Here is a 114,586-nt window from a genome sequence, read left to right as displayed (position 1 = left end):
GGCGTACCGTCGGCGAGGAACGGCATGTCCTCCGCCGGCAGGATGCGGCTGATGACGCCCTTGTTGCCGTGACGGCCGGCCATCTTGTCGCCCGGCTGCAGCTTGCGCTTCACCGCGACGAACACCTTGACCATCTTCAGCACGCCCGGCGACAGCTCGTCACCACGCTCCAGCTTCTCGCGACGATCGTGGAACTTGTCCGTGATCAGCTTGGCGGCATCGTCATACTGGATCTTGACCGCTTCCAGATCGCTCTGGACCTTGTCGTCGGCGACCGCGAACTTCCACCACTCGTGGCGGTCGACGCTGTCGAGCAGATCCATGTCGATCACGACGCCCTTCTTGACGCCCTTCGGCGCCGAGGTGGCGGTCTGGTCGAGCAGCATCTCGCGAAGACGCGACCAGGTCGCACGGTTCAGGATCGAACGCTCGTCGTCCGAATCCTTCTTCAGGCGCTCGATCTCCTCGCGCTCGATCGCCATCGCGCGCTCGTCCTTGTCGATGCCGTGACGGTTGAAGACGCGAACGTCGACGACCGTACCCGACACGCCCGGCGGCAGGCGAAGCGACGTATCGCGCACGTCGCTGGCCTTCTCGCCGAAGATCGCACGGAGAAGCTTCTCCTCCGGCGTCATCGGCGATTCACCCTTCGGCGTGATCTTGCCGGCCAGGATATCGCCAGGCTCGACCTCTGCACCGATGTAGACGATGCCCGCTTCGTCGAGGTTGCGAAGGGCTTCCTCGCCGACGTTCGGGATGTCGCGCGTGATGTCCTCAGGCCCGAGCTTGGTATCGCGCGCCATCACCTCGAACTCGTCGATATGGATCGACGTGAACACGTCGTCCTTCACGATCCGCTCGGAGATCAGGATCGAGTCCTCGTAGTTGTAGCCGTTCCACGGCATGAACGCGACGAGGCTGTTGCGACCCAGCGCCAGCTCGCCGAACTCGGTCGACGGGCCGTCGGCGAGCACGTCGCCGGCACGAACCGCATCGCCCACCTTCACCAGCGGACGCTGGTTGATGCAGGTCGACTGGTTCGAGCGCTGGAACTTCATCAGCGTGTAGATGTCGACGCCCGACTTGCCGGCATCGATCTCGCCGGTTGCCCGGATCACGATACGCGCCGCGTCGACCTGATCGACGATGCCCGCACGCTTGGCCGAGATTGCTGCACCAGAGTCACGTGCCACGGTCTCTTCCATGCCGGTGCCGACGAACGGCGCCTCGGCCTGGACGAGCGGCACAGCCTGACGCTGCATGTTCGAGCCCATCAGCGCGCGGTTGGCGTCATCGTTTTCCAGGAACGGAATGAGCGATGCGGCGACCGAGACGAGCTGCTTGGGGCTGACGTCCATCAACGTGATGTTGTCCGGCAGCGCCATCAGGAATTCGCCAGCCTGACGCGACGACACCAGCTCCTCGACGAAGCCGTTCGACGAATCGAGCTCGGCGTTGGCCTGCGCGATCGTGTGCTTGGCCTCTTCCATCGCCGACAGGTACACGACGTCGTCGGTCACCTTGTGGTCGACGACCTTGCGGTATGGCGTCTCGATGAAGCCGTACTTGTTGACGCGCGAGAACGACGCCAGCGAGTTGATCAGACCGATGTTCGGGCCTTCCGGCGTCTCGATCGGGCAGATGCGGCCGTAATGCGTCGGGTGAACGTCGCGGACTTCGAAGCCTGCGCGCTCACGCGTCAGACCACCTGGTCCAAGTGCCGACACGCGACGCTTGTGGGTGACTTCCGACAGCGGGTTGGTCTGGTCCATGAACTGCGACAGCTGCGACGAGCCGAAGAATTCGCGGACCGCGGCAACCGCAGGCTTCGCGTTGATCAGGTCGTTCGGCATGACGGTCGAGACGTCGACCGACGACATGCGCTCCTTAACGGCGCGCTCCATGCGGAGCAGGCCGACGCGGTACTGGTTCTCGAGCAGTTCGCCGACCGAACGGACACGACGGTTACCGAGGTTGTCGATATCGTCGATTTCGCCCTTGCCGTCCTTGAGGTTCACGAGCGTCTTGATGACCTCGAGAATGTCCTCGGTGCGCAGCGTCGTCACGGTGTCCTCGACGTCGAGGTCGAGACGCATGTTAAGCTTCACGCGGCCCACCGCCGACAGGTCGTAGCGATCCGGATCGAAGAACAACCCTGAGAACAATGCCTCGGCGGTCTCCAGCGTCGGCGGCTCGCCGGGACGCATCACGCGGTAGATGTCGCTGAGCGCCTGCTCGCGCTCCTCGGCCTTGTCGACCTTGAGCGTGTTGCGGATCCACGGACCCGTCGCGACGTGATCGATGTCGAGCAGGTCGAGACGCTCGATGCCTGCCTGGTCGAGCAGTTCGAGGTTCTCGGCGGTCACTTCGTCACCGGCTTCGATGTAGATGCGGCCGGTCGACTCGTCGATCAGGTCATAGGCGCTGTAGCGGCCGAAGATTTCCTCGGTCGGGATCAGCAGATCGGTGAGACCATCCTTGAACGCCTTGTTCGCAGCGCGTGGGGAAATCTTCTGGCCGTTCGGGAACACGACTTCGCCGGTCTTCGCGTCGACGATGTCGAACATCGGCTTCTGGCCACGCCAGTTCTCGACCTGGAACGGAACGATCCAGCCACCCTGGCCGCGGACGAACGTCACGCGGTTGTAGAAATAGTTGAGGATCTCTTCGGACGTCATGCCGAGCGCGTAGAGCAGCGCCGTGACGGGCAGCTTGCGCTTGCGATCGATGCGGACGTTGACGATGTCCTTCGCGTCGAACTCGAAATCGAGCCACGAACCGCGATACGGGATCACGCGTGCTGCGAAGAGGTACTTGCCCGATGCGTGCGTCTTGCCGCGATCGTGATCGAACAGGACGCCCGGCGAACGGTGCATCTGCGAAACGATGACGCGCTCGGTGCCGTTGATGAAGAACGTGCCATTCTCGGTCATGAGCGGCATGTCGCCCATGTACACGTCCTGCTCCTTGATATCGATGACCGACTTGGCCTCGGTATCGGGATCGACCTCGAACGCGGTCAGGCGCAGCGTGACGCGCATCGGCGCAGCGTAGGTGATCCCGCGCTGGCGGCATTCCTCGACGTCGAACTTCGGCGGCTCAAGGACGTAATCGTCGAAATCGAGATAGGCGGTGCCGGCGAAATCCTGGATCGGGAATACGCTACGCAGCGTCTTCTCGAGACCCGAGACGTGGCCGATCGACTTGTCGGAGCGCAGGAACTGCTCGTAGCTCTCACGCTGGACTTCGATCAGGTTCGGCATCTGCACGACTTCGTGGATGTTGCCGAAAACCTTGCGGATACGGCGCTTTGCAGTGCCGTGTTCGATCGCCTTGGAAGCCATAGGTTTTGTTTCGCCCTATAAAAACTGACGGATCAGTCGTAATTTCGTGCTTGGGAACCCCCAAGCGGGACGCACGTTCACGCAAAAAGGCCGCGCGCATCAGGTGCGGCGGCTCTCAGCGTATGAAACCTCGGTATCCAATACGACCGACACGCTGCGCGACGGCATGTCATTTCCCGGATGCTGTGGTGAGATGCGGATATAGGCGCGCCGTGGCGTCATGTCAAAGGGCGGATGTCGATGTGTGACGCAATGCTCTGCTATCGAGATTGAGGGCCGAGACTGAGGGCGGGTCGTTTTGAAACGCCGAGAGTGTCGAAAATACTATAGATTGTGGATCGCCTGCAACGCTAGGCGCATCCGCAGTAGAGCGTCGATCGTATACGTATGGGGGATGCGGCAGGATGAACGACAAGGTGACAACCGACAGGGTGATGGTCCACGCGGCCTCCGACGAGGATCGCGCGAACTGGGCGCAACTACTCGATGATCACAAGCGGATCGCCGAGCAATGCGTCGTACTCGCCGACCTAGCGCAAGGGTCGCGGGAGCAGAGCGGCATCGCGTCGCGCAAGCTGATCGAACTCGCGATCACCGTCGCCAAGCATCTCGACCTCGAGGACGAAGTGATCGATCGCACGGTCATGGCGATGGAGGCGAAATATTCGCCCGACACGATCGCGACGATGGAGGGGAATCTCGACATCCTGCGGTCCGACTGGAAGGCGTTCATCGGTCGCTGGCTGCCGGTCATCGCGCCCGGCGAATGGGAAAAGTTCGGCGTCCAGGCGGAGTCGATGCTCGATCGGCTGTCGAGCCAGGTGATGCTTGAAACTGAAATTCTGTACGATCACGCGTTGCGTGACGGTGTCGTGCGTCCGGGTGGGCTGGTGCTGCACTGAGGGACGGCGGGGCGACTAGCTGGTAATGTCAGGGCGAGTCCGCCAGATAGTACCACCCCGGCGAAGGCCGGGGCCCAATTGGTGAGGTGGTCGTAAAGGAGCGCCGAGCTAAATCATCGGCGCCCCCCAATTGGGCCCCGGCCTTCGCCGGGGTGGAGCCGTTGTGGATCGTCAGCGAGGCCTCGGCGCTGGCTACCGCCGCTTCTTCTTCGACGAGACGGCAACCACAGGCGCCACCGGCACCGGCGGTTGCGCCACAACCTTCACCACCAGTGGCAACACCCCGGGATCGGCCGGATACAATCGCCGAGCCCGCGCGAACACGAACCGCGCCTTCGCCGCGCCCGGGGCGTTCTCGGTGACGCCGACCCAGCGCCAATGCCACGGCTCCCACTTCACATGCTGCTTGTTGCCGCCGGGAAAGCTCTGCTCGAACCCGAACCGCGGCGCGTTCGCCCGCAGCCACCGCGCGGCAGGCGTCGCGGCCATGCACGCCTCCGCATCGGGACATCCGTTCGCCGGACGCACCGCAAAATCCAGCGCATAGCCGGTCGAATGCTCGCTATACCCCGGCGGCGCGACCGAGATCGCCCGATCGGCCGGGCTGCTCGTCTCGCCGCGACAGAAGACGCTGCGCTGGCGGGCGATCGACCGCTGGCACGACAGCGCGCGCAACTGACCCATCACCGAAGGATCGCCCTGCGCCGCCGCGAACAGCCGCAACAGGTCGGGCAGGATGTCGGCACGCACCACGCATGGATTGCCCACGGAATATTCGGACGGCAGCGTGACCAGCTCGCTTTCGGGCGCGTCGCCATAGGGCAAATGCCCGAACGCGCGACCGTCGGGGGCGATTGCCGCGCTCTGTCCCTCGCACAATTGGGCTTCCGCCACGGTCGGGGCGAACAGGAGCGCGAGAGCCAGCGTGCGGTGCAACATCGACGCGGGCTCTGGCACGCAGGCGCTAATGATGGCAAGGGCGGCGGCATGCATGGTGAACGCGTACTCTTCCTCGACGGCGAGGCCCTGGTGATCGACAAGCCCGCAGGGCTGCCGGTCGATCCGCCCCGCGATGGCTCGCTGAGCCTCGAAAATCATCTCGAAAGCCTGAAGTTCGGCTTCCAGCGCTGGCCGAAGGCGGTCCACCGCCTGGACCGCGACACGAGCGGCTGCCTCCTCCTGTCGCGCAACCCGAAGGCGCATGCCCGGTTGCAGCAAGCGTTCGAGCAGGGCCTCGTCTCGAAGCGCTACGTCGCGCTGCTCGACGGCGTGGTCGAGGGGACGTCCGGCTTGATCGAGATGGCGCTCGGCAAGGTCAGCACCGCGGAAACCGGCTGGCGCATGGTCGAGGACCCGAACGGCAAGAAGTCGCGCACCAACTGGCGCGTGCTGGAAATCAAGGACGGACGCTCGCTGGTCGAGTTCCTGCCCGAGACCGGCCGCACGCACCAGATCCGCGTCCACGCGGCGAGCGGCCTCGGCGCGCCGGTGGTCGGTGACGGCGTCTACGGCAAGGCGGACGGCCTCGGCATGATGCTCCACGCGCAGCGCCTGATCGTGCCGCGTCCGGGCAAGCCCGACGTGCTGGCCGAAGCGCCGTTGCCCGAGCGCTTCGCGAAAGCCGGGTTCGCCGACGAGGCGGCTCCGGTCGCCGACGTCGCTCCGGCTGCCGATGCGGTAACGGCGCCCGACTCCGCCGACGACTGAGCGGGCGAGGGGCTGATGGTCGCGATCCCGATCACCCGATCGATCTCGATCGACGACAGCGAGCTGATCGAAAGCACGACGCGCTCGGGCGGTCCCGGCGGTCAGCACGTCAACACCACCGACAGCGCGGTGATCCTGCGCTTCGATGTCGGCCTCTCGCCCGGCCTGCCGCTGGCGGTGAAGAACCGCATCGCGGTGCTGGCCGGATCGCGCCTCACGCGCGACGGCGTGCTGGTGCTGCGCAGCGAAGGCTCGCGGTCGCAACTGCTCAACCGCCAGGAGGTTCGCGAGCGGCTAGTGGCGCTGATCAAAGAAGCGACGATCGTCCCAAAAGCCCGCCGCGCGACCAAGCCGTCCAAGGCGGCGAAGGCGCGGCGGGTCGATACGAAGAAGGTGCGGAGCGGGGTCAAAGCGGGCCGCGGCAAGGTCCGCGATGACTGAGCGACACTCTTCGCCGCTCACCCGCCCCTCACAGCCCGTTGCCGCTCACCCGCCCCTCAAAGCCCGTCACCCCAGCGAAAGCTGGGGTATCCCCGTGGAACGGGCAGTAGGCGCCAACAGGGATACCCCAGCTTTCGCTGGGGTGACGGGCCATAATGGGGTGGCGGACTATGATGGATTGGCGGACTATGACTGGGTGAGGAACTATTTCGGGCTTCGAGCGACATGGTGTCGCTACCACCGCCCTCCGCCGACCAAGGAAGACAGATGTACCAGTTCGATATATCCGCCGGCACCAAGGCCGATCTCTACCGCGACCTTCTCGCCGCGCTCGACGCGCTGACCGTAGACGAGACCGATCCGATCGCCAACATGGCCAACGCCGCCGCACTGGTATGGGAATATCTCCCCGACCTGAACTGGGCAGGTTTCTACCGGCTGGTCGAAGGCGAACTCGTGCTCGGCCCGTTCCAGGGCAAGGTCGCGTGCATCCGTATTCCGGTCGGCAAGGGCGTCTGCGGGGCCGCCGCCGCGACGCTGAAGACGCAACTGGTCGAGGACGTCCACGCGTTCCCCGGTCACATCGCCTGCGATGCGGCCAGCCGTTCAGAACTGGTGGTGCCGGTCACCAAGGACGGCACGCTGATCGCAGTGCTCGACCTCGACAGCCCCGAACCCGCGCGGTTCGACGCCGAAGACGCGGCAGGGTGCGAAGCACTCGCGGCATTGCTCGCCGAACGTCTCGCGATCTGATCCGTTTCGGGACGGCACGCTCGCTGGCGAGTCCCTCCCGGCTTTGGTAAGCAACCTGTTAAGATATTCGGCGTTTGCGCGGGATAGGGTGGCGAAACCAGGGAGACGGACATGCGGAGGCTTTTGATCGCAAGCGCGGGGATGGCACTGGCGAGTGGCGGCGCAGCGGACGCGCAGCACCGCCCCGGCGCCAACTACGACGTCCCCGGCACGGCGATGCAGGCGCCGATGCAAACGCCGCACCGGCCAGGACCGATCGCCGCCCGCCCGCCCGTCGTCTACACGTCGTCACAGGTCAGCGGCCCGCAGGCTGTCGGTCCACAGCCTGCCGGTCACCGCGCGCCGCGCTGGGGCAGCAAGATCGGCGGGCGCTGGTGGGGCGGGGCGAACGCGCCAGGCGGCTGGGCCGCGTACCGCCGTCCGCATCGGGGCTGGGCGGTGCCGGGCTATTGGAACGCGCCGCGCTTCTACATCAACGACTGGTCGCGCTATGGCCTGCCGCAGCCGCCACAGGGGTATAACTGGGCGCGCTATTACGATGATGCCGTCCTGATCGATCCGCGCGGCTCGGTATACGACACGGTGAGCGACACCGACTGGGACCGCTATGACTCCGGTGGTTACACCGCGGTCGCGCCACGGGATTATGCGCAGAACGACTCGGTCTATGCAGGCCCGGCCGACCGCGGTTATGCCGCACCCTATGACGACCGCGCACCGCGGCGCGACACGGGTCTCGGCGGCGCGGCGATCGGTGCGGTCGCAGGCGGCGTTGCAGGCAATGTCATCGCAGGACGTGGCAACCGTCTTGGCGGCACGCTGATCGGTGCCGGCGTCGGGGCAGCGGCGGGCTATGCGATCGACAAGGGCGAAGATCGCGGTCGGCGCGCACCGCCGCCACGGGCCGATTACGGCGCGGGCTATGCGCCGCCGGCTACTTACGCGCCCGTCTACGCACCCCCCGTCTCCTATGGCGCTGGCTATGCGCAACCGCGTGGCTACGCCGCGGCGCCCGGCGGAAGCTGGGTTTCGCCCGACGGCCTGACGACGGTGACGACGACCAGCGGCAGCGTCTATCCCGCCGGCGGAACCACGGTCGTGGTCCAGTCCGCCCCGATGGTAACGACGACGACCACGACCGAATATTACGACACGGTGTCGTACACGCCGCGAAAGGCGTGGCGAAAGCGCGTCCGGGCGCGTCCGACCTGCAACTGCCGTTGACCGCGATTTGCTGCCGCTAAGCCAGCGGATCAGCCGGAAAATCAGCGCACGTCCTTAGGGGCGTGCGTTTTTTTTGGCCTGTCACCAAGTCGCGTGCTCGGTTCCGGTTGGAGCCCGGGCGCTCCCGAGACCATCACCACCCAATCTACGCAATATGAATATAGGATATCGTATATTATATTTGACATAAACTCGGCGACGTGATGGATTGCGCGCAACATCCAAACAGGGGCGCGGGTACTCATGACATTTTTGGTCGGAAAACTTCGTAATCGGTCGAGCTTGGGCGCGATGGTCGCGATGCTGCTCTCGTCGAGTGCCTATGCGCAGGTCGTGCCCGTGCCGCAGCCAACCGCCGAAACGGGCGCAGACGACGCCATCGTGGTCACCGGCACGCGCATCCGCCGCCCCGATCTGGCCAGCAACAGTCCTATCACCTCGGTGACGGACCAGGAGATCAAGTATCAGGGCGCGGTCAACGTCGAGAACGTGCTGAACCGCCTGCCGCAGTTCACCGCCGACGCGAACGAGAACGTCTCGAACGGGTCGGACGGCACCGCCAACATTAACCTGCGCAACCTGGGCTCGAACCGCACGCTGATCCTGCTCAACGGCCAGCGCTTGATGCCGCAGCAGGCGATCGATCTGAACTTCGTGCCGTCGGCGCTGATCGACCGGGTCGACGTGGTGACCGGCGGCGCGTCCGCGGTCTACGGCTCGGACGCGGTCGCGGGCGTCGTCAACTTCGTGCTGAAGGATCATCTCGACGGGCTGCGGATCGACGTCCAGTCCGGGCTTGGGTTGCACACCAACGACAACAGCGGGGTGCGCAACGTCCTGACCACGCGTGGCTATGCAAACGCGCCGGGCCGCGTCGCCGATGGCGGCAAGCAGGATCTGAACGCGGCGTACGGCAAGAATTTCGCGAACGGGCGCGGCAACATCACCGTCTATGGCGGCTATCGTCACACCGATCCGGTGCTCCAGGCGAACCGCGATGTCTCCGCCTGCGCGCTCAACCCGTCGGATGCCGCGGGCAATGGTTTCATCTGCGGCGGATCGAGCAACACGCCGATCGGAACGTTCGTGCCGCTCGGCGGGCCCAATTCGGGCAGGACGCTGACCAACAACGCCAACGGCACGCCGACCTGGGTGCCCTACACCTCGGCCTATGCGTACAACTACGCGCCGACCAACTACTTCCAGCGCTCCGACGAGCGCATTACCGGCGGCGCGTTTGCCAAGTTCGAGATCGCACCGATCGCCGAAGTCTATGGCAGCTTCATGTACATGAAGGATCACACCTTCTCGCAGGTCGCGCCGTCCGCATTGTTCCTCGGCACCACCTTCACCGTCCCCTGCAACAACCCGCTGATGAGCGCGTCGCAGCAGCAGTCGCTGTGCGGCGCGGCGGCGGGGACGTCGGCGACGCAGGATACGTTGATCGGTTATCGCCTCGGCTCGGGCCAGTCGCGTCGCGACGATCTGCGCCATCAGGACTATCGCTATTCCGCAGGTGTCCGTGGCGATCTCGGTCACGGCTTCCGCTACGACGTCAACTATCTGCATTCCCTGGTGCGCTACAACGAGACGTATCTGAACAACGTCGACAATGTGAAGGCGCAGCGTGCGCTCGACGTGGTCAACGTCGGCGGGGTTCCGACCTGTCGCTCGGTCATCGATGGCAGCGACCCGGCGTGCGTGCCGATCAACGTGTTCCAGGCGAACGCGATCACCGATGCGCAGGGCGCGTACCTGTTTTCGGAGAGCAACACCGCGTCGCGCAACGTGCTGGACGTGATGTCCGCGAACGTGAATGGCGACCTCGGGACGTTCGGCATCTCCAGCCCCTGGGCGAAGCGCGGCGTCAACATCGCGCTGGGCGGCGAGCATCGTCGCGAGACGCTCAACTTCACCGCGGACGCGATCGCGCAGCAGGGCGGCACGACCAATTCGGATGGCCGCATCACCGTCAATGAAGGCTATGGCGAGATCGAGATCCCGATCCTGCAGGACCTGCCGTTCGCGCACGAACTGACGCTCAACGGCGGCCTGCGCTATTCCGCGTATCGCAACAGCCAGCAGTCGACCGGGTTGAAGTCGCAATACAACGTCTGGACCTACAAGGGCGAGGCAAGCTGGGCGCCGGTCAAGGATGCGCGGTTCCGCTTCAGCTATAACCGGGCGATCCGTGCGCCGAACATCGGCGAGCTGTTCGGCTCGCGCTCGATCGGCAACGTCTCCGCACAGGATCCGTGTTCGGGGACGTCGCCCACCGCCTCGCTCGATATCTGCCGCCTGACCGGCGTGACGCAGGCGCAATATGGCAACATCGTCGAGTGCCCGTCGGATACGTGCTCGGCGCAATATGGCGGCAATTCTGCGCTGAAGCCTGAAAAGGCCGACACCTATACGCTCGGCATGGTGCTGACGCCGCGGATGGTGCGCAACTTCACGCTGTCGGTCGATTATTACCACATCAAGGTGAAGGACTATATCAGCTCGGTCGATCCGTCGCTCGCGATCAGCCAGTGCGTCGCGGCGAGCGATCCGTTCTATTGCGGGCTGTTCACGCGCGACCCGCGTTCGGGCGCGCTGTTCGGCAGCAACGGCTATATCGTGTCGACCACGTACAACACCGGGTCGCTCAAGACGTCGGGGATCGATCTCACCGCCGATTACACGCTGGGGATCGGCGCGCTCGGCAAGCTTAACCTCAACATGGTCGGCACGCGGCTGATCTCACAGGTATCCGAGCCGCTGAAGGGGCTGGGCAGCTATGACTGCAAGGGGTTGTTCGGGTACACCTGTGGCCAGCCCAACCCGAAGTGGCGGCACGTGATGCGCACCACATGGCAGATGCCGCAGGGCGCGAGCGTGTCGGTGTCGTGGCGGCATATCGACCAGGTCAAATTGTCGTCGCTGTCGGACAACACCTTCCTCGCGGGGACGCCGAGCGTGATCAATCGGAAGATCTCGGCGTACAACTACATCGATCTCGCGGGCACGGTCGCGGTCGGCGAGGGGCTCCAGCTTCGCGCCGGCGTCAACAACCTGTTCGACAAGGATCCGCCGGCGATCGCCTCGGGCATCCTGTCGTCGTTCGGCAACGGCAACACCTATCCCGGCGTGTATGACGTGCTGGGCCGCACGCTGTTCGTCGGCGCGACGGTGAACTTCTGACGCTTGGATAACGCTATGACGAACCTGGTCCGCCGCGACGTTCTGAAGACGGGTGGCGTGACCGCGCTCGCGACGATCCTCCCCGCCGTGCCGATCGGTGCGGCGGGGACGGGCTCGGCCAGCCTACGCGAGATCGTGTCGCTGGCGACGGGGTGGCGGTTCCATCTCGGCCACGCGAGCGATCCGGCGAAGGATTTCGGGTTCGGGCGCTCGCATGACACCTACGCCAAGTCGGGCGATGTCGGCACGCCGGTTGCCGAGCCCAAGTTCGACGACAGCGCATGGACGGCAGTAACGCTGCCGCACGACTGGGCGGTCGACCTGCCGTTCGAAGAGTTCGGGCCGGCGGGGAGCGAGGCGGACCGGACCGGATCTTTCCAGGGGTTCAAGCCGGTCGGGCGGATGTGGCCGGCGACCAGCGTCGGCTGGTATCGCCGGGTGATTGCGTTGGCCAAGGCGGACGCGGGGCGGCGGTTGCTGCTCCAGTTCGATGGGGTCGCGCGCGATTGTCTCGTGATACTCAACGGCTTCGTCGTCGGCTCGACCGAGAGCGGGTATGCGCCGTTCGAGATCGACGTCACGGATTTCGCCAAGCCCGGCGAGGACAATGTGCTCGTCATCCGCTGCGACGTGAGCCTCGGCGAGGCGTGGTCGTACGAGGGGGCGGGGCTCTACCGCGACGTGCGGTTGGTGAAGACCGCGCCGGTGCATGTCCGGCGCTGGGGTGCCACGGTGCGCTGTTCCGTCGAGACCGGCGGCGCCACGGTCCGGGTTGCAACCGAGATCGCGAATGATGGCCCTGCGTGTGAGGCGCGGGTTCGATCGACGGTGATCGGTCCAGACGGGAAGAGCCTAGTGCTGTTCGCGGACCCGCTCGCGCTGCCGGCTTGGGGCGCGACGACCGCGACGCAGGAGACCCGCATCGTCGCGCCTGCGCTCTGGTCGCTGGAAATGCCGCATCTCTACACGCTGATCAGCGAGATCCTTGTCGACGGCACGCTGGTCGATCGCGACACGTCCACCTTCGGCATCCGCACGATCCGGTTCGACGCGAACCACGGGTTCTTCCTCAACGGCAAGCCGGTCAAGATCAAGGGCACCTGCAACCACCAGGATCATGCCGGGGTCGGCTTCGCGGTGCCCGACAGCCTGCACGTCTGGCGACTCGAACGGCTGAAGGCGATGGGCAGCAACGCCTATCGCTCGACGCATCATTCGCCGTCGCCCGCGATCCTCGACGCGTGCGACCGGATGGGCATCCTGATGATCGACGAGACGCGGCAGATGTCGAGCAATGCCGAGGGCCTGGGGCAGCTCGAACGGATGGTCCGGCAGGGGCGCAATCATCCGAGCATCGTCCTGTGGAGCATCGGCAACGAGGAGATCCACCGCGGCACCGAAACCGGCGCGCGGATCGCCGAGACGATGAAGCGCAAGGTGTACGAACTCGACGGGACGCGGCCGGTGACGGAGGCGTTCAACGGCAAGTTCGGCGAGGGGGCGTCGCGCGTGCTCGACGTGATGGGATGCAATTACTACCTCGACGCGATCGATCCGTACCACGCCGCGCACCCCGACATGCCGATGATCGGTACGGAGACGGGCAGCACGGTGATGACCCGCGGCGAATATGCGCGGGATGACAAGGCGGGCTTCGTGCCCGCCTACGACCGCGAATTTCCCAAATGGGCGACGACTGCGGAAAAATGGTGGAGTTTCTACGACGCGCGGCCGTTCCTGAGCGGTGGGTTCGTATGGACCGGGTTCGACTATCGTGGCGAACCGACCCCGTTCGAGCGCTGGCCCGAGAACGTCTCGAACTTCGGCCAGATGGACCTGTGCGGCTTCCCCAAGGACAATTACTTTTACTACCGCGCGTGGTGGAGCGGCGAGCCGGTGCTGCACCTGTTCCCGCACTGGAACTGGGCGGGGCGCGAGGGCCAGCCGGTATCGGTGTGGGTGCACAGCAACTGCGAGGCGGTCGAACTGGTCCTGAACGGGCGGAGCCTCGGGCGGCAGGCGGTGGTGAAGAACAAACATCTCGAATGGCAGGTGCCCTATGCGGCGGGGCGGATCGAGGCGCACGGGTATCGCGGCGGCAAGCGCGTGATGCACGCGGTGCGCGAGACGACCGGGGCGGCAGCGCGGATCGGGCTGTCGAGCGATCGGCGGCAACTGGCGCCGGGCGAGGTCGCGGTGGTGCGCGTGGCGATCCTCGACCCGAAACGGCGCGAAATGCCTACCGCGTCCAATCGTGTGTCGTTCACGCTGACGGGTGATGCGACACTGCTCGGCGTCGGCAACGGCGATCCGCGGAGTCTCGAGCCGGATCATGCGACGTCGCGCTCAGCGTTCAATGGCTTATGCATGGCGCTTGTGCAGGCGGGCGCGAAGGGCGGACCCATTCGGCTGGAGGCGCGTGGTGACGGCCTCGCGCCGGCGATGCTGCCGTTGATCGGTATGACCAAGGATAGCTGATGATTGTACGTCGTTCGTCGCGGGCGCTCGCGCTGGTATTGCTGTGCGCTTCGGCGGCGGCGGAGGCGGCGCCAGACGAGGCGGCGTTTCAGCGCTCGATCGGCTTGCGTCGCGCTTGGCAGGATCTCACGCGCGACGTTGCGTGGCCCGCGCACTGGACGCCGGACGGGCGGCGCTTTTCCTATCGCAAGACGGTGGCGGGCGGGTTCGCGTTCGAGACGGTGGACGCAAAGACGCTCGCCAAGTCGCCCGCGTTCGATACGGCCAAGCTCGCGGCGGCGCTGGGCGATGCGCGGCACGATGCGGTCGATCCGATGCACCTGCCGTTCGCCGAATTCGACTACGTGGAGGATGGCAAGGCGATCGCGTTCTCGCTGGACGAGACGCGCTGGCAGTGCGGGATCGTCGTCTATCGCTGCGAGGCGGCGGTCGATCGCAGCCGACCGCGCGGATTCGGCGTGGTGCGGGACATGGCGGTGCCGGCGAACAATAGTCCGAAGGTTTCGCCCGATGGGAAATGGACGGCGTTCGTACAGGGCGACAACCTCGTCGTGCGCAAGTCCGGCGATGCGGCGGTCGTGCCGCTCAGCGTCGATGGAAGCGCGGGCGATTTTTACGATCCGGAGACGCTGCGCTGGTCGCCGGACAGCCGCCGCATCATGATCTACCGCGTCCGGCCGGGCTATCAGCGGCGCGTGCTACGCGTCGAATCGTCGCCGCGCGATCAGCTCCAGCCGAAGTTGCAGAGCCAGCTCTATCCGAAGCCCGGCGACGCGATCGACCAGGAACGGCCGGTGCTGTTCAACGTGGCGACCCGGCGGCAGACGGTGATCGACGACGCGCTGTTCCCCAACGCGTACGAACTCTCCGCGCCACGCTGGCGGAGCGACGGCCGTAGCGTCGCGTTCGACTATGTCCGACGCGGGTTCGGACAAGCGCGGATCGTCGCGGTCGATGCGGAGACGGGCGTTGCGCACGCCGCGGTGACCGAGGATGCGAAGACGTTCGTCTATGCCGATCGCCGCTATGCGCACGATGTCGGCGCGGATGGCCGCGAGATCGTCTGGGCGTCAGAACGCGATGGCTGGAACCACCTGTACCTGATCGACGGCCGCACCGGAGCCGTAAAGAACCGAATCACGACCGGCGACTGGGTGGTGCGCGACGTCATCCAGGTCGACGATGCCAAGGGCCAGATCGTGTTTGCGGCGAGCGGAATGAATGCGGGCGAGGACCCGTATTTTCGCCACGTCTACCGGATCGATTTCGACGGGCGGCATCTGAGCGCGCTGACGCCGGCCAAGGCCGATCACGACGCGCGGTTCTCGCCGGACGGGGCGCAGTATGTCGACACCTATTCGCGCGTGGACCTGCCGACCGTCAGCGAACTGCACCGGTCGAGCGACGGCGCGCTGGTCGCGACGATCACCAGGGGCGACGACAGCGCGTTGCGCGCAGCGGGGTTTCGGCCGCCCGAGGTGTTCGTCGCCAAGGGCCGTGACGGCAGGACCGACATCTGGGGCGTCGTCGTTCGGCCGCGCGACTATGACCCGCGCAAGCGCTATCCGGTGATCGAGAACATCTATGCGGGGCCGCACGACAGCTTCGTGCCCAAGCAATATTGGCCGTTCGGGTACCATTCCGGTGGCGACAAGGCGATCGGGATGCAGGCGCAGGCCGATCTCGGCTTCATCGTCGTGCAGATCGACGGGATGGGGACCGCCAACCGCTCCAAGGCGTTCCACGACGTCGCGTGGAAGAACCTCGCGGACTCGGGCTTCCCCGATCGTATCCTCTGGCATCGCGCGATGGCGGGGAAGGACCCGTCCTACGATATCGGCCGGGTCGGCATCTACGGTGCGTCGGCGGGCGGGCAGAGCACGCTGAACGCGCTGCTGTTCCACGGCGATTTCTACAAGGTCGGAGTGGCCTATGCGGGCTGCTACGACAACCGGATGGACAAGATCAGCTGGAACGAACAGTGGCTCGGCTGGCCGGTCGATGCGAGCTATGCCGCCGCCTCGGGCGTCGATCACGCCGCGCAACTGACGGGCAGGCTGCTGATGATCGTCGGCGAGCAAGACAGCAATGTCGACCCCGCCTCGACGATGCAGGTCGCCGGCGCGCTGATCCGTGCGGGGAAGGATTTCGAGCTGCTGGCGGTACCGGGGGGCGAGCATAGCGTCGGGCGCTCGACCGGCCCGATCGACTATGTCGCGCGGCGGCAGTTCGGGTTTTTCGTTCGGGAGCTGGCCGGGGAAGCGGTGCCGGATTGGAATGGGGTCAAGTGAGGGCAGACTGAGATACATGCCCCCCACGTCCCACCCCGGCGAAGGCCGGGGCCCAATTGGGGGACGTCGCTGACTATGGACGGTCCTTCGTCACGTTGACCTTTCCAATTGGGCCCCGGCCTCCGCCGGGGTGGTGTTCTGACTATTGAGGTGACAGGCTAAGACTGATTGGTGCCGATCCCAGTGGGACGGTGTAGCCGCCGCGTTCGAACTGGGCTCCTGCCATCGTGTAAGACCGACCGGTCTTGGTCGTCGTCTCGACGAACACGCGTGCGGCTGGATTGATCCTCGTCGCCGCATCGAGCGTCAGCGTGACCGCCCCCGTCGCCGGCATATACGTCGCGCGCGCGATCTTCCCTGCCTCCAGCGTGATCCATAACCCGGCGGGGGCGATGAACAGGCGGGTGCGGGCGCCGTCCCTCGGGGTGATGCTGACCGCGCCCGCCGCCTGTTCGACATTGCCGCCGAAGCCTAGCCAGCCGAAGGTCGGGTCGTTCACCAGATAGCTCGCGGCGGTGATCGCGTGGCCGTAGAAGCCCATGCCGTAGTCGCCGCTATACGGGTCCCATTTCATCATGTCGGGCGCGGAGTGGAACGCGGCCGACGAGAAGCCGTCGCGGTCGATGTTGGTGATGCCGCCCATCATGCCGCCATAGGCGATGCGGAGCAGCCGCAGGTCGGTCGGGTCGGCGCGGTAGGCGTCGAACAGCGGGACGGCATTGAGCGTCGAGCCGTAATGGTGGAGCTGGCGCTCGATCCGCGGGTATTTGCCGCCGTAGAGGAAGTCCCAATAGCGGCGCGCATTGCCGTTATAGCCCCAGCTCGGGATCGTCGGGTCATAGGCGAGGATCACTTTCCGCGTCACGTCGGCCTGCGGCTGGTAGCCGAAATAGCGCATCCAGGCGTAGACCTCGGGCTGGCCCGTCGAATCCCAGGCCATCTCGCTGCCGAACGGATAGCGCAGCGTCCGCCAGTGATCGGCGCGCTGCTTCATCAGGCGCTCCATTTCGGTCGCCTCGGCGGTCAGGCCCTCGCGCTTCAGGTCCTTGAGGATATCGACGAACACGTCGCCCTCCATCAGCCCGAACTGCGTGTAATAGGGCGCGTCGCGCATCATCGCGGTGGTGGTCTGATAGGCGTGGTCGAGATACCAGCGCCACGGATGCGCGGTGACGAGCCCGGGGTGGTTGCGCGCGACGCGGTACAGCACCCAGTGGCCGATCGCGACGTGCGGGTAGTTATACGCGCGGCCGAGATCGCCTGCGTCCTTCTTCGACCAGGAGGTCCAGGTCTTCCAGTCGACGGTCGGGTCGTAATAGCCGGGATGCGCGGCGGGATCGTAGTAGAACAGGCTCTTCCGGACGGCGCCGGCGTGGGGGCCGTCGGGGACTTGCAGGTCGCCTTGAATGGTCTCGTCGACGAGGCGTTGCAGCTTGGCGATCTCGGCCGGGTCGGGGTTGTCGAGCTGTTTCGAAATGGCCGCGACCCAGCTGCCCGCGCCGCCTTCGTCGCTCATCCCCGAGATCCAGACGCGCGGGTCCTGCGTGACCACTTTGCCGGCCTCGCGGTCGTAGGTGAGGATCGCGGGGTTGCGACCGAACGGATCGGCCGTGTCCTCGTACCATTGTTGCGTCGTCGAGAAGCGGCCGAGGTCGGCCATCGTCTGGTCGAGCGGTTTGGTGATGTAATAGCTGACCGTCTGGACGCTGCCGTCGGCATAGGTGATCGCGAGGCCGGCGCGGCCCCAGCCCTTGCTGCGCACGGTGTAGCGAGCCCAGCCTTTCGCGCTGGCGGCCGGCGTTGCGGTGAGCGCACCAGCGGGGAAGCTCTCGACCTTGGCGACGGGTAGGGGCGTCCTGAGGAATAGCGAGGCGTCCTGGTCGGTCGGGACGACGTAGCCGGGGATGCCGACCGCGACGGGGCGGTGGTTGGCGACGAGCGTGTCCTCGATGGCCGCGATCGACGGCGCGGTGACGAAGCGGACGCCGATGGTGCGCGCCCCGCCGGGGGCCAGCGTGAAGCTGGTCGGCACGTTCCACTGTTCGCCGGCCTTCGCCCATTCCTTCTCGGCGAACGCCTTGCTGGCGACCGTCCAGTCGTAGAACCCTTCGGAGGTCTGGCCGCGCTTGCTGCGGTCGGTGAAGATGTCGCCCTTGGGCGCCTTGGCGGCTTCGAGGATCGGGCGGTAGGCTTCGAGCGGCGTGCCCTTTTCGGGAAGGACGAGCAGCGCGGGGCCGGCGCCGTTGAGGCGGGTGACCTGGAGGTAGCCGGCGTCGCGGCCGATATACGGGTCGACGAAGCTCGCCTGCGCATGCGCCTGTTCGAGGCTGCGGTCGGTGATGATGTTGTCGAACACCATCGGCAGCCCGAGCGCGCCGACCTCGACGGGGGTGGTCGTGGTGTTGGTCAGCGTGAAGCGGAGCGCGAGGGCGCCGCGGTCGTCGATCCAGCGACGCTCGACGCGCAACGGGCTGGCGGCCCCGAGCGACGCGGTGATGTCGGCGGCGGCGAGCGTCGTGCCGGTCGCGGGCAGGCGGCGGATCGCCTTGCGGTGTTGTGCGGAGGCGAAGTCGGTCCAGGCGCCGCCGGGTGTGCGGACGCGGAGGTGGATGTCGCCGATATGGACATAGCCGTCGGCAGCACGCTCGGCTTCGCGCGCGCCGGGGACGAAGTCGAAACCGGGCTCGGCGGCGGGCGAGAGGCGAGCGAGCGTCTGCGTGTCGGTGCGGAGCGCGAGTCGGAAGGCGGGGGTGCGGAGCGCAGTCTGTGCGATCGGTCGGTAGCTTGGCTTGGCGGGCTTGGCAGGCTTAGGTTCCGCATACCCGGGCAGTGTGGCGGTGCCGAGCAGGAGGAGCGCGAGGAGGGGGCGGAATGCGGTCATGAATGGCTCGCTCGGGCTCGACGGTGGGTGCGAAATGGCACTTGCGCCACTCCTCTCGACGTTTAGTATACGATATCCGAATGGAGATAAAGATGTTCGCAAACCGCCGGGATGTATTGATGGGGACGACGGCGGTGGCGCTGTTGTCGGTGGGCGAACAAGCATTTGGCAAGGGGGCGGCAACGCTGCCGGCTAGCGCGAAACCTTTGCCGCTGTCCGCCGTGCGGCTGCTCCCTTCCGCCTACGCGACCGCGGTCGAGGTCAATCGCGCATACCTGCTGCGGCTGAGCGCGGACCGGTTCCTGCACAATTTCATGGTCTATGCCGGGTTGCCCGCGAAGGCGCCGCTCTATGGCGGGTGGGAAAGCGACACGATCGCCGGGCATACGCTCGGCCATTACCTGACCGCGCTCGTGCTGATGCATGCGCAGACCGGTGATGCGGAGTGCCGTACTCGTGCGGATTATATCGTCGCCGAGCTGGCGCGGGCGCAGGCTAAGCGCGGCACCGGTTATGTCGGCGCGCTGGGGCGCAAGCGGAAGGACGGGACGATCGTCGACGGCGAGGAGATCTTCCCCGAGGTGATGCGCGGCGAGATCAAGTCGGGCGGGTTCGATCTCAACGGCTCGTGGTCGCCGCTATATACGGTGCACAAGGTGTTCGCGGGGCTGCTCGACGTGCATGCCGCGTGGGGCAACACACAGGCGCTGACCGTCGCGACGGGCCTCGCGACGTATTTCGCGAAGGTGTTCGCGGCGCTCGACGATGCGCAGATGCAGACGCTGCTCGGGTGCGAATATGGCGGGTTGAACGAGAGCTATGCCGAGCTGTGCGCGCGCACCGGGAACAAGCAATGGCTCGACGTCGCGGAGCGGCTGTACGACCGGAAGATGCTCGATCCGATGGTCGCGGGTGAGGACAAGCTGGCCAACTTCCATGCCAATACGCAGGTGCCGAAGCTGGTCGGGCTGGCGCGGATCCACGAACTGAACGGCAAACCCGCACCTGCGAACGCCGCGCGGTTCTTCTGGACGACCGTCACGCAGCATCACAGCTATGTGATCGGCGGCAATGCCGACCGCGAGTATTTCTCCGGCCCCGACAGCATCGCCAACCACATCACCGAGCAGACCTGCGAGCATTGCAACAGCTACAACATGCTGAAGCTGACGCAGCAGCTCTATGGTTGGGCACCGGACGGCGCGATGTTCGACTATTACGAGCGCGCGCATCTGAACCACATCATGGCGGCGCAGGACCCGAAGACTGCCGGCTTCACCTATATGACGCCGCTGATGACGGGCACCGCGCGCGAATATTCGACGCCGAAGGACGACGCGTTCTGGTGCTGCGTCGGTACGGGGATGGAGAGCCATGCCAAGCACGGCGAGGCGATCTTCTGGGAGGGCGGCGATACGCTGCTGGTCAATCTCTACATCCCGGCGGAGGCGCAGTGGCGTGCGCGCGGTGCGGTGCTGACGCTCGATACGCGCTATCCGTTCGAGCCGGAATCGCGGGTGACGCTGACGAAGCTGGCAAGGCCGGGGCGGTTTCCTATCGCGCTGCGCGTGCCGGGCTGGGCGAACGGGCGCGCGACGGTGACGGTCAATAGCGCGGCGGTCGAGCCGGTGCTGGCGAAGGGCTATGCGATCGTCGAGCGGCGGTGGAAGGCGGGGGATGTCGTCGCGATTACCGTGCCGCTCGACCTGCGGCTAGAGAGTGCACCAGGCGACGTCGATACGGTCGCGGTGCTCCGCGGGCCGATGGTGATGGCCGCCGATCTCGGCTCGACCGAGGCGAAATGGGAGCAGGCCGATCCGGCGATGGTCGGCGCGGATCTGCTCGCCGCGTTCACGCCGACGGCTGGCGCGGGCGCGCGCTATGCGACGAAGGGGATCATCCGGCCCGCCGACCTCAGTTTCGTGCCGTTCTACAGCCAGTACGACCGGCGCAGCGCAGTGTATTTCAAGCGCTTCAGCGAGGCAGCATGGAAGACCGAGGAAGCGGCGTTCCTGACCGAGCAGGCGCGGCTGAAGGATCTCGCCGCACGGTCGGTCGACGTGATGCATTTGGGCGAGATGCAGCCCGAGCGCGATCATGCGCTGACGTCGGAAATCTCCTATCCGGTCAGCTATCGCGGGCGGAACGGGCGCGATGCGCGGTCGGGCGGGTATTTCGAGTTCGCGATGAAGACGCGGCCGGGGCCGCTGGTGGTGCAGGCGACCTATTGGGGCGACGAGCGCGCGCGCGATTTCGACATCCTCGTGGATAACGTGAAGGTCGCCACGCAGCATCTGGAGGCGGACCAGCCGGGCAAGTTCTTCGATGTCGAATATCCGCTGCCGATCGGACTGACCAAGGGGAAGGCGAGCGTGAAGGTGCGGTTCGTGCCGCATGACCGGTCGTCGGCGGGGCCCGTGTTCGGGGTGCGGATGGTCGCTGCCAAGCCGGGCGCAACCGCATGAGCGAAGACGTACCAATGACGCTCGACGAGGTGCGGGGGCTTGCGCGAAAAGTCCTGCTCGGGGCTGGCCTGTCGCGTGCGCATGCCGAGGCGGTGGCGGAAACGATGGTTGCGGGTGAGCGTGACGGTTGCGCGAGCCACGGCATCTACCGGCTGCTGGTCGCGGCGAACAGCGTCGGCAAGGGTGTCGTTGCGGTCGATGCCGAGCCGGTGGTGAGCGAGCCGGCGCGCGCGCTCGTGCGGGTCGATGGCGGCGGCGGGTTCGCGCAACTCGCGTTCGAGCGGGGCCGGCCAGTGCTGGCGGAGAAGGCGCGCGCGTATGGGATCGCCGCGATGGCGCTGAACAACGTGGTGCATTTCGCGGCGTTGTGGCCCGAGGTCGAGGCGCTGGCGGAGGACGGGCTGGTCGCGCTGGCGGTCACGCCAAGCCATGCCTGGGTCGCGCCGGCGGGGGGTACCTTGCCCGTGTTCGGGACCAATCCGATTGCGTTCGGCTGGCCGCGGCCGGGCGAGCACCCGTTCGTGTTCGACTTCGCGACGAGTGCGGTCGCGCGCGGTGAGATCGAGCTGCATCGGCGTGCCGGGAAGGCCGTGCCCGACGACTGGGGCTATGATGCGGACGGGCAGCCGACGACCGACGCGGCGGCGGTGCTGAACGGTGCGATGCGGACGTTTGGCGGGCACAAGGGGTCGGCGCTGGCGGCGATGGTCGAGCTGCTCGCCGGGCCGCTGATCGGCGACATGACCAGCCGGGAGTCGCTCGACGCCGATGCTGCGCGCGGTGGATCGCCGATCGGTGGGGAATTGATCATCGCGATCGATCCCGTCGGGTTTCTCGGCGATGCGGTCGCCGAGCACCTTGCGCGGGCGGAAGCGATGTTCGGGGCGATCGAGGCGCAGGGCGCTCGCCTGCCGTCGCAGCGGCGGTACGCGGCGCGGGCGCGGAGTGTGACCGAGGGTGTGGTGATACCCGCAGCCCTGTACCGCGACATCATGGCGCTGGTTCCAGGAGAATGACGATGAAGGCGATGATCCTGTTGCTGGCGCTGGGCTCGACTGCGGCGGGGGCGGTGCCTCCAAAGGCTCCTAAGGCCGCGGCGGCGACGTCGGCGGATGCGCGGTTCGAGGCGCTCTACACCGCGGAATATGCGTGGCGACAGCTCCAGTTCGCGCAGGGCGAGGACAACCCGACCGCCGCGCCGCGCCTCCCCGATGTCGGCCCCAAGGCGCAGGCAGAGCGCCTCGCGCGGTTGACCGACGTGTCGCGGCAACTGGCAGCGATCTCACCGGCGACACTCTCCCCCGCCAACCGCGTCAATTATGCGGTCTATGCGCAACAGATCGACGCCTTGCTCGCCGAGCAACGCTTTCGCGATTACGAAAAGCCGCTGACCGCGGATACGAGCTTCTGGGGCGACGTCGCGGAGAGCGCGCGCGGCAATTTCAAATCGGTAAAGGACTATCGCGACTATATCGCGGTGATGCGCCAGATCCCGCGCTATTTCGACCAGCAGACCGGCAATATGCGCGCGGGACTGGCGCGCGGGTTCACGCCGTCGCGCGTGACTTTGACGGGGCGCGACAACGGGGTCGCGCAGGTCGCCGAAGCGAAGACGCCGCAGGACTCGCCGTTCTACGAACCGTTCAAGAGCTTCCCATCGACGATCCCCGCCGCCGATCAGACCGCGCTCAGGGCCGAGGGCGCCGCGGCGATCTCGCAGGCGGTCGTCCCCGCCTATGCGACGCTGCTGAAGTTCCTGCGCACAGAGTATATCCCGCACGCCCGCGAGGGGCTGGCGGCGTACGACCTGCCGGACGGCAAGGCCTATTATTTGTCGAAAATCCGCGAATACACCACGCAGGACATCACGCCCGAGCAGATCCACGCGCTCGGGCTCGCCGAGATCGCCAAGATCCGCGGCCGGATGGACGGCGTGATGCGCAGCGTGAAGTTCCAGGGCGATTTGCAGGCGTTCTTCAATCACCTGCGCACCGATCCGCAATTCTATCCCAAGACGCCGAACGAGCTGCTGTACCGCGCGGCGTGGATCGCCAAGACGTTCGACGGCAAGGCGTCGTCGTGGTTCGGGCATCTCCCGCGCAGCCGGTTCGCGATCAAGCCGGTGCCAGCGGACATCGCGCCGTTCTACACCGGCGGGCGCGGCGGGCCGGGGATCTATCTGGTCAACACCTACGACCTACCGTCGCGGCCGTTCTATTCGCAGGTCGCGCTGACGCTGCACGAAAGCGCGCCCGGCCACGCGTTCCAGATGCCGCTCGCGTCCGAGAACAAGAGCCTGCCGGCGTTCCGGCGCGACACGTATCTGTCGGTCTATGGCGAGGGCTGGGCGCTGTATTGCGAGACGCTCGGCGAGGACATGGGGATGTACGAGACGCCGTACGACCTGTTCGGGATGCTGAGCTATCAGGCGTGGCGCGCGGCGCGGCTGGTAGTCGATACCGGCATCCATGCGAAGGGCTGGAGCCGGAAGCAGGCGCAGGACTATCTGCACGACAATACCGCACTGTCGAACCACGAGATCGAGACCGAGGTCGATCGCTACATCGCGTGGCCGGGGCAGGCCTTGTCCTATTATATGGGCCAGATCGCGTTCCAGACCGCGCGGAAGAAGGCGCAGGACAAGCTCGGCGCGAAGTTCAACATCCGCGCGTTCCACGACGCGATGCTGGAGATGGGATCGGTGCCGGTGCCGGTGATCGAGGCGCGCACCGACCAGTTGATCGCGGCGGGCGGCAAGGGGCCATATCCTGACGAGGAGTGAGTGCAGGCTCCCCATCATCCCGGCCCCGTTATCTTCGCCCCGTCATCCCAGCGAAAGCTGGGATCCAGAGCCACGAAAGCTGGCTTGCGTGGCTCTGGATCCTGGGTCGAGCCCAGGATGACGGAGAGCGGGGTATCCTGCGTTAGCCGAACGGGCGGTCGATCGAGGGCTGCGGGTCGGTGAACCAGGCGGCGCCGGTATCCGTAACGTGGAAATGATCCTCCAGGCGGATGCCGAAGCGGTCGGGGACGACGATCATCGGTTCGTTCGAGAAGCACATCCCCGGTGCCAGCGGCGTGCGGTCGCCACGGACGAGGTAGGCAGGTTCGTGGATCGACAGGCCGATGCCGTGGCCGGTGCGGTGCGGCAGGCCGGGGAGGCGGTAGTCGGGGCCGAGCCCGGCCTTTTCCAGCACGACGCGGGCGGCGGCGTCGATCGCCTCGCACGGCACGCCCGGCTGGACTGCGGCGAACGCGGCGGCTTGCGCCTCGTGTTCGATGTCCCAGATCGCCCGCGCCTCGTCGCCGACATTGCCAAACGCGTAGGTCCGCGTGATGTCGGAATGATAGCCCTCGACCTGGCAGCCGGTGTCGATCAGCACGAGCTGGTCCTCCTCCAGCAGCTGATCGCCGGGCAGGCCGTGCGGAAACGCCGTCGCGCGACCGAACTGGACGGCGCAGAAATACGAGCCCGACGAGCCGATCGCGCGGTGCGCGTCGTCGATGAAGCGGATCACCGCGCTGGCGGCGATGCCGGGGTGGAGGATACGCGCGGCGCGGCGCTGGACGTCGAGCGTCATCGCCTTGGCTTGGGCGAGCAAGGCGATTTCGGCGGGGCTCTTGATCATCCGGCAGGCGTCGATCACCGCCGTGCCGTCGGCGACGTCTAGCCGCGTGGCGGCGAGCGCGCTCGCCATGCCATAGGGCAGTTGCGGGTCGAGCAGTAGCCGGCCAGCTACCGCGTCCGCCACCAGCGCATACGGGCTCTCGTCCTCTTCCCAGAGGCGCAGATCGGCGTCGATCTCGACCGCGGCCTCCAGCGAGCCCTGTTCGAAACGCGGGCAGATCAGGATCGGCTGGCCCTTCACCGGCAGCAGCAGCGCCACCAGCCGCTCGGTCGCACCCCACGGGATACCAGCGAAATACCGCAAGCTCGCACCCGCCGCGATCAGTAGGGCATCGGCGCCCGCCGCCTCGGTCAGTGCGCGCGCCTTGTCGAGCCGTGCAGTTCGCTCCGCTAGGGTGATGCGCGGCGCACGGTCCGCCCAGGGGGCAATCGTCGCTAGTTCGTCGGCTGTCGAAGATCCGCCGATGGTCATGCGTGAGGTCCTTTTCTACCGAAACGGTCGAGGTCGAACGGCGCGAGCGGCACCGCCGCAGTTTCTCCTGCCAACATCGCCGCGACGAGCGTCGCGGTCACCGGCGCGAGCGTCAGCCCGAGATGTTGATGGCCAAACGCATAGGCCAGATTGGCGTGACGCGTCGAGCGGCCGATCGCGGGGAGATAGTCGGGCAGCGTCGGCCTGGCCCCCATCCAACGCGTGAACGGCCCCTCGATCGGCAGGCCGAGCGTGCGGACATGATGCTCCAGCCGGTCCCATTTGCGCGGATCGGGCGGACCGTCGGGATCGCCGAGTTCGACGAAGCTCGCCGCCTGGACGCAATCGGCATAGCGCGTGACGATCATCGAGCGGTCCTCGAACACGACCGGCGGCAGGTCGGCGGGCCAGCCCTCGGCGCGCGCGCGGATATGATAGCCGCGCTCGGCGATCATCGGCACGCGGTACCCGAGCGGTTCGAGCAGCGCGCGAGAGCGGACGCCTGCGGTTACCAGCACCTGATCGACATAATGTCCGGCGATAACGATCCGATCGGCGTCTTCCATCAATCGCGCCGCCTGGCGGACGATCTGGCCACCCCGGGCTTCGACCGCGGCCTCAAGCTTCGTCGCAAGCTGGCGCAGTTCAGTAATCTGGCCGCTGCCGGTGAAGCGGATCGCGCCGCCGACCGGATCGGCGAGGAAGCCCAGTCGGTCCAGCAAGGCAGGCTCGGCATCGATGATCCGCGCGGTTCCGATCGCGGTTTGCGACCAGCGCTGCCGGCCGGTCCGTGCGCTCGCGGCCGAATCCCAGACGACGATGTGGCCGTCTTCCCGCAGCAGATCAGGGGCGTCGAGCGCTTCAACCAGATCGCGCCACGCTGGCATCGCGCCGGCGAGCAAGGGGGTCAGCGCGGCCGTTCCTGCCGCGAACTTCGCCGGTGTCGACGCTGCGGTCAGCCGTGCGGCGAACGGCAGCCATTGCGCTGCCATCGACGGCGGCAGCGCGAGCGCACCACCCGCGCTGAACAGTCGCTTCGGCACCGATCGCAACGCGGCGGGGGAGGCGAGCGGCTCGACCTGTTCGACCGCGATGTGCCCGGCATTGCCCCAGGATGCGGCGTTGTAATCAGTGTCGCGTTCGAACACACTCACGCCATACCCGCGATCGAGCAGCGCGACGGCGCAACTGAAGCCGACTACGCCGCCTCCCACGATGCCGATCGTTTTCAACCCATTTCTCCTGTTGCACCGCACCCATCGATTTCGTATACGGTATATATATTGAAACGCAGGAAGGTCGATACCGAATGTCTGTCGAATGGAAGGGCGTATTTCCGGCCGTAACGACGCAGATCCGCGAGGACATGAGCGTCGATCTCGCCGACACGCAGCGCGTCGTCGACGACCTGATCCGCGACGGTGTGACCGGGGTGATCGCACTCGGCACGGTCGGCGAGAATAACTCGTTCGACTATGATGAAAAGGTCGAAGTGCTCACCGCGATCGTCGAGGCGGTCGACGGGCGCGTGCCGGTCATCACCGGTGTGTCGGAATACGACACGCGCCGTGCGGTTCGCTATGCGCAGGCCGCCGAGAAGGTCGGTGCGGACGGCCTGATGCTGCTGCCGCCGATGGTCTATGTGCCGAAGCCGCACGAACTGGTGGCGCATTTCAAGGGCGTGGCCGAGCAGGTCGGCCTGCCGATCATGCTGTATAACAACCCGCCCGCGTATCGCACGCTGATCGACAACGATGTGCTCGCCGCGCTTGTCGATGTCGCGAACATCGTCGCGGTCAAGGAATCGGCGCCCGACACGCGGCGTTTCACCGACGTGAAGACCGCGTTCGGCGACCGCTACGTGCTGTTCGCCGGGCTCGACGACGTCGCGCTCGAGGGGCTGTATCTGGGCGCGCAGGGCTGGGTCTCCGGACTCACCAACGCGTTCCCGCGGGAATCGGTCGAGCTGGTCAATGCGTTCGCGCGCGGCGATCATGCCAAGGCGATGGAGATCTATCGCTGGTTCATGCCCTTGCTTCATCTCGATGCCGAGCATGACCTGGTCCAGTCGATCAAGCTTGCCGAGCAGGTCATGGGGCGCGGCTCCGAACGCGTACTGCCGCCGCGCTATCCGCTGATCGGCGAACGGCGTGCCGAGGTGATCGCGATGGTCGAGAAGGCGGCGGCGACGCGCCCGACGCTCTCGAACTGATGCGCCACACCTTCTTCTGCATCGACGGCCATACCGCCGGCAATCCGGTCCGCCTCGTCGCGGGCGGTGCGCCGTTGCTCAAGGGCGCGTCGATGTCGGAGCGGCGGCGGGATTTCATGACCCGGTTCGACTGGATCCGCACCGGGCTCTGCTTCGAACCGCGCGGGCACGACATGATGTCGGGCGGGTTCCTCTATCCGCCGACACGCGACGATACCGATATCGGCATCCTGTTCATCGAGACGAGCGGGTGCCTGCCGATGTGCGGGCACGGTACGATCGGAATGGTGACGTTCGGGCTCGAACACGGGCTGATCCAGCCTGCCGTACCGGGCCGGTTGCGGATCGAAGTGCCCGCGGGCGTTATCGACGTGGCGTACGAGACCGAGGGCGCCAAGGTGACTTCGGTGCGGATCACGAACGTGCCGGCGTATGTCGCGGCACGCGGTATCGCGGTCGACGTCGAGGGGATCGGTCCGCTGAGCATCGATGTCGCCTATGGTGGCAATTACTACGCGATCGTCGAGCCGCAGGGGCGCTATACCGGGCTCGACGACCTCGGCGCGGCGGAGATCATCGCGCTCAGCGGTCGCGTTCGCGAGGCGGTGCGGGCACAGTTCGAGCCGGTTCACCCACTCGATCCGACGATCCGCGGCGTCAGCCACGTGCTGTGGGCCGATGTGCCACGCGGAGACGGCGCCGACGGTCGCAACGCGGTATTCTACGGCGACAAGGCGATCGACCGGAGTCCTTGCGGCACCGGCACGTCGGCAAGGCTCGCGCATCTGGCGGACAAGGGGCGATTGGCGGTCGGCGACCGGTTCGTCCACGAGAGCTATATCGGCAGTCGCTTCATCGGCCGCGTCGAGGCGGAAACGTCGCTCGGTGACACCCCCGCGATCATCCCGTCGATCGAGGGATCGGCGATCGCGACCGGGTTCAACACGATCTGGATCGATCGCGACGATCGTTTCTGGAACGGTTTCCAAGTTTCATGACATTTCGGCTATGCTGGCCCGGTAATCCAGTTTTCGGAGCCGTCCATCCATGAGCATCGTCGTCCGCACCCTGTCCGAGCAGGTGTTCGAGATCGTCCGCGAGCAGATCGTCACCGGCAAGCTCGCCGGCCATACCGCGATCCGCCAGGATGCGCTGGCGACCGAACTCGGCGTCAGCAAAATCCCGTTGCGCGAGGCGCTGGCGCGGCTGGAGCAGGAGGGCCTGCTGACCAGCCACGCCAACCGGGGGTACTCGGTCCAGCCGATGTCGGCGGACGAGGCGGACGACATCTTCGCGCTGCGCCTCAGCATCGAGCCGCAGGCTGCCGCCTATGCATCGACCGTCGCGAACGACAACGACCGTGCAACCGCGATCCTCGCGTTCGAGGAACTCGACAGCGCGGCGAGCGAGCGGCTGGCCGAAGTCGCGATCCGCAACCGCGTGTTCCACACCGCTCTGGTCCGGCCGGGTCGGCGCCTGCTGACCACGCAGATGGTCGAGCGGCTCGCGATCCTCGCCGAGCGCTACGTCGTCGCACATCTGCGACCCGCGGGGCGCGAAGATCGTGCACATCTGGAGCATCGCCAGCTGCTCGATGCATGGCTCGCGCGCGACGACGATCGCATGCTGACGCTGCTGACCAGCCATATTCAATCGACGCTGACCGATCTGCGCGCGCAGTTCGACACGGCCCGAGACTAGAGATCACAGGGGATGGGCAATGTTTGGACCGCGTAAATCGTTCGAATCGTCTGCCCATAACCGCGAGCACAGCCTCGCCAAGACGCTGAGCTGGCCGCATCTGATCGCGCTCGGGGTGGGCGCGATCGTCGGCACCGGGATCTATACACTGGTCGGCGTCGGGGCGGAACGCGCCGGGCCGGGCGTTATCCTCGCCTTCGTGATCTGCGGCGTGATCTGCGCGTGCGCGGCACTCGCCTACACCGAACTCGCGACGCTGATCCCTGCGGCAGGCAGCGCCTATACGTTCAGCTATACCGCACTGGGCGAAGGTGTCGCCTGGGTGGTCGGCTGGAGCCTGATCCTCGAATATTCGCTGGCGTGCTCGACCGTCGCGGTCGGCTGGTCGGGCTATCTGGTCGGCTGGATCGAGGCTGCAGGGATCCATTTGCCGCACGCCTTGCTGGTCGGGCCGCATGGCGGCGGGCTCGTCAACATGCCCGCGGTGCTGGTGTCGCTCGCGGTGATGGGGATGCTGATCCTCGGCACGCGGCAGAGCGCGACGCTGAACATCGTGCTGGTGCTGATCAAGCTGGTCGCGCTGACGATCTTCGTCGTCTACGCCGCGCCCGCGTTCAAGGCCGACAACCTCCACCCGTTCATGCCGTACGGCTTCGGCTCGACCGAGCTTGGCGGGCACAAGCGCGGTGTGATGGCGGCGGCGGCGATCGTGTTCTTCGCGTTTTATGGCTTCGATGCGGTCGCTACCTCGGCGGAGGAAACCAAGAACCCCAAGCGCGACCTGACGATCGGTATCGTCGGCTCGATGCTGGTCTGCACGGTGATCTACATGGCGGTCGCGGTCACCGCGATCGGCGCGCTGCCGTTCACGCAGCTCGCCAATTCACCCGAGCCGCTCGCGCTCGTGCTGCGCCAGTTGAGCCAGCCGTTTGCCGCGCAGATCATCGCGCTGGCGGCGGTGATCGCGCTGCCATCGGTGATCCTGGTAATGATGTACGGGCAGAGCCGCATCTTTTTCGTGATGGCGCGCGACGGCCTGCTGCCGCGCGGTCTCGCCAAGGTCAGCAAGCGGACCGGATCGCCTACGCTGATCACGCTGCTGACCGGCCTGTCGATCGCGGCGGTCGCGGGGTTCTTCCGGCTCGACGAGATCGCCGAACTCGCCAATGCGGGGACACTGATCGCGTTTATCTCGGTCGGGGTGTGCCTGATGGTCCTGCGCCGGACCGCGCCGCAACTGCCCCGCCTGTTCCGCTGCCCAGCGGCCTATGTCGTCGGTACGGTGACCGTGCTCGGCTGCCTGTATCTGCTCGCGAGCCTGCCGACCTCGACGCTGGTCCGGTTCGTGATCTGGAACGTCGTCGGATTTTTACTGTATTTCGTCTATGGCCGGCGCAACAGCGACGCCGGCAATCCGGCACACGCGGTCTGACCAATGCGCGTCACCGCTTCTTGCGGCACGCGTCCGAGCAATAGATCACGCTGTCCCAGTCGCGCGCCCACTTCTTCCGCCACGTGAACGGGCGCTCGCATGCCGGACATACCTTAGTCGGCAGGTTCTGCTTGGCGATCCCATTGGGCATCAGCGGGGTTGCGCGTCGAGGAAGGTCTCGACCTCGGTGAGGTCGACGGTCTTGTCGAGATAGGTTTGGCCGATCCCGCGCGCGAGCAGGAAGGGGAGCGTGCCCGCCGCCATCTTCTTGTCGTGGCGCATGTGATCGACGAGGCGGGCGCCGCTCGCGCCGATCTTCGCCGCGGCGAGCCCGTCGGGTAGCCCGACATCGCGCCAATGTGCCGCAACGCGCGCCGCGTCCTGCCCGGAGCAGATGCCCTGTGACGCCGAGAAGCCAAACGCGAGCGAGCAGCCCGCGGCGACGCCTTCGCCGTGGATCAGTGCCTGCGAGAACCCGGTTTCAGCTTCCAGCGCGTGGCCGAACGTGTGGCCGAGGTTGAGCAGGGCGCGCGTCCCGTTGGTCTCATGCTCGTCCGCCGCGACGATCCGCGCCTTTGCCGACACGCTGTGGGCGATCGCATATTCGCGCAGGCCGATGCCACCGGCCAGCAACGCGGCACCATTCGCCTCGCACCATTCGAAGAACGCGAAGTCGTCGATCAGGCCGTATTTCACGACTTCGGCATAGCCTGCACGCAGCTCGCGAATCGGCAGCGTGTCGAGCACCTGCGGATCGATCAGCACCATCACTGGCTGATGAAACGCGCCGATCAGGTTCTTGCCGGCCTTCGTGTTGATCGCGGTCTTGCCGCCGACCGAGCTGTCGACCTGCGCGAGCAGCGACGTCGGGATCTGCACGAAGTTGCACCCGCGCTTGAGGATCGAGCAGGCGAACCCGACCAGGTCCCCCATCACACCCCCGCCAAGTGCCACGACATGATCGCCGCGCTCGACGCCGAGTTCGAGCAGCCGGTCGCACAGCATCTCCAGCGTCGCCCAGCTCTTGCTGCCTTCGCCCGGCGCGAGCACGATCGCCTCGGACGCAATGCCCGCCGCGGTCAGCGACGTCTGTAGCGTCGCCAGATGCGCCGACAAATTCTCGTCGGTGACGATCGCCACGCGCCGACCCTTCGCGAGCGGTGCGAGATACTCGCCGGCCCGTGCGAGAATCCCCGCTTCGATGTGGATCGGATAGGTCCGCGAACCCAGCTCAACGGTAACGGTCTTCATCGGCCAAGCGCTCTCAGGATTGCGGCGACGGTCGCTTCGTGCGGCGTCTTGTTGCTGACGATATGGATGTGCGCCTGCGCGTAGATCGGGTTGCGGACGCGCGCCAGTTCGGCGAGCACTTTGCCCGGATCGCGGTTGCGGAGAAGCGGTCGCGTATCGCGCCGCCCGACGCGCTCGACCAGGATGTCGGGGTGCGCACTGAGCCACACCGAGATGGCGTCGCGCATGATCAGCGCCCGCGTGTCGTCGTTGATGAACGCGCCGCCACCGGTCGCGATGATCTTCGGCGTGCCGTCGATTAGGCGCGCGATCACCCGGCGCTCGCCATCGCGGAAATACGCCTCGCCGTATTTGGCGAAGATCTCGGCGACGGTCATGCCCGAAGCCGCTTCGATCTCGTGGTCGGCGTCGACGAATGGCAGGTTCATGCGCAACGCGAGCCGCCGGCCGACCGTGGTCTTGCCTACGCCCATCAACCCGACGAGCACGATCGGTCGATCGATCGGGGCTGGGGCGGGGCCGCCTGCGGGCCCGCCTGAGGGGTTGTGGCTTTGCAACATCGTGAGGGGCGCTATACAGCGGCACCGCGCGAGGGCAAAAGCTCTTGGCGGCTGTTTTGTCCGCTTCCCCGTCCACTACAAGGTTACGCCGCCATGTCCCGTTTCATCGTCTCGGTCGTCGTCGTTCTTGTCGTGGTGGTCGGCGGCCTGTTCCTGCTGGCAGGGCGCGCGACCGAGCGCCCGCAGAGCCGCGTCGAAAAGGCCGTGACGCTTGCGAACCTCTCTTAAGGCGTCCCTTGCGGCGGCGGTTGCCGCCGGAGCTTTAGTCGCGCTGGCGCCCGCGATCGGGCAGGATCGCCCCGAATCGATCCTGCCGCCCGGGTTCGGCGAGCCGACGCCGACGCCGGCATCACGTCCGACCCCGCCTGCCGGTACGCAGCCTGCACGTCCGACTGGCTCCACGCAGCCAAGCGCGCCACAGCCGGCTCCGACACCCGCACAGCCCGGTGCGATGATCCAGCCATTGCCGCCGACGACGCCGACCGACGCCGCCCCGGTGCCGCCCGTCGCGACGCCGGCACCGGTCGATCCGGCTGTGCTTGCGCGCTACGAAATGCCCGAATCGGCGCGGCGCTCGCTGGCGACGGTCGGGCCAGTGACGACCCGCGAGGGTGGGTTGGATACCGACGCGTTCGGCGATGCGGACGGTCAATATGTCGAGACGCTGATGCGCCGACTGAGTGCGCCGTTGCCGTCGCGCTGGATGTCGATCCTGCTGCGGCGGGCGCTGGTGTCGCGCGTCGATACGCCTGTACGCACCAACGGCGCGGACTTCGCGGCCGAGCGCGCGTGGCTGTTGTTGCGGATGGGCGAATCGGTCGCCGCGCGCGCCGTCACGCAGAGCGTTGATACGAACAACTACACGCCGAAGCTGTACGACGTCGCGATGAACGCATCGCTGGCGACCGGCGATCCGGCGGGGCTGTGTCCGTTGGTACCCGGCGCGATGCGCTATGCGGCGGCGCGGGGCTGGACGATGGCGCAGGCGATGTGCGCCGGCCTGTCGGGCAATCCCGCGCAGGCGACCCCGCTGATCGCGACCGCCAAGCGTCGCAATCTCGCGAGCGGCGTCGATATGCTGCTCGCGCAGAAGGTCGTCGGTGCCGGCGCACAGGGGCGTCAGGCGGTGACGATAGAGTGGGATGGCGTCGACCAGTTGACCGCATGGCGGTTTGGTCTGGCGATGGCGACAGGCGTCGCGGTGCCCGACGATCTCTATGCGAGCGCTGGTCCGCAGGTGAAATACTGGCAGGCATTGTCGCCCTCGGTTCCGCTCGGTGCGCGGCTCGCCCCCGCTGAGTCGGCCGCGGGGCAGGGCGTGCTCTCCAGCGCCGCGCTGGTCGATCTCTATGCCGCTGCCGCAACCGACGACGACTCGCAAAGCACGGCGACCGCGACCGCCAACGATCTCCAGACCGCCTATGCCGATCGCAGTCCCGATGCGCGGCTGAACGCGTTGCGCCAATTATGGGGCGGGGCGGATACGCGGCCGGCCTATGCGCGGCTTGTGCTGACCGCGCGGGCGGCGGGGCGGATGAACCCGGCGCTGGCGAAGGCCGAGGCCGATCATCTGGTCGCGTCGATGCTGTCCGCGGGGCTCGATCGCACCGCCTCACGCTGGCTCGGCACGGTGCCCGCCGGCGGTGACGCATGGGCGATGATCATGCTCAGCGATCCCGACGCGTATCGTCGCCTCAGCTATGCCGACCTCGCCTCCTATTCGGGCGGCGAAGGTGATTCGGCGTTGAAGCAGCGGATGCTGTTCGCGGGGCTGGCGGGCCTCGGACGGCTCAACTCGGGCGACATCGAACGTGCCGCGCAATCGCTCGGCGTTCTGATCGGCGCGGACAATGCCTGGACGCGTGCGCTCGATCGGGCTGCGCGCGACGGGCAGGCCGGGACGGTGGTCGTGCTCGCCGCGATCGGCATGCAGGCGCCCGACTGGAAGGGCATCTCGCCCGAGGCGCTGTACCGGATCGTCGGCGCCTTGCGCGCAGTCGGGCTCGATGGCGAGGCGCGGATGATCGCTGCCGAGGCGATTGCGCGGGCGTGATCACGCCGGCCGCACGGGCGTGACCAACGCCACGGACCGCGCATTGATCGACCGGTTCCTGGAAATGATGGCGGCGGAAGCGGGGGCGGCGCCCAACACCGTCGCCGCGTATCGCAGCGACCTGACGCTCGCTTCGCAGGGGCTCGAAGGGCGGTTGGTCGAGGCGGATGGGGATGCGCTTGCAACGCTCGCCGGTGGCTGGTCGGCGCTGTCCCGCTCCACCGTCGGGCGAAAGTCCGCCTCGCTCCGCCGTTTCTTCGCGTTCCTGGCCGACGAAGGCCACCGCGCCGACGATCCCGGCAAGGCGCTCCCTCGGCCCGGCACCGCGCGCACGTTGCCCAAAGTGCTGAGCCACGCGGATATCGACCGACTGTTCGCGGCGATCGCCGAACGCGCCGCGCGCGATCCGCTCGACCCCAACGACCTGCGGCTCTCCGCGTTGTTCGAGCTGCTCTACGGATCGGGACTGCGCGCGACCGAACTCGTCAGCCTGCCGCGCAATGCGGTCCATCCCGACCGCCCGTTCCTGATCCTGCGCGGCAAGGGCGGGCGCGAGCGGCTCGTCCCTATCTCCGACCGCGCGCGCGCGGCGGTGGCGGTGTGGCGGACCTATGTCGCGACCAACCGCCTGTGGCTGTTCCCCTCGGGCAAGGGGCATCTCTCGCGCATCCGCTTGTACCAACTGGTCAAGGCGCTCGCGGCGGAGACCGGCATCCCGCCCGATCGGGTCAGCCCGCACGTCCTGCGTCACGCCTTTGCCACCCACCTGCTCGCCGGCGGGGCGGATCTGCGCGCGCTGCAATCGATGCTCGGCCATGCCGATATCGCCACCACCGAGATCTACACGCACGTCGATTCGAGCCGCCTCGTCGAACTCGTCAACACGCGTCACCCGCTGGCGGACTTGCCGCCGCGTTGACGCGGACGGCGGCGCACCGTAACCGCCGCTGATGCCAAGCTTCCTCGACTTCGAGAAACCGATCGCCGAACTCCAGGGCCGGATCGACGAACTCCGCGACACTGCCGCCGAAGGCAGCGTCGACCTCGCCGCCGACATCGCCCGCTTGCAGGCGAAGTCCGACAAGCTGCTGAAGGACACGTTCGCGCGTCTGACCCCGTGGCAGAAGACGCAGGTCGCGCGCCATCCGGAACGCCCGCACTTCAAGGATTACGTCGCCGCGCTGTTCGACGAGTTCGTCCCGCTGGCGGGCGACCGCGCGTTCGGCGACGACCAGGCGATCATCGGCGGCTTCGCGACCTTCCGCGGGCGGAAGATCATGGTGCTCGGCCACGAGAAGGGCGACGACACCGCGAGCCGTCTCCGCCACAATTTCGGCATGGGCAAGCCCGAGGGCTATCGGAAGGCGATCCGCCTGGTCGAGCTCGCCAACCGGTTCGGCCTGCCGATCGTCACCTTGGTCGATACGTCGGGCGCGTTCCCCGGCATCCAGGCCGAGGAGCGCGGCCAGGCCGAAGCGATCGCACGCTCGACCGAGGCGTGCCTCAACGCCGGCGTCCCGATCGTCTCGGCGATCGTCGGCGAGGGCGGCTCGGGCGGTGCGGTCGCGCTCGCCGCGGGCAACCGCGTACTGATGTTCGAACACGCGATCTATTCGGTGATCAGCCCCGAAGGCTGTGCGTCGATCCTGTGGCGCACCGCCGACAAGGCGCCCGAGGCTGCCGAAGCGATGCGGATTACGGCGCAGGACCTGAAAGCGTTCGGCGTCATCGACGACATCGTCTCGGAGCCGCTGGGTGGCGCACACCGCGACCGCGTTGCGGCGATCGAATCGCTCGGCAATGCACTGTCGTCCGCACTCGCCGACCTCGCATCGCTCGCGCCTGCCGATCTGCGGAAAGACCGCCAGGCCAAATTCTTGAAGATGGGCCGACTCTAAGCGTCGCGATGCAGCGACAGAACACGGGACAAATAAAAAGGGCGGCTGAACCGAAGTCCAGCCGCCCTGATCGACCGCGATGGTGATCGCGGTACGCTTACTTGTTGAGCTGCGACGCGACGTTGTTGAACGTCTTGTTCAGGCTGTTACCCAGGCCCTGCATTGCAGCGATCGCAGCGACGGCGATCAGAGCGGCGATGAGGCCGTACTCGATTGCGGTTGCGCCCTTGGAATTCTTGAAAAACTTGCGGATCGTCTTCATTCCGGTCTCCATGGTTGGATTGCTTCAGTGTCACCCGGCTGGACCGGACAGGCCGGATCAGCACGAGGACAAATAGAAGTTGTGAGTTGAGAAAGGCTTAAGGTCGGAGCATTTCGTCGGGTAATTCACGAGGCCCGATGCGGGCGATCAGCGGGCGGTGGCGACCTTCGTTTCGACCTTGCCCCACATTCCGATGGTCGAATCGGCAAGGTTGGTCAGGCCGACAATGAGAGCGATGACGACGAAGGCCAGGATCAACCCGTATTCGATCGCGGTCGCGCCGCGGGTATTGCGCAGGACGCGCCGCAACGTTCGACCCGTGATCGTCAGCATGGACTTGTCAGACTTCATAACCATCAGTGTAATCGAGGAAAATTAAGGAATGACCAACGATCGCGCCATTCCAACCGCGCCATCCCTTTTACCGGTCGTGGCGGCGGCGATGGTTGACCTCGAGGGGCGCGTGCTGTTGCAGCAACGCCCCCCGGGCAAGTCGCTTGCCGGGCTCTGGGAATTTCCCGGAGGCAAGGTCGAGCCCGGTGAGACCCCCGAGGCGGCGTTGATCAGGGAGCTCGAGGAGGAACTCGGCATCGCGGTGCCGCATGCGTGTCTTGCCCCCGCAGCGTTTGCAAGCGCGCCGCTGGGTGATCGCCATCTTGTGCTGCTGCTTTACATCACGCGGAAATGGACGGGCGTGCCACGCGCGCTGGAGGCGACGGCCTTGCGCTGGGTGCGGCCGAGCGCGATGCACGCGTTGCCGATGCCGCCCGCCGATCGCCCGCTGATCGGGTTGCTCGATGCACTGATCTGACCGAACGACGCACCGAACGGCGATAATCCCGACAGCGGGCCTCCGCATACTCGGCGTTCGACAATAGGGTCTTGATCTCTTTCGATGCGTGCCGCAGTCAAATGGGCCAGCGTGCGTCCCAAGACCGCGCGGGTGTTGAGCCGCGGCTCGCGCGAGCTATTCCCTTTTCTCGAGCGAGCCGTTCCGGTCGCGCAATCGCCGCTCGACGCAACGAGTTCGCTGGCACCACTGCCCGCGCATGCCGCTGCGGGGTGCTCTATCTATCGATGTTCTAAAACGGAAAACCGCTGGAGGCCCGACCGGGAATCGAACCCGGGTGCGAGGATTTGCAGTCCTCTACGTCACCACTCCGCCATCGGGCCTCGATGCGGACGGCGCAAATGCGTCGTTTTGTCAGCGCGGTCAACCACGACGTGTAGCTGGACACGAATTATCCTCATTCGGCGCGGGTGGGCGCGATGCTCGGGCCAATCGCAAGGGCCGCCATGACAGGACCCCACGAACCGCATTGCGCCAGTCCGAAAACGTCCCTCGTCCCATTTTGGGCGACGGCGGCGGCATTCGCTGCTAGGAATCGTCGCAGAGGTAGTGCCGTGGTCTTCCGCATGCGCCCTCGACGTCCCGCCCGCGACATCTTCGGTGTCACACGGGCGGGCGGGGCGTCTACACCGCAAAATCGTTCGATCTCCGACTTGCCGCGCGCAACTGCGACTTGGCGCAATCGTCGGCGCGCGATACATATCGGCGCGACAACTAGTGTATTGCGCAACTAAAACAGTTGTGCGACAGGATGGGTTATGACGACGATGAGCCTCGATACCGCAACTGCCGCTTCGGCTTACGACACCATGCGGCATGCGATGGTCGCTAGCCAGCTGCGCACCAATGCGGTGAACGATCAGCGGGTGGTTGCGGCGATGGCACGTGTGCCGCGCGAGCAGTTCCTGCCCGAGGACGTCCGCTCGATCGCCTACCGCGACACCGCGATCGCGCTCGGTGGCGGGCGCTACGCCAATCTGCCGATGGCGACCGGCCGGCTGCTGACCGAGGCCTATCTGACCGCGACTGATCGCGTGCTGCTGATCGGTGCCGCGACCGGCTATACCGCTGCGGTGCTGAGCGAGATTGTCGGATCGGTGGTCGCGGTCGAGAGCGACCCGGCATTGCTGGCGATGGCGCGCTCGGCGCTTGCCGGGGTCGACAATGTCGAGCTCGTCGAGGCGCCGATGCAGGACGGCCAAGCCGCAGGCGCCCCTTATGACGTGCTGATCGTCGATGGCGCGATCGAGGCGATGCCCGATACGCTCGTTGCGCAGGTCCGCTCGGGCGGTCGCGTCACCTCGGGGCTCGCCGAACGCGGCGTCACGCGGCTTGCGTCGGGACGCAAGACCGATGGTGGGTTCGCGCTGGCGGCCTTTGTCGACGTCGAATGCGTCGCGCTTCCCGGTTTCGACATCCCCAAACCCTTCAGGTTCTGAGCCCTATGATGCCGCGCACCGCTCGTTTCCGCCGCTTGCTTGCGAGTGTTGCGCTGCTCTATATCGCTGCACCAGCGGGTGCGGAGACGCTGCGCGAGGCGCTGGCCAAGGCGTATACCACCAATCCGATCCTGACCGGACAGCGCGCCACGTTGCGCGCGACCGACGAGAACGTGCCGATTGCGCGGGCGACGGGGCTCCCCTCGGTCAATGCGACCGGCGACTACACCGAATTCGTCGTAACCGCGGCGAACAGCTTCACGGCCTTGCCGCGTCAGGCCGCGGCGCGCGCCAACGTGTCGGTGCCGCTGTACCTGGGCGGGCAGGTCCGCAATTCGGTTGCCGCCGCCAAGACCCGCGTCGAGGCCGGCCGCGCGACGCTGCGCGGCACCGAGGCGGATCTCTTCACCAACGTCGTCGCCGCGTACATGGACGTGATCCGCGACGAGGCGATCGTCGGTCTCAACACGCAGAACGTCCGCGTCCTCGACGTCAACCTGCAAGCCAGCCGCGATCGATTCCAGGTCGGCGACCTGACCCGTACCGACGTCGCACAGTCCGAAGCCCGCCTCGCCCTCGCCCGTGCGCAGCTCCAGTCGGCTGAGGCGCAGCTGATTTCCAGCCGTGAGAATTACATCCGGTACGTCGGCACGCCCGCCGGAACGCTCGAAACACCACCGACCTTGCCGCATCTGCCCGACAGCCCTGCATCCGCCGTAACCGTTGCTATCGAGAACAATCCGGTCCTGATCGCAGCGGCGAAAGAGCGTGACGCGACGCGCTATGATGTCGGTGTCGCCCGGGCGACTCGTCTGCCACAGATCAGTGCGGTCGGCGGTGCCACCTATACCAACTATCTCGGCTCGGCGTCGAATGCCGACGGCAGCGTCATCACGTTCCCCAACGTGAACAAGACGGTTCAGGCCGGACTGTCGCTTACCCTGCCGCTGTTCCAGGGTGGTCGCCCCGCCGCGCAGGTCCGTCAGGCCGAGGCGTTCCAGAGCCGCGCGATCGAGAACGTCACCGCGACCGAGCGCAACGTGATCTCCCAGGCCCGCTCGGCCTTCGCCGTCTGGCGCTCCTCGGAACAGGTCATCCAGTCCTCCGAGACCGCGGTCAACGCAAACAAGCTCAGCCTCGAAGGCGTGCGCGCGGAGAACAGCGTCGGCACGCGAACCATCCTCGACATCCTCAACGCCGAGCAGGAACTGCTCAACAGCCAGGTGACGCTCGTCACCGCACGGCGCGATGCGTATGTCGCCGGCTTTGCGCTGCTTGCCGCGATGGGGCAGGCGGAAGCGCGCGATCTCGGGCTCGATGGCGGCGTGCTGTACGATCCGGTCGCCAATTATCAGCGTGTGCATCACAAGATCTGGGACTTTGGCGGCGATGGCGAGCCGGTGCCGGTCGGCACACGCACCGCGCAATCGCCCGCACAGGATGCGCATGTCCAGCCGCAGCGCGATCCTTTGCTCGATACGCCAGTTGACAGGAACCCCGCCTTGACGACAGGTAAGGACGCGCCGAGCCGCCAATAGGGGTGCGCGCGGCTACGGGGTTTGGGATGGTCCGGATGGGGGACGTGAACGGCGAGCCGTCGATGGAGGAAATCCTCTCGTCGATCAAACGCATCATCGCCGAAGAGGGCGACACGCCCGGCCGATCGCGCCGTCCGGCGCGGACAATGACGGCACCGGTCGATCAGTATCCCGCCGACCGCGATGTCGCCGATCACGCGCCCACCTATCGTGAAGCCGCCTATCTCGACGACGAGATGGATGATGACGAAGTTCTCGAACTGAGCGATCCGATGCCGATGGTCGACCGTACCCCCCGCACGCCGAAATCCCCCGTGCTGACCTCGGTCGACGCCGCGCCCGAGCCGCGCGTGTCAGCGTCCAAGCCGCAACCTCAGGTGCAGCAGCCCGCCGCAGAGGCACCATCCGAGTCGATTGTTTCGCGCGAGACCGCGGCTGCAACGCGCGCGCCGCTCGAGGCGTTGACGCGGATGATGATCAAGCCCGAATCGAACAGCGACGGCACGCTCGAGGGATTGGTTCGCGAGATGCTCCGGCCGGTGTTGCGCGAATGGATCGACGCGAACCTGCCGCACATGGTCGAGGACATGGTCGCGCGCGAAATCGCCAAGATCATGAACCAGCAGCCCTAACAGCCAGCCGTCCCGTCGACACGGCGGGACTATACGATCCTCCCCCGCCAGGGGGAGGTGTAATCGAAGGTGACGGAGGGGGAGGACACGGAGCAGCGGTTTCCCTGCCCTCCGTCTGGCAAGGGTCAGCCACCGCCCCCTGGCGGGGAAGGATCGAACGTCTCCCTGTCGGCGATGCAAACGCTACGGAACAACGCCGCCCGATGCCGGGTTTGGCACGCATGTCCGAAACCGAGATCATCGTGCCCGCTGAGAAGCCCGACCGCCCCGCATCGCACGGCGGACGGAACGATTTCTCGCCCGCTGAGGCCGGCAGTGATATCTTCTTCGCCGCGGTGAAGACGACGCGGATGCCGATGGTGGTCACCGATCCGCACCGCGACGACAATCCAATCATCTTCTGCGACGAGGCGTTCTCGTTCATGAGCGGCTATTCGCAGGATGAGATCCTCGGCCGCAACTGCCGCTTCCTGCAGGGCCCCGAAACCGATCGCGCCGCCGTCGCCGAAGTGCGCGCCGCCATCGTTAAGCGCGAAGAGGTTGCGGTCGAGATCCTCAACTACCGCAAGAACGGCTCGACCTTCTGGAACGCGCTGTTCGTGTCGCCGGTGTTCGGCGAAGACGGCAATCTCAAATATTTCTTCGCCAGTCAGCTCGATATTTCTCGGCGGCGTGAAGCCGAGGAAGCGTTGCATGAAGCACAGCGGATGGAGGCCGTCGGCAAGCTGACCGGCGGCATCGCGCATGATTTCAACAATCTGTTGCAGGTCATCCAGGGCTATGCCGACATCCTCGACGCGCGGATCGATCCCGACGACAAGTCGGCACGCCGCGCGGTCGATGCGATTTCGACCTCGGCGACCCGTGCGGCGACTTTGACGCAGCAGCTGCTCGCGTTTGCACGCAAACAGGAATTGCGTGATCGGCTGATGAACCTCAATCAGTTGATCGGCGATTTCCGCGCGATCCTGGAGCGCAGCATCGGCAGCGGCATCACGCTCAGGCGCGACCTTGCCAACGATCTGTGGAATTGCCGCGTTGATCCGGTCCAGGCCGAGATGGCGCTGCTCAATATCATCGCCAACGCGCGCGATGCCACCGGCGGCGCGGGCAAGGTCACGATCGCGACGCGCAACGCGGTGCTGCCCGAGGATGCCAGCCTCGCCAAGCTCGAACCCGGCGAATATGTCGTGGTCAGCATCTGCGACGACGGCCCCGGCGTCGACCTGACGACCGCCGACAAGCTGTTCGAACCCTTCTACACCACCAAGGAAATGGGCAAGGGCGCCGGGCTCGGCCTCGCGATGGTGTACGGCTTCATGCGCCAGTCGGGTGGCCTCGCGACCGTCCGCAACGGTGCTGGCGGCGGCGCGGAATTCTCGCTGTATTTCCCGCGCGCGAGTGGTGCGGTCGAGCGCAAGCCTGCCGCACCGCTCGCACCGCGTACCGGTGGCGCCGAGCGCGTGCTGATGGTCGAGGATCAGATCGAGGTCGGCGAGCTGGGCCGGACGATTCTCGAGGATCTGGGTTACGAGGTCGTACTGGTGAACAGCGCGCGCGGTGCCCTCGATACGCTGGCAGCCGATTCCGATTTCAAGCTGCTGTTCACCGATATCCTCATGCCCGGCGGGATGAACGGCGTCGCGCTCGCGCAGTCCGTGCGGCGCGATTATCCGCATACCGCAGTGCTGTTGACCACCGGCTTTGCGGACGAGGCGATCGACGAGGGCAGCCGGTCGTTTGAGCTGATCCGCAAGCCCTACCGCCGCAACGAACTGAACGAGCGGATCCGCCAGGTGCTCGACAAGCCCGGCGCCCGAACCTGACATGGCGCACCTGACACTGGCCTAGCGCGGGCACGCTCGCTAAGGCTCGGCGCATGAGCGAGCTTCCCAAAACCTTCGACCCGGCCTCCATCGAATCGCGCTGGTATGCGCATTGGGAGGCGAGCGGCCAGTTCCGCCCCGACCGTCCGAACGCCGAGCCGTGGACGATCGTCAACCCGCCGCCCAACGTTACGGGCTCGCTGCACATCGGCCACGCGCTCGATAACACGCTGCAGGACATCCTCACGCGTCACGCGCGCCTGAAGGGCAAGGATGCATTGTGGGTGGTCGGCACAGATCACGCCGGCATCGCGACGCAGATGGTGGTCGAGCGCCAGATGGGCGCGCTCAATCCCCCGCAGAAGCGCACCGACCTGACGCGCGAGGAATTCGTCGCGAAGGTCTGGGCGTGGAAGGAAGAGAGCGGCGGCGAGATCACGCAGCAGCTCCGCCGGCTCGGCTGCTCGATGGACTGGGCGAACGAACGCTTCACGATGGACGAGGGCTTCTCGAAGGCCGTTCTGAAAGTGTTCGTCGATCTTCATAAGGACGGCCTGCTCTACCGCGACAAGCGCCTGGTGAACTGGGATCCGGGCCTCGGCACCGCGATCAGCGACCTCGAGGTCGAGACGCGCGAGATCAAGGGCAGCTTCTGGCACCTGCGCTATCCGCTCGAAGACGGTTCGGGCTTCATCGAGGTCGCGACCACGCGGCCCGAGACGATGCTCGCCGACATGGCGGTGGCTGTGAACGGCGCGGATGAGCGCTACACTGCGCTGATCGGCAAGCAGGTGAAGTTGCCGATCACCGGACGCCTGATCCCGATCATCGCCGACGACCATGCCGATCCGGAACTCGGGTCGGGCGCGGTGAAGATCACCCCAGGACACGACTTCAACGATTTCGAGGTCGGCAAGCGGGCAGGGATGGCCGCGGGCTTGATGCTCAACATGCTCGATGCGAAGGCGCGCGTCGTGCAGGTGTCCGACGGGCTGATCCCGGCCGAGCTGCTCGGGCTGACGACTGCCGAGGCGCGGAAGGCCGTGGTCGCGCGTCTCAAGGACGAAGGCTTCCTGATCGCGCACGTCGACAAGGATGGCGAAGAACACGACGCCGAGCCGCGGACGATCCAGACCCCGTACGGCGATCGCTCGGGCGTGGTGATCGAGCCGTGGCTGACCGATCAATGGTATGTCGATGCGAAGACGCTTGCCCAGCCCGCGATCGAGGCGGTCCAGACCGGCGCGATCGATATCGTGCCGAAGACGTGGGAGAAGACGTTCTTTAACTGGATGGAGAACATCCAGCCTTGGTGCGTGTCGCGTCAGCTTTGGTGGGGCCACCAGATCCCGGCGTGGTTCGGTCCTGACGGTACGCCGTATGTGGCGGAGACCGAGGCGGAAGCGCAGGCTCTCGCGGGTGAGGGCGTGACGCTAACGCGCGACCCCGACGTGCTCGATACTTGGTTCTCGTCTGCCCTCTGGCCTTTCGCTACGCTCGGATGGGACGGCACCCAACCCCCGTTCGCCCTGAGCGAAGTCGAAGGGCAAGCCACAAGCGCTGCCTCCGCAACCGGTGCTTCGACTTCGCTCAGCACGAACGGGGAGGGGGCACACCGCCACGGCCAACTTAACGGGCGCTACCCCAACGACGTGCTCATTTCCGGCTTCGACATCCTGTTCTTCTGGAACGCGCGGATGATGATGCAGGGGCTGCACTTCATGAAGGACGTGCCGTTCCGCACGCTCTACCTCCACGGCCTCGTCCGCGCGGCGGACGGCGCGAAGATGTCGAAGTCGAAGGGCAACGTCGTCAACCCGCTCGGGCTGATCGACACCTACGGCGCCGACGCGCTGCGCTTCTTCATGGCGGCGATGGAGAGCCAGGGCCGCGACATCAAGATGGATGAGAAGCGCGTCGAGGGCTATCGCAACTTCGCCACCAAGCTGTGGAACGCCGCCCGGTTCGCACAGGCCAACGGCATCGTCGCCAGCACGACGCTGGAGGCACCGCGCGCGGAACTCGCCGTCAACAAGTGGATCATCGCCGAGACGATCGCGACCGTCCAGACGGTCGACCTCGCGCTTGCCGACTACCGCTTCGACGGCGCCGCCAACGCGATCTACCAGTTCGCGTGGAGCCGCTTCTGCGACTGGTATCTCGAACTGATCAAGCCCCAGATGGTCGGCGACGAGCGCGGCGTCATCGACGATGAATCGAAGGCGGTCGCGGGCTGGGTGCTCGACCAGATCCTGGTCCTGCTCCACCCGTTCATGCCGTTCATCACCGAGGAACTGTGGCATGCAATGGCCGATCCCGCCCACCCGCGCGAGCACGACCTGATCGTCGCGCAGTGGCCGATGGCGGACGCGCGGTCGCTCGATCCCGAGGCGAGCAAGGAAGTCGACTGGCTGATCCGCCTGGTTCAGGAGATCCGCACCGCGCGCAACGAACTGAACGTGCCGCCGGGTGCACGCCTCCCGCTCCACGTCCGCGATGCGAACGCGACGACCTTGGCGCGACTGGAGCGCCAGGCCCCGGCGCTCGCGCGTCTCGCCCGCGTCACGCATGCCGACGGCGAAGCTACCGGCGGCGCGGCGCAGGTCGTGGTGGACGAAGCGACGTTCGTCCTTCCCCTCGAAGGCGTCATCGACCTCGATTCCGAGCGCGCCCGCCTGACCAAGGCGATCGCGGCGGCGGAGAAGGAGCGCGACGCGCTGTCGGGCCGCCTGGGCAACGCCAGCTTCGTCGAACGCGCCAAGCCCGAAGCGGTGGAAAAAGCCAAGGCCGACCACGCCGACAAGGCCGCCGAAGCCGCCCGGTTGCAGGCGGCACTCGGACGCCTGGGCTAACCTGCTCCCCTCCCGCTTGCGGGAGGGGCTGGGGGAGGGGTGTGCCTCAAAAGCCGGACGCCAGTACGTACGTCGCGCCCTCCCCTGCCCCCTCCCGCAGGCGGGGGGGATTGCGTGGTTGGACAGCGCCCCGCGCTAACCAACCATTCGTCCGTTCGTCCGTTCGTCCGTTCGTCCGACCATCCGTCCGTCCGTCCGTCACCCCAGCGAAAGCTGGTGTATCCCGGTGAGCAAACGCAACGGCTACCCGACAACGGGGATACCCCAGCTTTCGCTGGAGTGACGGTTTGGGTGGGGCGCTGGATTGTGTGGGCTGGCCATGTCACCCCTTCGTTGTTCTCCCGCGAAGGCGGGAGCCCAGTCTGGATCCCCGCCTTCGCGGGGAAACAGGATGCGCTTGGTTCGGAGCAGGGGACTTGGTGCCTTGTTCCGGAACCCACTCCGCGGCTAGGCGTACCGTTGACAGGCGCGCGCGCGTACACCGGTGGATGCCGGAACGAGTCCGGCATGACGGAGTGACTGTGTGAGCGATCTGCAATCCGACCGGTGGCCTGGCGGCACCCCCGGCCAGGCCTCTGATTCAGGCGCACCTAGCCGCCCCCGCGGCAAACCCGGCCAGCGCGACCTTACCACCGGGCACATAGGCCGCACGCTGCTCGCGTTCGCGCTCCCGACGCTCGGCTCGAACATCCTCCAGTCGCTCAACGGCTCTATTAACGCGATCTGGGTCGGGCGCTACCTCGGCAAGGGCGCACTTGCTGCCACCTCGAACGCCAACATCATCATGTTCCTTACCTTCGGCGCGGTGTTTGGGTTCGGCATGGCGGCGACGATCCTGGTCGGGCAGAGCTTCGGTCGTCACGACCTGGAGGGTGCACGCCGCGCGTTCGGCTCGGCCGTCGGTCTCGTGCTCGGCGGTGCGATCGTGATCGCCGCGCTCGGCTGGGTGTTCGCGCCCGAGATACTGCACCTGCTCGCTACCCCCGGCGACGCGATGCCGCTCGCGCTTGCATACCTCCGCGTGATCTTCCTCGGTCTGCCCGCGTCGATGATGATGGTGCTGCTGATGATGGGGTTGCGCGGCACCGGCGATTCGATGACGCCGCTATGGTTCATGCTGCTCAGCGCGATCCTCGACAGCGGGCTCAACCCGTTGCTGATCGCCGGTATCGGACCGTTCCCGCAGATGGGCATCGCCGGCTCGGCGATGGCGACGCTGGTCGCCAGCCACGTCTCGTTGCTCGGGTTGATCGCCTACATTTACAAGCGCGACCTCCCGCTGAGGCTACGCGGCAACGAACTCCGCTACCTCATCCCCGAGCGCGCACTGACCGGCACGATCGTCCGAAAAGGCCTGCCGATGGGCGCGCAGATGCTCGTCATGTCGACTGCCGGCCTTGCGATGGTCGGACTGGTCAACCGGCTTGGCGTCGACACCGCGGCGGCCTACGCCGTCTCGCAGCAGCTGTGGACCTATATCCAGATGCCCGCGCTGGCGATCGGTGCCGCGGTCAGTTCGATGGCAGCGCAGAATATTGGGGCAGGGCGATGGGACCGGGTCGGCGACATCACGAAGTACGGCCTGCTCTTCAACATCGCGCTGACCGGTGCGATGGTCGGTGTCGTCGTTCTGTTCGATCGCCCGGTAATGACGCTGTTCATCGGTGAGGCGAGCCCCGCGCTGCCGATCGCGCGGCATATCCAGTTGATCGCGAGCTGGAACTTCATCCTGTTCGGCATGACTATGGTATTGTTCTCGACCGTCCGCGCGAACGGCGCGGTGATCGCACCGCTGATCGCGCTGATCGTCGCACTGTATCCGGTGCGGATCGGCTTCGCGCTGCTCGCGAAACCGTGGCTGGGGGCGGACGCGTTGTGGTGGAGCTTTCCGCTCGGATCGCTTGCGACGCTGGCGATCGCGGCGTGGTATTATCGCTACGGCAACTGGCGGAAAGGCGCGTTGGTAGTTCCTGACGACAGCGAGGAACAGGCGCACGGGATGAGCGAGCCGGGCGGGCGGTTGCAGCCTACGGGATGAGGGGCTCGACCTAAACTACCACCCCGGCGAAGGCCGGGGCCCAATTGGGGAACGACGGTGCCAGAGGCCAGCGCTTCGTTACTACGCCCTTTCCAATTGGGCCCCGGCCTTCGCCGGGGTGGTGCACGCACGCAATGGTAGTTGTCGAAGGGGCCTACCGCAGCCGCTTGACGAACGAACGCCCACCTTCGCGCCGCTCATGCTGGAAGTTCGGGATCGTCTCGATCAAATCCGACAATCGGTTGAAGCCGTAGTTCCGCGCATCGAAGCTCGACCGGTTACCCGCCAGCTGGCCGAGTTCGGCGACGCTGGCATAGCCCTTCTCGTCGCGCTTCACCGCATTGTACGCGTCGATCAGCAGCTTGATCACCTGCTCGTCGATCGGCTGCGCGGTCTTCGGCCGAGCGACCGGTGCCGGCGCCGCAGCCTTCTCGCCAGCGACTGGGGCCGGGGTCGGCGCGGGCATCGCCTGCGACGTCTCGTTCAGCGCGCCGACGTCGATGAACCGCGTGCACGCCTGGCGGAAACCCTCGGGCGTACGGCTCGTCCCGAAGCCATACACCGGGATGCCATCCTGTCGGATGCGCGTCGCGAGCGGCATGAAATCGCTGTCCGACGACATGATGCCGAAGCCGTCGATGCGCCCGCGGAACAGTAGGTCCATCGCGTCGATCGTCATCTTCATGTCGGTCGCGTTCTTGCCCTTGGTCAGGTCGAACTGCTGCTGCGGCTCGATGCCGTGCTTGATCGACATGTCGCTCCACGCCTTCAGCGCGGGCTTCGACCAGTTGCCATAGACCCGCCGGACGTTGACCGTGCCGAGCTCGGCAAGGACGGTCAGCACCGGGTCGAGGGTCGCCGCGGACGCATTGTCCGCGTCGATCAGGAGGGCGACGTTGCGCGTTGTGGTATCGATCATGCGCGCAGGATTAGCCGCGCGCGCGCCCCGCGTCCACGCTCCACGCGCCGCCACCGGCCGCGGCAAGGTACAGGAAGACGAAGCAGTAGAGCACCGCGGGCTCGCCGCCATTGGCGATCGGGAAGGGGCCTTGCGGGAAATGCGCTAGGAAATAGGCGACCGCGGACATGCCCGACAGCACGAACGCCACTGGCCGCGTGAACAGGCCGATGATCAGCATGCCGCCGCCGACGACTTCGAGGATCCCTGCGACGTAGAGCAGCGGATTCATCGGAATCGGGAAGGGCGGCAGACCGAAGAACTTCGAGATTCCGTGGCTGAAGAACACTAGCGCGACGACGATGCGCATGACGCTGAGCAGGCGGACGGACCAGGTGGCGGGTATCGGCATGGGGAAGTCCTCGGGTGTCGTTGCGTGAGCGAAACGTCACACGGGCGCGGGGCGGGGTCAATCGACTGAAACCGAAACGGACCGTTCAGGGATAGGCGATCGCGATTACCTCATATTCGCGTTCGCCGGCGGGGAGGTCCACCCGCCGCACATCACCGATCGCTGCGCCGCGCAAGGCCCGTGCGAAGGGCGAGTTCCAACCGATCCGCCCGTTGCTTGCGTCTGTCTCGTCATCGCCGACCAGCGTCAGCACCCGCTCGACGTCGTCCTGGTCCGCGACCGTCACGCACGCGCCGAACCAGACGCGCGAGCGGTCTTCCTGGGTGGCGGGATCGACGACCTTGGCCGCCTTCATGCGCTTCGACAGCCACCCCAACCGCCGGTCGATCTCGCGGAGACGTTTGCGTCCGTAGATATAGTCGCCGTTTTCCGAGCGGTCGCCGTTGCCGGCGGCCCAGGAGATGACTTCGACCAAGGCGGGGCGCTCGGTCGACAGGAGTTGCTCGTATTCTATACGGAGTACGGTGTAGCCGGAGGGAGTGATGTAGTTCGGGCGGTCCATGCGCGAGGCTATACCGCCTCGAGTTCGGTCATCCTAGCCGGAACAACCGTCTTCTTGACCGCAACACTCGTCATCTCGGCAGCAACGCCCGTCATCTCGGCAGCCCCGCCCGTCACCCCAGCGAAAGCTGGGGTCTTCCGCGGCCCAAGTCCGACCGACAACCGGCAGACCCCAGCTTTCGCTGGGGTGACGGGTGTTTGGGGCGGGGAACACTCTTAAGGGATCTAAGTGATCAACCGGGCCGGTTCTTCCCCAGATACCACGACAACCTTGCCGCCCCCCGGCTCTTCGCCCGCGCGGGGTTCATCAGGTCGTACACCACCGCATTCTCCAACACGCGCTGCACATAGTTGCGCGTCTCCTGGTACGGGATCGCCTCGACCCAATCGACCATGTCGACCGCCCCGGTCCGCGGGTCGCCGTTCGCGCGGAGCCATTTGTTCACGTTGCCGCCGCCTGCATTATACGCCGCCACAGCCAGCGGATAACTGCCGTAATTGGCGTAGACTCGCTGAAAATAGCTCGAGCCCAGCATGATCGACATGTTCGGATCGGTCGTCAGTGCTGCCTGGTTGTAGGCGAGGCCAATCTTGCCCGACTGCTCGCGCGCAGTCGCCGGCATCAGCTGCATCAACCCACGCGCACCCGCATGCGAAACCGCAGCCCGATCGAACTGGCTCTCCTGCCGCGAGATCGCGTGGATGATCGTCCAGTTATCCTCATACCCCGACGGCACCGACACCATCGGGAAGCCGACCGCAGAATAATCGCTGAGCCCGTTCGCCAGCGCACTACGCCCGACCATCACGCCGAGATCGGGGCGGTTGATGCTCTTCGACAGTTCGGCGGCGAGCAGATGATCGGTATCGGTCGTCGCATCCGCGGCGATCTGGCGGACGAACGCGGTCTGGTCCTGCCAGTCGGCGATCTGCCCGAGGAACTTGACCGCGCGCACCGTCTCGCGCCGATCGAACGCAGCCCGCGCCGCCGGATCGACCGCCACCGACGCGACCGAAGGCGGCGCGACCAGCGCGCGCCCGGTCCGCTCGTTGGCGAGCTGCCCATAATATTGATCGCGGTACCCCGCCGCCTGGCCGTAGAACGCCGCCGCCTGAGGCGCCAACCCAGCCGCTTCCGCCGCACGCCCCGCCCAATAATAGCCCTTCGACCGCACCTGAGGCGAGCGCGAGCCGCGCGCGTACCGGTCGAACAGCGTCATCGCGTCCGCTGGGCGCCCGAGCTGCTTCATAGCCACGCGTCCACCGAGCCAGGCGAGATTGGTGTATTCGTCGCGCTCGGCATAGGATTTCGTCGAGACGTCGGTGCCGAACGGATACGCGTCGTCGATCTGCCGCGCGATATCGTAGGCGACCTGATACTGCCCGTCGTTCGCTGCGCCGTTCGCATTGGTAACGAGCACCTCGTACCATTCCGCCGCGTTGCCAGGCCGCGTCGCCAGCGACCGGGGCCGCGCCAGCCACGCGCGCGCCGAAGGGCTTGCACCCGAATTGCGCAACCACTGCGCCCGGTCCGCGACATAGCCAGCGTCGTTCGCATACAGGGTCTGCGTCGAAGCCGAGATATCCGACGCGTTCGGCGCATTCGTCCGGAACGCGAGCCGTGCCTCGAATACGGGACGCCTTGCTGCACTCGTCCACACTAACTGCCGCTGTGCCGCGCCGGTTTGGCCGGCCCACAACAGCGCGTCCATCCGCGCGTCCTGGTCGTCCGGCGTCAGTGCGCCGGGGAAGCCCGACACCACCATGGCCTCGTCGGTTGGCGTAAGCCCGGCGCTGCGCCACGCCGTCCGCACCGCTGCGTAGGCCTGATCCCGCGCGCCGGTCGCCTGCAAAGCTCGTGCGTAGGCGACGCCGCCGGATGCGGACTGCGGGGGATACCGGCGGAAGAAGGCGATCACGCTATTGGGCAAACCGGTCGCCGCCTTGCGCTCGGCCGCACGCCGGTTCGCCGTCTCGTTAGGCCAGCCCGGATGCGTCATCAGGAAGCCCGCATAGCTGTCGAACGGCAGCGCATCGGTCTGCTGCAACGCACGCCACTGGGCGATCGTCGAGGCGATCGCGCCGTCGGTTGCCATCGGCTGCGCATTAGGCCCCATATTGGCCAACTGCGTGCTGTATCGATCGAGCGTCTGTTGACCCGCGCCTGAGGAAACAGCGGTCTGTGCGACGACTGCAAGAAGAAGGCTCGTTTTCAACATCGATGCTACCATGTGGACAGCATACGCCTCCAACCCGTATCTGTCCTGAACGAAATCCGGATTTCGCCCGGTATTTGGCGCAACAGGCCAGACTTCTCTTCTAGTATGGACGCAGGCTACCGCATGTTTTCAGGATCGATTCCCGCGCTCGTCACGCCGTTCGCCGCCGATGGCAGCTTCGACGAACCGGCTTATCGCGACTTCATCGAATGGCAAATCGCAGAGGGCTCGTCGGGCCTAGTCGCGTGCGGCACTACCGGCGAGGCGGCGACCCTGTCGTACGACGAACACTTCCACGTAGTCCGTGTCTGCGTCGACCAGGCGAAGGGCCGTGTCCCCGTCATCGCTGGCGCAGGTTCGAACGATACGCGCGTCGCGTCGGCAAACCTGCGCGCCGCAAAGGACGCTGGCGCCGATGCCGCGCTGATGGTGCCGCCTTATTACAACCGGCCGGGGCAGGAGGGTATCTTCCGCCATTTCGAAGCGCTCGCAGCGACGACGCCGTTGCCGATCATCCTCTACAACGTCCCCGCGCGTACAGTGACGGATATCCAGCCTGCGACGCTCGCGTGCATCGTGAAGGCGTTCCCGGACGTCTTCGTCGGGGTGAAGGATGCGAGCGGCGTCCTCGCCCGCGTTTCCCAGCATCGCGCGTCGTGCGGGCCGGACTTCTGCCAGCTGTCGGGTAACGACGACCTCGCGCTGGCGTTCAACGTGATGGGCGGCACCGGCTGCATCTCGGTCACCGCCAACGTCGCGCCAAAGCTCTGCGCCGAGTTCCAGGCGGCGTGCCAGTTGGGCGATTTCGTCAAGGCGCTGGCGTATCAGGACCAGCTCTATCCGCTCCACGAGGCGCTGTTCACCGACGCGTCGCCGGGGCCAGTGAAATACGCGATGACGAAGGTGCGGGCAGGCTTCCCCGAAACCCTCCGACTGCCGATGACCCCCGCCGGTGAAGCCTCGCGCGCGGCGGTTGATGCGGCCTTGGCGCACGCGCGTCTCGCCTGAAACCCACTCCGTCATCCTGACGAACGTCAGGACCCAGAGCCAAGCAGGGCATCGCTCCGCAATCCTGGGTCCTGACTTTCGTCAGGATGACGGCGCGTAAGGGAATAAACGGAAGCGCAGACAGCGCGCCCGCTTCCCCTAAGCCCTCCGACCTCCTACATCGCGCGTCCCATGGCACGTCCCAAACCCCCGACCTTCGAGAAGACCAAGATCGTCGCCGAGAACCGGCGCGCGCGGTACGACTATTACATCGAGCAGGTGTTCGAGGCGGGCATCGCGCTCACCGGCACTGAGGTGAAGGCGCTGCGCGGCGGCGAAGGCTCGATCGCCGAGGCCTATGCCGAGGTGAAGGGCAAGAACGTCGTCCTGGTGAATTCGAACATCCCCGAATTCAGCCACGGCAACCGCTTCAACCACGAGCCCAAGCGCCCGCGCAAGCTGCTGCTCCACGAGCGCGAGATCAACAAGATGTTCGGCGCGGTCGCGCGCCAGGGCATGACTCTCGTGCCGCTGATGATCTACTTCAACTCGAAGGGCCGCGCGAAGATCGAACTGGCGCTCGCCAAGGGCAAGCAGAACCACGACAAGCGCGATTCGGTGAAGGAACAGGACTGGAAGCGCGAGCAGGGCCGGATCATGCGGGATCGCGGATAGCCTGTGTCCAAGGCGCCGGGCAGTATCTTCGGGCGCCTCGCGGCGTGGTCGCATCGTAACTTGCCCACCCGCGAATCGATGGAGCGGAACCGTCTCCTCCGTCCGGTCGCCCACCGCGTCCTCGCGCCCGAACTTTGGCGCTTTACCCGTCGATCGGTCCCGCGCGGTGTCGCGCTCGGGATGGTCGCAGGCATCCTGATCCCGGTCGCGCAAACGCCGGTGGCGGCGATCTTCGCGCTGCCGTTCCGCGCCAACGTGCCGACCGCGGCGCTGACCACGTTCATCACCAACCCGCTGACCACGCCGCCGCTCTGGATCGCGGCTTATTGGATCGGCTCGTCGATGCTGCGGCTCGACGATCATGTTCCCGGCCAGCCCGTCGCCAACGCGGCGGCGCGTACCGAATGGATCCCCTGGCTGATGCAGGCGGGCCCCGCCACCGCGCTCGGCCTGCTGGTCATCACGGTCGTCTGCTCGGTCGGCGGCTATGCACTCAGCGCGCTCGGCTGGCGGCTGTGGATCGCGCGCAAGTGGCGCAATCGCCACGACAATCGCGGATCGTAACAATCGTCACTAATATTGACCTACCCGAATTGACGGACCGTCCTATCGGCGTAGAACACATCGCATCCTGAAGATCTTTCTCCGAGGTTCTTGATGCGCAAGTCGATTGTTACCGTGATCCTGCTCGCGTCCGCCGCATCGGCTTTCGCCCAAACGAACACCCCGTCGCCTACCCTCGCCAAGGCCGCAAAGGGCCCCGTCGCGGCCAAGGACGCCAACAAGCCGCAGATCGGCGATTTCGGCTTCGACATGGCCGGCCGCGATACCAGCGTGACGCCGGGCACCGACTTCTTCGATTACGCGAACGGTGGCTGGGTGAAGACCACGCCGATCCCCGCCGATCGCTCGTCCTACGGCATGTTCCACGTCCTTCAGGACCTGTCGCTCGAACGCACCCGCACGATCCTCGACGTCTCCGCCAAGACGCCCGGCGACAAGGTCGGTGATTTCTACACGAGCTTCATGGACGAGGCGGCGGTGAACGCGAAGGGCGCCACGCCGGTCAAGCCGATGCTCGCCGCGCTGAAGGCGACCAAGGACAAGACCGCACTCGTCACCGAGATTGCCAAACTCCAGCGGCAAGGCGTCGGCGGCCTCGTCGTCGTCGGCGTATCGCAGGACGACAAGGACCCGACCACCTATGTCGTCCAGCTCGGCCAGAGCGGTATCGGCCTCCCCGACCGCGATTATTATCTCAAGGACGACGCCAAGCTCGCGACCATCCGCACCGCCTACCAGGCGTATCTGGCACGGATGCTGACGCTGGCCGGCGAGCCCAACGCGGCGACCCGCGCCGCCGCCGTGTTCAACATGGAGAAGGGCCTCGCGACCGCGCACTGGACGCGGATCGAGAGCCGCGACGCCGACAAGACCTACAACAAATGGACCGCCGCCGACTTCGCCGCGAAGGCGCCCGGCTTCCCCTGGGCGCAGTACATGACCGCGATGGGCGTCACCGGTCGTCCGTTCTACCTCGTCGCACAGCCGAGCGCGGTGACGGGCGAGGCCAAGGTCTTTGCCGACACGCCGATCAACGTCCTGCAGGACTATGCGATGCTCAAGGTGCTGCGTTCGTATGCGCCGTATCTGTCGAGCGATTTCGACAAGACCAACTTCGCCTTCTACGGCACCACGCTGTCGGGCACGCCCGAGCAGCAGGTCCGCTGGAAGCGCGGCGTTTCGACCGTGTCGGGCGCGATGGGCGAGGCGATCGGCCAGCAATACGTGGCCAAGTATTTCCCGCCCGCGTCGAAAGCTGCAGCGGACGACCTCGTCAAGAACGTCATCGCCGCGATGGGCGAGCGGCTCCGGAACCTCGAATGGATGGCGCCCGAGACCAAGACCAAGGCGCTTGCGAAGCTTGCCGCGTTCACCCCGAAGATCGGCTATCCGGACAAGTGGCGCGATTATTCCGCGCTCCAGATCCAGCGCGGCGATCTCGTCGGTAACGTCGCGCGCGCCAACGCGTTCGAATATGATCGCGATCTGAAGAAGCTCGGCCAGCCGATCGATCGCGGCGAATGGTTCATGACGCCGATGACGATCAACGCCTATGCCAACCCGACGATGAACGAGGTCGTCTTCCCGGCAGCGATCCTGCAACCCCCGTTCTTCGATCCGAAGGCGGACCCGGCGGTCAATTACGGCGGCATCGGCGCGGTGATCGGCCACGAGATCAGCCACCATTTCGATGACCAGGGCCGCAAATACGACCTCAACGGCAAGCTCACCGACTGGTGGACGCCGCAGGACGTCGCCCGCTTCAAGGTCTTCACCGACGCGCTTGTGAAGCAGTACGACGCGTACGAGCCCTTGCCCGGCCAGCACATCCAGGGCGGCCTGACGCTCGGCGAGAACATCGCCGATCTAGCCGGCCTCACGGTGGCGTATGACGCGTACCACAAGTCGCTTGGCGGCAAGCAGGCACCGATCATCGACGGTACGACGGGCGACCAACGTTTCTATTACGGCTGGGCCGGCGTCTGGCGCACCAAGTGGCGCGACGCGGCGCTTCAGCAGGCGTTGCTGTCGGACCCGCATTCGCCGGGTCATCAGCGCGTCCTCACTGTTCGCAACCTCGACCCCTGGTACGCCGCATTCGGCGCCAAGCCGGGTGAGGCGAGCTACCTCGCCCCCGCCAACCGCGTCCGTATCTGGTAACTGACGCCGTCCCATAGAGCCCCGTCATCCTGGGCTCGACCCAGGATCCAGACCCATGCGCGCGCCGCTGTCGGCTCTGGATCCTGACTTTCGTCAGGATGACGAAGTTTGGAGAGAAACATGAAGTCGTTCATCGTCGCCGGCCTGCTCGCCGCAACCGCCATCACCGGCGTCACTGCCGCCATTTCGCAAACCTCTGAACCCAAGCCCGCTCCCGCTGCGCCCACCGATGCGCAATACGGCACGTTCGGCTTCGACGAGAAGGGCATGGACAAGACCGTCCAGCCCGGCGACGATTTCTACACCTTCGCCAACGGTAATTGGGCGAAGACCAACCCGATCCCGGCGGACAAGTCGAACTACGGCTCGTTCAACCTTCTCTCCGACCTGTCCGAAACGCGCACCCGCGGCATCCTCGATATTGCCGCGAAGGACCCGAACTCGAAGATCGGCCGCGCGTACGCGACCTTCCTCGACACCGGCACGATCGAGGCGAAGGGCCTCGCGCCGATCCGCCCGTGGCTGAAGAAGATCGCCGCGCTGAGCGATCGCGCGCAATATCCCGCGCTCCTCGCCGAAGCCGACCGCGCCGGTATCGGCGGCCCGTTCGGCGGCGGCGTCGGCCAGGACGACAAGCAGCCTGAGCAATATGCGCTCTCGATCGGCCAGTCCGGCCTCGGCCTCCCCGACCGCGATTACTACCTCAGCGCCGACGCCAAGCTGGTCGAGGCGCGCAACGCCTACCGCGCGCATATCGTCAAGATGCTCACCCTCGCCGGCGAACCCAATGCCGAGGCGCGCGCCACCGCGCTGCTCGCGTTCGAGACCGAGATCGCCAAGGTCAGCTGGACCCGCGTCGACAGCCGCGACGCCACCAAGACCTACAACAAGATGACCGTCGCCGATCTCGCCAAGCGCGCGCCCGGCTTCGACTTTGCCGCGTACTTCAAGGGCATCGGCACGCCCGTCCCAACCGTCATCGTCGCGCAGCCCTCGGCGATCACCGGCATCGCCAAGCTCGTTGCGACCGCGCCGATCGGCGTGCTTAAAGACCAGCTGATACAGCGCTCGCTCGACGGCTATGCCGACGTCCTGCCCAAGGCGTTCGACGCCGAGCAGTTCGCGTTTTACGGCACCGTCCTCGGCGGCACGCCCGAGCAGGAAGCCCGTTGGAAGCGCGGCGTGCAGTTCACGAGCGGAGCGCTCGATGACGAGGTCAGCAAGCTCTACGTCGCGCAGTATTTCCCGCCCGAGACAAAGGCCGCAGCCGACAAGCTGGTCAAGAACGTGCTCGCCGCGATGGGCCGCCGGATCGACAAGCTCGAATGGATGGCGCCCGAGACGAAGGTGAAGGCGCACGCCAAGCTCGCCGCATTCACGCCGAAGATCGGCTACCCGAGCCAGTGGAAGGATTTCTCCGCGCTGACGATCACCTCGGGCGACGCGTTCGGCAACGAATGGCGCGCGAACGAATGGCAGCATCAGGACAACATCGCCAAGCTCGGCAAGCCGCTCCAGCGCTGGGAGTGGGGCATGACGCCGATGACGGTGAACGCCTATGCCAATTTCGGCATGGTCGAGATCGTCTTCCCCGCCGCGATCCTGCAGCCGCCGTTCTTCGATCCGAAGGCCGACGATGCGGTCAATTACGGCGGCATCGGCGCGGTGATCGGTCACGAGCTGAGCCATCATTTCGACGACCAGGGCTCGAAGTATGACGCCAAGGGCCAGCTCACCGATTGGTGGACGCCCAAGGACATCGCTGGCTTCAAGGCGCTGACCGGCAAGCTCGGCGCGCAATATGATGCGTACGAACCGCTCCCCGGCATGCACGTGAAGGGCCAGCTCACGATGGGCGAGAACATCGCCGATCTCGCCGGCCTCACGGTGGCGTACGACGCCTATCACACCGCACTCGGCGGCAAGACCGCGCCGGTCCTCGACGGGTACACCGGCGACCAGCGTTTCTATCTCGGTTGGGCGCAGGTGTGGCGTCGCAACTACCGCGAAGCCAACCTTCGCAACCGGTTGCTGACCGATCCTCACTCGCCGTCGCAGCAGCGTGCGTGGGTTGTCCGCAACCTCGACCCATGGTACGCGGCATACAAGCCGACGCCCGGGCAGAAGCTGTATTTGACGCCCGAACAGCGCGTTCGCATCTGGTAAGGGACGGATCTCACACTTCTGGTTCCCCCGCGGAGGCGGGGGCCCAGGAATCACAAACACCAGCCCGCAACCCTGGACCCCCGCCTCCGCGGGGGAGCAGGAGGTTGAATTATCTTAGCTACCTCCCCGGCAAAGGCCGGGGTCCAATTGGAAAGGTTGCAGTAACGAAGCGCGGTCCTTCGTTAGTAACGTTCCCCAATTGGACCCCGGCCTTGGCCGGGGTGGTATGGGAGGTAGTCCGCAAGGGGAGGCACAAGGGGAAGTACCCGCCTCCCGCCTCCCGCCTCCCGCCTCCCGCCTCCCGCCTCCCGCCTCCCGCCTCCCGCCTCCCGCCCGCGAGACAAGCTGGGCCCCTTAAACCCACCAACCCGCTTGACGCCCAACCCCGCAACAGCGGATGACTCCCCGCGATGGCATCGCTCGCTTTACCCACCCCCGCCCGCAACGCAGCGCTCGTCGCCATAGCCTCGGGCATCGCCGCCGCCACGATCGTGCTACTGCTCGTCGGCAGCTGGATCGCCGCCGCCGGGTTCTTCGCCGCGGCCGTCATCGTCATCGGTGCGCTGAGCGCGTGGCGCCTGCTCAACCCCGTCGCCAAGGACACGCCGCGCCCGGTCGACTGGGACCTCACCCGCACCGTCGCCGAAGCCGGCACCGACGCACTCGCGATCACCGACCGCGCCGGGCGCCTAGTTTGCGCCAACGACGCCTACGAAGCGCTGTTCGAAGGCTTCCCCACACCCCCCGGCTTGCCGCTCGACGAAGCCGGCAACGCAGCGCTCGCCGACGCCGGCCGATCCGCGTGGCGCGACGGCACCGCGCAGGTCGAGCGCTTCAACGCCCGCGGCGTGTGCCTGTCCGCACAGATCGCGCGCGCCGGCGACGACGCCGACATGCTCGTCTGGCGCTTCGTCACCGCGCAGGAACACGACCTCGCCGAGACGCTCGCCGCGCTGCTGACCGGCCCGACCGGCGACCGGCTCGGCGGCAGCGGCATCATGGCGGCGTTGCTCTCCCCCGACGGTCGCGTCCGCACCGCCAATCGTGTCCTCCGCGCGCGGGCGTGCGGCGACGAATACGATACGATCGAAGGTCGCGACTTCGCCCGGTTCCTCATCACCGACAGCCGCGGTCTCGTCCGCTTCGAACGCGAAGGCCTCGAAGGCACGCCGCTCCGCGTCCTCCAGATCCCGTTCCTCGATGGCGACGACGCGCCCGTGCTGGTCGCGCTGCTCGACGAGGAAGAGAACGCCCCCGCGCTCGGCGCCAGCGCCTCCGCCCACGTCCGCAGCCTCGTCAGCATGATGCCGTTCGGCATGGCGCTGGTCGACCGCGACGGCCGCTTCCTCCAGATGAACGACTCGTTCCTCCGCGCCGCCGGCGTCAATTCGGTCGCGCCGCCGCTCTATCCAGGCGACCTCGTCGTCCGCGAGGACAAGGCCGCGGTCGCCGATGCGATCCGCAAGTTCGCGAACGGCGCGACGCATTCCGCCGACATGGCGGTCCGCCTCAAGGATCACCCCGAGGAACCGGTCGCGCTCACCATCGCCGGCGCGCGTGGCCTTGGCGACGCGGCCGTGCTGCTCAGCCTCAAGGACAATAGTGAGGAGTCCCGCCTCAAGCGCGAGGTCGCGCAGGCCACCAAGATGCAGGCGGTCGGCCAGCTCGCGGGCGGCGTCGCGCATGATTTCAACAACATCCTGACCGCGATCATCGGCCACTGCGACCTGATGCTGATGCGCCATTCGCCCGGCGACAGCGACTACGACGACATCCAGCAGGTCCGCACCAACTCGAACCGCGCCGCCAGCCTCACCCGCCAGCTGCTCGCCTTCTCGCGCCAGCAGACGCTTCGTCCGCAGATCCTCCAGCTCCCCGACGTCGTCTCCGAGGTGTCGAACCTGCTCAAGCGCCTGATGGGCGAGAACGTCCGCCTCGACATGACACACGGCCGCAACCTCGGCCCGGTGCGCGCCGATCCGGGCCAGCTGGAACAGGTCGTCGTCAATCTTGCGGTCAATGCGCGCGACGCGATCGTTTCCGCCAACGCGCGCGGTGGCGGCGTGCTGACGATCACCACACGTGCAGTGCCGGCATCGGAAGTGCGCGAGATGGCGTCCGACATCCTGCCCGTCGCCGACTACACCGCGCTGATCGTCCAGGACACCGGCACCGGCATCCCGCCCGACGTGCTGCCCAAGATCTTCGAGCCGTTCTTCACGACGAAGGAGTTCGGCAAGGGCACTGGGCTCGGCCTTTCGACCGTCTACGGCATCGTCAAGCAATCCGGCGGCTACATATTCGCCGATAGCAAACCGGGGCAGGGCGCGACCTTCTCGATGTACCTGCCGGTCCACTCGGCGCCCGCCACGACGCGCCCCGCGGTGGTGAAACCCACGCCCAAGCCGGTCGATCTCTGGGGTACCGGCACGATCCTGCTGGTCGAGGACGAGGATATGGTCCGCGCGGTCGCCGAACGTGCGCTCGCGCGGCAGGGCTATACCGTGCTGACCGCGGAAAACGGCGAAGTCGCCCTGGAAGTGCTGGAGAAACACGGCCGTCCCGACCTGCTGATCAGCGACGTCGTCATGCCGCAGATGGATGGCCCGACGATGGTGCGCCATGCACGCGAGAAATTCCCCGACCTGCCGATCCTCTTCATGTCGGGCTATGCCGAGGAGCAGTTGCGCAAGTCGATCGACCTCGACAACGTCGCGTTCCTGCCCAAGCCCTTCTCGGTCCAGGAACTCGCCGAGGCGGCACGAGACGTGCTGGCAGCGCGGTGATTCGAACAAGATGTTGGCAAGTCGTAACAATCCCGACTATGCGCATGGCATGACCGCTCCCCAGCAGATCCTCATCGTCGAGGACGAACCGTTGATCGCCATGATGCTCGAGGATTTTCTCGAAGTTCTGGACAAGGGAGTCGCAGGCTCGGTCGATACCGTAGCCGACGCCCTGAAGCGGATCGAAGAGGGCGGCGTCGACGGCGCGATCCTCGACGTGAACCTGCGTGGCGGCGAGAAGAGCACCGCGGTCGCCGAGGCGCTTGCCGCGAAAGGCGTCCCCTTCGTCTTCGCCACCGGCGGTGGCGATGATGGCGTGGCCCCGGAATTCCGCGACCGTCCGCGGTTGCAGAAGCCCTTCACGATGGACGGCGTGGCGAAGGCGCTCGAAGGCCTTTAAGTCTTCCTCGCTGGCACGCTGGTCCTGCGCATCTCCCCTAGGAGGGGAGGTGGCAGCGCACAGCGCTGACGGAGGGGTGACCCGCCCTCGATAGCGCGATACCCCCCGTCGCTATGCACCCCCTCCCCTTGCAGGGGAGGACGAGCATGAATTCTGGGCCCTTTCGAAGACCATTCCGGCAAAAATCAGCGCAACTCTCTTGCGCAAATGCCCCCTCCCGCGACATAGGCGGTCGCCATGAGTAACCGTTTCGACAAATCACGCCTGCCGAGCCGCCATGTCTCGGTCGGCCCCGAGCGCGCCCCGCATCGCAGTTATTATTACGCGATGGGGATTCCCGAAGAGGATATTGCGAAGCCGTTCGTCGCCGTCGCCAGCGCCGGCAACGACAGCGCGCCCTGCAACATCACGCTCGACGCGCAGGCCGATGTCGCGCGCCTCGGCGTGATCCAGGGCGGCGGCATGCCGCGCCGGTTCAACACCATCACCGTCACCGACGGCATCGCGATGGGCCATCAGGGCATGAAGACCAGCCTGGTCAGCCGCGAGGTCATCGCCGACTCGGTCGAGCTCAGCGTGCGCGGCCATTGCTACGACGCGCTGATCGGCTTTGCCGGCTGCGACAAGTCGCTGCCCGGCATGATGATGGCGATGCTGCGGCTCAACGTGCCGTCGATCTTCGTCTATGGCGGCTCGATCCTGCCCGGCCGTTTCCACGACAAGGACGTGACGGTCGTCGACGTGTTCGAAATCGTCGGCAAATACGCAGCCGGCGCGTGCCCGCTGTCCGAAGTCCACGCGCTAGAAAAGGTCGCCTGTCCCAGCGCCGGCGCGTGCGGTGGCCAGTTCACCGCGAACACGATGGCCTGCGTCGCCGAGGCGATCGGATTGTCGATGCCGAACAGCAACATGACGCCCGCGCCGTATAGCAGCCGCGAACAGATCGCGCATGCCGCCGGCGTCCAGATCATGGAGCTGATCGAGCGCAACATCCGCCCGCGCGATATCTGCACGCGCGAGGCGTTCATCAACGCCGCGCGCGTCGTCGCCGCGACCGGGGGCTCGACCAACGCCGCGCTGCATCTGCCCGCGATGGCGCATGAGGTCGGGATCGAGTTCGACCTGTTCGACGTCGCCGAGGCCTTCAAGACCACGCCGTACATCGCCGACCTCAAGCCCGGCGGGAAATATGTCGCGAAGGACATGTACGAGGCCGGCGGCGTCTACATGCTGATGAAGACGATGCTCGCCGGCGGGTTCCTCGACGGCAATTGCATGACCGTGTCGGGCAAAACGCTCGGCGAGAACATCGACCAGGTGACGTGGAATCCCGACCAGAAGGTCATCTACGACATCACCACGCCGATCACCCCGACCGGCGGCGTCGTCGGCCTGCGCGGCAGTCTCGCCCCCGACGGCGCGATCGTGAAGGTCGCCGGCTTGCACCGCCTTCAGTTCAGCGGCCCGGCACGCGTGTTCGATTGTGAGGAGGACACCTTCGCCGCGGTCGAGAACCGCGAGATCAACGAGGGTGAAGTCATCGTCATCCGCTACGAAGGCCCCAAGGGCGGCCCCGGCATGCGCGAGATGCTGTCGACCACCGCCGCGCTCTACGGTCTGGGCATGGGCGAGAGCGTCGCGCTGATCACCGACGGTCGCTTCTCCGGCGGCACCCGCGGTTTCTGCATCGGCCATGTTGGTCCCGAAGCAGCCGACGGCGGCCCGATCGCGCTGGTTGAGAACGGCGACATCATCCATATCGACGCCGAGGCCGGCACGATCGACCTCGACGTTCCCGAGGACGTGATGGCGGCGCGGCGCGCGGCGTGGGTGCCGCGCGCCAACGATTACGGCTCGGGCGCACTCTGGCGCTATGCGAAGACCGTCGGCCCCGCGTACAAGGGCGCGGTCACGCATCCTGGAGCCGCGGCCGAAACCCATGTCTACGCGGATATCTGAGACCACGCGGATAGGTAAACGAGACGCGCGCTCCACCCGTCACCCCAGCGAAAGCTGGGGTATCCCGGTTGGCGCGTGCCGCGACCCGAACGGGGAGATCCCAGCTTTCGCTAGGATGACGGATGATGGTTCAGATACCGGCTCCAGTAAGACAGTGAACTGCCTCCTGTGCCTCGCCATCCTCTCGCTCCCGCTCGCGGCATGCGGGCCAGGCAAGCCATCCAGCACGAAGGTCGCGCACGGGCAGACCGCCAAGCAGGCCAAGAAGTCCGCCGGCGACCCCCGCATCCCCTGCGCGCGCGGGCCCGCAGCGCTCGAAACGGTCTGCACGATCGAGCAGGCCAAGGGTGAGACCGGCACGATCCTGACGATCCGCCACCCCGATGGCGCGTTCCGCCGCCTGCTCGTCACCCACGACGGCCGTGGTGTTGTCGCGGCGGACGGAGCAGAGGTCGCGAAGGTCGGCCTGATCGAGGGCAACGGTATTGAGGTGATGATCGGCGACGCTCGCTATCGCCTCCCGGCCACCGTCAAGAGCGCGACCAAGCCGTCATGATTCGTATCGAGGGCCAGGCGATCCTGACCGCCGCAGAAATGCGCGCGGCGGAAGACGCGGTAATCGCCGGCGGCGTGTCGGTCGAAACGTTGATGGAGCGTGCCGGTACCGCAATCGCGGGGGCAGTTCGCCGGTTGGCGGGCACGAACGAAGTCCTGATACTGTGCGGCCCCGGCAACAACGGTGGCGACGGCTATGTCGCCGCACGGGTGCTGGCCGAGATGGGCGTTTCGGTTCGCGTCGCGGCGCTGTCCGAGCCCAAGACGGATGCGGCGAAGGCAGCGAGGGCAGGGTGGTCCGGCCCGGTCGAGAGACTGGCGGCGGCAAAACCTGCGGCGATCCTGTTGGACGCGCTGTTCGGCACCGCTCTGACCCGCCCGCTCGATTCCGGTTCGACACCCACCCCTAACCGTTCCCCCCTGGACGCGGGGGCCCAGCCAAGTTCCGAGCGCTCACCCAACGGCCTACTCTGGGCCCCCGCGTCCGCGGGGGAACGGTCTGTGGTCGAGTGCCTTCACGCACTCGCCAACGCCGCCCAACTCAGCATCGCAGTAGACCTCCCCAGCGGCCTCGCTACCGACTCCGGCCAAGCCCTCAGCACGCCCCCGGTCTTCCACCTCACCCTCGCGCTCGGCGCCGTAAAACCCGCGCACCTGCTCCAGCCGGCAGCACGCTATTGCGGCCGGATCCGTCTCCTCGACATCGGCGTCCCCGCCGCCAGCCAAGCCGAAGTCCTGAAACCCCCGATCCTCCCGACCCCGGGGCCGGACTCGCACAAATATACCCGCGGCATGGTCGCAGTCATCGCCGGCACCATGTCGGGCGCGTCCGACCTCGCAGCGCTCGCCGCGATGCGCGCCGGCGCAGGCTACGTAACCCTGCTCGGCGACAGCCAAGGCCCGCCCCACGCGCTCGTCCGCGCACCGTTCACCGACCACGCGCTCGCCAACGACCGCATCGGCGCACTCGTGATCGGCCCCGGTCTCGGCCGCGACGACCTGGCCAAAACCCGCCTCGAAGCGGCACTGATCTCAAACCACCCAATGATCATCGATGGCGACGCGCTCCGCCTCATCGCGCCCGAGCGGATCAAGGCGCTGACGGTCCCAGTCATCCTCACGCCCCACGCCGGCGAGTTCGACGCGCTCTTCGGCAAATCCGATGCCGACAAGATCGCGAGAGCCCGAGACGCAGCCGTCCGCGCGAACGCCGTCGTCGTTTTCAAGGGCGCCGACACCGTCATCGCCGCCCCCGACGGTCGCGTCCGCATCGCGCCGGGCGCCAGCGGCTGGCTCTCCACCGCCGGCACTGGCGACGTCCTGGCCGGCGCGATCGGCGCGATGCTTGCCGCAAAGCTCGAACCGCTCGACGCGGCCTGCGCCGGAGTGTGGCTCCACGGTGACGCTGCCCGCCGATTGGGCCCCGTATTCATCGCCGACGACTTGGCGGAAGCGCTCCGGTCGGCCAGAGCGTCGCTATGACTTCTGAAACGCCCCCCGATATAAACGCCGACACGATCGTCCGCGTCGCAGCCCGCGGCGACGGCATGACCGCCGACGGCCGCCACGCCGCCTTCTCGGCCCCCGGCGACACGCTCTCTGCCGACGGCACCGTGATCCCCGGCCCGCACCACCAGACGCCTCCCTGCGCGCATTTTCCGACCTGCGGCGGTTGCCAGCTCCAGCATCTCGACGACCAGGCCTATGCCGAGTTCGTCACCGACCGCATCGCCTCCGCGCTCGACGGCCAGGACCTCGCGGCCCCGATCCGCACCCCGCACATCTCCCCCGACCGCAGCCGCCGCCGCGCGACTCTCCACGCCGAGGGCAAGGGCGGCAAGATCACGCTCGGCTTCACCGCCGAAAAGGCGCACACGATCGTCGACATCAAGGAATGCTGGATTCTCGATCCGCGCCTCTTCGCGCTCGTCCAGCCGCTCCGCCAGCTGCTCAAGCGCCTCAATTTTCGCCGCCGCGCGGACATTCACCTGACGCTCGCCGATCAGGGCGCCGACATCCTGATCACCGGGTTTGCACCGGAAGGTCTCCCCGCCGCCGAAGCGCTAACCAAATTCTGCGAAGACCACAAGATCGCCCGCGTAGCGTTCGACGACGGCCTCGGCCCCGAGACGCGCTGGGAACCCGACGCCGTCACGATCACCTTGGGCGGCGTCCCCGTACCGCTGCCGCCCGCGTCGTTCCTCCAGGCTACGCCCGATGGCGAGGCCGCACTGACCGCTGCTGTCCTGGAAGCGATCGGTAAACCAGCGACGGTCGCCGACCTGTTCGCCGGCCTCGGCACCTTCACGCTGGCGATTCCCGCCAAGGTCTACGCCGCGGAAGGCGCACGCGACGCGCTCGGCTCGCTGAAAGCTGCCGCGCACCGCACCCAGCGGCCCGTCTACCCGGAGCACCGCGATCTCTACCGCCGCCCACTGACGGTGGCCGAGCTCGACCGCTTCGACGCAGTGGTGATCGATCCGCCCCGCTCTGGCGCTCGCGAGCAGGCGACCGCGCTGGCGGAGTGCAAGACGCCGGTGATCGCCTATGTCTCGTGCAATCCGGCGAGCTTTGCGCGCGACGCGAAGGAGCTGTGCGACGCAGGTTGGCGGATCGACTGGGTCCAGCCGGTCGGCCAGTTCCGCTGGTCGACGCACGTCGAGTTGGCTGCCAAGTTCGTTCGCAACGCTCCTCAACCGTCATCCTGACGAAAGTCAGGATCCAGAGCCACCGATGCCGCGCCCTGTAACCCTGGATCTCGGATCAAGTCCGGGATGACGGAGGTGGGTAAACCGCACTCACGAAGAACAACCCGTCAGGCGGCGCATTCAGCCCCAACATAGCCCGATCCTTCGCCGCGAGCGCAGCCGCGACATCGCCAACCGCCCAACGCCCCATACCCACCAGCGCCAGACATCCGACCATAGACCGCACCTGGTGGTGCAGGAACGACCGCGCCGCCGCGTAAACGAACAGCCGTTCTCCTTCGCGCACCACCTCCAGCCGGTCCAAAGTCCGCACCGGACTATCCGCCTGGCAATGCGCCGACCGAAACGTCGTGAAGTCATGCCGCCCGACGAGCGCCCCCGCAGCCTCCGCCATCGCGCCCGCATCCAGCAACTGCGGTACCTGCCAAGCCAGCCCCGCCTCGAACGTCAGCGGCGATCGCCGGTTGACGATCCGGTACTCGTACGCGCGCCCGACACACGAAAACCGCGCATGCCAATCGTCGTCGACCACTTCGCACGCCAGCACCGACACCGGCGCCGGCTTCACCAGCGCGTTCAGCCCCTCCATCAACCGAAAGGCCGCGACCGGCTTCGCGATATCGACATGCGCGCGCATCGCCATCCCGTGCACGCCCGCATCGGTCCGCCCCGCCGCCTGCACCGACGCGGTCTCGCCGGTCATCTTGAGCACGGCCGCCTCCAGCGCCGCCTGCACGCTCGGCCCGTGCTTCTGCCGCTGCCAGCCCATGAACGGCCGCCCGTCGAACTCCACCGTCAACGCGAACCGCGTCAAAGCTGCGTCCCCGAGCGAATCGGAAACCCGCGCAGCATCTCTTCCGCCGAGGTGACGCCGCGCCCAGCGCGCTGCACCAAGGTCGGCCGGATAGCCCCGTCACCGCACCCGATCGTCAACTCGGCATTGACCGTCAGCCCCTCGCAACCGAGAAACGAGAACGGCAACACGTCCGCCGCCAGCACCTTCACCCGCTCGCCGGCATGCTCGAACCACGCCCCCGGTGCCGGGTTCATCGCCCGCACCAGCCGCTCGACCTCGACCGCCGACCGCTCGAAATCGATCCGCGCCTCCGCCTTGTCGATCTTGGCGGCATAGGTGACGCCCTCCTCGGGCTGCGGCCGGGCAGGGTAGGCGTCCAGATCGGCCAGCACCTCGACCATCAACCGAGCCCCCATCGCCGAGAGCTCGGACGTCAGATCCCCCGCAGTCTTGCCGACGATCGGCGTGCGTCCCTCGAGCCGAACCGGCCCGGTATCCAGACCCGCTTCCATGTGCATGATCCCGACGCCCGTCTCGGCATCGCCCGCGAGGATCGCCCGCTGTACCGGCGCCGCGCCGCGCCACCGCGGCAACAGCGACCCATGCACGTTCAGGCATCCGAACCGAGGCGCCTCCAGCACCGCGCGCGGCAGAATAAGACCATAGGCAGCAACCACCGCAACATCCGCGTCCAAGGCCGCAAACGCCTCGCGAGCTTCCAGCCCCTCCGGCAAAGACGCCTTGAACGACACCGGCGTCCGCACCTCGATGCCGAGCGCCTCGGCCCGAACCTGCATCGGCGACGGCACGAGTTCGCGCCCACGCCGCCCCCCTGGCCGAGCAGGCTGGCAATACGCCGCCACCACGTCATGCCCCGCCGCGACGAGAGCCTCCAGCACCGGCACCGCGAAGTCCGGCGTTCCCATGAAGATGATCCGCATGGCCCTCTCGAACACGCTGGCGGGGAGCGGCGCAACCCCCTATCTGTTCCCTATGGCATCCCCCGAGATCGAGGCGCTGACGCAGGCGCTGGCCCGGCTCCCCGGCTTCGGCCCCCGGTCCGCACGTCGCGCCGTGCTGCATCTGCTCAAGAAGCGCGACGCGGCGCTGGGTCCGCTGCGCGAGGCGCTGACCGCGGTCGACGAGCGGCTGGAGAACTGCTCGACCTGCGGCAACGTCGACACCACCAACCCCTGCGCGATCTGCGCCGACCCGCGCCGTGACCAGCGTTCGCTGTGCGTGGTCGAGGAGGTCGCCGATCTCTGGGCGCTCGACCGTTCGCGGCTGTTCCCCGGCCGCTTCCACGTCCTCGGCGGGCGGCTGTCCGCACTCGAAGGCATCCGTCCCGAGGATCTCAGCATCGACAGCCTCGTCCGCCGCATCGAAGCCGGCGGCCTCGACGAAGTCGTCCTCGCGATGAACGCCACGCTCGAAGGGCAGACCACCGCGCACTACATCGCCGAGCGCATCGAACGCTTTCCCGTCCGCGTCACCCAGCTCGCGCACGGCCTTCCCGTCGGCGGCGAGCTCGACTATCTCGATGAGGGCACGTTGGCGCAGGCACTAAGGGCCAGAAGGCCAATGGCTTGACGCCCATCGGCTTGACGTGATGCCCACGCGTACCTTAGCGGACGCGCTATGACCGTCATGACCGTTCTCGAAGTCCCCGATCCCCGCCTGCGCCTCGTCGCCGAGCCGGTGGAGACGGTCGACGACTCCACCCGCACGCTCGTCGCCGACATGATCGAGACGATGTACGACTTCAACGGCATCGGCCTCGCCGCGACCCAGGTCGGCGTCCAGAAGCGCGTCCTCGTCATCGATCTCCAGGAGGAGAAGGACGAGGAAGACAAGCCGATCAAGAACCCCAAGGCGTACATCAACGCCGAGATCCTGTCGGTCAGCGACGAGGTCTCCACCTACAACGAGGGCTGTCTCTCGATCCCGGAGCAGTATGCCGAGGTCGCTAGGCCTGCGCGGTGCCGCGTGAAGTGGCTCGACGAGACCGGGGCGGCGCACGAGGAAGATTTCGACGGGCTGCTGTCGACCTGCATGCAGCACGAGATCGACCACCTCGACGGGGTGCTGTTCATCGACCACATCAGCCGGTTGAAGCGTGACATGGTGCTGAAGAAGTTGGCCAAGCAGCGCAAGCTGGGGTGAGCGGGCCGGGGGTTGGGTGCTTGAGAGTGAGCGCCCGTTCTCCCCACACGCTACCACCCCGGCGAAGGCCGGGGCCCAATTGGGGGACGGTGGTGATAGTGCGCAGTCCTCCGTTACCGCGACCTTTCCAATTGGGCCCCGGCCTCCGCCGGGGTGGTATTGTTTTAGCGGGTACTGACCCTCTGGAGTTCGAGCCGCCCGCACTAGTTCCCCCGCGAAGGCGGGGGCCCAGGACCACGAACGCCGCTGCCCATAACCCTGGACTCCCGCCTTCGCGGGAGAACAGAATATTCCGATTGTCCTAAATCAATCGTTCGACGTATGTTCCACCCATGACGTCCCCAATCTCCCCCCGAACCCAAGCGCCCGCGCGCGCAGCCTCACCCCCGAAAATGCTGCGCCAGCGTCTGCACTTCATTCTAATGTCGGCCGCGCAAAATGGCTGAGTTCGCCATCATCGCCGTCCTTGCCCTAGCCGCCGGCATCCTCCTCGGCTGGCTGCTAGCCTCCCGCCGAGCCGCCACCCTAGCCGCCGATCTCGCCGTCGCCCAAACCAAGGTGGCCGACGCCGACCTCATCCGTACCGCGCGCGACGCGGTCGAGCGCGAACGCAACGCCGCGATGCAGGACCTTGCCACGCTCCGCGCGCAGAACGCCGAGCGCGCCACCGACACCGATCGCCTGCGCCTCGACCTCGCGACGATCCGCGCCGACCGAGACGCCGCCCGCACCGAAATCGCCACGCTGAAAGCGCAAGGCGAGGCGTTCGAAGCGCGTCTGCTCGAACTCCGCGAGGCGAAGGACGTCATGGCCGCGCAGTTCGGCGACGTGGCCAACAAACTGCTCAGCGACGCGCAGAAGACCTTCCTCGAACGCGCCGACGCCCGCTTCCGCCAGTCCGAAGAGTCCGCCGGCCTGAACCTCAAGTCGATGCTCCAACCGGTAAGCGACCGCCTCCAACGCTATGAAGAAGGCGTCGCCAAGGTCGAGGCCGAGCGCCGCGACGCCTTCGGCGACCTCAAGGGCCAGATCGAGCAGATGCGCCTAGGCCAGGAAAAGGTCTCCACCGAAGCCGCCAAACTCGTCAACTCCCTCCGCAACGCCCCCAAGTCGCGCGGCCGCTGGGGCGAGCAGCAGTTGAAGAACGTCCTCGAAACCTGTGGCCTCAGTGAACACACGGATTTCCAAACGGAAGTCTCAGTCGCGGTCGGTGACGACGGGGCAAGGTTGCGACCCGACGCGATTATCCGCGTCCCCGGCGGTCGGGCTCTGGTGATCGACGCGAAGGTCTCGCTCAACGCGTACCAGGACGCCTTCGGCGCAGTCGACGACGCCGAACGCCTGATTGGTCTCGCCGCCCACGCGGCGTCGATGCGCGCGCACGTCAACGGCCTCGGCAACAAGGCCTATTGGAGCCAGTTCGCCGACACCCCCGACTATGTCATCATGTTCGTTCCCGGCGAGCACTTCCTGTCCGCCGCGCTCGAACACGACCCGACGCTCTGGGACTTCGCCTTCGAAAAGCGCGTGCTGCTGGCAACCCCAACGAACCTGATCGCGATCGCCCGCACCGTCGCGGCGGTCTGGCGTCAGGAAAAACTCGCCAACGAAGCACGGAAGATCGGCGAGCTCGGCAAGGAAATGCACGATCGCCTAGCCAAGGTCGCGGACGACCTGCGCAAAGTCGGCGTCGGTCTCAACAGTGCGGTGAAGAACTTCAACGGCTTCACCAACTCGTTCAACGGCCGCCTGATGGTGACGGGCCGCAAGTTCCGGGATCTGAACATCGAAACGGGTGCGCGTGACTTGGAGGATGTGTCATCGGTCGACGCGCTGGCGCTAGGCGAGGGCCCCGCGCTGATCGAAAAGCCGGAAAGCGTCGAAAGCTGACCCTGCTTCCACATTACCCCGGCGGAGGCCGGGGCCCAGTTGGGGGACGCGAATGATGAGCGCTGCGATCCGTTACTCTAGCGTTCCCAATTGGGCCCCGGCCTCCGCCGGGGTGGTAAGGAAGTAAAGTTCTTGCGCCGAAAACCGATCGGTACAAAAATCATTCACCTCCCGGCAACCTTTCCCGACCCTGCGCATTAACCGGATAACACCCCCAAGAGTCATCCGGTCATGAAACACCTAGTCCCCATCCTCTGCGCCCTGATCCCCTTCGCAGCAATGATTGGCGCCTGCGTAACCTGCCCCTGACACCTCCGCAAAAGCACAAAAAAAGGCCCGCCCGGATGACTCCGGGCGGGCCTTTCTGTATCGGCTAGAAGGAAAGCGAAGGGATCAACCCTGCGCCTCTTCCTCCTGGTCGCGCGGTGCTTCGGCGGTCGCGCCGGGCTCTGCGTTCGGATCGTAATCCTCAACAAAGCCAGCCTCGTCGCGCTCGAACATCGACGACATCACGTCGACGCCCGAAGCCTGCATCTCGGCCTCTTCAGGCGAGCGGGCGACGTTGACCTTGACGGCCACCGACACCTCGGGGTGCAGCGATACCTTGACGGTGTAGACACCGATCGCCTTGATCGGCTTGTCGAGCACGATCGCCGACTTGCCGACCTTGTGACCGTCGGCCACCAGCGCATCGACCAGATCGCGAACCGCGACCGAACCGTAGAGCTGGCCGGTGTTCGACGCCTGACGGATCAGGGTCACGGTCGCGTCGTTGAAGGTCTTCGCTTCGGTCTCGGCATCGCTGCGACGCGATGCGTTGTCCGATTCGATCTTCGCACGGTTCGACTCGAACACCTTGCGGTTGGCTTCGTTCGAACGAAGCGCCTTCTTGTTGGGAAGCAGGAAGTTACGCGCGTAACCGTCCTTGACCTTCACCACGTCGCCGATAGCACCAAGCTTTTCGACGCGCTCAAGCAGAATGACGTCCATGTGGGCGTGTCCTTACTTAACGATGTAGGGCAGCAAGCCCAGATGACGCGCGCGCTTGATGGCCTGGGCCAGTTCGCGCTGCTTCTTTGCGGCCACCGAAGTGATACGCGACGGGACGATCTTGCCACGCTCGGACACGAAGCCCTGCAGCAACCGGACGTCCTTATAGTCGATCCGGGGAGCGTCTTTGGCGGAGAACGGGCAGCTCTTGCGGCGGCGGAAGAATGGACGTGCCATGATTATTCAGCTCCCTCTTCGCGGTCACGACGGGGACCACGGTCCGGACGATCGCCACGATCGGGACGGCCCTCACGGCCACCTTCACGGTCGCCACGACGCTCGCGGTCACGATCCTGCTTGCGCATCATCACGGTCGGGCCCTCTTCGAGGGTGTCGACCTTGACCGTCATGTAACGGATGATGTCTTCGTTGATCTGGGTCTGGCGCTCCAGCTCTGCGATCACGCTGCCCGGGGCATCGATCTCGAGCATGACATAGTGCGCCTTGCGGTTCTTGGCGATCTTGTACGCCAGCGAACGCAGGCCCCAGTTCTCGGTCTTTACGACCCGACCTTCGTTGTCGTTCACGATCTTGGTGGCGATTTCCGCCAGTGCGTCCACCTGCGCTTGTGCCAGATCCTGGCGCGCAAGGAACACGTGCTCGTAAAGAGCCATGTCTTGTCCTTCGTCTTGGCCGATCGCTGATACACGCCCCATGCGTGCACCCCTCCGGCTGTCGTCTAGAATGCAAACAGGGGCGAGAGACGCGAATCTCTCACCCCGGTTGCAGAGCGCCTTACCCGTTTATCGGGGAAAGGCAAGGTTGGTGTGCTTCGTTCAACTAGTCCCGTCATCCTGACGAAAGTCAGGATCCAGAGCCAGAAATGCCGCCGCTCGTAACCCTGGATCCTGACTTTCGTCAGGATGACGGAGCGTGAAGCGAGGGGGCGTACTTATTACGCCCCCCAAGATCCGCCCCTACCGATTTACCGGAACGCGCCGCCACGAACCTGGACCACGTTGCCGCGGCCGTTGATCAGCAGTGCGTCGTTGCCCGAGCGGACCCACTGGCTGCCACGCGGCGGGGCGGCGAGGCGATAGTTGCGATACGTCGTGATCACCCGGTAGTTCTGAGCCTGGCGACGATCGAAGCGCTGGCCGGCGCGCCAGTTGCGATACTGCGGCGTGCGGACGACGGTGCGCTTGGTGACTACGGTGCGGCCGTTGTTATCGTTGTGGCGCACGGTGGTGACTTCGCGACGCTGCTGCGCTTCGGCAGGCGCTGCGGCGAGCAGTGGGCTGGCGACGAGGGTAGCGGCAAGTGCGCTGAGGATGAACGTCTTCATGATAATCTCCCGTTTGAAACACGGCGCCGTTGCTGCGGCGTCCTCCATAATCTGGGAGCCGATTGTCGCAGGCGCTTGTCGCAAGGTCGGCGAAATGGTCGCATATTGTCGCAAGGCCGCAATGTTCGTTCAGGTTGCAACTCGCCGCGCACCTTTATAGGCCCCGCGCTCAAACGAAGACCCAACACAGAGGAGAGGCCATGCGCGCGTTCATCTTCCCCGGCCAGGGGAGCCAGTCTGTCGGCATGGGCAAGGCGCTCGCCGACGCCAGTGCCACCGCCCGTGAGGTCTTCGCCGAAGTCGACGAGGCGCTCGGCCAGCACCTGTTCCGCCTGATGAGCGAGGGGCCGGCGGACGACCTGCTCCTCACCGAGAACGCGCAGCCCGCGATCATGGCGAACGCGATCGCTACTTTGCGCGTCGCCGAGAAGGAAGGCGGTATTCGCCTTGCCGACAAGGCCGACTATGTCGCCGGCCACAGCCTCGGCGAATACACCGCCTTGTGCGCCGCCGGTGCGCTCGACCTGTCTACCACCGCGCGCCTTCTGAAACTCCGCGGCCGCGCGATGCAGGCGGCGGTCCCGGTAGGCGAGGGCGCGATGGCAGCGTTGCTCGGCACCGACCTCGAAAAAGCGCAGCTGATCGCCGGCGCCGCGGTCGACGCGATCCTCGCGGAAGGCGGCCCCGAACTGATCTGCACCGTCGCCAACGACAATGACCCCTCGCAGGTCGTCATCTCCGGCCACCGCCTCGCCATCGAAAAGGCGATCGCGCTGGCCAAGGACCTCGGCGCCAAGCGCGCGGTGCTACTCCCCGTCTCCGCCCCCTTCCACTGCCCCCTGATGCAGCCCGCGGCCGAAGCGATGGAAGCCGCTCTCCTCGAAGCCGACCTCCGCGCGCCTTTGGTCCCCGTCTTCGCCAATGTCGACGCGACCGCCGTCGCCGACCCCGGCGCGATCCGTCACCTGTTGGTCCAGCAGGTCACCGGCATGGTCCGCTGGCGCGAATCGGTGTTGGCGATGCACGCGGCGGGGGTCGACCACTTCGTCGAGTTCGGTGGCAAGGTGCTCAGCCCGATGGTCAAGCGCATCACCCCCGACGTCGAGACGACCAGCGTCATCACGATGGACGACATCGAGGAATTCGTGAGGAAGATGTGATTCACGCGAAGGCGCAAAGGCGCGAAGATGATCGATCTCGAGGCTGCCGCTTCCGACGTCATTGATGTGTCGCTCCGCCTTCACCGCGAGCTTGGCCTTGGATTGCTTGAAAGCGTTTACGAGACTGTCCTAGCGTTCAAGCTCGCCAGCCTCGGATATGAGGTCGAGCGGCAACGCTCTGTCTCGATCGATTTCGAGGGACTGCACTTCGATGCTGCGTTCCGCATCGATCTCATCGTCGGCAATCGGCTGCTCGTCGAAATTAAATCGGTCGAGCGGCTGAATGCCGCTCACGCAAAGCAACTACTGACTTATCTGCGACTAACCAAACAGCCATTGGGGCTGCTGATCAACTTCGGAGGCGAGACGCTGAAGGAGGGGCTCCGTCGGATCGTCAACGGCTACACCCCCTTCGCGCCATCGCGCCTTCGCGTGAACAAAATCTGATGGAGACCAAAATGTTCGACCTCACAGGCATGACCGCCCTCGTCACCGGAGCATCCGGCGGGATCGGGTCCGAGATTGCCAAGGCCCTCGCCGCGCAAGGTGCACGCCTAGCCGTGTCCGGGTCCAACGCGGACAAGCTCGAAGCCTTCCGCGCGAGCCTCGGCGGCGACCACGTCGCGCTTCCCTGCAACCTGTCCGACGCAGCCGCGGTCGATGCGCTCGTCCCGCAAGCCGTCGAAGCGCTCGGCGGCAAGCTCGACATCCTCGTCAACAACGCCGGCGTCACCCGCGACAATCTCGCGATGCGGATGAAGGACGACGAGTGGGACAGCGTCATCCGCGTCAATCTCGAAGCCGCGTTTCGCCTCATGCGCGCCGCCGCCAAGCCGATGATGAAGGCAAGGTTCGGCCGGATGATCTCGGTCACTTCGATCGTCGGCGTCACCGGGAATCCCGGCCAGGCGAACTATGCCGCATCGAAGGCGGGCTTGATCGGCATGTCGAAATCGATGGCGCAGGAACTCGCCAGTCGCGGCATCACCGTCAACTGCGTCGCGCCCGGCTTCATCACCTCGCCGATGACCGACGCACTGCCCGACGCGCAAAAGACTGCGCTTACCGCAAAGATTCCCGCCGGTCGCCTCGGCGAAGGCGCAGACATCGGCGCGGCGATCGTGTACCTTGCAAGCCGTGAAGCCGGGTACGTCACGGGACAAACCGTGCACGTGAACGGCGGGATGGCGATGATCTGAACTTGCGCGCTGAACTGCCGCGTTCTAGGTGCGTTCAGGAAATACCCAAAACCCCCAGATTTGAAGAGGGAACTACCATGAGCGAGACAGCTGACCGCGTGAAGAAGATCGTCGTCGAGCATCTCGGCGTCGAAGCCGACAAGGTGACCGAGGACGCGAGCTTCATCGACGACCTGGGCGCAGACAGCCTCGACATCGTCGAACTCGTCATGGCGTTCGAGGAAGAATTCGGTGTCGAGATCCCCGATGATGCCGCCGAGAAGATTGCGACCGTCAAGGACGCGATCACCTACATCGACGAGCACAAGGCCTGATCAGGGTCTAGGGTTCAAACCTTTGGACCTGCCCTGAAGGGTGTGATTTGAGCGGCTCCCCGTCCTTGGGCAAAGAGGGCGGGGAGCCGTTTCGTTTTGAGAGCAGACGGAGTTTGAAGCCATGCGGCGTGTCGTCGTAACCGGGCTAGGCCTGGTCACCCCTCTGGGGGCGGATGTTGAAACGGCCTGGGCGAATATCCTCGCCGGCAAGTCGGGTGCGGGCCCGATCACGCGCTTCGACGCGTCGGACCAGGTGTGCCGCATCGCCTGCGAGGTGAAGCCGGCCGACCACGAATATGGCTTCGACCCTGGCAAGCGCGTCGACCACAAGGTCCAGCGCCAGGTCGATCCGTTCATCATCTACGGCATCGACGCGGCTGGTCAGGCTCTCGAAGACGCCGGGCTGACCGAAATGACGCTCGAAGAGAGCTGGCGCGCGGGCGTCTCGATCGGCTCGGGCATCGGCGGCCTGCCGGGTATCGAGAGCGAATCGATCGTGCTCCACACCAAGGGCCCGCGTCGCGTTTCGCCGCACTTCGTCCATGGCCGCCTGATCAACCTGATCTCGGGTCAGGTCTCGATCAAATACGGCCTGCGCGGTCCGAATCACGCGGTCGTCACCGCCTGCTCGACCGGCGCGCATGCGATCGGCGATGCCGCGCGGATGATCGCGATGGACGACGCCGACGTGATGCTCGCGGGCGGCGCGGAGGGCACCGTCTGCCCGCTCGGCATCGCCGGGTTCGCACAGGCCCGCGCGCTGTCGACTAACTTCAACGACTCGCCCGAAAAGGCTTCGCGTCCCTATGACAAGGACCGCGACGGCTTCGTGATGGGCGAGGGCGCCGGTGTGCTGGTGCTCGAGGAGTACGAGCACGCCAAGGCACGCGGCGCGAAGATGTATGCCGAGGTGATCGGCTACGGTCTGTCGGGCGACGCATACCACGTGACCGCGCCGCATCCGGAAGGCGACGGTGCGTTCCGCTCGATGCAGATGGCCATCAAGAAGTCGGGCCTCAAGCTCGAGGACATCGATTACATCAACGCGCATGGCACCTCGACGCCGCTGGGCGACGAACTCGAACTCGGCGCAGTCCGTCGCCTGTTCGGCGATGCGATCTCGGGTCTGTCGATGTCGTCGACAAAGTCTGCGATCGGGCATCTGCTCGGCGGTGCCGGTGCGGTCGAGAGCATCTTCTGCATCCTCGCGCTGCGCGACCAGATCGTCCCGCCGACGCTGAACCTCGACAATCCGAGCGACAGCTGTGTGGGGGTCGACCTCGTGCCCCACGTTGCCAAGAAGCGTGAAGTCCGCGCGGTGCTGAACAACTCGTTCGGTTTCGGCGGCACCAACGCGTCGCTGGTGATGACGAAGGTCCAATAATCCTGTTCCCCGGCGAAGGCCGGGGTCCAGTTGGGTGATTGGTGCGATTTATCGGAGGGCCTGCCCAACTGGGCCCCGGCCTCCGCCGGGGAACTATGGTGCGCAAGGTCGGCTGTTTCGGACTCGTCTTAGGCCTGGCGGCCGTCGTCGCGCTGTTCCTCGTAGTCCAAGGCTGGGGCGGCGCAGGCCCAGCACCGCGCACGCTGACCGTGCAGATCGGCGAAGGCAGCACGCTGGCCGGCGCTGCCACCGAACTTGAAAAGGCCGGCGCGATACCCTCGGCCCGCCGCTTCCGCCTGTACGCCCGCGTGTTCGGCTCGGGCGATCCGATCAAGGCCGGCGAATACCGCATCGCGCCGCACACCAGCCAGTCCGACATTCTGAAATTGATGCAGGGCGGCAAGGTCGTACAACGCCTTGTCGTCGTCCCCGAAGGCTATCCCTCCGTCCTCGTCCACGAGGCGCTGGCGAAGGCGGATGGCCTGACCGGCACCGTGCCCGTTCCGGCGGAAGGCTCGATCCTCCCCGACAGCTATGCTTTCCAGGCCGGCGACACCCGCGCCTCGGTGGTCGTGCGCATGCAGGCGGCGATGAAGACCTACCTCGCCACCGCCTGGGCCGCGCGCAAGCCCGGCATCGCGGTGACGACGCCCGAACAAGCGATCATCCTCGCCTCGATCGTCGAGAAGGAAACCGGCAAGCCCTCCGAACGCCGCACCGTCGCCGCGGTCTACGGCAATCGCCTGCGGGGCGGCATGCCGCTCCAGGCCGATCCGACCGTGATCTACCCGATCACCAAGGGCCGTCCGCTGGGCCGCCGCATCCTGCGGTCGGAACTGCACGCGAAGAACGGCTACAACACCTATGCCGAAGCCGGCCTGCCGGTAGGCCCGATCGCCAACCCCGGCCGCGCCTCAATCGACGCGGTGCTCGATCCGGCGCAGACCCAGGCGCTCTACTTCGTAGCAGACGGCACCGGCGGCCACGTGTTTGCGAACACGCTGGCCGAACACAACGCCAACGTGAAGAAATGGTACGCGATCCGCAAAGCCCGCGGCGAAATGTAGGGCGAGGCGTTCCGGCACACTCTCGTCATCCCAGCGAAAGCTGGGATATCAGGCCGCAAGGACGGACTGTGTGGCACGAGATCCCAGCTTTCGCTGGGATGACGACTAGGCCCGCAGCGCGTTAGCCGCACGAGCCTTGATCTCGATCTCGGCCATCGTCCCGCCGGTCACCCAACTCCCGCCCACGCAGAGCACTGGCTTGAACGCCAGCCACTCCGGCGCGCTCGCCTCGGTGATCCCGCCGGTCGGGCAGAAGCTGCACTGATAGAACGGCGCGGCCAGAGCCTTGAGCGCCTTCAACCCGCCATTCGCCTCGGCCGGGAAGAACTTGAAATGCGTCAGCCCCAGCTCGAGTCCGGTCATGATGTCCGCCGCATTGGCGATCCCCGGCAAGAACGGAATCCCGCTCTCGATGATCGGCGTGGCGAGGCGTTCGGTCAGCCCTGGCGAGACGATGAACTCCGCCCCCGCATCGCGGACCTGCGCGAACTGCTGCGTATTCACGACGGTGCCTGCGCCGACGATCGCGCCCGGCACCTTCTTCATCTCTGCGATCGCCTCCAGCGCGGCGCCGGTGCGCAACGTCACCTCGAGCACGCGCAGGCCGCCCGCGACCAGCGCCTCGGCGAGCGGACGGGCGAGCGCCGCGTCCTCGATCACCAGCACCGGGATGACGGCGCTGGTCTGCATGATATCTGCGATTGTGCGCGAGGGGGTTGCGGTCATTGTGTGTGTTCCTGTGCAAAGGCGGCCGCGGCGCCGAACAGGCCGGGCTGGGGATGGGTGATGAGCTTGACGGGCATCGCCGCCATCATGCCCTGGAAGCGGCCCTTGGCGACGAAGCGCTGGTCGAAGCCTGAGCGGATCAGCCGATCCTTGATCCGGAAGCCTAGGCCGCCCGCGATCACGACCGCCTTGGCGCCCTGTGCGAGCGCCAGATCGCCCGCGACCGCGCCGAGCGCGAGGCAGAACCGATCGAGCGCGGCGAGCGCGATCGAGTCGGTGCCGTCGATCGCTTCGGTCCAGATCGTCTTGTCGTCATGGCTGGGCACCGCGCGGCCTTCCAAAGCGGCAAGCGTCTCATAGATCGCGACGATGCCGGGCCCCGCGACGACGCGCTCGGCGGATACGCGTGTGAAGGTCTTGCGCAGGCGGCTCAGCAACGCATCCTCGATTCCGTCGAGTGGGGCGAAGTCCATGTGGCCACCCTCGGTCTCCAGGACTTGGTAGCCGTTCCTTCGCCGCAGCAACTGCGCGACGCCGAGCCCGGTACCGGGGCCGCAAATCGTGGTGATGCCCTCGGATGGCAGCGGCGTATCGGGACCACAAAGATGGATGAAGTCGCTGCTCGGCACCTGCGCGACGGCATGGCCGACCGCGCCGAAATCATTGACGACCACCCACTGGTCCGCCTTCAGGCGTTCGGTGATCAGCGACTTGCGGATGATCCACGGGTTGTTGGTCAGCCGGATGACGTCGTTCGCGACCGGCGATGCGACCGCGATCGCCAGCGCGCGGGGGAGGGGGCGACCGAGGCCAGCCTCGAACGCCTGGTACGCGGTCTGGAGCGACGCGTGGTCCGCGGTCTTCAGCGTCGCGGGCTCGCCGAGCGACACGACGCGACCGTTCTCGACCTCGGCGATCGCGAAGCGGGCGTGCGTTCCGCCAATATCTGCCGCTACGATTTCCATGTCATCCTCCGTCTATTATTATCGTCCCCCGTCATCCCAGCGAAAGCTGGGATCTCAGGCCGCATAGTCCGCCCCCGTGGCGCGAGGTCCCGGCTTTCGCCGGGATGACGGGGGTGTGGCTGAGGTGACGGCGGCGTTTGAGATGCGCTTTAGAGCCCAGCGCCCGCCAGCATCGCCGACGCGCCCTTCTCGGCCTCGTCGGCAAGCCCGCGGAACATCCCGAACAGCTCGCGGCCCATGCCGCTCACCGGTGGCGGTATCGCGACCATCTCTCGGGTTGCCCAGACGTCCGCATCAACCAAGGCTTCAAGCGTGCCATTCACAGCGTCCACCCGGATCATGTCGCCATCGCGGATCAACCCGATCGCGCCGTCGAGCAGCGCTTCGGGCGAGCAATGGATCGCGCACGGCACCTTGCCACTTGCCCCCGACATCCGCCCGTCGGTGACCAGAGCCACCTTGAACCCACGATTCTGCAAAACGCCCAACGGTGGCGTCAGCTTGTGCAGCTCCGGCATCCCGTTCGCGCGCGGCCCTTGGAAGCGGACGACGACAACGACGTCCTTCTCCAGCTCGCCCCGCTTGAACGCCTCGATCACGTCGAGCTGGTCGTCGAACACCATCGCAGGCGCCTCGACGATCCAGCGTTCGCGCTCGACCGCCGACACCTTGATGCACGCACGGCCGATATTGCCCGCGAGGATCCGCATCCCGCCATCCGGCGAGAACGGCGCCGTCGCAGGACGCAGGATCGTCTCGTCGCCGCTGTCCGGCGTATCGCGCCAGCCGAGCGTGTCGCCCTCGACCACCGCGGTCTTCGCGTAGGCCGACAGGTCCTCGCCACCGATCGTCATGATATCGCCGTGCAACAGCCCTTCGCCAAGCAACTCGCGGATCACGTAGGGCATGCCCCCGGCGGCCTCGAACGCGTTCACGTCCGCCGAGCCGTTGGGATACACCCGCGCAATCAGCGGAACCGCGCAGGACAGGCGGTCGAAATCTTCCCAGTCGATGATGATCCCTGCCGCGCGAGCGATCGCCGGAACGTGGAGCAAATGGTTGGTCGAGCCCCCCGTCGCGAGCAGGCCGACCGCGGCGTTCACGATCGCCTTCTCGTCGACGCAATGCCCGAGCGGTCGATACGAATCGCCGCGCGCGCCGATCTTCGCCAGCCTATGCACCGCCGCCCGCGTCAATTCCTGCCGCAGCTTGGTGCCCGGATTGACGAACGCCGCGCCGGGCATGTGGAGGCCCATGACCTCCATCATCATCTGGTTGGTGTTCGCGGTACCGTAGAAGGTGCACGTGCCCTTCGAATGATAGGCGCCGATCTCGGCCTCGAGCAGCTCGTCGCGCCCGACCAGCCCTTCCGCGAACTTCTCGCGAACTGCAGCCTTCGCTTTGTTCGGCAAGCCGGTCGGCATCGGCCCACCTGGGATCAGCACCATCGGCAGATGCCCGAAGCGCAGCGCACCCATCAGCAGGCCGGGGACGATCTTGTCGCAGATGCCGAGCAGCGCTGCGCCTTCGAACGTGCCGTGGGAGAGAGCGATCGCCGTGCTCAGCGCGATCGTGTCGCGGCTGAACAACGACAGCTCCATCCCCGGATAGCCCTGCGTCACGCCGTCGCACATCGCCGGCACGCCGCCCGCAACCTGCGCGGTCGCACCCGCTTCGCGCGCCCAGATCTTCATCAGCTCCGGGTAGCGATAATAGACGGCGTGCGCCGACAGCATGTCGTTGTACGCGGTGACGATGCCGATGTTCATGCCAGCATCGGCCTTCATCGCGTCGCGGTCTTCCTCGGTCCCGGCATAGGCGTGCGCAAGGTTCGCGCAGCCGAGGCCGGGACGCCGGACCTGCGCCGCCGCCTCGCGCTCGATCAGCGCGAGATAGGCGGCGCGGCTATCGCGCGAGCGCTCGATGATCCGGTCGGTCACCGCGGAGACGACGGCGTTGAGCATCGTCACGGCGCCCAGTGCACGTCGACCGGCAGCTCCACTTCGGCGAGCACGCGGCCGATCGGGTAGGACGACGACGGCCCCTGGTCGATCGCCTGCTCGAGCACCTTCTTCTTAGCGTCGCCGGTGATCATGATCATCAGCGCCTTCGACGATGCGATCGCCGCAGCCGACAACGTGACGCGCGCAAGCGGGGCTTCGGGTGGCAGCGGATCGGGCATCACGCCGAGCGCACGGCGTTCCTTGGGACCGCTCAATGCCTCGTCATAATCGGGGCCGGGGAAGATCGACGCGGTATGCCCGTCGCCGCCCATGCCGAGCAGGCAGAAGTCGAGCGGCCAATGCAGATCCTGCATCAGCGCATCCGCCGAGCGTCCGGCCGCCTTGTAGTCCGACATCGCCTCGGGAACGATCGGCTTCACGCGCGCGCCCTTGGGGAGGAAGATCTTGGCCAGCGCTGTCACGTTCGACAAGGGATCGCCGAGCTTCACGATTCGCTCGTCGCCGGGGATGATCGTGACCTTCTTCCAGTCGAGCTTCGCCTGGGCGAGCTTCTCATACGCGGCGAACGGCGTCTTGCCGCCCGCCAGCGCGATCACCGCCGAGCCGCGCGCGTCGAGCGCACTCTCGATGACGAACTGGATATCGCCCGCGACCGCGTTGGCGAGCTCGTCGGAATCCTCGTAATCCCACCATTCGATTTCGGTCATAAACTTCAACTCACTCAGAAAATTGCTGTCAAAAATGCCGTTCGTGCCGAGTAGGGATCGAGCGAAGTCGAGAGCCCTTATCGAGGTACAATGCCACACTCGGGTCGATCCCTCGATACGCCTTCTCGACTTCGCTCGAAGGCTACTCGGGACGAACGGAAGAAACCAAACTCAGTCGTCCTGCCAGGTCACGCCGTCGCGCTCGGTCAGCGCGATCGCGGCCGACGGACCCCAGCTGCCCGAGGCATAGCTCTTGGGCTTCATCGCGTTGGCCTTCCAGCCCTCGCGGATCGCGTCGATCCAGGTCCATTGCGCCTCGACTTCGTCACGGCGCACGAACAGCGTCTGGTCGCCCTCGATCAAGTCGAGCAGCAGGCGCTCATACGCGATCCGCCGACGCGAGCCCGCGAACTCGGCATCCATGCTGAGGTTCAGCGGGACTTCACGGAGGCGGACGCCGTCACGGTCGAGACCGGGCTCCTTCGCCATCACCAGCAGCTGGACATATTCCTCCGGCTGGAGACGGATGATCAGCATGTTGGGCTGCAACAGGCCACCGCGTCCGGCGAACATCGAATGCGGCACCGACTTGAACTGGATCGCGATCTCGCTGCGGCGCGCGGCCATCCGCTTGCCGGTGCGCAGATAGAACGGCACGCCGCGCCAGCGCCAATTGTCGACATGCGCCTTGATCGCGACGAACGTCTCGGTGTTCGACGCCTCGCCGAGTTCGTCGGAGTAGCTCTTGACGAACTTCCCCTTGACCGCGCCTTCGCCGTACTGGCCGGTGACGGTGACGTTGGGCACTTCCTCGGGCTTGATCAGGCGTAGCGAGCGGAAAACCTTCGATTTCTCGTCGCGGACGTCGGTGCCCTCGAAGCGCGCAGGCGGCTCCATCGCGATCAGCGCGAGCAGTTGCAGCATATGGTTCTGGACCATGTCGCGCAGCGCGCCGGCGCTCTCGTAATAGCCGGCGCGCTCCTCCAGCCCGACCGTCTCCGAGATCGTGATCTGGACGTTGTCGATCCCCTGCGCATTCCAGACCGGCTCGAAGAACGAGTTGCCGAAGCGCAGGGCCAGGATGTTCTGGACGGTTTCCTTGCCGAGATAATGATCGATCCGGTAGGTCCGGTCTTCCGGGAAGGCCTTCGCCACCGCGTCGTTGATCTCGCGGCTGGTGTCGAGGTCGTAGCCGAGCGGCTTCTCGAGTCCGACACGGACAGTCTCGCCCGCGAGGCCGACCTTGTGCAGCCCTTCGATCGCCGATTCGAACAGCGACGGCGCGGTCGAGAGGTAGATTGCGAGGCCGCCGGAGATGTCGCCGATCTTGTCCGCCAGCGGCTGGAACGCGGCGGGGTCCGACAGGTCGGTCGCCTGATAGAACAGCCGGTCGAGGAACGTCCCGATCGCGCTCTCGTCCTTGCGATCCTCGGGCAGGAACTCGTCGAGCGCCTTCTTCGCGAATTTCCGGTAATCCTTGTCGTCATGCTCGTGACGCGCAGCACCGGTGATCGTCAGTTCTTCGGGCAGCAGGCCATCGGCGTGCAGGCCATAGAGCGACGGCAAAAGCATGCGCTGCGCGAGATCGCCGGTCGCGCCGAACAGGAGCAGCTTGGCTACGGGATTACGGTGCATGGAAGCTCCTGGAACTAGCCGGTTTCTTTAGAAAACCAGGCCGGCGACCGGGTCGACCCCGGCCATGATGTTGAGGTTCTGGACCGCGGCGCCGCCGGCACCCTTGCCCAGATTGTCGAGCGTCGCGATCAGTCGCGCATGGCCGACCGCATCGTTGCCGCAGACCCTCAGCGTCAGCCGATCGGTCCCCGCATCCTCCTCGATATCGACCGCGCCGATATCGCCGGGGGCGACCGAGACGAGTTTCGAGCCATCGAACGCAGCGCGCAAGACGTCTTCGATCGAGGCCAGCGCCGGCCGGCCGGGCAGGGCGTGGAGATGCAACGGCACTTCGACGACCATCCCGCGATAGGTGTTGGCCACGGCTGGCGCGAAGATCGGCGCGTGCGCGAGGCCCGCATGCTGCGTCATCTCGGCGATATGCTTGTGCGCGAGGCCGAGTGCGTAGGCGCGGAACGCCGTCGCGGACTCACCATTCTCGAACGCGGCGATCATCGCCTTGCCGCCGCCCGAATAGCCCGAGGTCGCGTTGACGCTTAGCGGAAGATCGGCGGGAACGAGTCCGGCGCTGACCAAGGGCGCGACGAGCGCGAGGAAGCCGGTCGGATAGCAGCCGGGGTTCGACACGCGCATCGCGGTCGCGATCTTCTCCGCCTGACCCGGCAATTCGGGAAAGCCGTAGGTCCAGCCAGCGGCGACGCGGTGCGCGCTCGAGGCATCGATGACCCGGGTGCGATCATTGTCGATCAGCGTGACGGCTTCGCGCGACGCGTCGTCGGGCAGGCACAGGATCACGAAATCGGCATCGTTCAGCGCCTCGCGACGTGCCGCCGGATCCTTGCGCCGATCCTCGGGCAGCAGCGCCAGCGTGATGTCGGTCCGCCCGGCAAGCCGTTCGCGGATCTCGAGGCCGGTGGTGCCGACCGCGCCATCGATGAAGACCGTGGTCATGCCGCGTCCGTCGTCGAAAGATCGAGTGCTGCCGCCTCGACATAGCCGACCAGCCCGCTCGGGCGCGCAACGCCCCATGCGGAAACGCCGGCAATCTCCAGCACTTCGAAACTATCGCCGGGCTTGAGGTCGACCATCGTATCGCTCGCTTCGTCTCGTCCGCTGCGCAACAAAGCTGTGCGCGCGACGGGCCGTATCATCGGCACCGCATAGTGTGGAGCGAATACGTATTCGGCGAGGCGAATATCGGCGATATCGCGGCGAACGGCGTGCGTGCGCGGATCGAGGTCGACCGAACGGCCCGTCAGCGCGAAGCTGGTCCGGGCCTTGTCGTCGAACGGCTCAAGCGTGAGCGGCGTGGCCGTTGGAGCCGGCTGGGGCGGGGCCGTCGCCGATGAATTGCCCGAACTCTTCAAGAAAATCTGCCCCTTCGGTGGTGCGCGCGACGAAGATGTTACGCTTGTCGCTATCGTCGCGTTGCCGGCGCAGATAGCCGAGGGCACCCAATCTGTTCAAGGCGCGCGTGACGACGGGCTTCGATACGTTCAGCGCACGGGCAAGGCCGCGCACCGTATGCGGCCCCGGTTTGAGGTAGACGAGCAGTAGCAATGCCATCTGACGATTGGTCAGATCGGGTTCACCCGAGCGGACATAATCCACCAGAGCGGTCATCCAGGTCGATAAGGTATTGGCTGCCATTGATGCCACAGCGTTGATCCGCCATCTGAATTTATATGCACGATACCCAGTCATGAGCGTCATTACGGGATCACAACGCCCCCCGGACGTCATGTTTCCGTCGTTTTACGATTGGCTTGCGATATGCGGAGCCCGTGTTGCGGTTGATCGAAACCTCGGTGTCGCCTATGTGCTCGCCTTCGCAAAAGTTCCGGGGTTTTCCGCGCAATGTTCGCCTTTCTGCTCGTCATCCACGCGATCATCGCGGCCGCCCTCGTCACGGTGATCCTCATGCAGCGGTCGGAAGGCGGCGGTCTGGGTATGGGCGGTAGCCCGTCCGGCCTGATGTCGGCCCGCGGCGCAGCCGATTTCCTGACCCGCGCGACCGGCGTCCTCGCGACGATGTTCGTGCTGTTCTCGATCCTGCTGGCGGTCCTCGCAGCGAATCACCGCACCACCACGATCGACACGTCGCTCGCGCGCACCCCGGCGGCGGCAACCGCCGTCCCGACCGCGCAGCCCAAGGGTGACGCGGCACCGTTCGCCGGTGGCGCCGAGAATGCTGGCGTTCCGGCCGGCACGACGAAGCCCGCCGATAACGGCGCGGTCCCGCTAGCCAACTAAACACTCCATTCGCCGATAAAAGGCCCCTGCGTGATCCGCGGGGCTCTTGTCGTTCGTCCCCAACACACGCTACGAGACTCTTCCCATGGCTCGGTACATTTTCATCACCGGGGGCGTGGTTTCGTCGCTCGGTAAAGGTCTCATGGCGGCATCGCTTGCCGCTCTCCTCCAGGCGCGCGGGTATACCGTCAGGATTCGGAAGTTCGATCCGTATCTGAACGTCGATCCCGGCACGATGTCACCGTATCAGCACGGCGAGGTCTACGTCACCGACGACGGTGCCGAGACCGATCTCGACCTCGGCCATTACGAGCGCTTCACCGGCGTTCCCTCGCGCCAGTCGGACAACGTTACTTCGGGCCGCATCTACCAACAGATCATCACCCGCGAACGTCGCGGCGATTATCTCGGTGCGACCGTGCAGGTGATCCCGCACGTCACCGACGCGATCAAGGCGTTCGCCCGCGCCGAGACCGACGGCATCGACTTCATCCTCTGCGAGATCGGCGGCACCGTCGGCGATATCGAATCGCTCCCCTTCATCGAGGCGATTCGCCAGCTCAAGAACGAGGAAGGCCGCGGCAACGCGATCAGCATCCACGTGACGCTGGTCCCGTACATCGCCGCCGCCGGCGAGCTGAAGACCAAGCCGACGCAGCATTCGGTTCGCGAACTCGCGGCGCTCGGCGTCCAGCCCGACGTGCTCGTCTGCCGCTGCGAACATCCGCTGCCGCCGTCGGAGCGCGCCAAGATCGCGCTGTTCTGCAACGTCCCCGCGAGCGCGGTCATCCCCGCGCTCGACGCGAAGAGCATCTACGCGGTGCCGCTTCAGTATCACGGCGAAGGCCTCGACATTGAAGTGCTCCGCGCGTTCGGGATCGAACCCGCCGAGGCACCCGACCTGTCGCGCTGGACCGAGATCATGGACCGCCTGACGAATCCGCAAGGTGAGGTCACGATCGGCGTGGTCGGCAAATATGTCGGCCTCCAGGACGCGTACAAGTCGCTCAACGAAGCGCTGGTCCACGGCGGCATCGCGAATCGCGTGAAGGTCAACGTCCGCTGGATCGACGCCGAACTGTTCGAGAATGCCGAGAGCGACATCGCCGGCCAACTCGAGCCGTGCGACGCGATCCTCGTCCCCGGCGCGTTCGGCGAGCGTGGTGCCGAGGGCAAGATCGCCTCGGTCAAGTTCGCGCGCGAGCGGAAAATTCCGTATTTCGGGATCTGCTTCGGCATGCAGATGGCCTGCGTCGAGGGCGCGCGCGATCTTGCCGGCATCGCCAATGCGTCGTCGACCGAGTTCGGTCCGACCGACGAGCCGGTGGTCGGCATGATCACCGAATGGATGGGCCGCGAAGGCCTCGAAACCCGCGCGGCGGAAGGTGATATGGGCGGCACGATGCGGCTCGGCGCGTACGACGCGAAGCTCACCGGCAACAGCGTCGTGGCGTCGATCTACGGCGGCACCGAGATCTCGGAGCGCCATCGTCACCGCTACGAGGTCAACACCGGCTACAAGGAAGCGTTGGAGCAGGGCGGACTCGTCTTCTCGGGCATGTCCCCGGACGGCACGCTGCCCGAGATCGTCGAACGCCCCGACCACCCCTGGTTCGTCGGCGTCCAGTTCCACCCAGAATTGAAGAGCAAGCCCTTCGACCCGCACCCGCTGTTCGCCAGCTTCATCGAAGCTGCGGTCAAGCAGAGCCGGTTGGTCTGAATCATATCTCCCTCTCCGAAGGGAGAGGGGAATTGTCGCTCTCATCGAGATACCTGCCATCGCCTCCTTGTTCTCCCGCGAAGGCGGGAGCCCAGGCTGGATCCCCGCCCTCGCGGGGAAACAGGGCGGCGCGTGCCGTTCGCGGTTGCTGGCCATCATACGCTTGAGCTCTTCGTCCTTACCAACGCGCGCCACGAAGCCGCGCTTTCTCCGCTCCAAGACAAGCTCGCATTGAATATCCCCTGAATTACTAGACTTTGCGCGGCGAGGTTCAGGGGAAAACATTCATGTCGCTTACGCTTGCGCTGTTGCTTGCCGGTCAGGCCGCTATCGTATCACCGCCGCCAGTCGCGCCGCCAACGCCTGCTGGCGCGCAGGCTGACCCGCAGGCCAACGGCCGCCTCGGCAATCAGCAACAGGGGGGCGGCGATATCGTCGTCACCGCGCGCCGTCGTGCCGAGACCATCCAGACCGTCCCGATCGCGATGTCCGTCATCGGTGGAACCGCGCTCGCCGAAACCGGCGCGTACAACGTCAGCCGCCTGACGCAGCTCCAGCCGACGCTGCAATTCTACTCGACCAACCCGCGCAATTCCGCCGCCAACATCCGCGGCCTCGGCGCACCGTTCGGCCTGACCAACGACGGCATCGAACAGGGCGTCGGCATCTATGTCGACCAGGTCTATTACAGCCGCATCGCCTCGGCGACGTTCGACTTCACCGATACCGAGCGGATCGAAGTCCTCCGCGGCCCCCAGGGCACGCTCTACGGCAAGAACACCACCGCCGGCGCGATCAACATCACGACGCGTAAGCCCAGCTTCACGCCTGAGGCGCGGATCGAACTGACCACCGGCAATTACCAGTTCATCCAGGCCAAGGCATCGGTGTCCGGCCCCCTGATCCCCGACAAGCTCGCGATTCGGCTGTCGGCTTCGGTGACCGAACGCGACGGCACGATCAACAACGTCGCGACCGGCAAGAATCTGAACGCGCAGGATAACAAGAGCGTCCGCGGACAGCTTTATTGGAAGCCGACCGATACGCTCGATCTGGCCTTGTCGGGCGACTACGGTCAGCAGAACCCGAATTGCTGCGTGCAATATTATGCCCGCACCGGGGCGACGCAGCGGCCGCTCAACCGCCAATATGCCGCACTTGCCGCCGCGCAGGGCTATGTCGTGCCGTCCACCAACGCGTTCGACCGGGTGACCGATGTCGATACGCCGTTGCGTGCGAAGCAGGAGCTGGGCGGAGTATCGCTGCTCGGCAATCTGGATCTCGGCGCGTCGACGATCACCTCGGTTAGCGCATGGCGGTTCTGGAACTGGGATCCGTCGAACGATCGCGACTTCATCGGCCTGCCGATCACCACCGTCTCCGCCAATCCGTCGCAGCAGACCCAATACAGCCAGGAACTGCGGATCGCCTCGAACGGCAAGCACACGCTCGATTACGTGCTCGGCGCGTTCTATTTTTACCAGACGATCGATACCCAAGGGCTTCAGGTGCAGGGCCCGGCGGCAAGTGCGTTCCTGCTCAACCCGACGAGCGCGGGCGGCAAGAACCCGGCGACGCTGAACGGGCTGACCTCACGCAACACGATCGGCTTCACCAACACCAGCGCTGCGCTGTTCGGGAAGCTCACCTGGAACGTCAGCGACCGGTTCCAGATCGCGCCGGGCCTGCGTTTGAACTACGACAAGAAGAAGGGCGACTATGTCTCGGTCGTCACCAACGGCACGGGCACGGCGCTGACCGCGGATCAGCGCGGCGTGCTCGCGCCGCAAAGCTATCAGCCCGATTTCGACAACTGGAACCTGTCGGGCGACATCACGGCGGCCTACACCGTGACGTCTGACATCCACGCCTATGCGACCTATGCGCGCAGCTACAAGTCGGGCGGCATCAACCTGTCGGGCTTGCCGCTAGACGGCAGCAACAACCCGATCCTGTCGGCCGCTACGGTGAAGCCCGAAAAGGTGAACCACTTCGAATTGGGGCTCAAGACCCAGTTCCTGGACCGCCGAGTCACCCTGAACCTCGCGGGGTTCTGGACCGAAATCAGCGATTACCAGGCGACCGTTACCAACGGCCAGCTCGGCGTACTGCGCGGCTATCTCGCCAATGCCGGCAAGGTTCGGACTCGCGGTCTCGAATTCGACTCGGCGTTCCGTCCCACCGACCGGTTCAGTTTCTACGCGAACGGCGCGTATACCGACGCGAAATACGTGAAGTTCGTCGATGCGCCGTGCCCGCCCGAACTGTCCGGTGGCACCACCGCGACCGCCGGCCAGACGCCGAGCGCACCCGGTACGGCCGGCGGGATCAGCCCGCAGAATTGCGATATCTCCGGCCAGCGCCTGCCCGGCGTATCGAAATGGGCGTTCTCGTATGGGGCGGAATACGACCTGCCGGCGACGCTCGGTGATCTCGATGGCCAGGTGTATCTCGGTTATGACGGCAGCTACCGGTCGACCTTCTCGTCCAATCCGTCGCGCTCGGCCTATACCGACATCAACGGCTACGCGCTCAGCAACTTCCGCCTCGGGTTCAAGGCAAAGGACAGCTGGAACGTGTTCGGCTGGCTCCGCAACGCGTTCGACGAGAAGTATTACGAGGTGCTTGCGCTCCAGTCGGGCAGCACGGGCCTGGTCGTCGGCCAACCCGGCGATCCGCGCACCTATGGCCTGACCGTCTCGCGATCGTTCTGATCGTTACGTCCAGGTCGTCAGCCCCTGATCGTCACCCTCTGAACGTCACCCTCTGAACGTCACCTCCTGATCGTCACCCCGATCGTCACTGCGCGTTCAGGTTTGACGTCTTATACGGCGGGATACGGCCCGGAGAGACATCGCAGTCGGAAGCTCCCGATGTCTCTCCGGTTCGGAGCAATCGACGTCCCCAAGCTGCACCGATGCGTCCGACGCCATCCCCTTGCGCGCAGCCCCTGCGAAGCGCAGTCTGTTGATCCAAAGCAATAGGCTCAGGCTAATCGAGCCGGACTAACGAGGGTGGCGGCATGTTCTTCGTACGACAGGGGCCCTTGTGGTTTCGGCTGACCACGGGCGCCCTCGTCGTCTGGGGGCTCGTTGGTTGTTTCATGTGTCTGCAACAGGTGCGACTCGGCGCTGATGCGATGGGGAGGGCGAGTGCCTATGACCGGGCGCTCTACGCGGCGTTGCCCAACTGGTACGATCCGCTGTTCGCCGTCGCGGTGCTGGCCGGGCTGATCGGCGCCGTGCTGTTGTTCATGCGCCGTGCCAGTGCCCGCCCGTTCCTGATCGCATCGCTCGGCGCTACGATCGTGCAGTTCGGCTGGCTGTTCGCCTCGACCGACATCGTCGCGCAAAAGGGTGCCAGCGAGACGCTCGGTTTTCCCTTCGTGATTATCGGTATTGCCGCATTCACGCTCTGGCTCGTCGGCCATGCGCGGCACAAGGGTTGGGCGGTTTGAACCGGGTAAGGCTGCGAAGACTGGGCGAGTCCAGGGTCGCACGCTAGAACGCGCGCATGTCCACGACCTACACCCTCGACACCGCGACGAGTCGCGCGAACCCGACGCCGGCCCCGCTCAAGCGCCTGACGATCCCCGCGATCCGTCGGCAGAAGGGCAAGACGCCGCTCGTCATGCTCACCGCGTACACGGTTCGCACGGCACAGCTGCTCGATCCGCACTGCGACATGCTGCTGGTCGGCGACAGCCTGGGGCAGGTGATCTACGGCCTGCCCTCGACCGTACCCGTCACGCTTGAGATGATGGCGGCGCACGGCGCAGCGGTGGTGCGCGGCAGCTATCACGCGGTCGTCGTCATCGACATGCCGTTCGGCAGCTATGAGGCGTCGCCCGAAAAGGCGTTCGAGAGCGCAGCGTGGTTGCTCAAACAGACCGGCGCGGCGGCGGTGAAGCTTGAGGGCGGCACCGCGATGGCGCCGACCGTCAAATTTCTCACCGAGCGTGGCATCCCCGTGGTCGGCCATGTCGGCCTCACCCCGCAGGCGGTCAACGTGCTCGGCGGCTACGGCGCGCGCGGTCGCACGCCCGAGGAAGCCGCCAAGATCGTCGCCGACGCGCAGAGCATCGCCGACGCGGGCGCGTTCTCGCTGGTGATCGAAGGCGTGGTCGAGCCGATAGCGATCGAGATTACCAACACCGTTGCCTGCCCGACGATCGGGATCGGCGCATCGGCGCAGTGCGACGGCCAGGTGCTGGTGACGGAGGATATGCTCGGCATGTTCGACCGTACCGCCAAGTTCGTGAAGCGCTTCGCCGATGTCGCCGATACGATCTCGACCGCCGCGCAGACCTATGCCGAGGACGTCCGCGGCCGCGTATTCCCAGGGCCCGAGCAGGTCTACGCCCCCAAGGATTGATCCGCTTCCGTTTCGGTCCCGGCGCGGCTAAGGTCCGCGCCGTCCATCCCCCAAATATTCCGGAGCTGTCCTTGGCCCTCCCGCCGAAAACCGATGAAGCATTTTTGCGCGAGGTCGACGAAGAACTCCGACGCGACCAACTCGCCGGATTCTGGACGACGTGGGGCAAATGGGTCGCGATCGGCGTCGTCGCCGCGCTCGCCGCGTTTGCTGGCTTCCTCTACTGGCAGCATCACAATGGCGAGGCTGCCGGCGTCGAGGGTGAGCAACTCCAGGCTGCGTACGATTCGCTCGGTGCGAACAACGCCGCCGCTGCGTCGAAGCCGCTCGCGGAACTCGCCAAGTCGAACCGCGATGGCTACCGCGCGCTCGCGCTGTTCACGCAGGCCGACGTGCTGCTCCAGAAGGACGACCTGAAGGGCGCCGCCGCCAAGCTCGGCACGATCGCCGCGGACACGTCGCTGGCCAAGCCTTTCCGCGATCTGGCTCTCGTTCGCCAGACCTCGGCCGAGTTCGATACGTTGAAGCCGCAGGTCGTCGTCGAGCGTCTCCGTCCGCTCGCCGTCCCCGGTGGTCCGTGGCTGGGCAGTGCCGGCGAGATGGTCGCGATCGCGTATCTCCGCATGAACCAGCGCCAGCAGGCAGGCACGCTGTTCGGCCAGATCGCGCGCGATACCGGCGTCCCCGAGACAATTCGTCAACGTGCGGTTCAGATGGCCGGCGTACTGGGCGTGGATGCTGTTGCCACTGGAGCTACGGCCAGGGTGATCACTCCGGCTGCATCAAACGAGGATACCAAGGCGCAATGATGAAGACATATCGGGTGACGGTCGCCGTCGCCGCGCTGGTGGCGCTCAGCGGTTGCGGGATCTTCAAGGGTAGCGTCAAGAAGACGCCGACGCTCGGCGACCGCGTCTCGATCCTCGTCTCGGAAAACGAGGTCGAGACCGACAAGACGATCGCCGATGTCCAGGTCCTGCTGCCCGCGCCCGCGGTCAACGACGCCTGGGCGCAGCCCGGCGGCAACCCCGCCAAGTCGATGGGCCAGCTTGCGCTCGCCGATCAGCCCAAGCGCCTCTGGCAGTCCGGAATCGACGGCGGATCGAACCGCGAGCGTCTCGGCGCGGCACCGGTCGTGGCCGACGGCAAGCTGTTCGTCACCGACGTCACTGCGACGATCCACGCGTTCACCGCCGATACCGGCGCGGCACTGTGGAGCGCGGGGATCACCGAGGGCAAGATCAACCGCTCGGCACGGTTCGGCGGCGGCGTCAGCTATGACGACGGCAAGCTCTACGCGACCGACGGCGTGGGTGACGTCGTTGCTATGAACGCGGCCGATGGCGCGATCCTGTGGCGCGCCAAGCCCGGTGCGCCGCTACGTGGTTCGCCGACCGTCGCCAACGGCGCGGTGTACGTCCTGACGCAGGACAACCAGGTCTTCTCGCTCAATCAGGCCGACGGCAAGGTTCAGTGGGTCCAGTCGGGCACGCTCGAAACGCAGGGCGTGTTCGGCGTCGCGGCGCCCGCGGTCAGCCAGGGCACCGTGGTAGCCGGCTTCTCGAGCGGCGAGCTCAGCGCCTATCGCTACGAGAATGGTCGTATCCTGTGGCAGGACGCGCTGTCGCGCACCTCGGTCACGACATCGGTGTCGAGCCTGTCGGACATCGACGCCGCACCGGTGATCGACGGCGGCCGCGTCTATGCGGTCGGGCAGGGTGGCCGCATGGTCGCGCTCGAACTGTCGACCGGCCAGCGCCTGTGGGAGCAGAACTTCGCGGGCATCTCGACGCCGTGGATCGCGGGCGAGTGGCTGTTCGTGGTCACTGACGATGCGCGCCTGGTCTGCCTGTCGCGCTCGAACGGCAAGGCGCGCTGGATCGCGCAGCTGAAGCGCTTCCAGAACGAGAAGAAGCGCAGCAACGCGATCACGTGGTTCGGCCCGATCCTGGCAGGCAACCGCCTGGTCCTCACCAACTCGCGCGGCGAGATTAACTTCGTCTCGCCGACCGATGGTACGGTAAGCTCGACGATCGAGACGAAAACGCCGTTCTCGCTGCCCCCGATCGTCGCGAACTCGACGCTCTACACGCTCGACCAGAAGGGCAAGGTCACCGCGTATAGGTGACGCCGAGTCCCTCTCCCCGGCGGGGAGAGGGACTAGGTGACCTTTGCCGCGACACGCGCTAAGGCCCCCCTCATGTCCAAACTCCCCGTGGTCGCGATCGTCGGCCGCCCAAATGTCGGCAAGTCGACTCTGTTCAACCGCCTCGTCGGCAAGAAGCTCGCGCTGGTCGACGACCGGCCCGGCGTCACACGCGATCGCCGCGAAGGCGATGCGTCGCTGATCGGCCTCGAATTCCGCATCATCGACACCGCCGGCTACGAAGACCACGACGCGCAGACGCTGCCTGGCCGGATGCGCCAGCAGACCGAAGCCGCGGTCGCGCAAGCCGATGTCGCGCTGTTCCTGTTCGACGCCCGCGCCGGGATCGTACCCTTGGACGAAGAAATCGCGCGCTGGCTGCGTACCGCCGACGTCCCCGTCCTCCTCGTCGCCAACAAGGCCGAGGGCCGCGCCGGCGAAGATGGCATTCTCGAATCGCTCGCACTGGGCTTCGGCGACCCGGCCCAGCTGTCGGCCGAGCACGGCGAAGGCATGGGCGACCTGTTCGAAGGCCTGCTCCCGCTGCTCGAAGGCAAGGAAGAGCCGCCCGAGGAGCAGCCCGACAACGAGTATGAAGGCCCGCTGAAGCTCGCGATCGTCGGCCGCCCGAACGCGGGCAAGTCGACGCTCGTCAACCGCATCCTCGGCGAAGACCGCATGATCACCGGCCCGGAAGCCGGCATCACGCGCGATTCGATCAGCGTCGACTACGACTGGCACCCGACCGGTGGCGAAGCGCGCAAAGTCCGCCTGATCGACACCGCGGGCATGCGCAAGCGTGCCAAGGTGCAGGACAAGCTCGAGAAGATGTCGGTCGAGGACGCGCTCCATGCGGTCGACTTCGCCGAGGTCGTCGTGCTGCTGCTTGACGCCACGCTGGGCCTCGAGGCGCAGGATCTCCGCATCGCCGACAAGGTGCTGCAGGAGGGCCGTGCGCTCGTCATCGCGCTCAACAAATGGGATATCGCCGAGAGCGCCTCGTCGCTGTTCAATGGCGTCAAGCGCGCGCTCGAGGACGGCCTGAGCCAGGTCAAGGGCGTCACCGTGATGACCGTCTCGGGCGCGACCGGCAAGGGCATCGACCAGTTGCTCCAGGCCTGTTTCGACACCCGCGATGCGTGGTCGAAGCGCGTCGGCACCGGCGAACTCAACCGCTGGTTCGAACGCGCGATCGAGGCGACTCCGCCACCGGCCCCAGGTGGCAAGCGGATCAAGATGCGCTACGTCACGCAGGTCAAGACGCGTCCGCCCAGCTTCGTCATCTTCGGCACGCGCGTCGATCAGCTACCCGCGAGCTACGAACGCTATCTGGTCAATTCGATGCGCAAGGATCTTGGCTTCGGCGCGGTGCCTGTCCGATTGATGTTCCGTGCGCCGAAGAACCCGTATGACGACAACGGCAAGGGCGGCGGCGGCAACTAGGCTGCGCGATGTCCGGCGTGGTTCGTATCGATGCCAGGGGCATGCGCTGCCCCTGGCCGGCGCTGCGGCTCGCCCGCGCGTTGCGTGATGGTGCGCGGCGGGTCGAGGTCTTGGCGGACGATCCGCAAGCACCGACCGAACTCGCCGCCGTCGCCGACGCGGCCGGCGCGACGGTAAAGATCATTTTGGACGAATTTTACCGGACCTTTGTCGTAACTTGTCGGTAGTATGACAACAGTGTGTTTACCTGAAACGGGTAAGATACGATTTAATCTTGATGGCGCTACTGCTCAACGGGAGAAGGCGACAGTGTCGTTCGAAGGAAGCACCTTGATCAACTGGCCGGCGTATTCGCAAGCCCGAAGTGAACTGGGTGCGGGATTTGTCCGTATCCTGGGCTATTTCCGCGAGGATGGCGTGAAGTCGGTTGCGGCGATCGAAGCGGCGATGCGCGCGTTGAATGCCGCGGCGATGGTGATCCCGGCGCACACGCTCAAGGGCGAAGCGCGACAGTTCGGTGCTGAGCCGCTGGCGGATCTCGCCGAGGCGATCGAGACGATCGCACGCGATTGCGTGGAGCTGCAGGATACGCCTGAGGAGGCGCTGGAGCATATTGTTCGCCTGCGCCCGCTGTTTGGCGAAACGCTGACGTTGCTGGAGCGCGAAGCCAATCCGATCGTCGCGCGCAAGCCTGTTGTAGGTGGCGGGTTCGGTCGTCGTGCGATCCCAACGGGGTTCGGCGGAGACTAAAAGAAATTAATCCTCCCCCGCCAGGGGGAGGTGGCTGGCGCTTGCCAGACGGAGGGGGAGGCAGGCGAAACCGCTGCTCCGTGTCCTCCCCCTCCGTCGCCTAAGGCGCCACCTCCCCCTGGCGGGGGAGGATGAAATCCTGCAGGCGATACCGGATCACCGGCATCGACCGCAGCTCACGCCTTCAGATAAGGCGCCGCGCCCGCCTTGGGCGAGTCATGCTCCGAGATCGAGTTCAGCTGGATGTAGTTGTGGATCCCCATCCGCGCGATCATCTCGAACTGGCGCTCAAGCGTGTCGACATGCTCTTCCTCGCTGGCGAGGATGCGCGCGAACAGGTCGCGGCTGATGTAATCCTTGACCTCTTCGCAGTACGAGATCGCACCCTTGAGCTGGACGGTAGCCTCGACTTCGAGCGCGAGATCCGACTTCAGGACCTCCTCGACGGTCTCGCCGATACGGAGGCGGCCGAGCAGCTGGAAGTTCGGCAGGCCATCGAGAAACAGGATGCGCTCCGACAGCCAGTCGGCGTGCTTCATCTCGTCGATCGATTCCATCCGCTCATACTGGGCGAGCTTGTAGACGCCCCAATGCTCGAGCATCCGGTAATGGAGCCAATATTGGTTGACCGCGGTTAGCTCGTTCTTGAGCGCCTCGTTCAGATAGTCGATTACTTGGGGGTCGCCGCGCATGGCCATATCTCCGTCACCTCTGACGGACATGTAGCGCTGGCCGTACCGCAACCGCAACCCAAGAAATGGCGGATTTCTGCGGTTTCTTAGCTGTTGCGACGCTTATGCAGCGGCGCGCTCCTCGTCGATAATCGCTCGCGCTATCGAGGTGCACTGGCCACATTTGGGTTTCCGACCCATCGAACGGAACGCTTGGCAGGGCGTCGTGCACCCGCCGCGTGCGCAGTTGCGGACATCGGATTCTCGTATGGCATTGCAAACGCAGACGACCATGGGAACTCCCTAGCTGTAAGCACGGGATACGGATAATGCGAACCACTCGCAAGCTGTTTTGCGTCTTATTCGCAACTACTCCGATCGGTTCGTCGTGAACGCCGAACCGCGCATCGGCTGCCACGCGAATCGCGACAGGCTGCGCCATAGCCATTCGAGCGGACCATAGCGGAAGCGATCGAGCCACGGTTTTGACCATAGGAGCATCAGCAGGCAGATTGGTACGACTACGAGATAGAGCTGGGCTCGCGACAATGTGCCGTACAGCCCGAAGCCGTACCCGTAGAACAACGTGGTGCAGAGGACGGTCGTGCCGAGATAGTTGGAGAATGCCATTCGACCTGCCGCCGCGACTTGGGTCGTGAGCCAGCCGCCGGGCCGTGCGAGTAGGAGGATTGCCGCAGCGTACCCCATGATCGTCGGTGGCCGAAGCGGGGTTGCGAGCGCGAGCCACGACAGCGCGACATAGCGCGCATCGAACCCGTGACCGATGTCGAACGCCGCGATGGCCGCATAGCAAATCCAGCCAAGTCCGATCCCGACGACCGCAATCACGGTGTAGCGTCGCCGCGACCATTCCCCCGTCAGGAACCCCGATCGCAGCCCCGCCATGCCGAACAGCATGAAGCCTAGCGTTTCTGGCCCAGTGGCGGTGAGGGACGTGATCGGTCCAGCGGCGTGCGTCCAGCGCCACGCGACCAGATCGCGCCATCCGCCACGACCGATGGCGAGTTCGCGGGTGACGGAGGCGGGGGAGGGCTGGCCGAATTGATCCGCCAACAGCTGCCAGTTCGTGATGACTCGCGCCGTCGCGCCGGGCCGGTGCGCGGCGCCGTGGAGGTCGAACGTGTAGGCGACGAGCGTCGTCAGCTCGACCGTCTGGAACGCGATGCAGGCGAGTCCGACCCCGATCAGCCAGCGCACCGGCAACCGCGAGAACATGTACGCGATCGCGCCGACCAGTGCGTAGTGGGCTAGGATGTCGCCCCACCAGAGCAGGTACAGATGCGCGACGCCGAACACGAACAGCCATGCCATGCGGCGCAGGTGGACGGTCGCCGGGTCTTCGCCATTCGCCTCCGCCCGGTCGATGACCAGCAGCATCGACGCGCCGAACAGGAACGAGAACAACCCGCGCATCTTGCCGTCGATGACGATGAAGGTCGTGGTCCAGGCGATCAGGTCTGGCGTATTCGGCGCGCCCATCGAGGCGGGGGTCATGTAGGCGAATTCGGGGAAGCCGAATGCGGCGATGTTTGAGGCGAGGATGCCCATGACGGCGACGCCACGGATGAGGTCGAGCGTGGCGATTCTGGTGGGGGCGGAGGTCATGCGGGCAGAGTGAAGTATAGGAAGTGCAGACGCTGGCGCAGCGTTTCGTGGGAGCGTCGATGCGCTTGGGGTGAGGCAATCTTAACGGCGGGCTTGCTGGTGACCGCGACGCCGTGGACGAGGTCGAGCGTGGCGGTTCTGGCGGGGGCAGAGGGCTTGCGGGAAAAGTGAAGTATAGGAAGTGTACACGCTCGTGCAGCATTTCCGTGAGGCCGTCGTACACGCTGGAAGACGGCATGATCGCGCTCGGCGCCGCTGCGGTAGTGGCGGCCTCGGCTGGGCCGGCCCGACACAGGTGGTGCTTGGTCTACGCTCGAATCCGGTCGATGCGTCTTGGTAGCGCTGTAGGCGTGGAATGCTTCGATCATCGTCCGACGCTGGCATATCGCAGTTGTGTAGGACAGTCTGTCTTGACGGGCATCTAGGCGTCAGATGCCTCGCGGCTTGGTGCGTCGGCCACCCAGCATGTCATCTGCTTGACTTGTCGTCCCTGCACAATACCCCGCCGTATCTCGCCTGTTGTCCTCTTCGGCTGTCGCCCCCTGAAGCCGATCCGCCCCGGCACCCCAGCGAACGCTGGGGTATCCCCGTTGGCTAGCGCTGTGGTCTGACGAGGGAGATCCCAGCTTTCGCTGGGATGACGGAGAGGGGGAGGTGGTCATACCTGACGTGAGCTCGCTCGGACGACAACTCTCCGCTCCTTGTTCTCCCGCGAAGGCGGGAGCCCAGACTGGATCCCCGCCTTCGCGGGGAAACATTCTGTGGTTCGTATTCTTGCCTCATCCAGAAGGGCGACCACCCCGGCGAAGGCCGGGGCCCAATTGGGGGACAATCATGGCTGCGGGCATCGCTTCGTTACTGCGGCCATCCCAATTGGGCCCCGGCCTCCGCCGGGGTGGTTGCTTTGCCTTACTTTGCGTTGGGGAGGAGCGGGGCGGGGGCGATCTAGCAAACGGCAGGCCACCGCGGCCGAACCCATCACGCCAAAGCCGCGTCGACCCCCATCAGCTTCGGGAAGAATCCCTCGTGCGCCGTGCGCAGCGTGTCGAGCGCAATGACGTCGTCACGGTCGGGGCGTTCGAAGATCAGGCGCTTGCCACCGGTGCGACCCAGGGGCTCTGCCTCGACGTCGGCAGCGTGGGCGGCGCCGAGGAAGTCGAGCAGCGAATGGTCGTCGACGGTGACGATGTAGACGCCCTGGTCCTCCGCGAAGAACGAGCGCGCGCAGTCGAAGGGCTGCTTGCGGTCGATCATCGCGCCGATCCCGCCGGCCAGTGCCATCTCCGCGAGCGTCACCGCGATGCCCCCGTCGGAGACGTCGTGGACCGCGGTCAGCTGGCCCAGCGCGATCGCTTCGCGGATTAGGTCGCCGACGCGGCGCTCGGCGGCGAGATCGACCGGCGGCGGCGGGCCGGCGTCGAGTTGTTCGCGGCCGTGGCATTCGCGCAGCCAGAGCGACTGGCCGAGATGGCCGCCGCGCGTGCCGACCGCGAGGATGATGTCGCCCGAGCCCTTGAACGCGATCGTCGCATTCTTCTGCCAGTCGGCCAGCAAGCCGATCGCGCCGATCGCCGGGGTCGGCAGGATCGCGGAGCCACCGCCGGTCGCCTTCGATTCATTGTAAAGCGAGACGTTGCCCGACACGATCGGGAAGTCGAGCGCGATACAGGCGTCGCTCATGCCTTCGAGGCAACCGACGATCTGGCCCATGATCTCGGGGCGCTGCGGGTTGGCGAAGTTGAGGCAGTTGGTCACCGCCAAGGGCAGCGCGCCGACCGCGGTCAGGTTGCGCCAGGCTTCGGCGACCGCCTGCTTGCCGCCCTCGACCGGGTCGGCGAAACAGTAACGCGGCGTGCAGTCGGTGGTCATCGCCAGCGCCTTCTGCGTGCCGTGGACGCGGACGACCGCGGCGTCGCCACCGGGGCGCTGCACGGTGTCGGCGCCGACCATGTGGTCGTATTGCTCCCAGATCCAGCGGCGCGAGGCAACGTCCGGCGAGCCCATCAGCGTGAGCAGGTCGGCGGCGATGTCGCTGCTGTGCGGCGCGTTGGCGAGCGGTGCGGGCTTCGGCGTCGGGACGTGCGGGCGATCGTACAGCGGCGCTTCGTCGGCGAGCGGCCCGAGCGGGATGTCGCAGACGGTCTCGCCCTTGAATGTCAGGACCATGCGGCCGGTGTCGGTGACGCGGCCGATGACCGCGAAATCGAGCTCCCATTTCTTGAAGATCGCCTCGGCCTCGGCCTCGCGGCCGGGCTTGAGGACCATCAGCATGCGCTCCTGCGATTCCGAGAGCATCATCTCGTACGGGGTCATGCCGGTCTCGCGCTGCGGCACGTCGTCCATCGTCAGCTCGATGCCGACGCCGCCCTTCGACGCCATTTCCACGGCCGAAGACGTGAGGCCGGCGGCGCCCATGTCCTGGATCGCGACGATGACGTCGGTCGCCATGAGTTCGAGGCAGGCCTCGATCAGCAGCTTCTCGGTGAACGGATCGCCGACCTGGACGGTCGGGCGCTTGGCGTCCGAATCCTCGCCGAAATCCGCCGAGGCCATCGTCGCGCCGTGAATGCCGTCGCGACCGGTCTTGCTGCCGACATAGACGATCGGATTGCCGATGCCGCTGGCGGCCGAATAGAAGATCTTGTCCTGGTCGGCGATCCCGACGGTCATCGCGTTGACGAGGATGTTGCCGTCATACGCCGAGTGGAAGTTCACCTCGCCGCCGACGGTCGGGACGCCGACGCAATTGCCGTAGCCGCCGATGCCGTGGACGACGCCCGAGATCAGGTGGCGCATCTTGGGATGATCGGGGCGGCCGAACCGGAGTGCGTTGAGGTTGGCGATCGGCCGCGCGCCCATCGTGAAGACGTCGCGCAGGATGCCGCCGACGCCGGTCGCCGCGCCCTGATAGGGCTCGATATAGGACGGGTGGTTGTGGCTCTCCATCTTGAAGATCGCCGCCTGGTTGTCGCCGATATCGACGACGCCGGCGTTCTCGCCCGGGCCGCAGATGACGCGGGGGCCCTTGGTGGGCAGCTTCATCAGGTGGATCTTGCTGGATTTGTAGCTGCAATGCTCGGACCACATGACCGAAAAGATGCCGAGCTCGACCATGTTCGGCTCGCGGCCGATGGCGCGCAGGACGCGCTCATATTCTTCGGGGGACAGGCCGTGGTCGGCGACGATCTGCGGTGTGATCTCGGTCATGGGGCGCAGATAGCGGCGCGGACGGTCCGCGTCACCCTTTGTACGTCAGATTCATATGGCGGTGTCGCGCAAGGGGGTGTCGGGGGTGTGTCGGGCGGAGGTCGGAGGTTTCGGCCGGTTCGATTCGGACCCAATCCCGCTGGACTCGGCAGTCTTCGTATGTGGAACTCCAATAGCGGATCAGCATAGATCCTCAGGAGGAAATATTCATGACCGAGGCAGTCGGATATTATATAGTAAAGCTGGACGTTAAGCATGGCGGGTTTGCCGGTGCGCCAACGCTTCATCTCGATCTGGGTGTGAATGCCGTGACCGGGCAAGTCTCCGGCTCGGCACAGATCACGCAGGCATTACCGCCACCCTATGGAACGACGATCATCCCGTATGTTACCGGTGCGATCCTTCACACCGGGTTCGGGCAGGACACCCTGCTCGTGCACCTGACCGGGCAGTATATCGTGTCGGTACCGCCACCAGCGATCGGCTCCTATCTCGCGCACTTCAGTGTAGCGCTCGCGGTAGCCAAGGACTGGAACGGCAAGGGATCGTTCGAATATAACGGCCACGTCATCACCGACTGCACGGTGAAGAACGTCTCCACCGGCTGATCCTATACGTAAGGCGGCTGCGTGTAGCCCTTGGGGCTGAGCGTGAAGATCTCGCAGCCGTCTTCCGTAATGCCGATCGAGTGCTCGAACTGCGCGGACAGCGAGCGATCGCGCGTAACGGCCGTCCAGCCATCGTCGAGCAGCTTCACGTCGGGGCGACCGATGTTGATCATCGGCTCGATCGTGAAGATCATGCCCGGACGCAGTTCGGGGCCGGTACCGGGCTTGCCGACATGGACGACTTCGGGGGCGTCGTGGAACAGTCGGCCAACGCCGTGGCCGCAGAAATCGCGGACCACGCCGTAGCGGTGCTTCTCGGCATGGCGCTGGATCGCGTTGGCAACGTCGCCCATGCGGTTGCCGGGCTTGGCGTGCTCGATGCCGATCATCAGGCATTCGTAGGTGACTTCGACCAAGCGGCGCGCCTTGATCGGCACGTCGCCGATCAAGTACATTCGGCTCGTGTCGCCGTGCCAGCCGTCCAACAAAGGCGTGACGTCGACGTTGACGATGTCGCCCGATTTCAGCGTCTTCTCGCTGGGGATGCCGTGGCAGACGACATGGTTGATCGAGATGCAGACACTGTGCGTATAGCCGCGATAGCCGAGCGTCGCGGGCACGCCGCCGCCGGCGACGATGAAGTCGTAGATCAGCCGGTCGATCTCGGCCGTGGTCACGCCCGGCACCATGTGCGGCACGATCATGTCGAGCGTCTCGGCGGCGAGCCTGCCCGCCTTCATCATGCCTTCGAAGGCGGCGGGGCCGTGGAGCTTGATGGCGCCGGTGCGCGCGTCGGGCTGGTCCGAGGTGACGGTTACATATTCGGTCATATCGCGCGATATAGCGTGGCGGGCGCGGTTTTGCGAGGCTATGCGAGGGGCATGGTAGAGGAACGCATCTGGACGGCCGCGCTGACGATCATCGGCGACGAGATCCTGTCGGGCCGCACGCAAGACAAGAACGTCGCGCAGATCGCGGCCTGGCTCAACGTGCAGGGCATCCGCCTCGCCGAGGTGCGCGTGGTCGCCGACAAGACCGAGGCGATCGTCGAGGCGGTCAACATTTTGCGCGCGCGCAACGATTACCTGTTCACGACCGGCGGGATCGGGCCGACTCACGACGACATCACGGTGGACGCGATCGCCGAGGCGCTCGGCGTTGCGGTCGAGCATCATCCGCGTGCGATGGCGGTGCTCGAGGAATATTATGCGACGCGCGGCGGGTTGACCGAAGCGCGCGCGAGGATGGCGCGGGTGCCGGTCGGCGCGGACCTGATCGACAACAAGGTGTCGGGCGCGCCGGGGATCAGGATTGGCAACATCTTCATCATGGCGGGCGTGCCGCATATCACCGCGGGGATGCTAGACGCGCTGACCGGAACGCTCGAGGGCGGCCGCCCGGTTGTGTCGAAGACGATCGGCTGCTGGGTCGCGGAGAGCGAGGTCGCCGACATCCTGCGCGACGCCGAGAAGGCGCTCGAGGGCGTCGCGATCGGCAGCTATCCGTTCTTCCGCGATGGGAAGACGGGCGCGAACTTCGTGGTGCGGAGTTCGGACGAGGCGCTGGTCGACCGCTGCCTCGCCGACCTGACGCGCGATCTCGAAGCGACCGGGCGAGTGGTTACTGCACAGGGGATTTAAGGCGATTGGTGATCCTCCCCCGCCAGGGGGAGGTGGCGCGTAGCGACGGAGGGGGCGACGACCTCTGTTGTGTGCCCCCTCCGTCCGGCAAGTACCAGATATCTCCGCGGGGGGAGGATCAGGAGTTCACGCCCCCCACTCCGGGCCTTCGGGATCAGGATAGAACGCGTCCGGATCGAAGGGCGCGGCGCGACTGCGTGACCGGGCCGCGAGCTCTCCTTCCACAAGATCCGGTAGCGTCGGCGCACCGTCGCCGAAGCGGATCCGGACATAGCCCATGCTGCCGACCAGCGCCTGGAACACGACGACGTGCTCTTCCTGTTGCATTCGCCGGCCGATCAGCGGAGCGCGTTCGGCGGAGAGATAGCCCATCTGGACGCCGCGTACGCTGAACACCGCGACCGCGTTGGCGTCGTGCGGGTTCTTGGGTTCGCGCCGCAGATCGATCGGTTCGCCGGGGATGCAGAGCAGCAACTCCATCCGCCGGTTGCTCTTGCTGCGATCCGTGTTGGCGAAGTCGATGCCGACCACGCCGAGCGTCAGTTCGTCCATCGCGCGAATCTCCCAGCCTCGATGCATGACGCCTTGGCGCACTCAGCCTGGGTGTACAGCGCGGTATCGCAAATCGTCAGGCAGCAATGGACCATAGACAAAAAAATAGCGGCCCGAAGACCGCTATTTCCTTCAACGAAGTCGTTAGACTTAGTTGCTGTCCGAGTTGTCGTCGTTGTCTGCAACGATGACGATCCCGGCTACGACTGCTGCCGCTGCCAGGATTGCGACGATAACGCCGCCGCCTGCCAGCTCGTTCTTGTCAGCCGAAACCGAACCCGAACGAACCGGCTGGCTTGCCGGTGCTGCCATGGCCGGAGCAACTGCCATCGTGGCTGCTGCTGCGGTCAGGATGTACTTCCCAAGACGCATGATGAACTCCCTTTGTGCTCGTCGCCCCGCAATTGGCACGAAACCAACCGCAAGGCAACCGCGGTAACTGGTACGAAACCGAAGTGTCCCGTACTGTTGCGGCAGTGCAACATGCATCTGCCTTCCGGTGTGCATAGCCGTTGCCGAAGGTCGGAGAAAGGGGCGTATCGCCCTCGTTGCCGTAAATTTCCGCCAAAACGACAGGCGCTTCGCCAGAAGCTAGGACGGCGCATCGGGGGCACGCCACCCCGTCGTCTGCACCTGCCACGTTTCGCCGCCTTCCAAACCCAGTGCGGTCAGCTTGCCGGACGCGTACGCACCCGTATCGACGCCGATCCGATGGTTCCTATGCTCGACGTCGTCCGTCATCGTATGACCATGAACGATGATCTTCTCGAGCTTGTTTCGGTGATCGAGAAACGGATCGCGGATCCATCGGAGATCGGAAGGCCGCTGCCGATCCAGCGGCGCGTCGGGGCGCACACCAGCGTGCACGAACGCGTAATCGCCGATCACGATCATGTCCTCGAACGCGCTCATGAAGTCGCGGTGCTCCGGAGGGACGAGGTCGCCGAGGCGCTGGACGAGTTCTTCATAATCCAGCCGTTCATATTCGGCGGCGTCCATGCCGTAGCTCAACATGGTCTCGCGTCCGCCGATCCGGCAAAACAAGCGCAGCGCCTTGGGTTCGCCGTCGAGCGCCCCGAGAAAGATTTCCTCGTGATTCCCGAGTAGAAACCGCACCGTCCCGCGGGTCTCGGCCAAGCCACGCAAGCGCTCGACCACGGCAGCGGACGCCGGACCACGATCGACGATGTCGCCGAGGAAGATCAGCGTTGTATCGGCGGGCCCGCGTTGGGCATCGTCCGTATCGATCAGCGCAATCAGTTCGTCGAGCAGATCGACGCAGCCATGAATGTCGCCAACGGCATAGATCCGCTGCCCTTCTGGCACAAAGGATGTGGGGGCTTTTGCGGCGGTACGCGACTTGAAAAGCTTGGAAATCATGATGCCGACAATGTGTGGAGGACGGTATCGAACGGCAATACCGGGAAAGCGCCGCGCATACGGGGTAACGCGTCGGGTCGCAACATACGCTCGCCGATCCGTTGGCCATCATATGGTGGAGGCATGACGTGTCGGGCGAACGCGGCTATTGCCCGATCATGACCCTCATCACCCGGCTGATGCCGCTTCTCCTGCTGACCGCGGCGGCGCCTGCCAAGGAGCCCCCTCTCGCACCTGCATTTTTTGATGCGTTGCGGGTTGCGGATCTCCGCCTGGCGACGATCGCCTATCGCCTGACGACGGCCAATGCGCCGCTTTGCGACAGGCTACAGCCACAGATCGGCATGCCAATTCATGCGCTTAGCCAATATGCCCCGGCGGCACGCGCGACCGCGACGGCGGTCTTTGGATTCGAATCGCTGATCGGCGTCGAGGCGGTGGTGGCGGGTGCGCCGGCGGATCGTGCAGGTATTGCCGCGAACGATTCGCTGGTCGCGATCGGCGAGACTGCGCTGCCCGGACTACCGGCCGCGAACGCGCCGGAGAATGCCGCGGCTCGGGATCGCGCCGAGGCGGCGATCGCCGAGGCTCCGCTGCGGCAGCCGCTGCGCCTGACCGTGCTGCGCAAGGGGCAGCGTCACGCGATCGCCGTGACTCCGGTCGCAGGCTGCCGATCGCGCTTCGAGATTCTGCTCGGCAGCGGTCTCGATGCCAGCGCAGACGGTTCGGTGGTCCAGATCGGCGAGCGCTTCTTCGAAGGCTATACCGATGCCGAGATCGCGGTCGTCGTCTCGCACGAACTCGCGCACAACATCCTGCGTCACCGGAGTCGGCTCGACGCGGCGAAGATCAATCGTGGATTGCTGGCTGAGCTCGGTCGCAATGGCCGCCTCATCCGCGAAACCGAGGATCAGGCCGACCTGCTCGGAATCTATCTGCTCGCCAATGCCGGGTTCGACCCGATGTCCGCGCCGAAATTCTGGCGGGACAAGGGGGGCGCGGTCGATGGCGGACTTTTTCGCAGCCGTACGCATGCCTCGTCCAAGGCGCGCGCCAACGCGCTCGAAGCCGTCGCGCAGGCGATCGCGGCCAACCCGGTCCGGCCGATCATCCCGCCGGTCGTCGCGACGCGGGACGTGCCGTTGCGCTGACGATCGATCGCGGCTGGTCGGGCCAGATCCCGCGCGTGTCGAGCACCGCCTTGTCGGCGCGCTCCTCGAGCGGAATCGATTTGAAGACGTCGTGATCGACCAGCACGACCATGATCGGGCAGGTCTCGATCGCGGTATCGACGTCGATCAAGGTCGCACCGGTAGCGGCAAGCGCTGCGGGCAGGGTCCTGGCATAGGGCTCGACGATCCGGACGCGGTCGCCAAAGGCGTCCGCGACGGCTTGCGCGACTTTCAGCGCAGGGCTTTCTCGGAAATCGTCGATGTTCGCTTTGAAGGCGAGGCCGAGGCACGCCACCGGCGCGCCGGGCATCGATTCTACCAATGCCGCCACCTGCGCGATGACGTGGTCGGTTTTGCCGTCGTTTACCTCGCGTGCGGTCCGGATCAGCGGGGTCTGGTCGGGGGCGGCGTGGACGAGGAACCAGGGATCGACCGCGATGCAATGCCCGCCGACGCCCGGCCCCGGCTGAAGGATGTTCACGCGCGGATGGCGATTGGCGAGACGGATCACCTCCCACACATCGACCCCCATCGTGTCGGCGATCAGTGACAATTCGTTGGCAAAGGCGATGTTGACGTCGCGAAACGCATTCTCCGTCAACTTCGTCATTTCGGCCGCCCGTGCGGTGGTGGTGACGCACGCGCCACGGACGAAGCGCCGGTAGAAGGTGAGAGCTTTGCGCGCGCAGCGTGGCGTAATCCCGCCGATGACGCGATCATTGTCGATCAATTCGACCAGGATGCGGCCGGGCAGGACCCGCTCGGGGCAATAGGCGATCGCGATATCCGCCTGTTCGCCGGCGCGGCCGGGAACGCGGATGTCGGGACGCAACGTCGCCAGCAGATCGCGGACCTGTTCGGTGGTGCCGACCGGCGAGGTCGATTCGAGGATGATCGTGTCACCCGGTTTCAGCACGCCGGCGATCGTCGTCGCGGCATTCAGGACATAGCCGATGTCGGGTGCATGATCGTCGTCGAACGGCGTTGGTACCGCAATGACGAACACGTCCGCGGGTTCGATCGTCGTCGAGGCGCGCAGCGTTCCCCGCGCGACGACGCCGGAGACGAGCCCATCGAGATCGACCTCCTCGATATGCACGCGCCCCGAGTTGATCGTCTCGACCACCGATTCGGTTACGTCGACGCCGAGTACGCGCGCGCCGGTGCGCGCGATCACCGCAGCAGTCGGGAGCCCGATATAGCCCAGGCCCATGACGACGACGGTGAGTTCAGTCTCGGTCAGCATGCGTGTCCTGTCCCTTTGCCATCTCGGATGCGTCTCCGAGAACGATCCCCGGCGCGATGAAGTTCGTGACGATGGCGGCGATACGCGCGGCGGCGTGGCCGTCGCCGAACGGATTGTGCGCACGCGCCATCGTCGCATACGCGGCCTTGTCGTCGAGCAGCGTGAAGATTTCGGCAACGATTCGCGTCTCGTCGGTTCCGATCAGACGGGCCGTGCCGGCGGCGACGCCTTCGGGCCGTTCGGTCGTCTCGCGCATCACCAGCACCGGTTTGCCCAGCGCGGGCGCCTCTTCCTGTACGCCGCCCGAATCGGTCAGCACGATGTCGGCCATGCCGAGCGCCCGGACGAAATGCGGGTAATCGAGCGGCTCGATCCGGGCGACGTTCGCGCGATCGCCGAGAATTTCGTCCATCACCGAAACGACGTTGGGGTTGGGGTGGACCGGGAAGAGAACGGCGACGTCGTCGCGTTCCGCGATCCGTCCGATCGCGCGGGCGATCGCCGCCATCCCGTCACCGAAATTCTCGCGGCGGTGCGTCGTCACCAGGACGATCCGCTTTCCCGCAAAGCGTGCGGCAATCGCGTCCAGCCCGGCGGCGAGCGATGGGTCGGCGGCGACCTTGGCGCTGGTCCAGTGCAGCGCGTCGATCACGGTGTTGCCGGTGACGTGGATCGTGTTGGGCGCGATCGTCTCGCGGCGCAACGCCTCGGCCGACGTCTCGGTCGGTGCGAGATGCAGCGCGGCGATCGGTGCGACGATCCGGCGGTTCACTTCCTCTGGCCAGGGGTGGTAGATATCGCCTGAGCGCAAGCCGGCCTCGACATGCGCGACCGGGACCTTGCGGTAATAGGCGGCAAGCGCACCGGTCATCGCGGTGGCCGTGTCGCCCTGGACGATGACGAGGTCGGGTCGTTCAGCGTCCATCACCTCGCCGATCCCCGTCAGCAGCCGCGCGGTCAGGCGATCGAGCGACTGGCCGGGCTCCATCAGATCGAGGTCGATATCGGGCGCGAGATCGGCGATCGCCAACACCTGATCAAGCAACCCGCGATGCTGCGCCGTGACGCAGGTGCGCACCGACAGGCTCTGGTCTTCAGCCAAGGCACGGATAACCGGGAAGAGTTTGATCGCTTCGGGACGCGTGCCGAATATGACGAGAATTTTGGACATGGAACCTTCGTAGCGCATCGCGTTTAATGACGCGCTAACCGGCCGTGACGTTTGATCGATTGGTCAGCCCGATTTGCACTGATCCGTAACGACCGATAAACACGCCGGAAAGATTGCCGATCCGACTATAATCCTGGAGTTCAGAATGACTATAAAGCCACTGCGCAAGGCTGTATTTCCGGTGGCTGGACTTGGCACCCGCTTTTTGCCCGCCACGAAGGCGATGCCGAAAGAAATGCTGACCGTCGTCGACAAGCCGCTGATTCAATATGCGGTAGAGGAAGCCCTTGAGGCTGGTATCGAGCAGATCATCTTCGTGACCGGCCGCGGAAAGGGTGCGCTCGAAGATCATTTCGATATTTCGTACGAGCTTGAGGATACGATGCGCGCGCGCGGCAAGTCGCTCGATGCGATCAGCCATATTCGGATGAAGCCGGGTTCGCCGGTCTATGTCCGCCAGCAGGAGCCGCTTGGCCTTGGCCATGCGGTATGGTGCGCGCGCGAGATCGTCGGTGACGAGCCGTTTGCGGTGCTGCTCCCCGACGAACTCATGGTCGGCAAGCCTGGCTTCATGAAGCAGATGGTCGAGGCGTATAATAAGGTCGGCGGCAACGTCATCGGTGCGCTCGAAGTGCCTGATTCGGAAACCGACAAATACGGCATCATCTCGCCGGGCGCGATCGACGGCCGACTGACCGAAGTCACCGCGCTGGTCGAGAAGCCCAAGCAGGGCACCGCGCCGTCGAACCTGATGATTCCCGGCCGCTACATCCTCCAGCCCGAGGTGATGCGGATCCTGGAGACGCAGGAGAAGGGCGCGGGTGGCGAGATCCAGCTGACCGACGCGATGGCGCAGCTGATCGGCAACCAGCCGTTCCACGGCTTCACCTTCGATGGCCAGCGCTACGATTGCGGCGACAAGGGCGGGTATATCCAGGCCAATCTGGCGATCGCCCTGTCGCGCGACGATATCGGCCCGGGTGTCCGTGCGTTTGCCGAGCGTTTGCTGGCGAACTGATCCCGCCGATACGCCTAGCGCGGGTCTAGCATCGTGCGATCCTCCCCCCTGGCGGGGGAGGATCCTCGAGCCCGCACCGTAACGTATCACTTCAGCGCGATGATAGTTTCCGAAGGCGTCGCCGCCACCATCGTGGTCTTCGGCATGTCGAGCCCCGCGGCGCTCCACTGCGCCGCCGTCTTGCACGTTCTGTTCTGAAGGTGGCTGCCGGTGACGGCCGGATCGGTCACGCAATATTTCTGCATCTTCGCATCGTATTTCAGCTTCGTCGTCGGCTGCGACCCGGCCGCGAGGCTCGGCGCGGCGGTGACGAGAACGGCGGCGGCGATGAAGCTGTTCAGGATGAGCGATGGCATGATGGCGTCCTTCGGATCGTTGGTGTCGCAACCCGATCGGGTTACAGGACGACCAATGCACCGAGTGTGCCAGTTTACTAATACGGTGCTACACGAGGTGTAACTCGTTGAATTTGCGAGGCGTTTCGCGATTGCCGTGTCGCGCTACGGAAATGACCGCTCTGTGCGCCGTACCATGATCTGGCGTGCCGTACGGGACATTGGCGCTTTCAGCGTTCCAGCAACCGCGGCATCAGCTCGACGAAGTTGCAGGGCCGGTGGCGGCTGTCGAGCTGGTCGCGCAGGATGCCGTCCCAACCGTCCTTCACCGCCCCGGTCGAGCCCGGCAGCGCGAAGATATACGTGCCATGCGACACGCAGGCGCACGCGCGCGACTGGACCGTCGACGTGCCGATCGTCTGGTAGCTGAGCATGCGGAAGAGTTCGCCGAAGCCGGGAATCATCTTCTCGGCGACCTGCTCCACGGCCTCGGGCGTCACGTCACGCCCCGTCACGCCGGTGCCGCCGGTGGTTATGATGCAATCGATCTCGGGATCACCGATCCAGGCGTGGAGACGCGAGACGATCGTCTCGACATCGTCTTTCTCGATCCGGCGATCGGCGAGCACGTGTCCGGCTTCGGTCAGCCGCGCGACCAGTGTATCGCCCGAGCGATCCTCGGCAAGGCCGCGCGTGTCCGACACGGTCAGCACGGCAATCCGCACCGGTAGGAACGTCCGGCTTTCGTCGATCGGCATGAAACTCAGTCCGCGCGCGTGACGGTGGTGGACTGCGGCCCGACGCTGGCATTCACTGCGACGGTAGCGTTCAAGGGCGCCGTGCTGGCACGGTATTGCGTATATGGCTTGGCAGCCATCCGCACTGCGGTCGCGCCGGGCAGGCCGGGGAAGCGCGGCCACATGCCCTGCGCCAGTGCATTACGGCTGACCGACGCCTTCTTGCCGCCCTGTGCCTCGTACATCCAGTAGTTGCGCAGCACGGTTGTGACGTAACCGCGCGTCTCCCAGTACGGGATGCTCTCGATATACATCAGCGGATCGCCGTTATCATGGACGATCGCGTTCCAGTCGCCGACCGGGCGCGGCCCCGCGTTATACGCCGCGATCACCTTGGGCAGCAGGCCCCCGGTCACGCCCGCCATATCGCGCAGCCGCTCCAGATGGCGCTGGCCGATGTCCATGTTGGTCGATGGCTTGGTCAGCGCCTTCATGTCGATCGAGGTGCCACGCTCGCGCGCGAAATCTGTCGCGGCGGCGGGCATGATCTGCATCAGGCCATACGCGCCGGCCGGGCTCTTCACGGTGTTGCGGAACCGCGATTCCTCGAGCGTGTGCGCGTAGACCAGCGCCTTGTCGATGTGCCAGCCGCTGTCCGGCGTCCAGTTCGGCGTCGGATAGCGCGCCTCGGCAGTCGACGTGACCCCTTGCGGACAATTATGCGCAAGGAAGACGGTGGTCGCGGGCAGGCTCAGCGCTTCGGAGATACGGACCAGATTGCCGAATTCGCGCGGGTCGCCGATCTTGGCCTGCTGACGGATAACGGTATCGGCCAGGTCGGTCTCGCCGACCTCGACCAGCGCTGCGGC

At 65.9% G+C, this 114,586-nt stretch carries 101 protein-coding genes and 1 tRNA gene (2 of these 102 only partly in view); 60 read left to right on the top strand and 42 right to left on the bottom strand.

Annotated features, from left to right (window positions below; genetic code table 11):
• Positions 1 to 3,344: the 5' portion of a DNA-directed RNA polymerase subunit beta gene (rpoB, locus tag U1763_RS11670; protein ID WP_056051380.1), read on the bottom strand. It extends 811 nt beyond the left edge of the window; only the first 3,344 of its 4,155 coding nucleotides appear in the window; its start codon is at positions 3,342 to 3,344; its stop codon lies off the left edge, out of view.
• Between the two features lie 404 nt (positions 3,345 to 3,748).
• Here rpoB and U1763_RS11665 point away from each other — a divergent pair, with 404 nt between their 5' ends.
• Positions 3,749 to 4,246, top strand: a complete 498-nt coding sequence (locus tag U1763_RS11665; RefSeq protein WP_277982987.1) for a hemerythrin domain-containing protein — start codon at positions 3,749 to 3,751, stop codon at positions 4,244 to 4,246.
• A gap of 192 nt (positions 4,247 to 4,438) precedes the next feature.
• On the opposite strand, the gene U1763_RS11660 is transcribed toward U1763_RS11665, so the two are convergent.
• Entirely contained in the window at positions 4,439 to 5,185 is a 747-nt protein-coding gene (locus U1763_RS11660) for a M15 family metallopeptidase (RefSeq protein WP_332755330.1), read from the bottom strand.
• Between the two features lie 48 nt (positions 5,186 to 5,233).
• Between U1763_RS11660 and U1763_RS11655 the strand changes: the two genes are divergently transcribed.
• The 7 genes from U1763_RS11655 (at position 5,234) to U1763_RS11625 (ending at position 16,323) form a co-directional block, all read left to right on the top strand.
• On the top strand, positions 5,234 to 5,953 hold the full coding sequence (locus U1763_RS11655; protein ID WP_332755329.1) for an RluA family pseudouridine synthase: 720 nt from the start codon (positions 5,234 to 5,236) through the stop codon (positions 5,951 to 5,953).
• 15 nt (positions 5,954 to 5,968) lie between these two features.
• A complete protein-coding gene (gene arfB / locus U1763_RS11650; protein WP_093399511.1) occupies positions 5,969 to 6,394 on the top strand; it encodes an alternative ribosome rescue aminoacyl-tRNA hydrolase ArfB in 426 nt (141 codons plus the stop codon).
• A 267-nt stretch (positions 6,395 to 6,661) separates the two neighbouring features.
• Complete coding sequence (gene msrC / locus U1763_RS11645) at positions 6,662 to 7,147, top strand: free L-methionine (R)-S-oxide reductase MsrC (protein ID WP_332755328.1); 486 nt, start codon at positions 6,662 to 6,664, stop codon at positions 7,145 to 7,147.
• Positions 7,148 to 7,258: 111 nt separating this feature from the next.
• Positions 7,259 to 8,371, top strand: coding sequence for an RcnB family protein (locus U1763_RS11640; protein ID WP_332755327.1), 1,113 nt, complete (start codon positions 7,259 to 7,261; stop codon positions 8,369 to 8,371).
• 243 nt (positions 8,372 to 8,614) lie between these two features.
• Positions 8,615 to 11,554, top strand: a complete 2,940-nt coding sequence (locus U1763_RS11635; RefSeq protein WP_243693405.1) for a TonB-dependent receptor — start codon at positions 8,615 to 8,617, stop codon at positions 11,552 to 11,554.
• A 15-nt stretch (positions 11,555 to 11,569) separates the two neighbouring features.
• The gene (galA, locus tag U1763_RS11630; protein ID WP_332755326.1) at positions 11,570 to 14,032 is read left to right on the top strand and encodes a beta-galactosidase GalA; all 2,463 of its coding nucleotides are present in this window, start codon (positions 11,570 to 11,572) and stop codon (positions 14,030 to 14,032) included.
• Positions 14,032 to 16,323 (top strand): DPP IV N-terminal domain-containing protein, encoded by a 2,292-nt coding sequence (locus U1763_RS11625; protein WP_332755325.1) that lies wholly within the window; start codon positions 14,032 to 14,034, stop codon positions 16,321 to 16,323. The genes galA and U1763_RS11625 overlap by 1 nt, the downstream gene beginning before the upstream one ends.
• Positions 16,324 to 16,465: 142 nt before the next feature.
• On the opposite strand, the gene U1763_RS11620 is transcribed toward U1763_RS11625, so the two are convergent.
• On the bottom strand, positions 16,466 to 19,204 hold the full coding sequence (locus U1763_RS11620) for a DUF5695 domain-containing protein (RefSeq protein ID WP_332755324.1): 2,739 nt from the start codon (positions 19,202 to 19,204) through the stop codon (positions 16,466 to 16,468).
• Positions 19,205 to 19,296: 92 nt separating this feature from the next.
• Here U1763_RS11620 and U1763_RS11615 point away from each other — a divergent pair, with 92 nt between their 5' ends.
• Genes U1763_RS11615 through U1763_RS11605 form a run of 3 tightly spaced genes read left to right on the top strand, consistent with a single transcriptional unit; the run spans position 19,297 to position 24,451 of the window.
• Positions 19,297 to 21,669: a beta-L-arabinofuranosidase domain-containing protein gene (locus tag U1763_RS11615; RefSeq protein WP_332755323.1), complete on the top strand. Its 2,373-nt coding sequence runs from the start codon at positions 19,297 to 19,299 to the stop codon at positions 21,667 to 21,669.
• Positions 21,666 to 22,685, top strand: coding sequence for an Ldh family oxidoreductase (locus U1763_RS11610; RefSeq protein ID WP_332755322.1), 1,020 nt, complete (start codon positions 21,666 to 21,668; stop codon positions 22,683 to 22,685). Before U1763_RS11615 ends, U1763_RS11610 begins: the two co-directional genes overlap by 4 nt.
• A gap of 2 nt (positions 22,686 to 22,687) precedes the next feature.
• Positions 22,688 to 24,451: a DUF885 domain-containing protein gene (locus tag U1763_RS11605; protein WP_332755321.1), complete on the top strand. Its 1,764-nt coding sequence runs from the start codon at positions 22,688 to 22,690 to the stop codon at positions 24,449 to 24,451.
• A 142-nt stretch (positions 24,452 to 24,593) separates the two neighbouring features.
• Here the strand turns inward: U1763_RS11605 and U1763_RS11600 are convergent, their stop codons facing one another.
• Positions 24,594 to 25,769 carry a M24 family metallopeptidase gene (locus U1763_RS11600; RefSeq protein ID WP_332755320.1) on the bottom strand — a complete coding sequence of 392 codons (1,176 nt, stop codon included), beginning with the start codon at positions 25,767 to 25,769 and terminating at the stop codon, positions 24,594 to 24,596.
• The gene (locus U1763_RS11595) at positions 25,766 to 27,001 is read right to left on the bottom strand and encodes an NAD(P)/FAD-dependent oxidoreductase (RefSeq protein ID WP_332755319.1); all 1,236 of its coding nucleotides are present in this window, start codon (positions 26,999 to 27,001) and stop codon (positions 25,766 to 25,768) included. The genes U1763_RS11600 and U1763_RS11595 overlap by 4 nt, the downstream gene beginning before the upstream one ends.
• A 77-nt stretch (positions 27,002 to 27,078) precedes the next feature.
• On the opposite strand from U1763_RS11595, the gene U1763_RS11590 reads away from it, so the two are divergent.
• From U1763_RS11590 to U1763_RS11575, 4 genes are read left to right on the top strand one after another with little or no spacing between them, the layout of a single operon-like run.
• Positions 27,079 to 27,981, top strand: a complete 903-nt coding sequence (locus U1763_RS11590; RefSeq protein ID WP_332755318.1) for a dihydrodipicolinate synthase family protein — start codon at positions 27,079 to 27,081, stop codon at positions 27,979 to 27,981.
• Entirely contained in the window at positions 27,981 to 28,979 is a 999-nt protein-coding gene (locus U1763_RS11585; protein ID WP_332755317.1) for a 4-hydroxyproline epimerase, read from the top strand. Before U1763_RS11590 ends, U1763_RS11585 begins: the two co-directional genes overlap by 1 nt.
• Positions 28,980 to 29,028: 49 nt before the next feature.
• On the top strand, positions 29,029 to 29,682 hold the full coding sequence (locus U1763_RS11580) for a GntR family transcriptional regulator (protein WP_277983001.1): 654 nt from the start codon (positions 29,029 to 29,031) through the stop codon (positions 29,680 to 29,682).
• A 19-nt stretch (positions 29,683 to 29,701) separates the two neighbouring features.
• Positions 29,702 to 31,114, top strand: a complete 1,413-nt coding sequence (locus U1763_RS11575) for an amino acid permease (protein ID WP_332755316.1) — start codon at positions 29,702 to 29,704, stop codon at positions 31,112 to 31,114.
• A 10-nt stretch (positions 31,115 to 31,124) separates the two neighbouring features.
• Here the strand turns inward: U1763_RS11575 and U1763_RS11570 are convergent, their stop codons facing one another.
• Genes U1763_RS11570 through U1763_RS11560 form a run of 3 tightly spaced genes read right to left on the bottom strand, consistent with a single transcriptional unit; the run spans position 31,125 to position 32,925 of the window.
• Complete coding sequence (locus U1763_RS11570) at positions 31,125 to 31,265, bottom strand: DUF2256 domain-containing protein (RefSeq protein ID WP_132739257.1); 141 nt, start codon at positions 31,263 to 31,265, stop codon at positions 31,125 to 31,127.
• A complete protein-coding gene (gene aroB, locus U1763_RS11565; protein ID WP_332755315.1) occupies positions 31,265 to 32,365 on the bottom strand; it encodes a 3-dehydroquinate synthase in 1,101 nt (366 codons plus the stop codon). Before aroB ends, U1763_RS11570 begins: the two co-directional genes overlap by 1 nt.
• On the bottom strand, positions 32,362 to 32,925 hold the full coding sequence (locus U1763_RS11560) for a shikimate kinase (RefSeq protein ID WP_332755314.1): 564 nt from the start codon (positions 32,923 to 32,925) through the stop codon (positions 32,362 to 32,364). The genes aroB and U1763_RS11560 overlap by 4 nt, the downstream gene beginning before the upstream one ends.
• A 93-nt stretch (positions 32,926 to 33,018) precedes the next feature.
• On the opposite strand from U1763_RS11560, the gene U1763_RS11555 reads away from it, so the two are divergent.
• The 4 genes from U1763_RS11555 to U1763_RS11540 are packed head-to-tail and all read left to right on the top strand — an operon-like array spanning position 33,019 to position 36,876.
• The gene (locus tag U1763_RS11555; RefSeq protein ID WP_267904487.1) at positions 33,019 to 33,153 is read left to right on the top strand and encodes a hypothetical protein; all 135 of its coding nucleotides are present in this window, start codon (positions 33,019 to 33,021) and stop codon (positions 33,151 to 33,153) included.
• Positions 33,137 to 34,978 (top strand): hypothetical protein, encoded by a 1,842-nt coding sequence (locus U1763_RS11550; RefSeq protein WP_332755313.1) that lies wholly within the window; start codon positions 33,137 to 33,139, stop codon positions 34,976 to 34,978. Before U1763_RS11555 ends, U1763_RS11550 begins: the two co-directional genes overlap by 17 nt.
• Positions 34,979 to 34,997: 19 nt before the next feature.
• Positions 34,998 to 35,897: a tyrosine-type recombinase/integrase gene (locus U1763_RS11545; RefSeq protein WP_332755312.1), complete on the top strand. Its 900-nt coding sequence runs from the start codon at positions 34,998 to 35,000 to the stop codon at positions 35,895 to 35,897.
• Between the two features lie 31 nt (positions 35,898 to 35,928).
• On the top strand, positions 35,929 to 36,876 hold the full coding sequence (locus U1763_RS11540; RefSeq protein WP_332755311.1) for an acetyl-CoA carboxylase carboxyltransferase subunit alpha: 948 nt from the start codon (positions 35,929 to 35,931) through the stop codon (positions 36,874 to 36,876).
• 97 nt (positions 36,877 to 36,973) lie between these two features.
• Here U1763_RS11540 and U1763_RS11535 read toward each other — a convergent pair whose 3' ends face one another.
• Positions 36,974 to 37,138: a Flp family type IVb pilin gene (locus tag U1763_RS11535; protein WP_132739242.1), complete on the bottom strand. Its 165-nt coding sequence runs from the start codon at positions 37,136 to 37,138 to the stop codon at positions 36,974 to 36,976.
• Between the two features lie 147 nt (positions 37,139 to 37,285).
• Positions 37,286 to 37,489 carry a Flp family type IVb pilin gene (locus U1763_RS11530; RefSeq protein ID WP_332755310.1) on the bottom strand — a complete coding sequence of 68 codons (204 nt, stop codon included), beginning with the start codon at positions 37,487 to 37,489 and terminating at the stop codon, positions 37,286 to 37,288.
• Positions 37,490 to 37,520: 31 nt separating this feature from the next.
• On the opposite strand from U1763_RS11530, the gene U1763_RS11525 reads away from it, so the two are divergent.
• On the top strand, positions 37,521 to 37,949 hold the full coding sequence (locus U1763_RS11525) for a (deoxy)nucleoside triphosphate pyrophosphohydrolase (protein WP_132897651.1): 429 nt from the start codon (positions 37,521 to 37,523) through the stop codon (positions 37,947 to 37,949).
• A gap of 288 nt (positions 37,950 to 38,237) precedes the next feature.
• Here U1763_RS11525 and U1763_RS11520 read toward each other — a convergent pair.
• A tRNA-Cys gene (locus U1763_RS11520) sits at positions 38,238 to 38,311 on the bottom strand.
• A gap of 435 nt (positions 38,312 to 38,746) precedes the next feature.
• On the opposite strand from U1763_RS11520, the gene U1763_RS11515 reads away from it, so the two are divergent.
• The 6 genes from U1763_RS11515 (at position 38,747) to U1763_RS11490 (ending at position 48,313) form a co-directional block, all read left to right on the top strand.
• Entirely contained in the window at positions 38,747 to 39,427 is a 681-nt protein-coding gene (locus tag U1763_RS11515; protein ID WP_332755309.1) for a protein-L-isoaspartate O-methyltransferase family protein, read from the top strand.
• Positions 39,428 to 39,435: 8 nt separating this feature from the next.
• On the top strand, positions 39,436 to 40,965 hold the full coding sequence (locus U1763_RS11510; RefSeq protein ID WP_132739230.1) for a TolC family outer membrane protein: 1,530 nt from the start codon (positions 39,436 to 39,438) through the stop codon (positions 40,963 to 40,965).
• A 35-nt stretch (positions 40,966 to 41,000) separates the two neighbouring features.
• Entirely contained in the window at positions 41,001 to 41,597 is a 597-nt protein-coding gene (locus tag U1763_RS11505) for a DUF2497 domain-containing protein (protein ID WP_332755415.1), read from the top strand.
• Between the two features lie 221 nt (positions 41,598 to 41,818).
• On the top strand, positions 41,819 to 43,423 hold the full coding sequence (locus U1763_RS11500; protein WP_332755308.1) for a histidine kinase famiy protein: 1,605 nt from the start codon (positions 41,819 to 41,821) through the stop codon (positions 43,421 to 43,423).
• Between the two features lie 53 nt (positions 43,424 to 43,476).
• A complete protein-coding gene (locus tag U1763_RS11495) occupies positions 43,477 to 46,275 on the top strand; it encodes a valine--tRNA ligase (protein ID WP_332755307.1) in 2,799 nt (932 codons plus the stop codon).
• A gap of 523 nt (positions 46,276 to 46,798) precedes the next feature.
• Positions 46,799 to 48,313, top strand: a complete 1,515-nt coding sequence (locus U1763_RS11490) for an MATE family efflux transporter (RefSeq protein ID WP_443026914.1) — start codon at positions 46,799 to 46,801, stop codon at positions 48,311 to 48,313.
• Between the two features lie 154 nt (positions 48,314 to 48,467).
• Here U1763_RS11490 and U1763_RS11485 read toward each other — a convergent pair whose 3' ends face one another.
• From U1763_RS11485 to U1763_RS11470, 4 genes are all read right to left on the bottom strand, one after another.
• Entirely contained in the window at positions 48,468 to 49,232 is a 765-nt protein-coding gene (locus U1763_RS11485) for an NYN domain-containing protein (protein WP_132739221.1), read from the bottom strand.
• Positions 49,233 to 49,242: 10 nt separating this feature from the next.
• Entirely contained in the window at positions 49,243 to 49,623 is a 381-nt protein-coding gene (locus tag U1763_RS11480; protein ID WP_332755306.1) for a DoxX family protein, read from the bottom strand.
• An 85-nt stretch (positions 49,624 to 49,708) separates the two neighbouring features.
• Entirely contained in the window at positions 49,709 to 50,185 is a 477-nt protein-coding gene (greB, locus tag U1763_RS11475) for a transcription elongation factor GreB (protein WP_332755305.1), read from the bottom strand.
• Positions 50,186 to 50,417: 232 nt separating this feature from the next.
• Complete coding sequence (locus U1763_RS11470) at positions 50,418 to 52,415, bottom strand: lytic transglycosylase domain-containing protein (protein WP_332755304.1); 1,998 nt, start codon at positions 52,413 to 52,415, stop codon at positions 50,418 to 50,420.
• Between the two features lie 111 nt (positions 52,416 to 52,526).
• On the opposite strand from U1763_RS11470, the gene dapA reads away from it, so the two are divergent.
• The 11 genes from dapA to U1763_RS11415 all read left to right on the top strand — a co-directional run bounded on the left by dapA (position 52,527) and on the right by U1763_RS11415 (position 67,363).
• Positions 52,527 to 53,411 carry a 4-hydroxy-tetrahydrodipicolinate synthase gene (gene dapA / locus U1763_RS11465; protein ID WP_332755303.1) on the top strand — a complete coding sequence of 295 codons (885 nt, stop codon included), beginning with the start codon at positions 52,527 to 52,529 and terminating at the stop codon, positions 53,409 to 53,411.
• A 171-nt stretch (positions 53,412 to 53,582) separates the two neighbouring features.
• The gene (gene smpB / locus U1763_RS11460) at positions 53,583 to 54,065 is read left to right on the top strand and encodes an SsrA-binding protein SmpB (protein ID WP_055879372.1); all 483 of its coding nucleotides are present in this window, start codon (positions 53,583 to 53,585) and stop codon (positions 54,063 to 54,065) included.
• Positions 54,066 to 54,143: 78 nt separating this feature from the next.
• Positions 54,144 to 54,629 carry a DUF2062 domain-containing protein gene (locus U1763_RS11455; protein WP_332755413.1) on the top strand — a complete coding sequence of 162 codons (486 nt, stop codon included), beginning with the start codon at positions 54,144 to 54,146 and terminating at the stop codon, positions 54,627 to 54,629.
• 93 nt (positions 54,630 to 54,722) lie between these two features.
• Complete coding sequence (locus U1763_RS11450) at positions 54,723 to 56,789, top strand: M13 family metallopeptidase (protein WP_332755302.1); 2,067 nt, start codon at positions 54,723 to 54,725, stop codon at positions 56,787 to 56,789.
• Between the two features lie 120 nt (positions 56,790 to 56,909).
• On the top strand, positions 56,910 to 58,955 hold the full coding sequence (locus tag U1763_RS11445; RefSeq protein WP_332755301.1) for a M13 family metallopeptidase: 2,046 nt from the start codon (positions 56,910 to 56,912) through the stop codon (positions 58,953 to 58,955).
• 410 nt (positions 58,956 to 59,365) lie between these two features.
• On the top strand, positions 59,366 to 61,741 hold the full coding sequence (locus tag U1763_RS11440) for a hybrid sensor histidine kinase/response regulator (protein WP_332755300.1): 2,376 nt from the start codon (positions 59,366 to 59,368) through the stop codon (positions 61,739 to 61,741).
• Positions 61,742 to 61,790: 49 nt separating this feature from the next.
• Positions 61,791 to 62,141: a response regulator gene (locus tag U1763_RS11435; protein WP_093399563.1), complete on the top strand. Its 351-nt coding sequence runs from the start codon at positions 61,791 to 61,793 to the stop codon at positions 62,139 to 62,141.
• A 237-nt stretch (positions 62,142 to 62,378) separates the two neighbouring features.
• A complete protein-coding gene (ilvD, locus tag U1763_RS11430) occupies positions 62,379 to 64,100 on the top strand; it encodes a dihydroxy-acid dehydratase (RefSeq protein WP_132739191.1) in 1,722 nt (573 codons plus the stop codon).
• A gap of 154 nt (positions 64,101 to 64,254) precedes the next feature.
• Positions 64,255 to 64,656, top strand: a complete 402-nt coding sequence (locus tag U1763_RS11425) for a hypothetical protein (RefSeq protein ID WP_332755299.1) — start codon at positions 64,255 to 64,257, stop codon at positions 64,654 to 64,656.
• A complete protein-coding gene (locus tag U1763_RS11420) occupies positions 64,653 to 66,137 on the top strand; it encodes an NAD(P)H-hydrate dehydratase (RefSeq protein WP_332755298.1) in 1,485 nt (494 codons plus the stop codon). Before U1763_RS11425 ends, U1763_RS11420 begins: the two co-directional genes overlap by 4 nt.
• Positions 66,134 to 67,363 (top strand): class I SAM-dependent RNA methyltransferase, encoded by a 1,230-nt coding sequence (locus U1763_RS11415; RefSeq protein ID WP_332755297.1) that lies wholly within the window; start codon positions 66,134 to 66,136, stop codon positions 67,361 to 67,363. The genes U1763_RS11420 and U1763_RS11415 overlap by 4 nt, the downstream gene beginning before the upstream one ends.
• Before the next feature lie 55 nt (positions 67,364 to 67,418).
• Here U1763_RS11415 and truA read toward each other — a convergent pair whose 3' ends face one another.
• Both truA and fmt read right to left on the bottom strand, forming a co-directional pair.
• On the bottom strand, positions 67,419 to 68,177 hold the full coding sequence (gene truA / locus U1763_RS11410; protein ID WP_332755296.1) for a tRNA pseudouridine(38-40) synthase TruA: 759 nt from the start codon (positions 68,175 to 68,177) through the stop codon (positions 67,419 to 67,421).
• Complete coding sequence (fmt, locus tag U1763_RS11405; RefSeq protein WP_332755295.1) at positions 68,174 to 69,100, bottom strand: methionyl-tRNA formyltransferase; 927 nt, start codon at positions 69,098 to 69,100, stop codon at positions 68,174 to 68,176. Before fmt ends, truA begins: the two co-directional genes overlap by 4 nt.
• A 52-nt stretch (positions 69,101 to 69,152) precedes the next feature.
• Between fmt and recR the strand changes: the two genes are divergently transcribed.
• The 3 genes from recR (at position 69,153) to U1763_RS11390 (ending at position 72,212) form a co-directional block, all read left to right on the top strand.
• On the top strand, positions 69,153 to 69,749 hold the full coding sequence (gene recR / locus U1763_RS11400) for a recombination mediator RecR (protein WP_332755412.1): 597 nt from the start codon (positions 69,153 to 69,155) through the stop codon (positions 69,747 to 69,749).
• Positions 69,750 to 69,797: 48 nt separating this feature from the next.
• Positions 69,798 to 70,322, top strand: coding sequence for a peptide deformylase (gene def, locus U1763_RS11395; RefSeq protein WP_056050890.1), 525 nt, complete (start codon positions 69,798 to 69,800; stop codon positions 70,320 to 70,322).
• Positions 70,323 to 70,760: 438 nt separating this feature from the next.
• Complete coding sequence (locus tag U1763_RS11390) at positions 70,761 to 72,212, top strand: DNA recombination protein RmuC (RefSeq protein WP_332755294.1); 1,452 nt, start codon at positions 70,761 to 70,763, stop codon at positions 72,210 to 72,212.
• A gap of 393 nt (positions 72,213 to 72,605) precedes the next feature.
• On the opposite strand, the gene rplI is transcribed toward U1763_RS11390, so the two are convergent.
• The 4 genes from rplI to U1763_RS11370 all read right to left on the bottom strand — a co-directional run bounded on the left by rplI (position 72,606) and on the right by U1763_RS11370 (position 74,547).
• Positions 72,606 to 73,202 (bottom strand): 50S ribosomal protein L9, encoded by a 597-nt coding sequence (gene rplI, locus U1763_RS11385; RefSeq protein ID WP_056050886.1) that lies wholly within the window; start codon positions 73,200 to 73,202, stop codon positions 72,606 to 72,608.
• 12 nt (positions 73,203 to 73,214) lie between these two features.
• Positions 73,215 to 73,439 carry a 30S ribosomal protein S18 gene (gene rpsR, locus U1763_RS11380; RefSeq protein WP_031393978.1) on the bottom strand — a complete coding sequence of 75 codons (225 nt, stop codon included), beginning with the start codon at positions 73,437 to 73,439 and terminating at the stop codon, positions 73,215 to 73,217.
• Positions 73,440 to 73,441: 2 nt separating this feature from the next.
• A complete protein-coding gene (gene rpsF, locus U1763_RS11375; protein ID WP_056050884.1) occupies positions 73,442 to 73,876 on the bottom strand; it encodes a 30S ribosomal protein S6 in 435 nt (144 codons plus the stop codon).
• A 311-nt stretch (positions 73,877 to 74,187) separates the two neighbouring features.
• Positions 74,188 to 74,547, bottom strand: coding sequence for an RcnB family protein (locus U1763_RS11370; RefSeq protein WP_107963019.1), 360 nt, complete (start codon positions 74,545 to 74,547; stop codon positions 74,188 to 74,190).
• Between the two features lie 200 nt (positions 74,548 to 74,747).
• On the opposite strand from U1763_RS11370, the gene fabD reads away from it, so the two are divergent.
• The 6 genes from fabD (at position 74,748) to mltG (ending at position 79,671) form a co-directional block, all read left to right on the top strand.
• The gene (fabD, locus tag U1763_RS11365) at positions 74,748 to 75,707 is read left to right on the top strand and encodes an ACP S-malonyltransferase (protein WP_332755293.1); all 960 of its coding nucleotides are present in this window, start codon (positions 74,748 to 74,750) and stop codon (positions 75,705 to 75,707) included.
• A 27-nt stretch (positions 75,708 to 75,734) separates the two neighbouring features.
• The gene (locus U1763_RS11360) at positions 75,735 to 76,154 is read left to right on the top strand and encodes a GxxExxY protein (RefSeq protein WP_332755292.1); all 420 of its coding nucleotides are present in this window, start codon (positions 75,735 to 75,737) and stop codon (positions 76,152 to 76,154) included.
• An 11-nt stretch (positions 76,155 to 76,165) separates the two neighbouring features.
• Entirely contained in the window at positions 76,166 to 76,906 is a 741-nt protein-coding gene (gene fabG, locus U1763_RS11355) for a 3-oxoacyl-[acyl-carrier-protein] reductase (protein ID WP_136189701.1), read from the top strand.
• A 77-nt stretch (positions 76,907 to 76,983) separates the two neighbouring features.
• Positions 76,984 to 77,220, top strand: a complete 237-nt coding sequence (locus U1763_RS11350; protein WP_031393971.1) for an acyl carrier protein — start codon at positions 76,984 to 76,986, stop codon at positions 77,218 to 77,220.
• A 121-nt stretch (positions 77,221 to 77,341) separates the two neighbouring features.
• The gene (gene fabF / locus U1763_RS11345; protein WP_121904024.1) at positions 77,342 to 78,604 is read left to right on the top strand and encodes a beta-ketoacyl-ACP synthase II; all 1,263 of its coding nucleotides are present in this window, start codon (positions 77,342 to 77,344) and stop codon (positions 78,602 to 78,604) included.
• Between the two features lie 98 nt (positions 78,605 to 78,702).
• Positions 78,703 to 79,671, top strand: coding sequence for an endolytic transglycosylase MltG (gene mltG, locus U1763_RS11340; protein WP_332755291.1), 969 nt, complete (start codon positions 78,703 to 78,705; stop codon positions 79,669 to 79,671).
• 105 nt (positions 79,672 to 79,776) lie between these two features.
• Here mltG and eda read toward each other — a convergent pair whose 3' ends face one another.
• From eda to U1763_RS11300, 8 genes are all read right to left on the bottom strand, one after another.
• On the bottom strand, positions 79,777 to 80,397 hold the full coding sequence (eda, locus tag U1763_RS11335) for a bifunctional 4-hydroxy-2-oxoglutarate aldolase/2-dehydro-3-deoxy-phosphogluconate aldolase (RefSeq protein WP_332755290.1): 621 nt from the start codon (positions 80,395 to 80,397) through the stop codon (positions 79,777 to 79,779).
• Positions 80,394 to 81,362: a glucokinase gene (gene glk, locus U1763_RS11330; RefSeq protein WP_332755289.1), complete on the bottom strand. Its 969-nt coding sequence runs from the start codon at positions 81,360 to 81,362 to the stop codon at positions 80,394 to 80,396. Before glk ends, eda begins: the two co-directional genes overlap by 4 nt.
• A gap of 149 nt (positions 81,363 to 81,511) precedes the next feature.
• Positions 81,512 to 83,326, bottom strand: a complete 1,815-nt coding sequence (edd, locus tag U1763_RS11325) for a phosphogluconate dehydratase (RefSeq protein ID WP_332755288.1) — start codon at positions 83,324 to 83,326, stop codon at positions 81,512 to 81,514.
• Positions 83,327 to 83,328: 2 nt separating this feature from the next.
• Complete coding sequence (pgl, locus tag U1763_RS11320; RefSeq protein WP_332755287.1) at positions 83,329 to 84,033, bottom strand: 6-phosphogluconolactonase; 705 nt, start codon at positions 84,031 to 84,033, stop codon at positions 83,329 to 83,331.
• 171 nt (positions 84,034 to 84,204) lie between these two features.
• Positions 84,205 to 85,668 (bottom strand): glucose-6-phosphate dehydrogenase, encoded by a 1,464-nt coding sequence (gene zwf, locus U1763_RS11315; protein WP_332755286.1) that lies wholly within the window; start codon positions 85,666 to 85,668, stop codon positions 84,205 to 84,207.
• Positions 85,669 to 85,695: 27 nt separating this feature from the next.
• Positions 85,696 to 86,619 (bottom strand): N-acetyl-gamma-glutamyl-phosphate reductase, encoded by a 924-nt coding sequence (gene argC / locus U1763_RS11310; protein WP_332755285.1) that lies wholly within the window; start codon positions 86,617 to 86,619, stop codon positions 85,696 to 85,698.
• Positions 86,616 to 87,035 carry an SH3 domain-containing protein gene (locus U1763_RS11305; RefSeq protein WP_332755284.1) on the bottom strand — a complete coding sequence of 140 codons (420 nt, stop codon included), beginning with the start codon at positions 87,033 to 87,035 and terminating at the stop codon, positions 86,616 to 86,618. The genes argC and U1763_RS11305 overlap by 4 nt, the downstream gene beginning before the upstream one ends.
• Positions 86,962 to 87,291, bottom strand: a complete 330-nt coding sequence (locus tag U1763_RS11300; RefSeq protein ID WP_132897785.1) for a MarR family transcriptional regulator — start codon at positions 87,289 to 87,291, stop codon at positions 86,962 to 86,964. Before U1763_RS11300 ends, U1763_RS11305 begins: the two co-directional genes overlap by 74 nt.
• Before the next feature lie 234 nt (positions 87,292 to 87,525).
• Here U1763_RS11300 and secG point away from each other — a divergent pair, with 234 nt between their 5' ends.
• The 10 genes from secG to U1763_RS11250 all read left to right on the top strand — a co-directional run bounded on the left by secG (position 87,526) and on the right by U1763_RS11250 (position 98,354).
• Positions 87,526 to 87,921, top strand: coding sequence for a preprotein translocase subunit SecG (gene secG / locus U1763_RS11295; protein WP_056050855.1), 396 nt, complete (start codon positions 87,526 to 87,528; stop codon positions 87,919 to 87,921).
• Between the two features lie 85 nt (positions 87,922 to 88,006).
• Complete coding sequence (gene pyrG, locus U1763_RS11290) at positions 88,007 to 89,641, top strand: CTP synthase (protein WP_332755283.1); 1,635 nt, start codon at positions 88,007 to 88,009, stop codon at positions 89,639 to 89,641.
• A gap of 287 nt (positions 89,642 to 89,928) precedes the next feature.
• Positions 89,929 to 92,355 carry a TonB-dependent receptor gene (locus U1763_RS11285; protein WP_332755282.1) on the top strand — a complete coding sequence of 809 codons (2,427 nt, stop codon included), beginning with the start codon at positions 89,929 to 89,931 and terminating at the stop codon, positions 92,353 to 92,355.
• A gap of 308 nt (positions 92,356 to 92,663) precedes the next feature.
• A complete protein-coding gene (locus tag U1763_RS11280; RefSeq protein WP_332755281.1) occupies positions 92,664 to 93,098 on the top strand; it encodes a hypothetical protein in 435 nt (144 codons plus the stop codon).
• 56 nt (positions 93,099 to 93,154) lie between these two features.
• Positions 93,155 to 94,015: a 3-methyl-2-oxobutanoate hydroxymethyltransferase gene (gene panB, locus U1763_RS11275; protein ID WP_132739115.1), complete on the top strand. Its 861-nt coding sequence runs from the start codon at positions 93,155 to 93,157 to the stop codon at positions 94,013 to 94,015.
• Between the two features lie 71 nt (positions 94,016 to 94,086).
• Positions 94,087 to 94,824, top strand: a complete 738-nt coding sequence (locus tag U1763_RS11270) for a tetratricopeptide repeat protein (protein WP_132897688.1) — start codon at positions 94,087 to 94,089, stop codon at positions 94,822 to 94,824.
• Positions 94,821 to 96,143 carry an outer membrane protein assembly factor BamB family protein gene (locus U1763_RS11265; protein WP_132739109.1) on the top strand — a complete coding sequence of 441 codons (1,323 nt, stop codon included), beginning with the start codon at positions 94,821 to 94,823 and terminating at the stop codon, positions 96,141 to 96,143. Before U1763_RS11270 ends, U1763_RS11265 begins: the two co-directional genes overlap by 4 nt.
• A 72-nt stretch (positions 96,144 to 96,215) precedes the next feature.
• Complete coding sequence (gene der / locus U1763_RS11260) at positions 96,216 to 97,604, top strand: ribosome biogenesis GTPase Der (RefSeq protein WP_332755280.1); 1,389 nt, start codon at positions 96,216 to 96,218, stop codon at positions 97,602 to 97,604.
• 8 nt (positions 97,605 to 97,612) lie between these two features.
• Complete coding sequence (locus tag U1763_RS11255) at positions 97,613 to 97,831, top strand: sulfurtransferase TusA family protein (protein WP_332755279.1); 219 nt, start codon at positions 97,613 to 97,615, stop codon at positions 97,829 to 97,831.
• A gap of 103 nt (positions 97,832 to 97,934) precedes the next feature.
• Positions 97,935 to 98,354, top strand: coding sequence for an Hpt domain-containing protein (locus U1763_RS11250; protein ID WP_243643343.1), 420 nt, complete (start codon positions 97,935 to 97,937; stop codon positions 98,352 to 98,354).
• A gap of 176 nt (positions 98,355 to 98,530) precedes the next feature.
• On the opposite strand, the gene bfr is transcribed toward U1763_RS11250, so the two are convergent.
• From bfr to purL, 4 genes are all read right to left on the bottom strand, one after another.
• Positions 98,531 to 99,046, bottom strand: a complete 516-nt coding sequence (gene bfr / locus U1763_RS11245; protein ID WP_132897691.1) for a bacterioferritin — start codon at positions 99,044 to 99,046, stop codon at positions 98,531 to 98,533.
• A gap of 102 nt (positions 99,047 to 99,148) precedes the next feature.
• Positions 99,149 to 99,319 (bottom strand): (2Fe-2S)-binding protein, encoded by a 171-nt coding sequence (locus tag U1763_RS11240; RefSeq protein ID WP_082441433.1) that lies wholly within the window; start codon positions 99,317 to 99,319, stop codon positions 99,149 to 99,151.
• Positions 99,320 to 99,394: 75 nt separating this feature from the next.
• A complete protein-coding gene (locus U1763_RS11235) occupies positions 99,395 to 100,651 on the bottom strand; it encodes a DUF418 domain-containing protein (protein ID WP_332755278.1) in 1,257 nt (418 codons plus the stop codon).
• 978 nt (positions 100,652 to 101,629) lie between these two features.
• Complete coding sequence (purL, locus tag U1763_RS11230; RefSeq protein WP_093399272.1) at positions 101,630 to 103,858, bottom strand: phosphoribosylformylglycinamidine synthase subunit PurL; 2,229 nt, start codon at positions 103,856 to 103,858, stop codon at positions 101,630 to 101,632.
• 209 nt (positions 103,859 to 104,067) lie between these two features.
• On the opposite strand from purL, the gene U1763_RS11225 reads away from it, so the two are divergent.
• A complete protein-coding gene (locus tag U1763_RS11225; RefSeq protein WP_132739091.1) occupies positions 104,068 to 104,466 on the top strand; it encodes a DUF1842 domain-containing protein in 399 nt (132 codons plus the stop codon).
• Between the two features lie 2 nt (positions 104,467 to 104,468).
• Here the strand turns inward: U1763_RS11225 and map are convergent, their stop codons facing one another.
• Positions 104,469 to 105,296, bottom strand: coding sequence for a type I methionyl aminopeptidase (map, locus tag U1763_RS11220; protein ID WP_056486061.1), 828 nt, complete (start codon positions 105,294 to 105,296; stop codon positions 104,469 to 104,471).
• A gap of 51 nt (positions 105,297 to 105,347) precedes the next feature.
• Between map and U1763_RS11215 the strand changes: the two genes are divergently transcribed.
• The gene (locus tag U1763_RS11215) at positions 105,348 to 106,106 is read left to right on the top strand and encodes a competence/damage-inducible protein A (protein ID WP_332755277.1); all 759 of its coding nucleotides are present in this window, start codon (positions 105,348 to 105,350) and stop codon (positions 106,104 to 106,106) included.
• A 126-nt stretch (positions 106,107 to 106,232) separates the two neighbouring features.
• Here the strand turns inward: U1763_RS11215 and U1763_RS11210 are convergent, their stop codons facing one another.
• The 3 genes from U1763_RS11210 to U1763_RS11200 all read right to left on the bottom strand — a co-directional run bounded on the left by U1763_RS11210 (position 106,233) and on the right by U1763_RS11200 (position 108,038).
• On the bottom strand, positions 106,233 to 106,658 hold the full coding sequence (locus U1763_RS11210; protein ID WP_332755276.1) for an HIRAN domain-containing protein: 426 nt from the start codon (positions 106,656 to 106,658) through the stop codon (positions 106,233 to 106,235).
• 150 nt (positions 106,659 to 106,808) lie between these two features.
• The gene (locus U1763_RS11205) at positions 106,809 to 107,030 is read right to left on the bottom strand and encodes a hypothetical protein (protein WP_207894160.1); all 222 of its coding nucleotides are present in this window, start codon (positions 107,028 to 107,030) and stop codon (positions 106,809 to 106,811) included.
• 219 nt (positions 107,031 to 107,249) lie between these two features.
• Complete coding sequence (locus U1763_RS11200) at positions 107,250 to 108,038, bottom strand: metallophosphoesterase family protein (protein ID WP_132739621.1); 789 nt, start codon at positions 108,036 to 108,038, stop codon at positions 107,250 to 107,252.
• A 158-nt stretch (positions 108,039 to 108,196) separates the two neighbouring features.
• Between U1763_RS11200 and U1763_RS11195 the strand changes: the two genes are divergently transcribed.
• Positions 108,197 to 109,189 carry a M48 family metallopeptidase gene (locus tag U1763_RS11195; protein ID WP_165886530.1) on the top strand — a complete coding sequence of 331 codons (993 nt, stop codon included), beginning with the start codon at positions 108,197 to 108,199 and terminating at the stop codon, positions 109,187 to 109,189.
• Here U1763_RS11195 and wecC read toward each other — a convergent pair.
• Both wecC and wecB read right to left on the bottom strand, forming a co-directional pair.
• Positions 109,146 to 110,456, bottom strand: a complete 1,311-nt coding sequence (wecC, locus tag U1763_RS11190) for a UDP-N-acetyl-D-mannosamine dehydrogenase (protein ID WP_332755275.1) — start codon at positions 110,454 to 110,456, stop codon at positions 109,146 to 109,148. The genes U1763_RS11195 and wecC overlap by 44 nt on opposite strands.
• Positions 110,440 to 111,627: a non-hydrolyzing UDP-N-acetylglucosamine 2-epimerase gene (gene wecB, locus U1763_RS11185; RefSeq protein WP_332755274.1), complete on the bottom strand. Its 1,188-nt coding sequence runs from the start codon at positions 111,625 to 111,627 to the stop codon at positions 110,440 to 110,442. Before wecB ends, wecC begins: the two co-directional genes overlap by 17 nt.
• 145 nt (positions 111,628 to 111,772) lie before the next feature.
• Here wecB and galU point away from each other — a divergent pair, with 145 nt between their 5' ends.
• Complete coding sequence (gene galU, locus U1763_RS11180) at positions 111,773 to 112,645, top strand: UTP--glucose-1-phosphate uridylyltransferase GalU (RefSeq protein ID WP_132739070.1); 873 nt, start codon at positions 111,773 to 111,775, stop codon at positions 112,643 to 112,645.
• 86 nt (positions 112,646 to 112,731) lie between these two features.
• Here the strand turns inward: galU and U1763_RS11175 are convergent, their stop codons facing one another.
• The 3 genes from U1763_RS11175 to U1763_RS11165 all read right to left on the bottom strand — a co-directional run.
• Complete coding sequence (locus U1763_RS11175) at positions 112,732 to 113,001, bottom strand: hypothetical protein (protein ID WP_332755273.1); 270 nt, start codon at positions 112,999 to 113,001, stop codon at positions 112,732 to 112,734.
• A gap of 209 nt (positions 113,002 to 113,210) precedes the next feature.
• The gene (moaB, locus tag U1763_RS11170; RefSeq protein ID WP_132739064.1) at positions 113,211 to 113,738 is read right to left on the bottom strand and encodes a molybdenum cofactor biosynthesis protein B; all 528 of its coding nucleotides are present in this window, start codon (positions 113,736 to 113,738) and stop codon (positions 113,211 to 113,213) included.
• A gap of 5 nt (positions 113,739 to 113,743) precedes the next feature.
• On the bottom strand, positions 113,744 to 114,586 hold the end of the coding sequence (locus tag U1763_RS11165; protein WP_332755272.1) for a lytic transglycosylase domain-containing protein. Its footprint extends 1,029 nt past the window's final position; the window shows 843 of its 1,872 coding nt (coding positions 1,030-1,872); its start codon lies beyond the right edge, outside the window; it ends in the stop codon at positions 113,744 to 113,746.

This window comes from Sphingomonas sorbitolis, assembly GCF_036663875.1.
Classification (GTDB): Bacteria; Pseudomonadota; Alphaproteobacteria; order Sphingomonadales; family Sphingomonadaceae; genus Sphingomonas.
Note: the sequence above shows the minus strand (reverse complement) of the source record. Positions and strands in the feature narration are given on the sequence as shown.

What these genes read in the sequence shown, in the direction of transcription:
- U1763_RS11665 (WP_277982987.1), top strand. Translation starts at nt 3,749, where the DNA reads ATGAACGACAAGGTGACAACCGACAGGGTGATGGTCCACGCGGCCTCC.
- U1763_RS11660 (WP_332755330.1), bottom strand. Translation starts at nt 5,185, where the DNA reads ATGTTGCACCGCACGCTGGCTCTCGCGCTCCTGTTCGCCCCGACCGTG.
- U1763_RS11655 (WP_332755329.1), top strand. Translation starts at nt 5,234, where the DNA reads ATGCATGGTGAACGCGTACTCTTCCTCGACGGCGAGGCCCTGGTGATC.
- arfB (WP_093399511.1), top strand. Translation starts at nt 5,969, where the DNA reads ATGGTCGCGATCCCGATCACCCGATCGATCTCGATCGACGACAGCGAG.
- msrC (WP_332755328.1), top strand. Translation starts at nt 6,662, where the DNA reads ATGTACCAGTTCGATATATCCGCCGGCACCAAGGCCGATCTCTACCGC.
- U1763_RS11640 (WP_332755327.1), top strand. Translation starts at nt 7,259, where the DNA reads ATGCGGAGGCTTTTGATCGCAAGCGCGGGGATGGCACTGGCGAGTGGC.
- U1763_RS11635 (WP_243693405.1), top strand. Translation starts at nt 8,615, where the DNA reads ATGACATTTTTGGTCGGAAAACTTCGTAATCGGTCGAGCTTGGGCGCG.
- galA (WP_332755326.1), top strand. Translation starts at nt 11,570, where the DNA reads ATGACGAACCTGGTCCGCCGCGACGTTCTGAAGACGGGTGGCGTGACC.
- U1763_RS11625 (WP_332755325.1), top strand. Translation starts at nt 14,032, where the DNA reads ATGATTGTACGTCGTTCGTCGCGGGCGCTCGCGCTGGTATTGCTGTGC.
- U1763_RS11620 (WP_332755324.1), bottom strand. Translation starts at nt 19,204, where the DNA reads ATGACCGCATTCCGCCCCCTCCTCGCGCTCCTCCTGCTCGGCACCGCC.
- U1763_RS11615 (WP_332755323.1), top strand. Translation starts at nt 19,297, where the DNA reads ATGTTCGCAAACCGCCGGGATGTATTGATGGGGACGACGGCGGTGGCG.
- U1763_RS11610 (WP_332755322.1), top strand. Translation starts at nt 21,666, where the DNA reads ATGAGCGAAGACGTACCAATGACGCTCGACGAGGTGCGGGGGCTTGCG.
- U1763_RS11605 (WP_332755321.1), top strand. Translation starts at nt 22,688, where the DNA reads ATGAAGGCGATGATCCTGTTGCTGGCGCTGGGCTCGACTGCGGCGGGG.
- U1763_RS11600 (WP_332755320.1), bottom strand. Translation starts at nt 25,769, where the DNA reads ATGACCATCGGCGGATCTTCGACAGCCGACGAACTAGCGACGATTGCC.
- U1763_RS11590 (WP_332755318.1), top strand. Translation starts at nt 27,079, where the DNA reads ATGTCTGTCGAATGGAAGGGCGTATTTCCGGCCGTAACGACGCAGATC.
- U1763_RS11585 (WP_332755317.1), top strand. Translation starts at nt 27,981, where the DNA reads ATGCGCCACACCTTCTTCTGCATCGACGGCCATACCGCCGGCAATCCG.
- U1763_RS11580 (WP_277983001.1), top strand. Translation starts at nt 29,029, where the DNA reads ATGAGCATCGTCGTCCGCACCCTGTCCGAGCAGGTGTTCGAGATCGTC.
- U1763_RS11575 (WP_332755316.1), top strand. Translation starts at nt 29,702, where the DNA reads ATGTTTGGACCGCGTAAATCGTTCGAATCGTCTGCCCATAACCGCGAG.
- U1763_RS11570 (WP_132739257.1), bottom strand. Translation starts at nt 31,265, where the DNA reads ATGCCCAATGGGATCGCCAAGCAGAACCTGCCGACTAAGGTATGTCCG.
- aroB (WP_332755315.1), bottom strand. Translation starts at nt 32,365, where the DNA reads ATGAAGACCGTTACCGTTGAGCTGGGTTCGCGGACCTATCCGATCCAC.
- U1763_RS11560 (WP_332755314.1), bottom strand. Translation starts at nt 32,925, where the DNA reads ATGTTGCAAAGCCACAACCCCTCAGGCGGGCCCGCAGGCGGCCCCGCC.
- U1763_RS11555 (WP_267904487.1), top strand. Translation starts at nt 33,019, where the DNA reads ATGTCCCGTTTCATCGTCTCGGTCGTCGTCGTTCTTGTCGTGGTGGTC.
- U1763_RS11540 (WP_332755311.1), top strand. Translation starts at nt 35,929, where the DNA reads ATGCCAAGCTTCCTCGACTTCGAGAAACCGATCGCCGAACTCCAGGGC.
- U1763_RS11535 (WP_132739242.1), bottom strand. Translation starts at nt 37,138, where the DNA reads ATGAAGACGATCCGCAAGTTTTTCAAGAATTCCAAGGGCGCAACCGCA.
- U1763_RS11530 (WP_332755310.1), bottom strand. Translation starts at nt 37,489, where the DNA reads ATGAAGTCTGACAAGTCCATGCTGACGATCACGGGTCGAACGTTGCGG.
- U1763_RS11525 (WP_132897651.1), top strand. Translation starts at nt 37,521, where the DNA reads ATGACCAACGATCGCGCCATTCCAACCGCGCCATCCCTTTTACCGGTC.
- U1763_RS11515 (WP_332755309.1), top strand. Translation starts at nt 38,747, where the DNA reads ATGACGACGATGAGCCTCGATACCGCAACTGCCGCTTCGGCTTACGAC.
- U1763_RS11510 (WP_132739230.1), top strand. Translation starts at nt 39,436, where the DNA reads ATGCCGCGCACCGCTCGTTTCCGCCGCTTGCTTGCGAGTGTTGCGCTG.
- U1763_RS11505 (WP_332755415.1), top strand. Translation starts at nt 41,001, where the DNA reads ATGGGGGACGTGAACGGCGAGCCGTCGATGGAGGAAATCCTCTCGTCG.
- U1763_RS11500 (WP_332755308.1), top strand. Translation starts at nt 41,819, where the DNA reads ATGTCCGAAACCGAGATCATCGTGCCCGCTGAGAAGCCCGACCGCCCC.
- U1763_RS11495 (WP_332755307.1), top strand. Translation starts at nt 43,477, where the DNA reads ATGAGCGAGCTTCCCAAAACCTTCGACCCGGCCTCCATCGAATCGCGC.
- U1763_RS11485 (WP_132739221.1), bottom strand. Translation starts at nt 49,232, where the DNA reads ATGATCGATACCACAACGCGCAACGTCGCCCTCCTGATCGACGCGGAC.
- U1763_RS11480 (WP_332755306.1), bottom strand. Translation starts at nt 49,623, where the DNA reads ATGCCGATACCCGCCACCTGGTCCGTCCGCCTGCTCAGCGTCATGCGC.
- greB (WP_332755305.1), bottom strand. Translation starts at nt 50,185, where the DNA reads ATGGACCGCCCGAACTACATCACTCCCTCCGGCTACACCGTACTCCGT.
- U1763_RS11470 (WP_332755304.1), bottom strand. Translation starts at nt 52,415, where the DNA reads ATGGTAGCATCGATGTTGAAAACGAGCCTTCTTCTTGCAGTCGTCGCA.
- dapA (WP_332755303.1), top strand. Translation starts at nt 52,527, where the DNA reads ATGTTTTCAGGATCGATTCCCGCGCTCGTCACGCCGTTCGCCGCCGAT.
- smpB (WP_055879372.1), top strand. Translation starts at nt 53,583, where the DNA reads ATGGCACGTCCCAAACCCCCGACCTTCGAGAAGACCAAGATCGTCGCC.
- U1763_RS11455 (WP_332755413.1), top strand. Translation starts at nt 54,144, where the DNA reads ATGGAGCGGAACCGTCTCCTCCGTCCGGTCGCCCACCGCGTCCTCGCG.
- U1763_RS11450 (WP_332755302.1), top strand. Translation starts at nt 54,723, where the DNA reads ATGCGCAAGTCGATTGTTACCGTGATCCTGCTCGCGTCCGCCGCATCG.
- U1763_RS11445 (WP_332755301.1), top strand. Translation starts at nt 56,910, where the DNA reads ATGAAGTCGTTCATCGTCGCCGGCCTGCTCGCCGCAACCGCCATCACC.
- U1763_RS11440 (WP_332755300.1), top strand. Translation starts at nt 59,366, where the DNA reads ATGGCATCGCTCGCTTTACCCACCCCCGCCCGCAACGCAGCGCTCGTC.
- U1763_RS11435 (WP_093399563.1), top strand. Translation starts at nt 61,791, where the DNA reads ATGACCGCTCCCCAGCAGATCCTCATCGTCGAGGACGAACCGTTGATC.
- ilvD (WP_132739191.1), top strand. Translation starts at nt 62,379, where the DNA reads ATGAGTAACCGTTTCGACAAATCACGCCTGCCGAGCCGCCATGTCTCG.
- U1763_RS11420 (WP_332755298.1), top strand. Translation starts at nt 64,653, where the DNA reads ATGATTCGTATCGAGGGCCAGGCGATCCTGACCGCCGCAGAAATGCGC.
- U1763_RS11415 (WP_332755297.1), top strand. Translation starts at nt 66,134, where the DNA reads ATGACTTCTGAAACGCCCCCCGATATAAACGCCGACACGATCGTCCGC.
- fmt (WP_332755295.1), bottom strand. Translation starts at nt 69,100, where the DNA reads ATGCGGATCATCTTCATGGGAACGCCGGACTTCGCGGTGCCGGTGCTG.
- recR (WP_332755412.1), top strand. Translation starts at nt 69,153, where the DNA reads ATGGCATCCCCCGAGATCGAGGCGCTGACGCAGGCGCTGGCCCGGCTC.
- def (WP_056050890.1), top strand. Translation starts at nt 69,798, where the DNA reads ATGACCGTCATGACCGTTCTCGAAGTCCCCGATCCCCGCCTGCGCCTC.
- U1763_RS11390 (WP_332755294.1), top strand. Translation starts at nt 70,761, where the DNA reads ATGGCTGAGTTCGCCATCATCGCCGTCCTTGCCCTAGCCGCCGGCATC.
- rplI (WP_056050886.1), bottom strand. Translation starts at nt 73,202, where the DNA reads ATGGACGTCATTCTGCTTGAGCGCGTCGAAAAGCTTGGTGCTATCGGC.
- rpsR (WP_031393978.1), bottom strand. Translation starts at nt 73,439, where the DNA reads ATGGCACGTCCATTCTTCCGCCGCCGCAAGAGCTGCCCGTTCTCCGCC.
- rpsF (WP_056050884.1), bottom strand. Translation starts at nt 73,876, where the DNA reads ATGGCTCTTTACGAGCACGTGTTCCTTGCGCGCCAGGATCTGGCACAA.
- U1763_RS11370 (WP_107963019.1), bottom strand. Translation starts at nt 74,547, where the DNA reads ATGAAGACGTTCATCCTCAGCGCACTTGCCGCTACCCTCGTCGCCAGC.
- fabD (WP_332755293.1), top strand. Translation starts at nt 74,748, where the DNA reads ATGCGCGCGTTCATCTTCCCCGGCCAGGGGAGCCAGTCTGTCGGCATG.
- U1763_RS11360 (WP_332755292.1), top strand. Translation starts at nt 75,735, where the DNA reads ATGATCGATCTCGAGGCTGCCGCTTCCGACGTCATTGATGTGTCGCTC.
- fabG (WP_136189701.1), top strand. Translation starts at nt 76,166, where the DNA reads ATGTTCGACCTCACAGGCATGACCGCCCTCGTCACCGGAGCATCCGGC.
- U1763_RS11350 (WP_031393971.1), top strand. Translation starts at nt 76,984, where the DNA reads ATGAGCGAGACAGCTGACCGCGTGAAGAAGATCGTCGTCGAGCATCTC.
- fabF (WP_121904024.1), top strand. Translation starts at nt 77,342, where the DNA reads ATGCGGCGTGTCGTCGTAACCGGGCTAGGCCTGGTCACCCCTCTGGGG.
- eda (WP_332755290.1), bottom strand. Translation starts at nt 80,397, where the DNA reads ATGACCGCAACCCCCTCGCGCACAATCGCAGATATCATGCAGACCAGC.
- glk (WP_332755289.1), bottom strand. Translation starts at nt 81,362, where the DNA reads ATGGAAATCGTAGCGGCAGATATTGGCGGAACGCACGCCCGCTTCGCG.
- edd (WP_332755288.1), bottom strand. Translation starts at nt 83,326, where the DNA reads ATGCTCAACGCCGTCGTCTCCGCGGTGACCGACCGGATCATCGAGCGC.
- pgl (WP_332755287.1), bottom strand. Translation starts at nt 84,033, where the DNA reads ATGACCGAAATCGAATGGTGGGATTACGAGGATTCCGACGAGCTCGCC.
- zwf (WP_332755286.1), bottom strand. Translation starts at nt 85,668, where the DNA reads ATGCACCGTAATCCCGTAGCCAAGCTGCTCCTGTTCGGCGCGACCGGC.
- argC (WP_332755285.1), bottom strand. Translation starts at nt 86,619, where the DNA reads ATGACCACGGTCTTCATCGATGGCGCGGTCGGCACCACCGGCCTCGAG.
- U1763_RS11300 (WP_132897785.1), bottom strand. Translation starts at nt 87,291, where the DNA reads ATGACCGCTCTGGTGGATTATGTCCGCTCGGGTGAACCCGATCTGACC.
- secG (WP_056050855.1), top strand. Translation starts at nt 87,526, where the DNA reads ATGTTCGCCTTTCTGCTCGTCATCCACGCGATCATCGCGGCCGCCCTC.
- pyrG (WP_332755283.1), top strand. Translation starts at nt 88,007, where the DNA reads ATGGCTCGGTACATTTTCATCACCGGGGGCGTGGTTTCGTCGCTCGGT.
- U1763_RS11285 (WP_332755282.1), top strand. Translation starts at nt 89,929, where the DNA reads ATGTCGCTTACGCTTGCGCTGTTGCTTGCCGGTCAGGCCGCTATCGTA.
- U1763_RS11280 (WP_332755281.1), top strand. Translation starts at nt 92,664, where the DNA reads ATGTTCTTCGTACGACAGGGGCCCTTGTGGTTTCGGCTGACCACGGGC.
- panB (WP_132739115.1), top strand. Translation starts at nt 93,155, where the DNA reads ATGTCCACGACCTACACCCTCGACACCGCGACGAGTCGCGCGAACCCG.
- U1763_RS11265 (WP_132739109.1), top strand. Translation starts at nt 94,821, where the DNA reads ATGATGAAGACATATCGGGTGACGGTCGCCGTCGCCGCGCTGGTGGCG.
- der (WP_332755280.1), top strand. Translation starts at nt 96,216, where the DNA reads ATGTCCAAACTCCCCGTGGTCGCGATCGTCGGCCGCCCAAATGTCGGC.
- U1763_RS11255 (WP_332755279.1), top strand. Translation starts at nt 97,613, where the DNA reads ATGTCCGGCGTGGTTCGTATCGATGCCAGGGGCATGCGCTGCCCCTGG.
- bfr (WP_132897691.1), bottom strand. Translation starts at nt 99,046, where the DNA reads ATGCGCGGCGACCCCCAAGTAATCGACTATCTGAACGAGGCGCTCAAG.
- U1763_RS11240 (WP_082441433.1), bottom strand. Translation starts at nt 99,319, where the DNA reads ATGGTCGTCTGCGTTTGCAATGCCATACGAGAATCCGATGTCCGCAAC.
- U1763_RS11235 (WP_332755278.1), bottom strand. Translation starts at nt 100,651, where the DNA reads ATGACCTCCGCCCCCACCAGAATCGCCACGCTCGACCTCATCCGTGGC.
- purL (WP_093399272.1), bottom strand. Translation starts at nt 103,858, where the DNA reads ATGACCGAGATCACACCGCAGATCGTCGCCGACCACGGCCTGTCCCCC.
- U1763_RS11225 (WP_132739091.1), top strand. Translation starts at nt 104,068, where the DNA reads ATGACCGAGGCAGTCGGATATTATATAGTAAAGCTGGACGTTAAGCAT.
- map (WP_056486061.1), bottom strand. Translation starts at nt 105,296, where the DNA reads ATGACCGAATATGTAACCGTCACCTCGGACCAGCCCGACGCGCGCACC.
- U1763_RS11215 (WP_332755277.1), top strand. Translation starts at nt 105,348, where the DNA reads ATGGTAGAGGAACGCATCTGGACGGCCGCGCTGACGATCATCGGCGAC.
- U1763_RS11210 (WP_332755276.1), bottom strand. Translation starts at nt 106,658, where the DNA reads ATGGACGAACTGACGCTCGGCGTGGTCGGCATCGACTTCGCCAACACG.
- U1763_RS11205 (WP_207894160.1), bottom strand. Translation starts at nt 107,030, where the DNA reads ATGCGTCTTGGGAAGTACATCCTGACCGCAGCAGCAGCCACGATGGCA.
- U1763_RS11200 (WP_132739621.1), bottom strand. Translation starts at nt 108,038, where the DNA reads ATGATTTCCAAGCTTTTCAAGTCGCGTACCGCCGCAAAAGCCCCCACA.
- U1763_RS11195 (WP_165886530.1), top strand. Translation starts at nt 108,197, where the DNA reads ATGACCCTCATCACCCGGCTGATGCCGCTTCTCCTGCTGACCGCGGCG.
- wecC (WP_332755275.1), bottom strand. Translation starts at nt 110,456, where the DNA reads ATGCTGACCGAGACTGAACTCACCGTCGTCGTCATGGGCCTGGGCTAT.
- wecB (WP_332755274.1), bottom strand. Translation starts at nt 111,627, where the DNA reads ATGTCCAAAATTCTCGTCATATTCGGCACGCGTCCCGAAGCGATCAAA.
- galU (WP_132739070.1), top strand. Translation starts at nt 111,773, where the DNA reads ATGACTATAAAGCCACTGCGCAAGGCTGTATTTCCGGTGGCTGGACTT.
- U1763_RS11175 (WP_332755273.1), bottom strand. Translation starts at nt 113,001, where the DNA reads ATGCCATCGCTCATCCTGAACAGCTTCATCGCCGCCGCCGTTCTCGTC.
- moaB (WP_132739064.1), bottom strand. Translation starts at nt 113,738, where the DNA reads ATGCCGATCGACGAAAGCCGGACGTTCCTACCGGTGCGGATTGCCGTG.